At 69.6% G+C, this 115007-nt stretch carries 98 protein-coding genes and 2 tRNA genes (2 of these 100 only partly in view); 47 read left to right on the top strand and 53 right to left on the bottom strand.

What is annotated here, in order from left to right:
- From G6N75_RS11880 to G6N75_RS11860, 5 genes are all read right to left on the bottom strand, one after another.
- Positions 1–58, bottom strand: partial view of an efflux RND transporter periplasmic adaptor subunit gene (locus tag G6N75_RS11880; protein WP_165348577.1) — the beginning only. Its footprint begins 1775 nt before the window's first position; 58 of the gene's 1833 nt are visible here — the first part of the coding sequence; its start codon is at positions 56–58; the stop codon falls past the left edge of the window.
- 3 nt (positions 59–61) lie between these two features.
- Complete coding sequence (locus G6N75_RS11875; RefSeq protein WP_165348576.1) at positions 62–1423, bottom strand: TolC family protein; 1362 nt, start codon at positions 1421–1423, stop codon at positions 62–64.
- 46 nt (positions 1424–1469) lie between these two features.
- Complete coding sequence (locus G6N75_RS11870; RefSeq protein WP_165348575.1) at positions 1470–1859, bottom strand: hypothetical protein; 390 nt, start codon at positions 1857–1859, stop codon at positions 1470–1472.
- Positions 1860–1966: 107 nt separating this feature from the next.
- On the bottom strand, positions 1967–2857 hold the full coding sequence (gene htpX / locus G6N75_RS11865; protein WP_165348574.1) for a protease HtpX: 891 nt from the start codon (positions 2855–2857) through the stop codon (positions 1967–1969).
- A gap of 107 nt (positions 2858–2964) precedes the next feature.
- The gene (locus tag G6N75_RS11860; RefSeq protein ID WP_165348573.1) at positions 2965–3822 is read right to left on the bottom strand and encodes a 6-carboxytetrahydropterin synthase; all 858 of its coding nucleotides are present in this window, start codon (positions 3820–3822) and stop codon (positions 2965–2967) included.
- Between the two features lie 89 nt (positions 3823–3911).
- On the opposite strand from G6N75_RS11860, the gene corA reads away from it, so the two are divergent.
- The 5 genes from corA (at position 3912) to G6N75_RS11835 (ending at position 8024) form a co-directional block, all read left to right on the top strand.
- Positions 3912–4994, top strand: coding sequence for a magnesium/cobalt transporter CorA (gene corA / locus G6N75_RS11855; protein ID WP_165348572.1), 1083 nt, complete (start codon positions 3912–3914; stop codon positions 4992–4994).
- Between the two features lie 3 nt (positions 4995–4997).
- Positions 4998–5471: an ATP-dependent zinc protease gene (locus G6N75_RS11850; protein ID WP_165348571.1), complete on the top strand. Its 474-nt coding sequence runs from the start codon at positions 4998–5000 to the stop codon at positions 5469–5471.
- On the top strand, positions 5471–6376 hold the full coding sequence (rimK, locus tag G6N75_RS11845) for a 30S ribosomal protein S6--L-glutamate ligase (RefSeq protein WP_165348570.1): 906 nt from the start codon (positions 5471–5473) through the stop codon (positions 6374–6376). The genes G6N75_RS11850 and rimK overlap by 1 nt, the downstream gene beginning before the upstream one ends.
- Positions 6377–6380: 4 nt before the next feature.
- Positions 6381–7418: a succinylglutamate desuccinylase/aspartoacylase family protein gene (locus G6N75_RS11840; protein WP_165348569.1), complete on the top strand. Its 1038-nt coding sequence runs from the start codon at positions 6381–6383 to the stop codon at positions 7416–7418.
- Positions 7419–7487: 69 nt separating this feature from the next.
- A complete protein-coding gene (locus G6N75_RS11835; RefSeq protein ID WP_165348568.1) occupies positions 7488–8024 on the top strand; it encodes a phosphatase PAP2 family protein in 537 nt (178 codons plus the stop codon).
- A gap of 16 nt (positions 8025–8040) precedes the next feature.
- Here the strand turns inward: G6N75_RS11835 and G6N75_RS11830 are convergent, their stop codons facing one another.
- Both G6N75_RS11830 and G6N75_RS11825 read right to left on the bottom strand, forming a co-directional pair.
- The gene (locus tag G6N75_RS11830) at positions 8041–9582 is read right to left on the bottom strand and encodes a gamma-glutamyltransferase (protein ID WP_165348567.1); all 1542 of its coding nucleotides are present in this window, start codon (positions 9580–9582) and stop codon (positions 8041–8043) included.
- Positions 9579–9818 carry an acyl carrier protein gene (locus G6N75_RS11825; protein ID WP_165348566.1) on the bottom strand — a complete coding sequence of 80 codons (240 nt, stop codon included), beginning with the start codon at positions 9816–9818 and terminating at the stop codon, positions 9579–9581. Before G6N75_RS11825 ends, G6N75_RS11830 begins: the two co-directional genes overlap by 4 nt.
- Positions 9819–10044: 226 nt before the next feature.
- Here G6N75_RS11825 and G6N75_RS11820 point away from each other — a divergent pair, with 226 nt between their 5' ends.
- Genes G6N75_RS11820 through G6N75_RS11805 form a run of 4 tightly spaced genes read left to right on the top strand, consistent with a single transcriptional unit; the run spans position 10045 to position 16284 of the window.
- Positions 10045–12600, top strand: coding sequence for an MMPL family transporter (locus G6N75_RS11820; protein WP_165348565.1), 2556 nt, complete (start codon positions 10045–10047; stop codon positions 12598–12600).
- A gap of 23 nt (positions 12601–12623) precedes the next feature.
- A complete protein-coding gene (locus tag G6N75_RS11815) occupies positions 12624–13430 on the top strand; it encodes an outer membrane lipoprotein-sorting protein (protein ID WP_165348564.1) in 807 nt (268 codons plus the stop codon).
- A 3-nt stretch (positions 13431–13433) separates the two neighbouring features.
- Entirely contained in the window at positions 13434–14747 is a 1314-nt protein-coding gene (locus G6N75_RS11810; protein ID WP_165348563.1) for a hypothetical protein, read from the top strand.
- A 7-nt stretch (positions 14748–14754) separates the two neighbouring features.
- Positions 14755–16284 (top strand): bifunctional aminoglycoside phosphotransferase/ATP-binding protein, encoded by a 1530-nt coding sequence (locus tag G6N75_RS11805; protein ID WP_165348562.1) that lies wholly within the window; start codon positions 14755–14757, stop codon positions 16282–16284.
- Here G6N75_RS11805 and G6N75_RS11800 read toward each other — a convergent pair.
- Genes G6N75_RS11800 through G6N75_RS11785 form a run of 4 tightly spaced genes read right to left on the bottom strand, consistent with a single transcriptional unit; the run spans position 16256 to position 19466 of the window.
- On the bottom strand, positions 16256–16936 hold the full coding sequence (locus G6N75_RS11800; RefSeq protein WP_165348561.1) for a hypothetical protein: 681 nt from the start codon (positions 16934–16936) through the stop codon (positions 16256–16258). The genes G6N75_RS11805 and G6N75_RS11800 overlap by 29 nt on opposite strands.
- Positions 16936–17190 (bottom strand): FeoC-like transcriptional regulator, encoded by a 255-nt coding sequence (locus tag G6N75_RS11795; RefSeq protein WP_165348560.1) that lies wholly within the window; start codon positions 17188–17190, stop codon positions 16936–16938. The genes G6N75_RS11800 and G6N75_RS11795 overlap by 1 nt, the downstream gene beginning before the upstream one ends.
- Positions 17183–19237, bottom strand: a complete 2055-nt coding sequence (feoB, locus tag G6N75_RS11790; protein ID WP_165348559.1) for a ferrous iron transport protein B — start codon at positions 19235–19237, stop codon at positions 17183–17185. Before feoB ends, G6N75_RS11795 begins: the two co-directional genes overlap by 8 nt.
- On the bottom strand, positions 19212–19466 hold the full coding sequence (locus G6N75_RS11785) for a ferrous iron transport protein A (RefSeq protein ID WP_165348558.1): 255 nt from the start codon (positions 19464–19466) through the stop codon (positions 19212–19214). The genes feoB and G6N75_RS11785 overlap by 26 nt, the downstream gene beginning before the upstream one ends.
- Before the next feature lie 165 nt (positions 19467–19631).
- On the opposite strand from G6N75_RS11785, the gene G6N75_RS11780 reads away from it, so the two are divergent.
- The 4 genes from G6N75_RS11780 to G6N75_RS11765 all read left to right on the top strand — a co-directional run bounded on the left by G6N75_RS11780 (position 19632) and on the right by G6N75_RS11765 (position 24927).
- The gene (locus G6N75_RS11780; protein WP_165348557.1) at positions 19632–20087 is read left to right on the top strand and encodes a hypothetical protein; all 456 of its coding nucleotides are present in this window, start codon (positions 19632–19634) and stop codon (positions 20085–20087) included.
- A gap of 90 nt (positions 20088–20177) precedes the next feature.
- Positions 20178–20798 carry a TetR/AcrR family transcriptional regulator gene (locus tag G6N75_RS11775; RefSeq protein ID WP_165348556.1) on the top strand — a complete coding sequence of 207 codons (621 nt, stop codon included), beginning with the start codon at positions 20178–20180 and terminating at the stop codon, positions 20796–20798.
- Positions 20795–21895, top strand: a complete 1101-nt coding sequence (locus G6N75_RS11770; protein ID WP_165348555.1) for an efflux RND transporter periplasmic adaptor subunit — start codon at positions 20795–20797, stop codon at positions 21893–21895. The genes G6N75_RS11775 and G6N75_RS11770 overlap by 4 nt, the downstream gene beginning before the upstream one ends.
- Complete coding sequence (locus tag G6N75_RS11765) at positions 21892–24927, top strand: efflux RND transporter permease subunit (protein ID WP_346765532.1); 3036 nt, start codon at positions 21892–21894, stop codon at positions 24925–24927. Before G6N75_RS11770 ends, G6N75_RS11765 begins: the two co-directional genes overlap by 4 nt.
- Here G6N75_RS11765 and G6N75_RS15140 read toward each other — a convergent pair.
- Positions 24912–26036, bottom strand: coding sequence for an HD domain-containing phosphohydrolase (locus G6N75_RS15140; RefSeq protein ID WP_206203096.1), 1125 nt, complete (start codon positions 26034–26036; stop codon positions 24912–24914). The genes G6N75_RS11765 and G6N75_RS15140 overlap by 16 nt on opposite strands.
- A gap of 48 nt (positions 26037–26084) precedes the next feature.
- Positions 26085–26161 (bottom strand) — tRNA-Met (locus G6N75_RS11755).
- Positions 26162–26343: 182 nt separating this feature from the next.
- Between G6N75_RS11755 and G6N75_RS11750 the strand changes: the two genes are divergently transcribed.
- Positions 26344–26793, top strand: a complete 450-nt coding sequence (locus G6N75_RS11750) for an Rrf2 family transcriptional regulator (RefSeq protein WP_165348553.1) — start codon at positions 26344–26346, stop codon at positions 26791–26793.
- On the opposite strand, the gene ychF is transcribed toward G6N75_RS11750, so the two are convergent.
- From ychF to G6N75_RS11710, 8 genes are all read right to left on the bottom strand, one after another.
- Positions 26790–27881 (bottom strand): redox-regulated ATPase YchF, encoded by a 1092-nt coding sequence (ychF, locus tag G6N75_RS11745; protein WP_165348552.1) that lies wholly within the window; start codon positions 27879–27881, stop codon positions 26790–26792. The genes G6N75_RS11750 and ychF overlap by 4 nt on opposite strands.
- A 4-nt stretch (positions 27882–27885) precedes the next feature.
- Positions 27886–28509 carry an aminoacyl-tRNA hydrolase gene (gene pth / locus G6N75_RS11740; RefSeq protein ID WP_165348551.1) on the bottom strand — a complete coding sequence of 208 codons (624 nt, stop codon included), beginning with the start codon at positions 28507–28509 and terminating at the stop codon, positions 27886–27888.
- Between the two features lie 83 nt (positions 28510–28592).
- Entirely contained in the window at positions 28593–29255 is a 663-nt protein-coding gene (locus tag G6N75_RS11735; protein WP_165348550.1) for a 50S ribosomal protein L25/general stress protein Ctc, read from the bottom strand.
- 104 nt (positions 29256–29359) lie between these two features.
- Positions 29360–30298: a ribose-phosphate diphosphokinase gene (locus G6N75_RS11730; protein WP_165348646.1), complete on the bottom strand. Its 939-nt coding sequence runs from the start codon at positions 30296–30298 to the stop codon at positions 29360–29362.
- Between the two features lie 82 nt (positions 30299–30380).
- Positions 30381–30455: transfer RNA gene (locus G6N75_RS11725), tRNA-Gln, on the bottom strand.
- Positions 30456–30492: 37 nt separating this feature from the next.
- A complete protein-coding gene (gene ispE / locus G6N75_RS11720; protein ID WP_165348549.1) occupies positions 30493–31338 on the bottom strand; it encodes a 4-(cytidine 5'-diphospho)-2-C-methyl-D-erythritol kinase in 846 nt (281 codons plus the stop codon).
- Complete coding sequence (gene lolB, locus G6N75_RS11715; protein WP_165348548.1) at positions 31335–31991, bottom strand: lipoprotein insertase outer membrane protein LolB; 657 nt, start codon at positions 31989–31991, stop codon at positions 31335–31337. The genes ispE and lolB overlap by 4 nt, the downstream gene beginning before the upstream one ends.
- 2 nt (positions 31992–31993) lie before the next feature.
- Positions 31994–33664, bottom strand: a complete 1671-nt coding sequence (locus tag G6N75_RS11710) for a tetratricopeptide repeat protein (RefSeq protein ID WP_165348547.1) — start codon at positions 33662–33664, stop codon at positions 31994–31996.
- A 139-nt stretch (positions 33665–33803) separates the two neighbouring features.
- Between G6N75_RS11710 and hemA the strand changes: the two genes are divergently transcribed.
- The 3 genes from hemA to G6N75_RS11695 are packed head-to-tail and all read left to right on the top strand — an operon-like array spanning position 33804 to position 37166.
- Positions 33804–35060, top strand: coding sequence for a glutamyl-tRNA reductase (gene hemA, locus G6N75_RS11705; RefSeq protein WP_165348546.1), 1257 nt, complete (start codon positions 33804–33806; stop codon positions 35058–35060).
- Positions 35060–36142, top strand: coding sequence for a peptide chain release factor 1 (prfA, locus tag G6N75_RS11700; protein ID WP_165348545.1), 1083 nt, complete (start codon positions 35060–35062; stop codon positions 36140–36142). Before hemA ends, prfA begins: the two co-directional genes overlap by 1 nt.
- Before the next feature lie 19 nt (positions 36143–36161).
- Complete coding sequence (locus G6N75_RS11695) at positions 36162–37166, top strand: cysteine synthase A (protein WP_165348544.1); 1005 nt, start codon at positions 36162–36164, stop codon at positions 37164–37166.
- Here the strand turns inward: G6N75_RS11695 and G6N75_RS11690 are convergent.
- Together G6N75_RS11690 and G6N75_RS11685 are read right to left on the bottom strand one after the other, a co-directional pair.
- Positions 37156–38322 (bottom strand): cystathionine gamma-synthase, encoded by a 1167-nt coding sequence (locus tag G6N75_RS11690; protein WP_206203095.1) that lies wholly within the window; start codon positions 38320–38322, stop codon positions 37156–37158. The two genes, G6N75_RS11695 and G6N75_RS11690, sit on opposite strands and share 11 nt — an antisense overlap.
- Positions 38306–39700 carry a pyridoxal-phosphate dependent enzyme gene (locus G6N75_RS11685; protein WP_165348542.1) on the bottom strand — a complete coding sequence of 465 codons (1395 nt, stop codon included), beginning with the start codon at positions 39698–39700 and terminating at the stop codon, positions 38306–38308. Before G6N75_RS11685 ends, G6N75_RS11690 begins: the two co-directional genes overlap by 17 nt.
- A gap of 95 nt (positions 39701–39795) precedes the next feature.
- On the opposite strand from G6N75_RS11685, the gene prmC reads away from it, so the two are divergent.
- From prmC to G6N75_RS11670, 3 genes are read left to right on the top strand one after another with little or no spacing between them, the layout of a single operon-like run.
- On the top strand, positions 39796–40656 hold the full coding sequence (prmC, locus tag G6N75_RS11680) for a peptide chain release factor N(5)-glutamine methyltransferase (protein WP_165348541.1): 861 nt from the start codon (positions 39796–39798) through the stop codon (positions 40654–40656).
- 4 nt (positions 40657–40660) lie between these two features.
- Positions 40661–41401 carry a HesA/MoeB/ThiF family protein gene (locus G6N75_RS11675; protein WP_165348540.1) on the top strand — a complete coding sequence of 247 codons (741 nt, stop codon included), beginning with the start codon at positions 40661–40663 and terminating at the stop codon, positions 41399–41401.
- Positions 41398–43494, top strand: a complete 2097-nt coding sequence (locus G6N75_RS11670; RefSeq protein ID WP_206203094.1) for a prolyl oligopeptidase family serine peptidase — start codon at positions 41398–41400, stop codon at positions 43492–43494. The genes G6N75_RS11675 and G6N75_RS11670 overlap by 4 nt, the downstream gene beginning before the upstream one ends.
- Before the next feature lie 33 nt (positions 43495–43527).
- Here the strand turns inward: G6N75_RS11670 and G6N75_RS11665 are convergent, their stop codons facing one another.
- The 8 genes from G6N75_RS11665 to gatC form a co-directional block, all read right to left on the bottom strand.
- Positions 43528–44760, bottom strand: coding sequence for an aminotransferase class I/II-fold pyridoxal phosphate-dependent enzyme (locus tag G6N75_RS11665; protein WP_165348539.1), 1233 nt, complete (start codon positions 44758–44760; stop codon positions 43528–43530).
- Between the two features lie 12 nt (positions 44761–44772).
- Complete coding sequence (gene metH / locus G6N75_RS11660) at positions 44773–48486, bottom strand: methionine synthase (protein WP_165348538.1); 3714 nt, start codon at positions 48484–48486, stop codon at positions 44773–44775.
- Positions 48479–49348, bottom strand: coding sequence for a methylenetetrahydrofolate reductase (gene metF, locus G6N75_RS11655; RefSeq protein WP_165348537.1), 870 nt, complete (start codon positions 49346–49348; stop codon positions 48479–48481). Before metF ends, metH begins: the two co-directional genes overlap by 8 nt.
- A gap of 29 nt (positions 49349–49377) precedes the next feature.
- Positions 49378–50316 carry a metalloregulator ArsR/SmtB family transcription factor gene (locus tag G6N75_RS11650; RefSeq protein ID WP_165348536.1) on the bottom strand — a complete coding sequence of 313 codons (939 nt, stop codon included), beginning with the start codon at positions 50314–50316 and terminating at the stop codon, positions 49378–49380.
- Between the two features lie 118 nt (positions 50317–50434).
- Positions 50435–51322, bottom strand: a complete 888-nt coding sequence (hslO, locus tag G6N75_RS11645; RefSeq protein ID WP_165348535.1) for an Hsp33 family molecular chaperone HslO — start codon at positions 51320–51322, stop codon at positions 50435–50437.
- On the bottom strand, positions 51322–52755 hold the full coding sequence (gene gatB / locus G6N75_RS11640) for an Asp-tRNA(Asn)/Glu-tRNA(Gln) amidotransferase subunit GatB (protein WP_165348534.1): 1434 nt from the start codon (positions 52753–52755) through the stop codon (positions 51322–51324). Before gatB ends, hslO begins: the two co-directional genes overlap by 1 nt.
- An 11-nt stretch (positions 52756–52766) precedes the next feature.
- On the bottom strand, positions 52767–54224 hold the full coding sequence (gatA, locus tag G6N75_RS11635; RefSeq protein ID WP_165348533.1) for an Asp-tRNA(Asn)/Glu-tRNA(Gln) amidotransferase subunit GatA: 1458 nt from the start codon (positions 54222–54224) through the stop codon (positions 52767–52769).
- Positions 54225–54239: 15 nt separating this feature from the next.
- Entirely contained in the window at positions 54240–54527 is a 288-nt protein-coding gene (gene gatC, locus G6N75_RS11630) for an Asp-tRNA(Asn)/Glu-tRNA(Gln) amidotransferase subunit GatC (RefSeq protein ID WP_165348532.1), read from the bottom strand.
- Between the two features lie 168 nt (positions 54528–54695).
- On the opposite strand from gatC, the gene G6N75_RS11625 reads away from it, so the two are divergent.
- The 10 genes from G6N75_RS11625 to lipB all read left to right on the top strand — a co-directional run bounded on the left by G6N75_RS11625 (position 54696) and on the right by lipB (position 64130).
- Positions 54696–55739 (top strand): rod shape-determining protein, encoded by a 1044-nt coding sequence (locus G6N75_RS11625; protein WP_165348531.1) that lies wholly within the window; start codon positions 54696–54698, stop codon positions 55737–55739.
- 61 nt (positions 55740–55800) lie between these two features.
- Positions 55801–56733, top strand: coding sequence for a rod shape-determining protein MreC (gene mreC / locus G6N75_RS11620; protein WP_165348530.1), 933 nt, complete (start codon positions 55801–55803; stop codon positions 56731–56733).
- Positions 56730–57209, top strand: coding sequence for a rod shape-determining protein MreD (gene mreD / locus G6N75_RS11615; protein ID WP_165348529.1), 480 nt, complete (start codon positions 56730–56732; stop codon positions 57207–57209). Before mreC ends, mreD begins: the two co-directional genes overlap by 4 nt.
- Positions 57206–59062, top strand: a complete 1857-nt coding sequence (mrdA, locus tag G6N75_RS11610) for a penicillin-binding protein 2 (RefSeq protein ID WP_165348528.1) — start codon at positions 57206–57208, stop codon at positions 59060–59062. Before mreD ends, mrdA begins: the two co-directional genes overlap by 4 nt.
- A 1-nt stretch (position 59063) precedes the next feature.
- Positions 59064–60197, top strand: coding sequence for a rod shape-determining protein RodA (gene rodA, locus G6N75_RS11605; RefSeq protein WP_165348527.1), 1134 nt, complete (start codon positions 59064–59066; stop codon positions 60195–60197).
- On the top strand, positions 60194–61207 hold the full coding sequence (mltB, locus tag G6N75_RS11600) for a lytic murein transglycosylase B (RefSeq protein ID WP_206203093.1): 1014 nt from the start codon (positions 60194–60196) through the stop codon (positions 61205–61207). The genes rodA and mltB overlap by 4 nt, the downstream gene beginning before the upstream one ends.
- Positions 61197–62006 (top strand): septal ring lytic transglycosylase RlpA family protein, encoded by an 810-nt coding sequence (locus tag G6N75_RS11595; protein WP_165348526.1) that lies wholly within the window; start codon positions 61197–61199, stop codon positions 62004–62006. The genes mltB and G6N75_RS11595 overlap by 11 nt, the downstream gene beginning before the upstream one ends.
- A 74-nt stretch (positions 62007–62080) precedes the next feature.
- On the top strand, positions 62081–63232 hold the full coding sequence (locus G6N75_RS11590; RefSeq protein WP_165348525.1) for a D-alanyl-D-alanine carboxypeptidase family protein: 1152 nt from the start codon (positions 62081–62083) through the stop codon (positions 63230–63232).
- Positions 63229–63492, top strand: a complete 264-nt coding sequence (locus tag G6N75_RS11585) for a DUF493 domain-containing protein (RefSeq protein ID WP_165348524.1) — start codon at positions 63229–63231, stop codon at positions 63490–63492. Before G6N75_RS11590 ends, G6N75_RS11585 begins: the two co-directional genes overlap by 4 nt.
- The gene (gene lipB / locus G6N75_RS11580) at positions 63492–64130 is read left to right on the top strand and encodes a lipoyl(octanoyl) transferase LipB (RefSeq protein WP_165348523.1); all 639 of its coding nucleotides are present in this window, start codon (positions 63492–63494) and stop codon (positions 64128–64130) included. The genes G6N75_RS11585 and lipB overlap by 1 nt, the downstream gene beginning before the upstream one ends.
- Here the strand turns inward: lipB and murU are convergent.
- Entirely contained in the window at positions 64097–64762 is a 666-nt protein-coding gene (gene murU, locus G6N75_RS11575; protein ID WP_165348522.1) for an N-acetylmuramate alpha-1-phosphate uridylyltransferase MurU, read from the bottom strand. The genes lipB and murU overlap by 34 nt on opposite strands.
- Before the next feature lie 76 nt (positions 64763–64838).
- Between murU and lptD the strand changes: the two genes are divergently transcribed.
- From lptD to kynU, 8 genes are read left to right on the top strand one after another with little or no spacing between them, the layout of a single operon-like run.
- The gene (gene lptD / locus G6N75_RS11570; protein ID WP_165348521.1) at positions 64839–67001 is read left to right on the top strand and encodes an LPS assembly protein LptD; all 2163 of its coding nucleotides are present in this window, start codon (positions 64839–64841) and stop codon (positions 66999–67001) included.
- A gap of 10 nt (positions 67002–67011) precedes the next feature.
- Positions 67012–68316: a peptidylprolyl isomerase gene (locus tag G6N75_RS11565; protein WP_165348520.1), complete on the top strand. Its 1305-nt coding sequence runs from the start codon at positions 67012–67014 to the stop codon at positions 68314–68316.
- Between the two features lie 14 nt (positions 68317–68330).
- The gene (pdxA, locus tag G6N75_RS11560) at positions 68331–69311 is read left to right on the top strand and encodes a 4-hydroxythreonine-4-phosphate dehydrogenase PdxA (RefSeq protein WP_165348519.1); all 981 of its coding nucleotides are present in this window, start codon (positions 68331–68333) and stop codon (positions 69309–69311) included.
- Positions 69311–70087 carry a 16S rRNA (adenine(1518)-N(6)/adenine(1519)-N(6))-dimethyltransferase RsmA gene (gene rsmA / locus G6N75_RS11555; RefSeq protein WP_165348518.1) on the top strand — a complete coding sequence of 259 codons (777 nt, stop codon included), beginning with the start codon at positions 69311–69313 and terminating at the stop codon, positions 70085–70087. Before pdxA ends, rsmA begins: the two co-directional genes overlap by 1 nt.
- A gap of 51 nt (positions 70088–70138) precedes the next feature.
- Positions 70139–70570 carry a universal stress protein gene (locus G6N75_RS11550; RefSeq protein ID WP_165348517.1) on the top strand — a complete coding sequence of 144 codons (432 nt, stop codon included), beginning with the start codon at positions 70139–70141 and terminating at the stop codon, positions 70568–70570.
- Between the two features lie 48 nt (positions 70571–70618).
- Positions 70619–70993 (top strand): Co2+/Mg2+ efflux protein ApaG, encoded by a 375-nt coding sequence (gene apaG / locus G6N75_RS11545; protein WP_165348516.1) that lies wholly within the window; start codon positions 70619–70621, stop codon positions 70991–70993.
- Positions 70993–71820, top strand: coding sequence for a symmetrical bis(5'-nucleosyl)-tetraphosphatase (locus G6N75_RS11540; RefSeq protein ID WP_165348515.1), 828 nt, complete (start codon positions 70993–70995; stop codon positions 71818–71820). Before apaG ends, G6N75_RS11540 begins: the two co-directional genes overlap by 1 nt.
- A gap of 21 nt (positions 71821–71841) precedes the next feature.
- Entirely contained in the window at positions 71842–73113 is a 1272-nt protein-coding gene (gene kynU, locus G6N75_RS11535; protein ID WP_165348514.1) for a kynureninase, read from the top strand.
- Here the strand turns inward: kynU and G6N75_RS11530 are convergent.
- From G6N75_RS11530 to G6N75_RS11430, 21 genes are all read right to left on the bottom strand, one after another.
- A complete protein-coding gene (locus tag G6N75_RS11530; RefSeq protein WP_165348513.1) occupies positions 73110–75140 on the bottom strand; it encodes a tetratricopeptide repeat protein in 2031 nt (676 codons plus the stop codon). The genes kynU and G6N75_RS11530 overlap by 4 nt on opposite strands.
- Positions 75137–76987, bottom strand: coding sequence for a hypothetical protein (locus tag G6N75_RS11525; protein WP_165348512.1), 1851 nt, complete (start codon positions 76985–76987; stop codon positions 75137–75139). Before G6N75_RS11525 ends, G6N75_RS11530 begins: the two co-directional genes overlap by 4 nt.
- Positions 76980–77627 (bottom strand): protocatechuate 3,4-dioxygenase, encoded by a 648-nt coding sequence (locus tag G6N75_RS11520; protein ID WP_165348511.1) that lies wholly within the window; start codon positions 77625–77627, stop codon positions 76980–76982. Before G6N75_RS11520 ends, G6N75_RS11525 begins: the two co-directional genes overlap by 8 nt.
- Before the next feature lie 10 nt (positions 77628–77637).
- Entirely contained in the window at positions 77638–79503 is a 1866-nt protein-coding gene (locus G6N75_RS11515; protein WP_165348510.1) for a tetratricopeptide repeat protein, read from the bottom strand.
- On the bottom strand, positions 79500–79895 hold the full coding sequence (locus G6N75_RS11510) for a type II toxin-antitoxin system VapC family toxin (protein WP_165348509.1): 396 nt from the start codon (positions 79893–79895) through the stop codon (positions 79500–79502). Before G6N75_RS11510 ends, G6N75_RS11515 begins: the two co-directional genes overlap by 4 nt.
- Positions 79892–80122: a hypothetical protein gene (locus G6N75_RS11505; RefSeq protein ID WP_165348508.1), complete on the bottom strand. Its 231-nt coding sequence runs from the start codon at positions 80120–80122 to the stop codon at positions 79892–79894. The genes G6N75_RS11510 and G6N75_RS11505 overlap by 4 nt, the downstream gene beginning before the upstream one ends.
- Positions 80123–80284: 162 nt before the next feature.
- A complete protein-coding gene (locus G6N75_RS11500) occupies positions 80285–82144 on the bottom strand; it encodes a hypothetical protein (protein WP_165348507.1) in 1860 nt (619 codons plus the stop codon).
- Positions 82141–84186 carry a hypothetical protein gene (locus G6N75_RS11495; protein WP_165348506.1) on the bottom strand — a complete coding sequence of 682 codons (2046 nt, stop codon included), beginning with the start codon at positions 84184–84186 and terminating at the stop codon, positions 82141–82143. Before G6N75_RS11495 ends, G6N75_RS11500 begins: the two co-directional genes overlap by 4 nt.
- Positions 84183–86060: a hypothetical protein gene (locus G6N75_RS11490; RefSeq protein WP_165348505.1), complete on the bottom strand. Its 1878-nt coding sequence runs from the start codon at positions 86058–86060 to the stop codon at positions 84183–84185. Before G6N75_RS11490 ends, G6N75_RS11495 begins: the two co-directional genes overlap by 4 nt.
- Entirely contained in the window at positions 86057–87982 is a 1926-nt protein-coding gene (locus G6N75_RS11485; protein ID WP_165348504.1) for a hypothetical protein, read from the bottom strand. Before G6N75_RS11485 ends, G6N75_RS11490 begins: the two co-directional genes overlap by 4 nt.
- Positions 87979–90072, bottom strand: a complete 2094-nt coding sequence (locus G6N75_RS11480) for a hypothetical protein (protein ID WP_165348503.1) — start codon at positions 90070–90072, stop codon at positions 87979–87981. Before G6N75_RS11480 ends, G6N75_RS11485 begins: the two co-directional genes overlap by 4 nt.
- The gene (locus G6N75_RS11475) at positions 90069–92201 is read right to left on the bottom strand and encodes a hypothetical protein (protein WP_165348502.1); all 2133 of its coding nucleotides are present in this window, start codon (positions 92199–92201) and stop codon (positions 90069–90071) included. Before G6N75_RS11475 ends, G6N75_RS11480 begins: the two co-directional genes overlap by 4 nt.
- The gene (locus tag G6N75_RS11470) at positions 92198–94168 is read right to left on the bottom strand and encodes a tetratricopeptide repeat protein (RefSeq protein ID WP_165348501.1); all 1971 of its coding nucleotides are present in this window, start codon (positions 94166–94168) and stop codon (positions 92198–92200) included. Before G6N75_RS11470 ends, G6N75_RS11475 begins: the two co-directional genes overlap by 4 nt.
- Positions 94165–96390, bottom strand: coding sequence for a hypothetical protein (locus G6N75_RS11465; protein WP_165348500.1), 2226 nt, complete (start codon positions 96388–96390; stop codon positions 94165–94167). The genes G6N75_RS11470 and G6N75_RS11465 overlap by 4 nt, the downstream gene beginning before the upstream one ends.
- On the bottom strand, positions 96387–96686 hold the full coding sequence (locus tag G6N75_RS11460; RefSeq protein ID WP_165348499.1) for a PIN domain-containing protein: 300 nt from the start codon (positions 96684–96686) through the stop codon (positions 96387–96389). Before G6N75_RS11460 ends, G6N75_RS11465 begins: the two co-directional genes overlap by 4 nt.
- Positions 96687–96923, bottom strand: a complete 237-nt coding sequence (locus tag G6N75_RS11455) for a DUF6364 family protein (RefSeq protein ID WP_165348498.1) — start codon at positions 96921–96923, stop codon at positions 96687–96689.
- 135 nt (positions 96924–97058) lie between these two features.
- A complete protein-coding gene (locus tag G6N75_RS11450; RefSeq protein WP_165348497.1) occupies positions 97059–98963 on the bottom strand; it encodes a hypothetical protein in 1905 nt (634 codons plus the stop codon).
- The gene (locus G6N75_RS11445) at positions 98960–100879 is read right to left on the bottom strand and encodes a tetratricopeptide repeat protein (protein ID WP_165348496.1); all 1920 of its coding nucleotides are present in this window, start codon (positions 100877–100879) and stop codon (positions 98960–98962) included. The genes G6N75_RS11450 and G6N75_RS11445 overlap by 4 nt, the downstream gene beginning before the upstream one ends.
- Complete coding sequence (locus G6N75_RS11440) at positions 100876–103044, bottom strand: hypothetical protein (RefSeq protein ID WP_165348495.1); 2169 nt, start codon at positions 103042–103044, stop codon at positions 100876–100878. Before G6N75_RS11440 ends, G6N75_RS11445 begins: the two co-directional genes overlap by 4 nt.
- Entirely contained in the window at positions 102996–104882 is a 1887-nt protein-coding gene (locus G6N75_RS11435) for a hypothetical protein (RefSeq protein ID WP_165348494.1), read from the bottom strand. Before G6N75_RS11435 ends, G6N75_RS11440 begins: the two co-directional genes overlap by 49 nt.
- Positions 104879–107092, bottom strand: coding sequence for a tetratricopeptide repeat protein (locus tag G6N75_RS11430; RefSeq protein WP_165348493.1), 2214 nt, complete (start codon positions 107090–107092; stop codon positions 104879–104881). The genes G6N75_RS11435 and G6N75_RS11430 overlap by 4 nt, the downstream gene beginning before the upstream one ends.
- Before the next feature lie 227 nt (positions 107093–107319).
- Between G6N75_RS11430 and G6N75_RS11425 the strand changes: the two genes are divergently transcribed.
- The 9 genes in view from G6N75_RS11425 to G6N75_RS11385 are tightly spaced (at most 59 nt apart) and all read left to right on the top strand, a layout consistent with a single transcriptional unit that may run on beyond the window.
- Positions 107320–108837 (top strand): GMC oxidoreductase, encoded by a 1518-nt coding sequence (locus tag G6N75_RS11425; protein ID WP_165348492.1) that lies wholly within the window; start codon positions 107320–107322, stop codon positions 108835–108837.
- On the top strand, positions 108834–109088 hold the full coding sequence (locus tag G6N75_RS11420) for a hypothetical protein (protein WP_165348491.1): 255 nt from the start codon (positions 108834–108836) through the stop codon (positions 109086–109088). Before G6N75_RS11425 ends, G6N75_RS11420 begins: the two co-directional genes overlap by 4 nt.
- On the top strand, positions 109085–110011 hold the full coding sequence (locus G6N75_RS11415; RefSeq protein WP_165348490.1) for a PhzF family phenazine biosynthesis protein: 927 nt from the start codon (positions 109085–109087) through the stop codon (positions 110009–110011). The genes G6N75_RS11420 and G6N75_RS11415 overlap by 4 nt, the downstream gene beginning before the upstream one ends.
- Positions 110008–111147 (top strand): hypothetical protein, encoded by a 1140-nt coding sequence (locus tag G6N75_RS11410; RefSeq protein ID WP_165348489.1) that lies wholly within the window; start codon positions 110008–110010, stop codon positions 111145–111147. The genes G6N75_RS11415 and G6N75_RS11410 overlap by 4 nt, the downstream gene beginning before the upstream one ends.
- A 53-nt stretch (positions 111148–111200) precedes the next feature.
- On the top strand, positions 111201–112148 hold the full coding sequence (locus G6N75_RS11405; RefSeq protein WP_346765530.1) for a sodium-dependent bicarbonate transport family permease: 948 nt from the start codon (positions 111201–111203) through the stop codon (positions 112146–112148).
- A 4-nt stretch (positions 112149–112152) separates the two neighbouring features.
- The gene (locus tag G6N75_RS11400) at positions 112153–112455 is read left to right on the top strand and encodes a transcriptional regulator (RefSeq protein ID WP_165348488.1); all 303 of its coding nucleotides are present in this window, start codon (positions 112153–112155) and stop codon (positions 112453–112455) included.
- Positions 112456–112481: 26 nt separating this feature from the next.
- Positions 112482–113105, top strand: coding sequence for a hypothetical protein (locus tag G6N75_RS11395; protein WP_165348487.1), 624 nt, complete (start codon positions 112482–112484; stop codon positions 113103–113105).
- Between the two features lie 50 nt (positions 113106–113155).
- The gene (locus G6N75_RS11390) at positions 113156–114196 is read left to right on the top strand and encodes a zinc-binding dehydrogenase (protein WP_165348486.1); all 1041 of its coding nucleotides are present in this window, start codon (positions 113156–113158) and stop codon (positions 114194–114196) included.
- A 59-nt stretch (positions 114197–114255) separates the two neighbouring features.
- On the top strand, positions 114256–115007 hold the beginning of the coding sequence (locus G6N75_RS11385; protein WP_165348485.1) for a S9 family peptidase. Its footprint extends 1282 nt past the window's final position; the window shows 752 of its 2034 coding nt (coding positions 1–752); its start codon is at positions 114256–114258; its stop codon lies off the right edge, out of view.

Genomic DNA, 115007 nt, shown 5'->3' with positions numbered 1-115007 from the left:
CCAGCAGTCCGCCGAGCACCAGCAGGGGATAAAGAATCCTGGGGGATAGACCACGCATGGCTCAGTCCTCGCGGGCGATCGGGTAGAGGGGTTCGCCGGCCAGGGCGCGGACCCGCGCAGCAGCGGCGGCCCGGTCGGCGGCGGCGCGTTCCCGCGCCAGTTCGAACTCGAGCAGGGTGCGCTGGCTGTCGACCAGCTCGATGAAGCCCACCTGGCCGGCCCGGTAAGCGGCCTCGGTCGCCTCGAGCGCGTGCCGCGCCCGCGGCACCAGCGTGCCCCCGTAGAGCTGCAGCTTGCGCACGCCGTCGCGATAGTCGAACAGCGCCGCCTTGAGCTCGGCCTCCAGCGCCAGCTCCCGGCTCCGCGCATCGCGCCCGGCGGCCATGAGGCGGGCTTCCGCCTCGCTCAGCGCCGCGTCGTAACGGCGCTGCCGGATCGGCAGGTTCACCGAAATCATCCCCACCAGCATGTCCGTGCCGCCGCCGTCGATGGCGGCGAGGCGCCCCGCGCTGTTGCGCCCGTACTCGAGCCCGAGCCGGATGTCCGGGTAATAGTCCTTGCGCGCCAGCGCCACGGCATGGGTCTCGCGCTCGATCTCGCGCTGCGCCGCGCCGAGCTCGGGATTGGCGGCCAGCGCCGCCTGCAGCCAGGCCTCGTCACTGCGCTCGGGGAGCGCCGGGACTGCCTGTGCTGCCGGTGCCGGCGGCTCCGGCAGCCGGGCGTGCGCGGGCCGGCCGAGCAAGGCGTTCAGGCGCGCGGCTGCCGGGCCGAGGGCATCCAGCAGGGAGCGCAAGTGGTCGTCCAGCCGGCCCAGTTCCACCTGGGCGCGGGTGACGTCCGCCTGGTTCCCCATGCCGGAGCGGTACATGGCGCGAGCCACGCCCTCGAGCCGCACGAGCAAGTCGCGATTCTCACGGGCCGTCGCGACCGCCTGGCGGGCCCAGGCATAGTCGAACCAGGCTGCGGTGACCCGCTCGCCGAGCGCGAGCCGGAGCGCCCGGTAGCGTTGTTCCTCCGCGCCGGCCGCGCTGGACGCGACGTCGGCCCGCAGGCCGCGCTTGCCGAACCACGGCAACGCCTGGGAGACGGAGTAGCGCTCGCCCATGTACTCGGAGTCGGCGTCGACCTGGTCGAACACCAGCCCGAGACCCAGTTGGGGTTCCGGCAGCGCATCGGCCTGGGGCACGCGGGCTGCGGCCGCCTGCCAGCGGTGGCGGGCCGCGGCCAGGGCGGGGTTGTGCGCCTCGGCATGAGCGATCAGCTCGGGCAGCCCGGCTGCGGCCGGCAGTTCGAGGCTGCCGGCCGCCGTGCTGGCCCGAACCGCCGGGCTCGCCATGACAACGCCGCCCAGCAGCAGGGCAAGGATCAGCCGCCGTAGCGACCAGGGTCTGCGGCCGGCACCGGCCGCGCGAAAACAGGACATGAAACACCTCCGTGACTTCGAGGAACAGGGGCTCGAAGCGGAGGTGCTAGTCGTTGAGGACGCAGTGCCTCAGGTGGAGTCGCGGGCCGTGCGGTTCAGGCGGCGCCCGGATGGACGGCGGCGCCGTGACGCGCGCCGCAGGCAGCGGGACGAGGGTCGCGGCCTCGGGGCCCGTGACCGCCACCAGCTCGACCTCGACCTTCGGCAAGGCGGGCGAGCGGCCGTCGAAATCATAGCCGTCGAGGTAAGTGCAGCTGCCCGCACCCCCCGGCTCGTGGCAGGGCGGCGGCGGGTCAGGACAATGGGGACAGTCCCCATCCAGCAGCGCTTCCGCCGCCATCAGGCAGGGGGCGACAGCCATGCTCGCCCAGACCGCCAGGAACATGCTGGCGGCGATACTGGCGAGACCGCGGCGATGGCGACGAAGCGATTTCATGCTCAACTCAGACCGAGACGGCCCAAGACTAGTTCCGGCAGCCGCCCCGGCGCAAGCCGTCGCGGCCCGTAACTGTGCGCCCCGTCACGCCGGGGATCGCGCCGCGATCAGCCCGGGTGCCCCATGCGCTGCAGGGCGGCGATGCGCTCGTCCAGCGGCGGGTGGGTCATGAACAGCCGCTTCAGCCCCGCCGCGCGATGGCCGGAGATGCCGAAGGCCGATAGCTGGTCCGGCAGGGCCGCGTTGTGCCCCTGCTTGAGCCGGTCGAGCGCCGCGATCATGTTCTGGCGCCCGGCCAGGCGCGCCCCGCCGGCGTCGGCCCGGAACTCGCGCTGGCGCGAGAACCACATGACGATCATGCTGGCGAGGATGCCGAGAAAGACCTGGGCGACGATGGTCACGATCCAGAAACCCGGGCCGTGGCCGCGCTCGTTCCGAAACACGAGCCGGTCGACGAGGTGGCCGATGACGCGCGAGAAGAAGATCACGAAGGTGTTCACCACGCCCTGGATCAGGGTCAGCGTGACCATGTCGCCGTTGGCGACGTGGCTGACCTCGTGGGCGAGCACGGCCTCGACTTCCTCGCGGCGCATGCCGTTGAGCAGCCCGGTGCTCACGGCGACCAGGGCGTTGTCGCGCCGCGCGCCGGTGGCGAAGGCATTGGGCTCCGGCGCCGCGTAGATCGCGACCTCGGGCATGCCGATGCCGGCTTCCCGGGCCTGGCGCCGGACGGTTTCGACCAGCCAGGTCTCGACCGGGCCGGACGGCTCGGTGATCACCTTGGCGCCGGTCATGCGCTTGGCGCTCCACTTGGAGATCGCCAGCGAGATGAACGAGCCGCCGAAGCCGAAAATGGCTGCGAAGATGAGCAGCTGGCCGAGATCGAGATCGACGCCCTGCTCGTCGAGGATACCCTCGAAACCGATCAGGCTGAGCACGACCGACATCACCAGCAACACTGCGATATTGGTGGCCAGGAACAGGAAGATGCGCTTCATCACTACTCTCCTCATGCGCCAGCGGGGCGCCCCGACGATCTGGAGACGTTGGCCGCCAGACCGAGACTTTTAACAGACCTTCTGGCGGCTGGCGAGGTTCCCCCGCCTCAGTCGCCGCCGGCGCTCGCGACCGCGCCCTTGTTCACGCCCTCGTAAGCACGGACGCGGAATGCCGTGCCCGGACTGAGCCGGGCCAGTTCGGCAGCGATATGATCCGCCAGGCATTCTACGGTCGTATCCGCCGGCACCTGCTCACAGCGCTCCGCCCACAGCTCCAGCTCGAACTCGCCCTGGCCCGACCGGTAGGCGAAGCGCCAGGCCGGCCGGTCCCCGAGGGTCGTCTCCGCGACCAGGTCCTCCTCGGACGCCAGGTAGACGTCGCGCCAGCGGTCGGCCCAGTAGCGTTCCCAGTGATCGTTGCGCAACCCGTCGGCGTAAACCTCGAGCCGCGACCGATGGCCATGGGCGATGCGCTGGCAGTTGCCGGCGTGGCGCTTCAGGCCGTGACTGTAGTGATAGTAAGCGCCGGGCGCCTCCTCCTCGCGCAACGCGATCCGCACCGCGCTCACGTTCGGCGGCATCAGCGCGGCCACGCAGTCTTCGAGGCAGCGCCGCAGCACGGGCATGGTGACGGCCCGGGCCTCGAGACGGCACACCGCCTCGCCCGGCGAGCGCAGTCGCAGGCCCGCGGCCGGCGCCTCGATCCGCACCTCGCCGCTGCCCCGGGCAACCTCGATCTCCAGCCAGCCGCAGTCGCCGGGCACCAGCAGCTTGTGGTCGGCGAACTCCTCAACCGCGTCGCGGGCGACCCGCTTGACCTCGCCGAAGTCGAGCACCATGGACTGCGGATCGAGTTCGCCTTCCAGCTCGAGATCCACGATCCAGCTCTCGCCCACGAGTCCGCGCTCGCGGTCGAGGCGCGAGAAATCGAGCACCGTCAGCTGTTCGACGAAGAGGCAGGCCATGGGCGCCGATTGTACCGCGCCCCTGTTACGCGCCGGCGTCCCGTGCGACGCTATAGCCTTGCCAACCCGTCGCCGGCGAGGAGGATGTCGTGACGCCGCGCAAGCCCAGGTCCCCGCGCAGCCGGCCCGGCACGGCGCCCGGCCACGCCATCGAGTCGGTCGCCGCCGACAGCGGCGGCGTCACCGTGCACTGGCAGCGCTACAGCGACACGGTGTTCGAGGAGCAGCCCGCCGCCGGGCTCGACGCGGCGCTGACCGGCATGCGCCCGGACACCGTGGACTGGCTGCACTTCGCCAGCGTGCCTGACGCTACCGCCCTGCGCTGGCTCCAGGAGCGGCTCGGGCTCGACCCGCTGGCCCTGGAGGACGTCCACAATGGCCAGCAACGCAGCAAGCTGGAGTTCTACGAAGGGCACAGCTTCATGGTGGTCTCCGTCCCGGTGCCTTCGGCCGAAGGCCTGGGCCTGGAGCAGCTGAGCCTGTTTCTCGGGCCGCACTGGGTGATCAGTTTCTGGGGCGGCGATCCCGCCCTGCTCGAACCGGTGCGCCAGCGGCTGCGCAAGAGCGTCAGCGGACGGATCCGCAAGCGTGGCGCCGACTACCTGTTCTACTGCCTGGTGGACGTGGCGATCGACAGCTGCTTCCCGGTGCTCGAGGCCATCCGCGAGGGGATCGAGGACCTCGAGGAACGGCTGCTGGAGAAGCCGGGCGGGGTCGAGGCGACGGAGATCCACGGCGTGCGCCGCCAGCTCTCCGGGCTGCGCCGGCTCGTGCTGCCCGGCCTGACCGCCCTGCAGCAGCTGTTGCACGACGAAGAGTCGCCGCTGCACCCGAGCACGCGCCGCTACGTGCGCGACGTGCTCGACCACCAGGCACGGATCGGCGACCAGGTCGACAACCTCAGCGAGCTCACGGCCAGCCTGCACGAGATGCACCTCAGCGCGATCAGCCAGCGGATGAACGACGTGATGCGGCTGCTGACCGTGATCGCGACGATCTTCATTCCCCTGACCTTCATCACCAGCCTGTACGGCATGAATTTCGACACCACGGTCAGCCGCTGGAACATGCCCGAACTCGGCTTCCGCTTCGGCTACCCGCTGGTCCTGCTGGTGTGCCTGGGGGTCGCCGGCCTCATGGTCTGGCTGTTCCGGCGCCGGGACTGGCTCTGAGCAATGCCCGGCGCTGCAGCCTTGACGGTGCTCGGCTGGCGCGAATGGGTCGCGCTGCCCGAACTTGGCATCGCCCGCATCAAGGCCAAGGTGGACACCGGCGCGCGCACCTCGGCGCTGCACGCCTTCGAGCTGGAGGCTTTCGAGCGCCACGCCACGCGCTGGGTGCGCTTCGCCGTGCACCCGGACCAGTACGATCGCAGCCGGGTCATCCGCTGCGAGGCCCCGGTCATCGACCGCCGCCTGGTCGCGGACTCGGGCGGCCATCGCGAGCAGCGCTGGGTGATCGCCAGCACCGTGCATCTCGGCGGCCTGGCCTGGCCGATCGAGATGACCCTGACCGACCGGGACACCATGCGCTTTCGCATGCTGCTGGGGCGCACCGCGCTGCGCGGGCGCTTCGTCGTCGATCCCGCCCGTTCCTACTGCCTGGGCAAGGCGCCCGCCGCGCCGGCCCGGCCGCCGGAGGTTTCCTGATGCATATCGCCATCCTGTCGCGCAACCGGGCGCTGTACTCGACCCGCCGGCTGATCGAAGCCGCGCGCCTGCGCGGCCACGAGGTCAGCGTGATCGACCCGCTGAAGTGCGTGATGGACGTCACCTCGCGCCGCCCGTCGGTCCATTACCGCGGCGAGACGCTGCCGCGCTTCGACGCCGTGATCCCGCGCATCGGCGCCTCGATCACCTTCTACGCGCTCGCTGTCCTGCGGCAGTTCGAAGTCATGGGGGTCTACCCGGCCAACGAGTCGGTGGCCATCGGGCGCAGCCGCGACAAGCTGCGCTCCCTGCAGCTGCTCGCCCGGGCCGGGATCGGCATGCCGGTGACCGCGTTCGCCCACTCGCCGGTCGACACCCAGACCCTGGTGAAGCTGGTGGGCGGCGCGCCGCTGGTGCTGAAGCTGCTGGAAGGCACGCAGGGCCGCGGGGTCGTGCTGGCCGAGACCAACAAGGCGGCAGAGAGCGTGATCGACGCGTTCCGCGAACTCGATGCCAACTTCCTCGTACAGCAGTTCATCCGCGAGGCCGGCGGCGCCGACATCCGCGCTTTCGTAGTCGGCGACCGCGTCGTGGCGGCCATGCTGCGCCAGGCGAAAGAAGGCGAGTTCCGCTCCAATCTCCATCGTGGCGGCTCGGCTTCGGTGGTCAAGCTCAGCCCGGAGGAGCGCCGCACCGCCGTGCTTGCGGCGAGGACCGTGGGGCTCAACGTGGCCGGCGTGGACATCGTGCGCGGCAACGACGGGCCCCTGGTGCTGGAAGTTAACTCCTCGCCGGGCCTCGAGGGCATCGAACAGGCGACCGGCAGGGACGTGGCGGGGACGGTGATCGGCTTCATCGAAAAAAAGGCGCAGCCGGGCCGCACCCGCACGCGCGGCAAGGGCTGACGCCATGCCGCCGGCCGCCGCACCGCTGCAGATCGGGGGCGTCACCGTGGCGCCGGGCGAACGCCGCGGTATCGCCCTGCCAGTCGGCATGCTCCATACCCATGTCCCCGTGGAAATGCCGGTCTGGGTGATCCACGGGCGCCGGCCCGGCCCGCGCCTGTTCATCAGCGCCGCGATCCATGGCGACGAACTCAACGGCATCGAGATCATCCGGCGCATCCGCGCGCGGCCGCTCCGCGGCCTGCGCGGCACGCTCCTGCTGGTGCCGGTGGTGAACGTGTTCGGCCTGCTGCAACACACCCGCTACCTGCCCGACCGCCGCGACCTCAACCGCAGCTTCCCCGGCTCCGAGCGCGGCTCGCTCGCCGCCCGGCTGGCCCATTTGTTCATGCGCGAGATCGTGGCCCGGTGCACGCACGGCATCGACCTGCATACCGGGGCGGTCCATCGCAGCAACCTGCCGCAGGTCCGCGCCCAGCTCGACGACCCCGCCACGCGGGAACTCGCCCTCGCTTTCGGCGCGCCGGTGGTGCTCGACTCCCGCCTGCGGGACGGGTCCCTGCGCGAGGCCGCGGCGGAAAAAGGCATTCCCACCCTGATCTACGAGGCCGGCGAAGCGCTGCGCTTCGACGAGATGTCGATCCGGGTCGGCGCGGCCGGGATCATCGAGGTGATGCGGCGGCTCGACATGCTCCGCCCGCGGCCGGAGGGACGCGCCCGCCCGGTCCGGCCCGTCATCGCCGACAGCAGCCACTGGGTGCGGGCGCCGGCCGGCGGCATCCTCCGCACCGCCATCCGCCTGGGCCAGCGGGTCAAGCCGGGCGAGCTGCTCGGCCGCATCTCGGATCCCGCCGGCGACCGGGACTTGCGCGTGGACGCGCCGCACGAGGGCATCGTCATCGGGCGCAACAGCCTGCCGCTGGTGAACGAAGGCGACGGCCTGTTCCACGTCGCCCGCATGGCCCGTCCGGGGGAGGCGCTGGCGGCCGTGGAGGCGATTTCCGGCGCCTTCGGCGAGCCGGGCGCAGTCATCTCGCCGTAGCCGTTCCGTCACGCTGCGGTAGCGCAGCGGCGCCATGCTCTGCAACCGGTGAAGTCACCGGTACACGACATGGCAACCGCGACCAGCTGGCTGGCTCGACTCGAGAATGCCGAGGTGCGTTTCTGCCAGCGGGTGAACCGCGGCTGCGAGCGCCCCATGGTGCTGTGGCCGTTCGCCGCGGTCAGCCGCCTCGGCGACGGCATGTTCTGGTACGGGCTGATGCTGGCCCTGCCGTTCTGGTACGGCAGCGCCGGGATCGCCGTGGCGCTGCAGATGGCGGGCGTGGGACTTGCCGGCCTGATGCTGTACCGGATACTCAAGGAGCGGCTGGTACGGGAGCGGCCCTGCAACCTGCATCCGCACATCCGCGCCGGCGCCCGGGCGCTCGACCGCTACAGCTTCCCTTCCGGGCACACGCTGCACGCGGTCTCCTTCACCCTGGTAGCCACCAGCAGCTTTCCCGAGCTCGGCTGGCTGCTGGTGCCGTTCGCGGTGCTGGTGGCGATGTCGCGGGTCGTCCTCGGCCTGCACTACCCCAGCGACGTGGCGGCGGGCGCCCTGCTCGGCGCCCTGCTGGCGCAGGTCGCGCTCGGCTTCGGCAGCTGAGGGCGCGCCGGCAGGCTCAGCCGGCCGGCGCCACGAGGGCCGCGCCCTGCCGCCGCGGATCGGCCGCGGCCACCAGTTCGCCATCGGGTTGGCGCAGCACCGCGCCGGCGCCGCCGAAGAACATCGACAGCGCCTCGAAGGCTCGTACCGGCAGGGCGATGCCCTCCAGCGGCAGTCCCGGCTCGACCGCCGCCTGCCAGCCAGCCGCCGCACGCTCCACGTGGAGCCGGGGCGCGGCCAGCGCCTCCTCCAGGCTGTGGCCGACCCGCATGAAATTCAGCAGCACCTGCAGCAGCGCCGTCGTGATCCGCTCGGCGCCGGGGCTGCCCAGCGACAGCATCGCGCCGCCGGGACCGCAGGCGACGACCGGCGACATGTTCGAACCCATGCGTGTGCCAGGCGCCAGGGCATGGAAACCCTGCGGGTTGAGCTCCAGCTCGCCGAGGCAGTTGTTGAGCCAGATGCCGGTGCCGGGCACCAGCACGCCGGAGCCGTACCCGGACGAGGCCGTGACGGCACAGGCGAGTCCAGCCGCGTCCAGCGCGGAAACATGCACCGTCGAGGGCGACGCGCGGCCGGTGACGCCGGCCGCCCCGTCCCGCGCCCAGTCCAGCAGCGCCGCCAAGAACACGTCCGCCGCCGGGCCGTCGTGCCCGGCGAGGTCACGCAGGCGGGCGAAGACTTCCCGCTGGACAGCAGCCAGCCTGCCGACCGCCGACGCATCCCAGCCGGCCACCGGCACCGGTCCCATGCGCAGCAGCATCGCCGCGAGCGCTGCCCCGCCGATGGCCGGCGGCGGCGGAACCGCCACTTCCCAGTCGTCGATGACGCAGTGCAGGGGTTCGCGCCGCACGGCCCGGTAAGCCTGCCGGTCCGCCAGGCTCATCAATCCGCCGCCTGTGTCCACGCAGCCGGCGATGGCCGCGCCGAGGCGCCCCGTGTAAAAACTCTCCGGGCCGTCCTGCGCGAGCGTGGCGAGTGTCGCCGGCAGGCCCGGCACATGCAGCGTGGCGCCCGGGGGAAGCAACTCGCCATGCCGGTCGTGGAGGACGGCGGCGCTCTCCGGCTGCCAGCCGAAGATCTCGCGGTGGCTGTACTGGAGCCATGTGCTGGACGCCGCGCCCAGCGGGAAGCCCGCGCGGGCTCGAGCCGCCGCCGGCGCAACGAGATCGGGCCATGCCAGCCGGCCCCAACCGCGCGAGGCCTCGCCCAAGGCAGCGACCGCACCACCCACGCCGACTGCGCCGTGGCCGACAATGGTCTGCATCCCGCCGCCGTAATCCAGCGCCACCGGCCGGCCGGCCGCGCCGAAACGCGCGGCGTCGCGGCCGAGGCCGGGCATCCCGATCCCGCCGTCGATCACGCAGGGTGGCTCGCCGGGACGCCAGATGGTGATGAAGGCGCCGGCGTCCAGGCCGACGATCCCGACTTCCGTGGCCATCGCGGCCAGCGTGGTGGCGATCGCCGCGTCGACCGCGTTACCGCCCGCTTCCGTGACCTCGGCCCCCGCGCGGACGGCGATCTCCGACGGGCCCGCGACACCGACCGCCGTCGTCAATCGTCCGGTCCGCCGGCAAGGTAATCCAGGCAGCCGGAGAGCGTGGCCAGCCGCTCCCGGTCGCCGGCGGGGATATCCAGCCCGGTCTCCCGGGCCAGGGCCCGGTAGAACTTCTCGTGGTCCAGGTCGAACTGCTCGGCCAGCGGCACCTCGGGCTCGATCGGGCGGTCGCCGATCTCGCCCGCCGCCTGGGCCAGGGCCCTGAGCACGGCGGTCTCCAGGTCGCGTTCGTTCATCTCGCTCTCCCTCGGGCAGGCTCCGGCTGGATGAGCCCAGAAGGGCTATCCTTCCAGAGTGGCCCCCGCCAGCGCAACGACGGCTGATACAGGTCAATGCCGCCGGCGTCCATGCGGGCGATAAAGGACATGGCCACGGGCTTGAATATTAGCAATCCCTAAACTAATATTCGCCATCATCAGGGCGGTCCCGCCGGACGCGCCCCCGCCAGATGGAGATCCATCCGTGAAACAGGCCCTGTTGGAATTCGCCCTGCAACGTCCGCGCACGGTGTACCTCGTGACGCTGCTGCTCGCGCTGGTACTAGGGCTGCAGATCCCCCGGATCCAGGTGGACACCGATCCGGAGAACATGCTGCCCGAAACCCAGGCCGACCGGGTGTTCCACAACGAGGTCAAGGAAGAGATGGCCCTGCACGACGCGATCGTGGTCGGGCTGGTGGCCACCGATCATGCGGACGGCATCTACAACCCGGCCTCGCTCGGCGCGCTCCACCGCGCCACCGAGGAGATCATCGAGCTTGAGGGCGTCGTCGCGCGCGACCTGATGGCGCTCCCGGTGGCCGACAACATCGACCAGGCCGGGCCCGGCACCGTGCGCTTCGAGTGGCTCATGCCGGAACCGCCCGCGAGCCGCGAGGAGGCGCTGGCGATCAGGGAAGCCGTCGAGCGGCTGCCCCTGCTCAAGGACACCCTCGCCTCGGGCGACGGCAAGGCGGCCGCCATCTACGTGCCGATCCGCGACAAGGACGAGAGCCACCGGCTGGCGCGGGAAATCGCCGCCATCACGGCGGCCGCCTCGGCCGAGTACGGCGCCCCGGGGGAATGGCACGTCACCGGCCTGCCGGTGGCGGAAGACACCTTCGGCTACGAGATGTTCGTGCAGATGGGCATCTCGGCCCCGCTGGCCGGCCTCGCGATCTTCCTGCTGCTGTGGTTCTTCTTCCGCAGCATCCCACTGATCGTGGCGCCGATGATCGTAGCGATGGTGACCGTGATCGCCACCATGGGCCTGCTGATCGGCATGGGCTTCACGGTCCACATCATGAGTTCCATGATTCCCATCTTCCTGATGCCCATCGCCGTGGTGGACTCGGTGCACATCATGTCCGAGTTCGCGGATCGCTACCGGCCAGGCCGCGATCGGAACGAGACCATCCGCGAGGTGGTCGGGCACCTGTTCAGGCCCATGCTCTTTACCTCCGTCACCTCCTCCGTCGGTTTCGCCTCGCTCGCCCTGACGCCCATCCCCCCGGTGCAGGTCTTCGGCGCCTACGTGGCCTTCGGCATCATGCTCGCCTTCCTGCTGACCATCGTCTTCATCCCCGCCTGGATCTCCCGCATGAAGCCGGAGAAGCTGGCCAGGATGCAGGCGGCGATCCATAGCGGCGAAGGCGACTCGCTGCTGGCGCGGCTTCTGCGCAGCACCGGTCGCGGCGCCCTGCGGCACGGCAAGCTGGTGCTGCTGGGCTTCGCCGTCGTATTCGCGCTCAGCGTGGCCGGCATCACCCAGATCCAGATCAACGACAACCCGACCCGCTGGTTCAAGTCCGACCACCGGATCCGCGTCGCGGACGAGGTGCTCAATCGCCATTTCGCCGGCACCTACGACGCCTGGATAGTGCTGGACCATGTCGACCGTCCCGACGGGGCCCTGCTGGCGGAACGCGTCCAGCCGGCGCTGGCGGCGGCACCGGCCGGCGTGCGCGAGTTCTGGGGCGAGCTGGCGCCGGCCACGGACGAGACCCTGGGCGGCGAGCGGCTGACCGGCCTGATCTCGGCCCTGGAAGACCGCCTGTTCGACGCGGACGGCGCAGCGGCGGAGGCGCTGGAAGCGCTGTTGCGCGCGGTCGAGTCGGTGGCCAGCGAGGCGAAGTACTTCCAGCAGCCCGAGGTGCTGCGCTGGATCGCGGCGCTGCAGGCCGACCTGGAGGCCAGCGGCCTGGCGGGCAAGAGCAACGGCTTGCCCGACCTGGTGAAGACCGTGAACCGCGAGCTGCGCAGCGGCGCGCCGGAGGACTACCGGATCCCCGAGCGCAGTGCCGGCGTCGCCCAGGCACTGCTGCAGTTCCAGTCCTCGCATCGCCCGCAGGATCTCTGGCACATGGTGACCCCGGACTTCAGCCGGGCCGTGGTCTGGCTGCAGCTCCCGAGCGGCGACAACCAGGACATGACCGCCGTCATCGAGCACGTCGACGCCTACCTGGAACAGCACCCGCTGCCCGCCGGCATGGACCTGCAGTGGGCGGGCAAGACCTACCTCAACGTCGTCTGGCAGGAGGCCATGGTGAAGGGCATGGTCGGCAGCCTGGCCAGCGCCTTCCTGGCCGTCCTGATCATGATGACCATCCTGTTCCGGTCCTTCGGCTACGGCCTGCTGGCGATGTTGCCGCTGACCATCACCATCACCTTCATCTACGGCCTGATCGGCTGGATCGGCAAGGACTACGACATGCCCATCGCGGTGCTCTCGGCGCTCACGCTGGGCCTGTCGATCGACTTTGCCATTCACTTCATCGAGCGGTCGCGCGAGGCACTGGCGGAACTCGGCGACTTCCGGGCCGCCATGGCGGCAGTGTTCGAGGAACCCGCCCGCGCCATCAGCCGCAACGCCATCGTCATCGCGGTCGGCTTCACCCCGCTGCTGCTCGCGCCGTTGGTACCCTATATCACGGTCGGCGTCTTCCTGGCCTCGATCATGGCGGTATCGGCGCTCGTCACGCTGGTGCTGCTGCCGGCGGCGATGCAGCCGTTCCTCGCCGACCGCAAGCGCGCCGCCTGATGCCGGCGCAAGGAGAAACCCAGATGAAATACCTGCAGCTCATCGGCCTTTCGATCTTCGCCCTGGCCCTGTCGCCGGGCGCACGCGCGGAGCCGCTGACCGACGCCAAGGAGATCGTCGCGCGCGCGAATCTCGCCTCCTACTACAACGGCGACGACGGCCGCAGCGAAGCCCGCATGGCGATCGAGGACGCCCAGGGACGGCGCCAGCTGCGCCAGTTCACCATTCTCCGCCGCGACCATGCCGACGGCGGCGACCAGGACTTCATGGTGTTCTTCTCGCGGCCCTCGGACGTGCGCGGCACCGTGTTCCTGGTGGCCAAGCACGTCGATCGCGACGACGACCGCTGGCTCTACCTGCCGGGCCTCGACCTGGTGCGGCGGATCAGCGCGGGCGACAAGCGCACCAGCTTCGTCGGCTCGAACTTCTTCTACGAGGACGTCTCCGGCCGCCACCCGGAAGCGGACGAGCATACGCTGGTCGAAACCACCGCCGAGCACTACGTGCTGGAGAGCCGGCCGAAGGACCCGGGCGCGGTGGAGTTCGACCGCTACGTGACGCGCATCGATCGCAACACCTTCCTGCCGATGCGGACCGAGTATTACGACGACCGTGACCGGGTCTACCGCCTGATGGAGGTGCTGGCCGTGGAGGAGATCGGCGGCTACCCGACGGTCACGCGCTCCCGGATGTCGGCGCCCCTCGACGGCGGCAATACGCTGATGGAGTTCCGCTACATCGAGTACGACGTAGGGCTGCCGGCCGACATCTTCTCGGAGCGCTACCTGCGTAGTCCGCCGGTGGACTGGCTGCGGCGCAGCGGGGAATAGGCGATGGCCGGGTCGCGCCGCGTCATCGCGCTGGTGCTGCTGGGCCTGGCGGCCGGCCCCGGGGCGTCCTGGGCCCAGGCGCAGACGCCGCCGGAGGACGACCCCTTCGCCGGCTTCGACGAGGAGTGGGACGATCCCTGGGCCACCGAGGACCAGGGCCTGCGCTGGACGGGGTTCGTCGAAGGCGGCCTCGGCGCGCGCAACAGCGACGTCGCCGGGCTGGACCGCCTTACGCTGGGCGAGCTGCGCGTGCGTGCCGAGACGCGCTACGACCATGCCGACTTCCAGGTCGAGTTCAAGGGCGACCTGGTGTGGGACGAGGTCATCGATTCGCTCGAGACCGAGTTGCGCGAGCTGTCGGTAGCCTTCCGCCCGCTGGCGAGCGTGGACGCCAAGGTCGGCCGCCAGGTGCTCACCTGGGGCACCGGCGACCTGCTGTTCCTCAATGACCTGTTCCCGAAGGACTTCATCTCCTTCTTCGCCGGCCGCGACGAGGACTACCTCAAGCTGCCGTCGGATGCAGCGCGGGTCAGCGTGTTTACCGACCTGGTGAACCTCGACCTGGCCTGGATGCCGCGCTTCGAACCGGACGGTTACCTTTACGGCGAGCGCTTCGCCTTCTGGAACCCCGCGGCCGGCGCGGTCGTAGCGCCCCAGCCGCCCCGGCGCGCCGACACCCCCGACACCTATGAGCTGGCGCTGCGGCTGTTCCGCACCGTGGGGCCGATCGAATATGCCGCCTATGGCTACACCGGGCGCTGGAAGCAGCCGGTCGGCCTGGACGCCCAGGGCCTGCCCCGCTTCCCCCGGCTGCGCACCTTCGGCGCCAGCGTGCGCCGGCCCCTGTATCGCGGCCTGTTCAACGCTGAATTCGCCTGGTACGACTCCCGCGACGACCGCGACGGCACCGACCCGGCGACGCCCAACTCGGAGCTGCGCCTGCTGGCCGGCTACGAGCAGGAACTGGTGCGCAATCTCACCGCCGGAACCCAGTTCTACGTCGAGCGGATCCAGCACCACGACCGGCTGCTGGCCAACTCGCCCGATCCGGCCCGGGAGCGCGAGCGGTGGCGGACGGTGGTGACCCTGCGCCTCACGCACCGCGCGCTGCAGGAGAAGCTGACGAGCTCGTTGTTCGTCTTCGCCTCGCCGACCGAGAGCGACTACTACCTGCGGCCTTCGGTCGCCTGGCGCCGCGACGACCGGTGGCTGTTCACCGGCGGCTTCAACGTCTTCGGCGGCAGCGAGGAGCACACCTTCTTCGGCCAGCTGGAGGACAACAGCAACGCCTGGCTGCGGGTGCGTTATCACTACTGAGCCCGACATGGTGCGCGGCCTGCGGGCACCGCAGGCCTACCCCGGTGCCGTCACCGAGGTCGAGCTGGCGGAAACGCACATTTCCTGGGTCTTCCTCGCCGGCGACTATGCCTACAAGTTCAAGAAGCCCCTCGACCTGGGCTTCCTGGACTTCCGCGAGCCGGCGCGGCGGCTGCATTTCTGCCGCGAGGAACTGCGGCTTAACGGGCGGCTGGCGCCGGAGATCTACCTCGACCTCGCCGGCGCAACCCGGACCCCGGCCGGCTGGCGCGTCGGGCCGTGGCGCGAAGGCGCCGAGCCCGCCGTGCGCATGCGCCGTTTCCCGGCCGCGGCCCGGCTCGATCGCCGGCTCGAGGCCGGCCGGTTGCCGGCCGCTGCGCTGGAGCGCTTCGCCCGCGCGCTGGCCGGGTTCCAGCAGGGCCTGCCCCCGGCCGGCACCGACCAGGCACTGGGCAGTGCCGCCCAGGTCGTGCGGCCGGCGCTGGCGAATTTCGACATGCTCCGCGATGCGCCGCTGGATAGCGGGACCACCGCGCGCCTGGACGCGCTTGCGACCTGGACGCGGAACGCGGCGGACGAACTGGCGCCCGTGTTCGACGCGCGGCTGGCGACCGGCCGCGTGCGCGAGGGGCATGGCGATCTCCACCTCGGCAACCTGGTCATGCTGGCCGACCGGATCGTGGCCTTCGACGGCATCGAGTTCGACCCGGCGCTGCGCTGGATCGACCTGCAGAGCGAGGTCGCGTTCCTGCTCATGGACCTCGAGTCGCGCGGGTACGCGGCGCTCGGCTGGCGCTGGTACAACGCCTGGCTGCAGGCGAGCGGCGACTACGAAGGCTTGCGCGTGTTGCGCTGGTACCTGGTGTACCGCCACCTGGTAAGAGCGAAGATCGCGGCCATCCGGCATTCGCAGGGGACGCTCGAGGCGGACGAAGCCGCCGCGCTGGCGCGCGAACTGGCGCGGCACGTCGAGCTGGCCGCGGCCCACGCTGCGCCCGCGCCGCCTCGCCTGCTGCTGATGTCCGGCTATTCCGGTTCCGGCAAGAGCCGCCTGGCGCAGCGCCTGGCCCCGGAGCTGCCCGCCGTGATGGTGCGCTCCGACGTGGAACGCAAGCGCCTGCACGGCATCGACCCGGCCCGCCCGGCAGCGGCGGCGGTGGGCCATGGCCTGTACGACGCCGCCGCGAGCGAGCGGACCTATGCGCGTCTGGCCGAGATCGCCCGGCTCGGGCTGGGCGCCGGCTGGAGCATGGTGGTGGACGCGGCTTTCCTCGAGAGCAGCCGGCGCGAAGCCTTCCTGCAGCTTGGCCTGGACGCGGGCGCCCGGCCTGCGGTCCTGCGCTGCGAAGCGCCGGCCGCGCTGTTGCGGGCGCGCGTGGCGAACCGCAGCGGTGATCCATCCGACGCCGGGCTCGACGTGCTGGAGGCGCAGCTCGCGCGCCCGCCGGAGTCCGGACCGCTGGAGCGGCAATATGCCGTCGCGGTGGACACCAGCGACGACCCCGAGCTCAGCGGCCTGCTGCGAAGGCTGCCGTGAGGCGATAGCCGGCCCGCCGCCAGGCGACAGCGGTAAGCCCGAAATAGCCGTGCATCAGCAGGGCGAAATTCCAGGCCACCATGTTGTCCACCGGCCACTCCGGGAAAAAGTTCTTCGCCGGCACGTTGACCAGGCCGAACAGCAGCATGGCGCCGCAGAACCCGACCTTGGCTCGTACCAGCCCGGTGCCGACCGCGGCCTCCAGGCCGGCTGGCAGGCGCCGCAGGCGATAGGCCAGGAGCAGCTGTGCCAGCGCCGTGAACGCGAAGTACACGGTGACGCCGTAGCGGCGCATGAACTCATAGGCGTCGCCTTCGGTGCCGAGGAAGACCACGTAGAAAACGAGGAATAGCGCGCCGATGACGCCGAGGCCTGTGATCCAGTCGCGGCCGCGCCCGCGGTCGCCGAGGTGTCCCAGCCAGTGGCGTACCAGGATCCAGTAGGCGGCGATCACGGTGGCCGTGGGCAGCATCATGCCGCGGAACACGTGGATCGAGGGATCGCGCCGCGCCGCGCCGCTGATCGAGGTGCAGCCTTCGAGGAAGGGGAAACAGGTCGGGACCTGGCCGGTGGCGGCGGAAATCGTGTAGGTGATGACGACGGCCAGCGTCGGCATAACCCAGCACAGCAGCGCCAGCCAGTGAACGCGCATCAGTGGGCCGCGTAGCGGCGCCCCGCCGCTGTCAGCATCCATGCGCTGCCTCGCACTGCCGGCCCGCAGGCGCTCTCGACCGGGCAGCCCGCGCAGGCATCGCCGCAATCGCCGACGCGCTCCAGCAGCCCGCGCTGCTCCAGCTCCCCCACCATCGCCTCGACCATGGCGGGCGAAGTGCCGAGGGCTGCGGCCAGCTCCTGGGTGTTGCCGACGCGGCCTGACGCGATGGTGACCAGCACCTGCTTAAGCACCTGCGCCTCCCAGGCCGAACAGCAGCGCCAGCCGGTAGACCAGCAGCCCGAACAGCAGCGCGGACGCCAGCATCAGGCCGGCGCTCGCCAACGTCCAGCCCCAGCTCCGGGTCTCGGCCCGGATCGCCGCCACGGTCGCCACACAGGGCACGAAGAGCATGTTCACCACCAGGAAGGACAGCGCCGCTGCCGGCGTGATGACCATGGCCAGCGTCTGGCCCAGGCTCTCGCCCTCGCTGCCGAAGATGATGCCCAGCGCGGCGATGGAGTTCTCCTTGGCCACGAAGGACGACAGCGTGGCGACGATCAGCCGCCAGTCGAGGCCGAGCAGGCTGCCGACCGGCTCCAGCGACCGGCCGAACATGGCGAGGTAGCTGTCGTCCACGCCGGCGCCCGGATACGACACCAGCACCCAGATGACCATCGACACCACCACGATGATGGTGGCGGCGCGCTTGATGAAGGTCCACACGTTGGTGGCCGCGTAGACCAGGATGGTGCGCGGGTTCGGCAGGTGGTAGAGCGGCATCTCCATCACGAAGGCCAGCCGCTCGCGCCGGAACACGAAGCGGTCCAGCAGCACGCCGATCAGCACCAGCACCAGCAGGTTGGCGACCACCAGGCTCCAGGCAACCAGCGTGGGGAAGGCCGGGAAGAACAGCGGTACCAGGAAGGCCAGCACCAGGAGGCGCGCACTGCAGGGAACGAAGGGCGCCAGCATGATGGTGAGCAGCCGTGCCGGGCGGGACTCGATCACCCGGCTCCCCATCACCGCGGGGACGTTGCAGCCGAAGCCGAGGAAAAGCGGCAGGAAGCTCTTGCCGTGCAGGCCGATGCCGTGCATGAAGCGGTCCATCACGTAGGCCATGCGGCTCTGGTAGCCGGTGTCCTCGAGGAACCCCAGCGCGAGATAGAACACGAACAGGATCGGCACGAAGGTCACCACGATGCCCGCGCCGGCCAGCAGGCCGTCGATCACCAGCCCCTGGACCCAGGCCGGCGCGCCGCCCAGCAGGGCGCCGAGCCCTGTCGCAACGCGCGCCACCACGCCTTCCTCGAGCCAGCCCTGCACGGGCCCGGCGACCGAGAAGGTCACCCAGAACACCAGGGCGAAGACGCCGAGCAGGAGCGCCAGGCCCCAGCCGGGATGGGTGGCGATCCGGTCGAACCGGTCGGTGAAACTGACCTGGCCGAGCTTCGGCCGCCGCACCGCGGCGCGCACCATGCGGCCGATCCACTCGTAACGCGCGCCGGCCACGTCGAGCACTGCGTCCTCGTGCTCGCGCAGCAGCGCCTGCACGCGCGCCCGCGGCTCCGGCGCCAGCCATTCAGCGGCGCGCTCCGTGACTTCCCGGTCGCCCTCCAGCAGCTTGAGCGCCACCCAGCTGTCGGGCACGCCCTCGGGCACTGCGCCCGCCACCAGCGTACAGACCTCCTCGTAAACCTCCCGGTGGGCCGCGGCAATCTCGGGCCGGTCGGGCGCATAGTCGCGCTGGCCGTCGGCCACCGCCGCCGCAGCCTGCAACAGCTCGGCAACGCCCTCGTTGCGGCTGGCCACCATCGGCACCACCGGCAGCCCCAGCGCGGCCTCCAGCACGTGGGCATCGAACTCCACGCCCTCGCGCCGCGCGACATCCACCATGTTGACGCCCAGCACTACGGGGATGGGCAGCAGGAGCAGCTCGGCGAGCAGGTAGAGGTTGCGCTCCAGCGCCGCCGCGTCCGCCAGCATGATGATGACGTCGGGCCGCTCGCGGAGTATGAACTCGCGCGCGATCCGCTCCTCCTCCGAGTTGGAGGTCAGGCTGTAGGTCCCGGGGAGATCGACCACGTGAAACTCGCGCCCGCCGATGCGGGCCGAGCCTTCCCGCCGCTCGATGGTGCGCCCGGGCCAGTTGCCGACCTCGGCCGTGAGCCCGGTCAGGATGCTGAAGACCGTGGACTTGCCGACGTTCGGCTGCCCGGCGAGGCCGATGACCAGCGGGCGCGGCACGGCGCTCGCGGCGGGGCCGGCACCGAGCTCAATTGGCTGCGGTCGGGCACTCATACACGGTCACCAGCCCGGCCTGGCTGCGCCCGAGGGCGATACGCGTGTCCCGCACGCAGGCGAGCATCGGGCCGAAGCCGCGATTCTGCAGCACGACGATCTGGGTCCCGGCCGTCAGCCCCATGGCCGCGAGGCGCGCCGCGAGGTCGCGGCCGCCGGTGACGCGGGCAACGATGCCGCGGAATCCATCCGGCAGGTCGCTGAGGATGAATTCATTGGCGCTGGTCATGATGAATTCCTGTCGTTAACCTTTGGGGTCTTCCGGCGCTGCCGCCGCCCCCGCGAACTGGTTCCAGTATAGGTGCGGCGCAGCAGCCGAGTGGATAAGTAATTGCCCTAAATGATTCTCAGTTAGACCGGACCCCGGGTCCGGGTTCCGTCCGAGGAGAGCTCCATGCAGGCCGCTTTGTTCCGCATCTCGTGGGTGTTCGTCGCCATCACCCTCCTCGCCGCCGGACCCGTGCGCGGCGACGGGCCGGAAGGCCTGGCCGCGCTGATGCATGCCCTCCAGACCCACGCCCACAAGCTGCAGCTCTCGGTGGCCGCGCGCAATCGCGAGCTGGCGTATTTCTACGTCCACGAGCTCGAGGAAACCACCGTGGCGATCGCCATCGGGATCGAGGAATACGACGGTTACCCGGTCGGGGCACTGACCCGCGAGATGCTGCTGCCCGCGGTGGAAGCGCTGGAAGCGTCGATCAAGGCGGGGGACTGGGAAACCAGCGATGCCCGCTTTGCCAAGCTGCTGAAATCCTGTAATGCCTGCCACCTGGTGGCTGGCCATGGTTTCATCCGCATCGCGCCGGCGGAGGGCAATCCCTTCGCCCAGGACTTCAGCGCCCGCGACTGACACGGGACCCCGGGGGCGCGCATCCGGCCCCCGGGGTTTTTCCGGGTGCCCTTATTGACCGGTCGGCCAGTTAATACTATTGTTCGAACCATGAACAGCCCCACGGGTACCCGGGACCCAGACCAGACCCGGGAACGCATCCTCGACGCCGCGTACAAGCTCTTCGTCGACAAGGGTTTCGCCGCCGTCAGCATGCGGGACCTGGCGGAAGAGTCCGGTGTCACCAAGAGCCTGATCCATCACCATTTCGGCAGCAAGGAAGCGCTGTGGGAGCTGGTGAAGGAGCGCGCCATCGAGGCCTACGCCAAGGGCCAGGTCGCCGAGCTGGAGGCCGCCGAGGAGCCGGGCCCGCAGCTCCTGCACGACTCCATTGAGCGCTACTTCCGTTTTCTCCAGGAACACCCGGAAGTGGCGCGATTGTTTGCCTGGACCCACCTGGACGCGGACCAGAGCTGCGGCAAGCTGGACGCCGAGCTGGTCCGCCTGGGCGCCGAGCGGATTCGCCAGGCCCAGGGCCGTGGCCTGCTCCGGGCCGACGTCAACCCGGCCAACGTCGTGACCCTGTTCGTCGGCTGCTGCACCCACTGGTTCCAGGCCCGGGCGCACCATGCGCACTGGCCCGGCGTAGGCGACGACGAGGAATTCCTCGACGACTTCCTGAAGATCGTCATGGGGGGCCTGCTGCCGCGCGACGGGAAGGAGGGCTCATGAACGCGAGGGTTCCGTCCCGCGGCTGGTGGGCGACGCCGGCCCTGCTGGTGCTTGCCGCCCTGGCGGCGGGCTGCAATGGCGACAACGGGCAGCCCGCGCCCGAAGAGCCCGGCGCACACCTGAGCCCGGTGCGCGTCGCCGCGGTCGAACTGGTCCGTGACGAACAGAGCCTGCGGCTTCCCGGCATGTTGCGCGCCAAGCGACGCGCCCAGCCTGCCTTCCTGCAACCCGGCTACCTGGCCGAGCGCCTGGTGGCGCGCGGCGACCAGGTGGCAGCCGGCCAGGCGCTGGCGATCCTCGCCAACCCGGCGCTGGCCCCCACCCTGGACGCGGCCCGCGCCCGGGTCCGCGAGCTGGACGAACGGCTGGTGCAACTGGAGGCGGACTACGAGCGCGCCGTGAAGCTCCACCAGCGCGGCCTCGTGCCGACCGACGAGCTGGACCGGGCACTGGCCGCGCGCAACGCTACCCGCGCGGCACGCGAGCAGGCGGTGGCGGGGGCAGCGGAAGCGCGCGAACAGGTGGCCGAGGCGACCCTGCGCGCGCCCTTCGACGCCGTGGTCGGCGACCTGCTGGCCGAACCCGGGGATTTCGTTGCGGCGGGCCAGCCGGTGCTGGTCCTGTCCGGCACCGGCGCACTGGAAATCGAAATCAGCCTGCCGGAAGGGCTGTCCGGGCGGCTGAGTACCGGCCTGCCGGTGGAGGTTCGCAGCCTGGCGTCCGGCCAGGTCCTGCCGGGCGTGATCCGGGAGTTCGGAGTCGCTCGCGCCGGCCGGCTGGCGCCCGCCATCGTCGAACTGGCAGAACCGGCAATTGCGGCGGCAGGCTGGCAGCCCGGCCTGTCGGTCCAGGTGACCGTGGCGCAGGGTCCGGTCGAAGCCCTCGCCGTGCCGCTCGCCGCAGTGGTGGATCCCGGCACCGGCCGTACGCGCGTCTACAAGGTGGTGGACGGCCGCGCGCAGCAGACACAGGTGGAGGTCGGCAGGCCGCTGGGCAACCGGGTCGAAGTGCGGGGCGCGCTGGCGGCCGGCGACCAGGTGGTCGTCGCCGGCCATCACCACCTCCTCGATGGTGACCGGCTGAGGGTCCTGCCCTGAACCTGATCATCGCCAGCATCGAGCGGCGGCGGCTGGTCCTCGCCCTCGTGCTCACGCTCTCCCTGATCGGGCTGGCGTCCTGGCTGGGCATGAACCGCCAGGAGGATCCATTCTTTCCCTATCGCTTCGGCCAGGTGCACGTCAGCTGGCCGGGTGCCGACGCCGAGCAGGTCGAGCGCCTGCTGCTCAACCCGCTGCAGGAAGAGATCGCGCAGGTCGACGAGGTCAACGAGCTGCGCGGGATCGCGCGGCTCGGCTTCGCCCAGATCGTGGTCGGCATGCACGACCATGTCTACGACACCGAGGAGGTCTGGCAGCGGGTCCGCGTCGCCATCGAGCGGGCCGAGCGCGACTTCCCGCCAGGCGCCGGCCGGCCGGAGCTGTTCGACCGCATGATGGACACCGAGGGCATCGTGCTGGTCGTGACCGGCAGCGACGACCTCATGGCGCTCACCGAGGCGGCGCGCGCGCTGCGGCGGGACCTCTTTCGCGTGCCCGACATCGCGCGTATCGAGCTGCTGGCCGATCCCGGCGAGCAACTGGTCGTCAGCATCGACCCGGCGGCCGCGGAAACCCGGGGGCTGGATGCCGGGACCCTCGGCACCCAGCTGGCCGCGCGCAACGTCACCATGCCCGGCGGCCTGCTGAGCCGGGACGGGCGCTCGGTGGTGCTGCGGCCGCGCGCCGATTTCGCCAGCCTGGAAGAACTCGCGGGGACGCCGGTCCGGCTGCCCTCCGGCGACCTCGTGCCGCTGGGCGACGTGGCGGCGCTGTATCTTGAGCCCGACGATCCTCCGACCGAGCGGATGTGGTTCAACGGCCGGCCCGCGGTCGGGCTCGGCATCGTGATCCCGGAGAACCGCCTCAATGCCGTGCGCTTCGGCGAACGCGTGCGCGCGGTGGTGGACGAGGTGCGGCCCGGTTACGCCCCGCTGGAAATCCACGAAATGTTCTACCAGCCGCGGTGGGTCGAGGACCGGCTGGCCGAGCTGGCCCGCTCGCTGCTGCTCGGCATGGCGGTCGTGATCCTGGTGCTGCTGCTGTTCATGGGCCCGAGGCTGGGCCTGACAGTGGCCGCCGTGCTGCCGCTGGTGACCTTGTCCTCGCTGGCGATCTACGCCATGGGCGGCGGCGTGATGCACCAGATCGCCGTGGCCGGGCTGGTCATCGCCCTCGGCATGCTGGTCGACAACGCCATCGTCATGGTCGAGAACCTGCAGTGGCACCTCGACCAGGGCCGCGGCAAGCGCGAGGCGGCGATGCTCTCGGTGCGGGAACTGGCCGGACCGCTGGCCGCCGCCACCGGCACCACCCTTGCGGCCTTCATGCCCCTGCTGCTCTCGCAGGGCAATACCGCCGACTTCACGCGCGGCATCCCGATCCTGGTGATGCTGACCCTCGTGGTGAGCTACCTCTACGCCGTGTTCGCCACGCCGGTCATGGCGACGGTCATCCTCCAGCCGCGCAGTGGCGGCTCCGGGCTGCGCACCCAGGCGCTCGGCGCCTTCCTCGGCCGCGTGGCGGTGCGCCGGCCCGGCTGGACGCTCGCCATCGCGGCGCTCCTGGTGGCCGGGGGCGTGTTGCTCAGCGACCAGCTGCAGCGCGACTTCTTTCCCAGCACCGACCGCAACCAGCTCATCATCGACCTGCGCTTCCCCGAGGGGACCGAACTGGAGTACACGGCGCTGCAGGCCAACCTCATGGCCGACGAACTGGCGCGCCGCCCGGAGGTCAGCGACGCCCACGTCTTCGCCGGCTCCAGCGGTCCGCGCTTCTACTACAACCTGATGAAGATCCCGAACTCGCCGCACCTCGGCCGGATCGTGGCGATCACCGGCAGCGACGAAGACCTCCCGGCGCTGATGCACTGGGTGCGGAGCTACGCCCGGGCCCGCGTGCCGGACGCGCATGTGACGGCCAGCCGGCTGGGCCAGGGCCCGCCGGTGGATGCCCCGGTTGAAATCCGGGTCTTCGCCGAAGAGCCCGCCCAGCTGGTGGAGGCCACCGAAAAGGTGATGCGCCAGTTGAGGGAAACACCCGGCGCCATCGACGTGCGGCACACGCTCGGCACCGGGCTGGCCACCCTCCGGCTCGATATCGACGATGCCGCGGCCGCCCGCCTCGGCCTGTCCCGCACCGACGTGGCGGCAGCCCTGGCCACCGCCACGCTGGGCCGCGAGTTCTCGACCTGGCGGGTGCAGCGGGAACCGCTGCCGATGATCATCCGCGCGCCCGAGGGCCGCAATTTCCCGCTCGAAGGGCTGGCCGGCCTGCCGCTGGTGCTGCCGGACGGCGGCACCGTGCCGCTGGGGCAGGTGACCCGGACCAGCCTGGAATGGAAGCCGGCGGTGATTCGCCAGTGGGACCTGCGCCGCATGACCTCGGTGCTGGCGGAAACCGCCGACGGCTACACCTACGACGAGGTGATCTCGCTGTTGTCGCCGCGACTCGAGGCGCTCGGCCTGCCGCCGGAGGTCCGCCTGGTGTTCGGGGGCGCCGCGGAGGAAGCCGGCGAGGCCAATTCAGCACTGTTCCAGACGCTGCCGATCGGCGTGCTGATGCTGCTCGCCTTCCTGCTCTACCAGTTCAACTCCTTCCGCCTGATGGCCATCGTGCTGGTGACCGTGCCGCTGGCGGTGGTGGGCGTCACGCCGGGGCTGCTGCTGACGGGCCAGCCGTTCAGCTTCACGGCCATGCTCGGCATGGTGGCGCTGGTCGGCATCGTGGTGAACAACGCCATCGTGCTGATCGACCTGGTGCGGCGCCTCGAGCGGGAATACGCGGACCGGGCCGAGGCGATCGTCGCCGCGGTGGCCCGGCGCACGCGGCCGATCCTGATGACGACCGCAACCACCATCGCCGGCCTGCTGCCCCTGACACTGACCCAGTCCACGCTGTGGCCGCCGCTGGCCTGGGCGATCATTTCCGGCCTGCTGGCTTCCACGCTGCTGACGCTGGTGGTGATCCCGGCGCTGTACCGGCTGCTGATGGGCGGGGCGCGCCCGGCGCCGGCGGCTCAGGACAGCGTGTAACCCTGTTCGCGGAACAGGCGGAGACAGGCGGCCACCACCGCCGGGTCATACCGCGTCCCGGCGCCGGAAGCGATCTCCGCCAGCGCGTCCTCCAGGGCCCGCGGCGGCCGGTGGGGCCGATGGCTGCCCATGGCCTCGACCACGTCCGCCACCGCGATGATCCGCGCCTCCAGCATGATGGCGTCGCCGCGCAGCCCGTCCGGGTAGCCCGAGCCGTCCAGCCGCTCATGGTGCTGCAGCACGATGTCCGCCAGCGGCCAGGAGAAATGGCTCTTGCGCAGGATCTCGCTGCCCTGGCGGCTGTGCGTCTTGACGATCTCCATTTCCATCGGCGTCAGCCGCCCCGGCTTGGCCAGCACCTCGGCGGGCAGCGCGAGCTTGCCGACATCGTGCACCAGCGCCGCGACGCGCACGCGGTCCTGCAGCTCCTCGCCCAGTCCCATCTCGGCGGCGATCGCCCGCGCCAAGTGCGAAACCCGGCGCTCGTGGCCGGCGGTGTAGGGGTCGCGCATCGAGACGATGGTGTTCACCACCTCGATGGTCGCCAGCATGTTGTCTTCCAGGAACCTGAGGTGCCGGGCCTCGCGCTCCTCGTGCGCCTTGCGGCGGAGCAGCCCCCAGGCGCTCTCCGCCAGCAGGCGGACCTCCTCCACGTCCCGGTCGCCGTAGGGCGTCGGCTTGTTGCCCACCCCAAGCACCATCACCGGCCGGCCCTGCTCGAGTACGGGCACCGCGAGGTGCCGCTGCAGCGGCGTGTGCCCCGCCGGCAGGCCGCGCCGGTAATCCTCGGCGCGCAGCTCGTTGTGGACCACCGGCTCGCCGCGGCGGACGCAATCGGCCCAGATCCCGGCGTGCTCGAGGGAATAGTGGCTCTCGGCCTGCATGCCGCAGGACGCCAGGGTGCGCCCGGTCCAGGCCGCGAGCCGGATGCCGCCGCCCTCCTCCACCACGTGCAGGTAACCGGCCTGGCTTTCGGTGAGCTCCTCCGCCAGCTCGGCAGCCCGCAGGCCGACGTTGAACTCGTCGAGCTCGGGCGCTTCTTCATGCAGGATCAGCAGCGCGCTGATCAGGGCGTAGCGGTCAGGAGGGGACAGGCTGGGATCGAGCATCGTGTGTGGTCCGCCTTGGAAGCACCGCTCACCCGTCGTGGCGGGTGATGGTGGCTACGGGTGGGCTCGAACCACCGACCTCAGCATTATGAGTGCCGCGCTCTGACCGACTGAGCTACGTAGCCCCTGAATTCGCGCCCGCCGGCGCAGGTCCCGGGAGGGCCGGAAATTCTCCCCGCGCGCCGGAAGCGTGTCAAGGCGCGGCAAGCGGCGGGCGGTGGCGCGCCGGTGTGAGCTTTGCGCAAGCCTTTTGGTTCACATAGCATACATCAATGGCGCGGTGACCGCGCCGTTGGAGATTCGCGCCATGCGACTGACTTACTTCAGCGATTATGCATTTCGCGTCCTGATTTACCTGGCCCTGAACCCGGACCGGCGTTGCACCATCAAGGAGATCTCGACCGCCTACGGCATCTCGCGGGCCCACCTCATGAAGGTCGTCAACACCCTGGCGCGGGCGGAACTGGTGGTCGCCCAGCGCGGACCTACCGGCGGCCTGACGCTGGCGGTGCCGCCGGAAGAGATCCGGCTGGGCCAGGTCGTGCGTCAGACTGAGGAAGATCTCGCCCTGGTCGAGTGCTTCCGGCCCGACAACGCCTGTCGCCTGACGCCCAGCTGCGCGCTCGCCGGCGCCATCAGCCGGGGCCTGAAGGCCTTCATCGCAGAACTGGACCAGCAGACCCTGGCGGACATCGTGCGGGGCCAGGAAGCGCAGATGCGATCGCTGCTGGTGCAACCGGCGCAAACGCGCCGCTAGACGTTGAAGCGGAAGTGCATCACGTCGCCGTCCTGGACGACGTAGTCCTTGCCCTCGACGCGCATCTTGCCGGTTTCCTTCGCCTTCGCCTCGCCGCCGCAGGCCACGTAGTCCGTGAAGCTGATGGTCTCGGCGCGGATGAAGCCGCGCTGGAAATCGGTATGGATCTCGCCTGCGGCTTCCGGCGCGGTCGAACCGATCGGCACGGTCCAGGCGCGGACCTCCTTCGGGCCGGCGGTGAAGAAAGTCTGCAGCCCGAGCAGCTTGTAGCCGGCGCGGATGACGCGGTCCAGGCCGGGCTCCGCCAGGCCGAGCTCGGCGAGGAACTCGCCCTTGTCGGCCTCGTCCAGCTGGGCGATCTCGGCCTCGATGGCCGCACACACCGCCACCACCTCCGCGCCTTCGAGGGCGGCGATCGCGCGCACGGCTTCGAGCTGCGGGTTGTCCCGGAAGCCGTCCTCCAGCACGTTCGCGATGTACAGCGTGGGCTTGGCGGTCAGCAGGTGCAGCTCGCGGAGCATGGCGCGTGCCTCGGCCCGCAGGTCCAGCGACCGCACGGGCTGGCCGTGGTCGAGATGCTCGGCGACGCGCGCCAGCAGGTCGCGGCGGGCCAGGTCCTCTTTCTTGCCGGTCTTGGCCGCCTTCACCGCGCGCTCGAGGTGGCGGGTGACGGTCTCGAAATCGGCCAGCACCAGCTCGAGGTTGATCACCTCGATGTCGCCGACCGGGTCCACGCGGCCTTCCACGTGCACGACGTCGGGATCCTCGAAACAGCGCACCACGTGGGCGATGGCGTCGGTCTCGCGGATGTTGGCCAGGAACTGGTTGCCGAGCCCCTCGCCCTTGGAAGCGCCCCGCACCAGCCCGGCGATGTCCACAAACTCGATGGTGGTCGGCAGGACCTTCTGCGGCTTGGCGATCGCCGCGAGTTCCTGCAAGCGCGGGTCCGGGACCGGCACCACGCCGACGTTCGGATCGATGGTGCAAAACGGATAGTTCTCGGCCGCAATCCCGGCGCGGGTCAGGGCGTTGAACAGGGTGGACTTGCCGACGTTCGGCAGGCCGACGATTCCGATACGGATGCCCATGGGCCTACTCCGGGGCCTCGGGCCCTGGTTGGGGTTCGGCACGCGGCGCGCGCGTGTGCAGACGATGCATGGCCGGCTGCTCGCCGCGGCCGAGCAGGATGGGGATGACGTCCGCCGCCTCGGTCACGGCCTCGCGGATCGACGCCTCTTCCTCGCGGGCCGGGCGCCGCAGCACGTAGTCGATGACCTCGGCGCGATCGCCGGGATGACCGATGCCGAGCCGCAAGCGCCAGAAGCCCGGGCCGAGATGGGCGACCAGGTCCCTCAGCCCGTTGTGGCCGCCATGGCCGCCGCCGAGCTTGAGACGTGCCGTGCCCGGCGGCAGGTCGAGGTCGTCGTGCGCAACCAATACCTGCTCGACGGGGATCTTGAGGTAGGCCGACGCCGCCTGCACGGCCTGGCCGCTGCGATTCATGAAGGTCTGGGGCTTGAGCAGCAGCACGTCGGCGCCGCCGACGCGACAGGCGGCTACCTCGGCCGCGAACTTGCGCTCGGCCCGGAAGTTGCCGCCGTGGCGCTGCGCCAGCAGGTCCACCAGCCAGAAACCGGCATTGTGGCGCGTGTCGGCATAGTCCGGCCCCGGATTGCCGAGGCCGACGATCATGCGGATCGGGGCGCGGGTGCTCATCGCCTGCTGTCCTCAGCGTGGCCGGGCGGGTCCCGGGCCGCCCGCAGGCGGCCCGGAAAGCCCGGGAACGGCCGTCGCGGAGGTCAGTCCTCCTCGGGCTCGCCCGTAGTCGTGGGCACTTCGCCTGGCGGCGTCTCGCCCTCGCCTTCGCCCTCGCCCTCGATCTCTTCCTCGCGCCGCGGGCGATGGATGATGAAGACCGGCTGCTCGAGCATTTCCTCGCCGCCGTAGATCGACACGCCCTCGGGCAGCGCGACCTCGCCCAGCGTCAGGGCGACTTCGAGCTCGAGCTTCGACACGTCGACGTCGATGTACTCGGGCAGGTGCTTCGGCAGGCAGGTGATCTCCAGCTCGGTCATGACGCGCGAGACCACGCCGCCGCCCTTGACGCCCGGCGCAGTGTCCTCGCCGAGGAAATGGAAGGGCACCGTGACCCGGATTTCCTCGTCCTCCAGCACGCGCTGCAGATCGACATGGAGGACCTGGTTCTTGTAGGGATGGCGCTGCACGTCCTTGAGGATGCACGGCTGGGACTTGTCGCCGGTCGTGACCGTCAGGATGCTGGAAAAGAAGGCTTCGTTCTCCAGTTGGTGCAGCAGGGCGTTGTGATCCAGCGCCAGGGCGCGGGGATCACGGTGGGCGCCATACAGGATGGCAGGCACCTTGCCGGTCCGACGCAGGCGGCGGCTCGCACCCTTGCCCTGGTCTGGCCGGTCTTCGGCAAACAGCTCGAATTTCTGGCTCATTGGTTTTCTCCAAGTAACAACACACACGGCGGCGCGGGCCCGCGACCAGGCTGGCGCGCATACCGACCCGGCGTTCCGACCCCGGAACGCCGCTTCCGGGCTGCTCAGTCCACGTAGAGCGAGCTGACGGATTCCTCGTCGCTGATCCGGCGCATGGTCTCGGCCAGCATTTCCGCCACGCTCAGCTGGCGGATCTTGCTGCTGGCCCGCGCCGCCTCGGACAGCGGGATGGTGTCGGTAACCACCAGGCCGTCGAGGAGCGAGTCATTGATACGCTGCACCGCGGGGCCCGAGAGCACCGGGTGCGTGATATAGGCGTAGACCCTGGCGGCGCCCTGCTTTTTCAGCGCGGCCACGCCCTGGCACAGCGTGCCGGCAGTGTCGATCATGTCGTCCACCAGCAGGCAGGTCTTGTCGCGCACGTCGCCGATGATGTGCATCACCTGGGCCTCGTTGGCCCGCGGCCGGCGCTTGTCGATGATGGCCAGGTCCGCGTCGTCCAGCCGCTTCGCCAGCGCGCGGGCGCGGACCACGCCGCCGACGTCCGGGGACACCACGATCATGTTCTCGTAGCGCTGCTTCCAGGCATCGTGCAGCAGCACCGGCGAGGCGTAGACGTTGTCGACCGGGATGTCGAAGAAGCCCTGGATCTGGTCCGCATGCAGGTCCACCGTCAGCACGCGATCGACCCCGGCGTGGGTGATCATGTTGGCGACCAGCTTGGCCGAGACCGCCACGCGCTGGGCCCGCGGGCGCCGGTCCTGGCGCGCGTAGCCGTAATAGGGAATGACTGCCGTGATGCGGGCGGCCGAGGCACGCCGCAGCGCGTCGACCATCACCAGCAGCTCGAGGATGTTGTCGTTCACCGGCGGGCAGGTCGGCTGGACGATGAACACGTCCCGGCCGCGCACGTTCTCCAGCACCTCGACGGACACTTCGCCGTCGCTGAAGCGGCCCGCCTGCAGCTTGCCGAGCGCGAAGCCCAGGTGGCGCGCAATGCTCTCGGCCAGTTCCCGGTTGGCATTCCCCGAGAACACCGCCATGTGACCTACTTCGTTAACCACGCCTGCCTCCCATGGGGCCGCACCTGAATGGTTCCGGCGCCGACCCTGCGCGCCGCGAGATTGGCTGGGGTGGGAGGATTCGAACCTCCGCATGACGGGATCAAAACCCGTTGCCTTACCACTTGGCTACACCCCAGTCGCCTGTCCAAACCCGGGGCCGGCCTCGCCTGGCTTCAGCCGGCGCCCACCCGGGCCAGCAACGGGCTCGCCGCCACGCCACGCGCCACGAAACCCGTCCAGCCATCCGGCAGCTGCGCCAGCACCCCCTCGGCCGCCGCTGCCGTCTCGAACCGCGCAAACACGCAACCGCCGGTCCCGGTCAGGCGCGCCCCGTCGGGGGACCGCGCCGCCAGCCAGTCCAGCGCCGTCCCTACCTCCGGGTACAGGCGCCGCACCACGGCTTCGCAATCGTTGCGTCCACCGCTCGAAACAAAGCCCTTAATTGTCGTTTCCGGGGTATCACGTGTCAATTCAGGGTGCGCAAACACGGCCGCAGTGGAAACCGCGCAGCCGGGGCAGACCACCAGGTAGCAGGCCGGCGGCAATTCGACCAGGGTCAGGTCCTCGCCCACCCCCTCGGCCCAGGCGGAGCGCCCGTGGACGAACACCGGCACGTCGGCGCCGAGCTCCAGCCCCAGGGCCGCCAGCCGGTCGGCAGGCCAGTCCAGCCCCCACAGGCGGTTCAGCGCGACCAGGACCGTGGCGGCGTCCGAACTGCCCCCGCCGAGACCGCCGCCTGCCGGGATGCGCTTGTGGACGCGGATGTCCGCCCCGAGCGCGACGCCGGCCGCCGCCTGCAGCCGCCGCGCGGCCCGCACGGCCAGGTCGGCCTCCGGCGGCACCTCCGCCAGCCCCGCCGAGCGCGAGATCACCCCGTCGGCGCGCGGCTCCAGGACGATCTCGTCCGCGTAGTCGAGCAGCTGGAAGACGGTCTGCAGGCGATGGTAGCCGTCGGGCCGCCGCCCGGTGACGTGGAGGAACAGGTTCAGCTTGGCCGGCGCCGGCCACGCCGGGCTCATCGCCGCGCCGTGGCGCCGCCGCCCGGGATGTCCCAGCGGTCCGTCATGACGCGGATCCGGACCTGGCCGCGTTCCATGTCGAAGCGGCGCGGCAGGATCAGCCCCTCGCTCTCGCCGAAGCTGTCGTAGCGCACCAGCCAGCCGGCCTGCTCCATGCTCTCCAGCAGGCCGTCCGCGCCCGGCACCTCGGTCGCCGGCAGCGCGGGGTCGGACACGCCGAGAATCCAGTAGCGCATGCTGTGGACCGGCAGGCTCCAGCCGAACCGCTCCGTCATTTCCTGTTCCGGGTCGCGCAGCAGGAACTCGTCGCCGGAGGTCGTCTTGACGCGCAGCTGGTCCAGGTCGCCGTGGATCCGGAAACCGCCGAAGCCGAAGGGTCCCCGGAAGCGGAAATCGACGATGTCGTCGTTCTGCTCCCACGATACCGTGCCGCTGTAGCCGCGGCTGCCGGTATTGAGCGCCAGGCGCCCTTCCATGCGGAATTCCTCGATGTCGCGCAGCATGTCCCGTCGTTCCAACCAATTCACTCCCGGCGCCGGCGCCCGGTCCGGCGGCCCTGCACAAGCCGCGGCCAGCGCGGCGAGGACCGAGATTATAAGAAACCGCGCGCCGCCGGCGGCAACGCCGCGCCAGTGTACTGCAAGCCGCAGCATGATCAGGGGTCCAGCCGGCCCATGGTATCGCGCAGGATGCCGCTGTCCGGGAACTCGACCAGCGCCGCCAGCCAGACCTCGCGCGCCTCGTCGATGCGCCCGAGGCTCCACAGGACCTCGCCCAGGTGGGCCGCGATCTCGGGGTCATGCTGCAGCTCGAGCGCGCGCTCGAGGTACGGCAGCGCCTCCTGCGCGCGCCCGAGGCGGAACAGCACCCAGCCCTTGCTGTCGAGGATGGCCGGGCTGTCGGGCTCGAGCTCCAGCGCCCGGCCGATCAGCGCCAACGCTTCGTCGAGCCGCCCGGTCCGGTCCGCCAGCGTGTAGCCAAGGGCGTTCAGCGCGGTCGGGTCGTCGGGCCGCAGGCCGACGATATGAGTGAAGTCCTCGACCGCGTCCTCGATCCGGTCGAGCTCGACCAGCAGCAGGCCGCGGGCGTAGCGCAGCCCGACGTCATCCGGTTCCCGCGCGAGGAGCTCGTCGTAGACCGGCACTGCGTCTTCCGGGCGGCCCAGGCGCGCCAGCAGTTCCGCCCGCGCCACGCCGAGCTGCGCCGCGGTGCCGGGGTTGCGCTCGGCGAAGCGCTCGAGGTGCTCCAGCGCCAGCTCGGGGCGTCCCATCTGCACCATCAGCAGCGCCAGCCTGACCTGTGCGGTCAGCAGGTGCTCGCCGCCGTCCATGCGAGCGTACAACTGGGCCGCCTGCTCGGTCTGGCCTTCCTGCTCCAGCAACCCGCCGAGATAAAACAGTGCTTCGTTGCGATACTGGCCATGCGCCAGCAGGGTCATGAAGGCGGCCTGGGCGGCGTCGGCATTGCCGGCGTGGAATTCCAGGAAGCCGAGCGCCCGCAGCGCTTCCGGGTCAGCCGGGAACTCCTCCAGCAGCGCCTCGAGCAGCACGCGCGCCTCCGCGGCGCGGTCCGCGTTGATCAGGATGGTCGCGCGTTCGAGGCGGTACTCGCGGTCGCCGGCGGCCGGGTGCGCCGCGAGCCATTCCAGCGCCGGCTCGACGTCCCCGGCCGTGGCCAGGACCCGGGCATACAGCAGCCCCGCCTCGGCCCAGTCGGGATCCAGCTCCAGGGCCCGCTCGGCCGCGGTTCGCGCCCGGTCCAGTGCCCCGGCACGCAGGGCCAGGTATGCCTCGGCATAGGCGCCGCTCGGATCGGCGGGATAGCCCGCAGCCGCCGTCGCCATCGCTGCCAGGGCGACCTCCGGGTCGGATCCCTCGCCCATCAGCGGCAGCAGCGCCAGGAAGGCGCGCCCGCCCTCGCCGCCGGCAGCCCGCAACCGCGCCAGGCCCGCCGCGGCAGCTCCGGCCTCGCCCAGCGCCAGCCGGGCGCGCACCAGCAGCCTGACCGGATGCAGCGAATCCGGAGCCAGCGCCGCCCAGCGCTCGGCTGCCTCGGCGGCCTCGGCCGGCGTCCCGTAGGCGCCCGTGTAGCGGGCCGCCCGCTCCGCCAGCTCCGGGTCGTCGCTGACCCGGGCAGCGCGCAGGAACTCCGTGGCGGCCAGGGCGGGACGCTCCCGCTGCAGCGCCAGTTCGCCCATGAAGACGTGGTACTCCGGCTCCCCGGGCGAGCCGAAATCCGGCGCCTGGTCGACCGCCGGCGGCGGGTCCGGGACGGGGGCGGCACAACCGGCCGCAAGCAGCAGGAGGAACGGGATCAGTAGTCTCATGGCCTGGGGGGCGGGCTATCGGAAAGCCACTATACCGCAGTAAAACCCGGCTCCGTGAACATGCGCAGCTTGTCACCACAGGGCCGCTTGCCAGACAATTACCAGTCATTTCATCCGGGCGACCACGCGACCCAAGCAGATGTCCCTTAAAGTCCTCGGCGTCAATCATCGCTCGGCCCCGGTCGAGATTCGGGAGAAGCTCGCCTTCAACCCGGACCTCCTGCCGTCGGCGCTGCAGGAACTGGTACAGCTGCCGCAGGTCGACGAGATGCTGATCGTCTCGACCTGCAACCGGACCGAGTTCTACGGCCGCTGCGCCGACAAGGGACTCGCGCACGTGCGCGACTGGCTCAACGACTACCATCACCTCGGCGACCGCGCGAACGGCTGCCTCTACCAGCTGGACAACCAGCTGGCCGTCAGCCACACCTTCACGGTGGCCTGCGGGCTGGACTCGGCGGTGCTGGGCGAGCCGCAGATCCTCGGCCAGATGAAGGAGGCGTACCGCATCGCGACCGAGGCGGGCAGCGCCGGGCCGATGCTGCACTCCCTGTTCCAGCAGGCCTTCTCCGTCGCCAAGATGATCCGCACGGACACGGAGATCGGGAGCTCGGCGGTCTCCGTGGCCTATGCGGCCGTCAACCTGGCGCGGCAGATCTTCGCCGATTTCTCGCCGCACACGGCGCTGCTGGTGGGCGCCGGCGAGACCATCGAGCTGGTAGCCCAGCATCTCTCCGGGCGCGGCATCGGGCGGATCGTGATCGCCAATCGCAGCATCGAACGGGCCCGCAAGCTGGCGCAGGAACACAAGGGCTTCGCCATCGAGCTGGCCGAGATCCCCGACCACCTGCCGGCGGCCGACATAGTGATCTGCTCCACCGCCAGCCCCGACCCGCTGATCGACAAGGCGATGGTCCAGGCCGCGCTCAAGGCGCGCAAGCGCAAGCCGATCTTCATGGTCGACCTCGCCGTGCCGCGCGACGTGGAACCGGAGGTGGCCGAACTCCAGGACGTCTACCTGTACACGGTGGACGACCTGCAGGGCGTCATCGACGAGAACATCAAGGCGCGGGAGGAAGCGGCCGCGCACGCCCGGCGGCTGATCGACGTCGAGGTGCTGCGCTTCGCCCAGACCCTGAAGACCCGGGACGCCGCGCCCACCATCCGCTCCGTGCGCAGCCGGGCCGAGGAGATCCGCACCGCCGTCAACGCCCAGGCCGTGCGGATGCTGGAGTCCGGCCGCTCCCCGGCCGAGGTCATGGACTTCCTCTCGAAGACGCTGACCAACAAGCTGATGCACCTGCCCAGCGTCAGCCTGCGCCGGGCCGGCGAGGAAGGCGACCAGGAACTGCTGAGCGCCGCGCGCCGCCTGTTCGGCCTCGAAGCCGAGGACTGATGAAAGACTCCCTGGTCGCCAAGCTGGCGGGCCTGGTGGACCGCCACGAGGAGGTCGCCGCCCTGCTCGCCGATCCCGGCACCATCGCCGACCAGGACCGGTTCCGCGAGCTGTCGCGCGAATACGCCCGGCTGGAGCCGGTGGTGCGCGACTATCGCGCCTGGCGCCGGGCCCGCGCCGAGGCCGACGCCGCGCGCGAGATGGCGGGCGATCGCGACGCCGAGCTGCGCGCCATGGCGGAGGAGGAACTGGCGGGGCTGGAGGCGCGCCTGGAGCGCCTGGAAGTGGCGCTGAAAAAGCACCTGGTGCCGCGCGACCCGCTGGACGAGGCCAACATCTTCCTGGAAATCCGGGCCGGGACCGGCGGCGACGAGGCCGCGATCTTCGCCGGCGACCTGTTCCGCATGTACAGCCGCTACGCCGAGCGCATGGGCTGGAGCATCGAGATCCTCTCGGCCAGCGAGGGCGAGCACGGCGGCTATCGCGAGATCATCAGCCGGGTGGCGGGCCACGGCGTCTATTCGCGGCTCAAGTTCGAATCGGGCGCGCACCGCGTCCAGCGCGTGCCCGAAACCGAGTCCCAGGGCCGCATCCATACCTCGGCCTGCACCGTGGCGGTGCTGCCCGAGCCCGAGGAGATGGAGGAGATCGAGGTCAACCCGACGGAGCTCAGGATCGACACCTACCGCGCCTCCGGCGCCGGCGGCCAGCACGTCAACAAGACCGACTCGGCGGTGCGCATCACCCACCTGCCGACGGGTATCGTGGTGGAATGCCAGGACGAGCGCTCGCAGCACAAGAACCGGGCCCGGGCCCTGTCGCTGCTGCAGGCCCGCCTGATGGACGCCGAGCGCGGGCGGCGCGTGGCCGCCCAGGCGCAGAGCCGGCGCCTGCAGGTCGGCTCCGGCGACCGCTCGGAGCGCATCCGGACCTACAATTACCCCCAGGGCCGCATCACCGACCACCGGGTCAACCTCACGCTCTACCGGCTCGAGGACGTGCTCGCGGGCGACCTCGACCAGGTGATCGGGCCGCTGGCCGACGAATACCAGGCGGACCAGCTGGCCGCCCTGACCGACTGACCCACGGGAGGCGAGTGCCATGGGAGTGCTGCCCACTGTCCTCGACGCCATCGGCAATACGCCGCTGATCCGACTGCGCGGGCCGTCCGAGGAAACCGGCTGCGAGATTCTCGGCAAGGCGGAGTTCATGAACCCCGGCGGCTCGGTCAAGGACCGGGCGGCGCTCGGGATCGTGCGCGACGCCGAGACCCGCGGCCAGCTGCGGCCCGGCGGCGTGATCGTCGAGGGCACGGCCGGCAATACCGGCATCGGGCTGGCGCTGGTCGGTAACGCGCGCGGCTACCGCACGGTGATCGTGATGCCCGAGACCCAGAGCCAGGAGAAGATCGACACCCTGCGCGCCTATGGCGCCGAGGTCCGGCTGGTGCCTGCGGTGCCCTACAAGAACCCGGACAATTACGTCCACGTCTCCGGCCGGCTGGCGGAGGCGCTGGCCGCCAGCGAGCCCGCCGGCGCCCTCTGGGCCAACCAGTTCGACAACACCGCCAACTACGCCTTCCACCTCACCACGACGGGCCCGGAAATCTGGGCGCAGACCGGCGGCAAGATCGACGGCTTCATCTGCTCGGTGGGCACTGGCGGCACCCTGGCGGGTGTCGGCCGGGCGCTCAAGGCGCGCGACATGCGGGTGCAGGTCGGCCTCGCCGACCCGGCGGGCTCGGCCCTCTATAACCATTTCGCCCACGGCGAGCTGAAATCCGAGGGGAACTCCATCACCGAGGGCATCGGCAACGGGCGGGTGACGAAGAACCTGGCCGAGGCCGTGGTGGACCACGCCTTCCAGGTCCCCGACAGCGAGTCAATCCCGCTGGTGTTCCGGCTGCTGCAGGAAGAGGGCCTGCTGCTCGGCGGCTCGAGCGGCGTGAATGTCGCCGGGGCGATCCGGCTGGCGCGGCAGCTCGGGCCCGGCCACACCATCGTGACCATCCTGTGCGACTCCGGCCTGCGCTATCGCCAGCGCCTGTTCAATCCCGAGTTCCTGGCCGCCAAGGGCCTGCCGGTGCCGGACTTCCTCAGGCGCTGACCAGCGCCTGTTCCAGGTCCGCGACCAGGTCGTCGCCGTCCTCGATACCCACGGACAGCCGGATCAGCGCGTCGCTGATGCCCAGGCGGGCGCGGGTTTCGGCCGGCACCGAGGCGTGGGTCATGATCGCCGGGTGATTGACCAGGCTCTCCACGCCACCGAGGCTCTCCGCCAGCGTGAACAGCCGGGTGCGCTCGAGGAAACGACGGGCCGCGTCCAGCCCGCCGCGGATGACGAAGCTCACGATCCCGCCACCGCCCGCCATCTGGCGCCGCGCCAGCTCGTGCTGCGGATGCGACTCCAGCCAGGGATAGATCACCCGCTCCACCTCGGGGCGGGTTTCCAGCCAGCGCGCGATCGCCAGCCCGGTGGCGCTGTGACGTTCCATCCGCAGGGCCAGGGTCTTCACGCCCCGCAGCGCGAGGAAACTGTCGAACGGCCCGGCCACGGCGCCGATCGAGTTCTGCAGGAAGGCGAGCTGCTCGGCCAGGCCCGCGTCCCGCACCGCCACGACCCCGCCGACCACGTCGGAATGGCCGTTCAGGTACTTGGTGGCCGAGTGCATCACGATGTCGGCCCCCAGCTCCAGTGGCCGCTGGCTCCAGGGGCTGGCGAAGGTGTTGTCCACCACCACCAGCGCGCCGCGCGCCTTCGCCGCCGCGCTGACCGCGGCCAGGTCCACCAGCTTGAGCATCGGATTGGTGGGGGACTCGATCCACACCAGCCGCGTGTCCGGCTCCAGCGCGGCTTCGAGGGCGGCCGGATCGGAGAGGTCGGCGTAGGTGAACCGCAGGCCCGCCGTGCGCGCCCGTACCCGGTTGAACAACCGGCCGGTGCCGCCGTAGAGGTCGTCCATCGCCACCACGTGGCTGCCGGCATCCAGGAGTTCCAGCAAGGTCGCCGTCGCCGCCATGCCGGAGGCGAAGGCGAAGCCGTGGGTGCCGCTTTCCAGGTCCGCCAGGCACCGCTCCCAGGCCATCCGGGTCGGGTTCTGGGTACGCGAGTACTCGTAGCCCTGGTGCATGCCCGGGCTCGACTGGGCATAGGTCGAGGTCGCGTAGATGGGCTGCATTACGGCGCCCGTGGCCGGGTCCGGCGCCTGGCCGGCATGGATGGTCCGGGTCGCGAAACCCAGGCGGTCAGTCTTGCTGCTCATGGGTGTCATCCTGGTGGAGCCGGCGCAGGTAATTGAGGACGTCCGAACGCGTGATCAGCCCGAGGAAGCGTTCGCCGCGGTCCTCGGTGACGGCGGCATAGGAGTCGCCGTGCAGCAGGGCGACCAGGTTGTCCACCGAGGTGTCCTTGTCGACCTTGAGGAAGCTGGTGCGCATGGCGCTGCGCACCTTCTCGCCCATCCGCGCGGGGCGGCCGAAGGTGTAGCGGATGATGTCGTCCTCGGTGATGACACCGGCCAGCCGCTCCCCCTCCATCACCGGCAACTGCGAAAACCCGGCATTGCGGAGGCGGTTGTGGGCGGTGGTGATGATGTCGTCCGCGCCGACCGTGATGGTGGCGCGGTGCTCGTGGGGCCGGCCAATCAGGTCCCGCAGGTCGCCGTGCTGCGGCCGCTTGATGAAGCCCTGGTCTTCCATCCAGAAGTCGTTATAGAGCTTGGACAGGTACTTGTTGCCGGTGTCGCAGGCGAAGGCCACCACGCGCTTCGGTCCGGTCTGCTCGCGGCAGTAACGCAGCGCCGCGGCCAGCAGGGTGCCGGAGGAGGAGCCGGCGAGGATGCCTTCCGCGCGCAGCAGCTCGCGCGCCGCGGAGAAGGATTCGGCGTCGGTGATGGTATAGGCCTTGCCGACCATCGACAGGTCGCAGATGTCGGGCAGGAAATCCTCGCCGATCCCTTCGACCAGCCACGGGCTGCCGGGCACGATCTCGCCGGTCTCGATGTAGTGCGCGAGAATGGAGCCCTGCGGGTCGGCCAGCACGAACTCGAGCTCGGGCGCAGCCTCGCGAAAGAACTGCGTCATGCCCGAAATGGTGCCGCTCGAGCCGACGCCCAACACAATGGCGTCGACGTCATGTTCCATCTGCTGCCAGATCTCCGGCGCCGTGGTCAGCTCGTGGGCGCGCGGGTTGTCGGGGTTGCCGAACTGGTTGATGTAATAGCCGCCCCGCTCGCGGGCGATGCTCTGGGCCAGGTCCTGGTAGTACTCCGGGTGGCCCCGGCCGACGTCGGACCGCGTCAGCACGATCTCCGCCCCCATGGCCCGCAGGTTGAAGATCTTCTCCTGGCTCATCTTGTCGGGCAGCACCAGCAGCAGCCGGTAACCTTTCTGCGCCGCCGCCAGCGCCAGGCCGATGCCGGTATTGCCGGCGGTCGCCTCCACCAGCAGGTCGCCCGCCTTGATGTCACCGCGGCGCTCCGCTTCCTCGATCATGGAGACGCCGATACGGTCCTTGATGGAGCCGCCGGGGTTCATCAGCTCCAGCTTCAGGAACAGCCGGCACGGCCCGGTATCGATCCGGGTGACCTCCAGCATGGGCGTCGCGCCCACCATGTCCAGCACGTTGCGGTAGATCTTCATCGCCCCTCTCCAGCCCCGGGCCGGACGCGCGGGTGTCGCGCATCCGGCAAGCTGCGCGTATTCTACACGCCCCTATCGGGGCCACCGGGCCGGGCATGACGGAAATCGATTACGACCTGTCGATCAGGCAATACCTCGACGACGGCGCCGCAATCCTGAGCGGCGTCAGCGACAGCCCGCGCCTCGATGCGGAGCTGCTCATGGGCATGGTGCTGCGGCGCCCGCGCAGCTTCCTGCATGCCTGGCCGGAGCGCGTCCTCGACCGCGAGGAAGCGCAGCAGTACGAGCAATTGCTGCGGCGCCGTTTCTCCGGCGAGCCCATCGCCTACATGACGGGCGTTCGCGAGTTCTGGTCGATGCCGCTGCGCGTCGGCCCGGCGGTGCTGATCCCGCGGCCCGACACCGAGCTGCTGGTGGAACTGGCCCTGCGGCGGCTGCCGGAGGACCAGGACCTGCGGGTCCTGGACCTGGGCACCGGCTCCGGCGCGGTAGCGCTGGCCATTGCCCGCGAGCGCCCGCGGGCCGCGGTCATCGGCCTGGACATCTCCCAGGCCGCGCTCGAGCTGGCCCGGGACAATGCCCGCCTGCTGAAAATCGGCAACGTGGAATTCCGGGAGAGCGACTGGTTCGACGCCGTGCGCGGGGAGAAATTCGACGTGGTGGCCGGCAACCCGCCCTACGTGGCCGAGGACGACCCGCACCTGGGCCGCGGCGACGCGCGCTTCGAACCGCGTCTCGCCCTGGACGCCGGCGCCGGCGGCATGAACTGCTTTCGCGCCATCATGGAGCGCGCCCACAACTACATCGTGCGCCAGGGCTGGCTGCTGCTGGAACACGGGCCGGCGCAGCACATGCCCCTGCGGCGGCTGATGGAGGCACAGCATTACCACGACATCACCCTGCACAAGGACGCGGCCGGGCGCGACCGCGTCACCGAGTGCCGCTTCGTGGAGTGAAGCCATGAGCGTCGACCGCTATGCCCGCCATCTCGCCCTGGCCGGCTTCGGCGCGGCCGAGCAGGCGCGCCTGCGCGCCGCGACCGCCCTGGTCATCGGCGCCGGCGGGCTCGGTTCCCCTGCCCTGCTCTACCTCGCGGCAGCCGGCATCGGCGAGCTGGTAGTCAGCGACTTCGACACCGTCGACGTCACCAACCTGCAGCGCCAGGTGCTGTTCACGGTGGCCGACGTCGGCCGCCCCAAGGCGGAGGCCGCGGCCGGACACTTGCGGGAACTCAATCCCGACACCACGGTCACTCCAGTAGGCAGCCGGCTGCTGGACGCTGAACTCCTGGCGGCCGTGCGGCAGGCCGACGTGGTGCTCGACTGCACCGACAATTTCGGCACGCGCTTCGCTCTCAACCAGGCCTGCGTGCAGGCGCGCAAGCCGCTGGTCTCCGGCGCGGCGATTCGCTACGAGGGCCAGCTGGCGGTGTTCCGCCTCGACCGGCCGGGCGGGCCGTGCTACCGCTGCCTGTGGCAGGAAGAGGCCGAGGAGCTGGAGAGCTGCCGCGGCAACGGCGTGCTGGGGCCTGTCCCCGGGGTGATCGGCAGCCTGATGGCGGTCGAGGCGCTGAAGATCGCCAGCGGCTGCGCGCCGTCGGCGGACGGCAAGCTGGTGTTGTACGACGCCGTCGAGAACGACTGGCGACAATTGAAACTGGAACGCGATCCCGCGTGTCCGGCTTGTGGAGCGGAGCAATGATGAGAACGAGTCTGCTGGCGCTGGCCGGCGCCCTGGTGATCGCAGGAAACACAATGGCTGCAGAAGACGATCCCTTCCTGTGGCTCGAGGCAGTGGAGGGCGAAGAAGCTCTGGACTGGGCTCGCGCCCAGAACGAGCGCTCGCTGGGCCGCCTCGAGGCGCACCCCGAGTTCGCGGCGATCCACGCCCGGAACCTGGAGATCCTGACCTCCGACGACCGCATTGCCTATCCGGCGCTGCGCGGCGGCCAGGTCTACAACTTCTGGCGCGACGCCGAGCATGTGCGCGGCATCTGGCGCCGCACCACCCTGGCCAGCTACGGCCAGGACGAGCCGGAGTGGCAGCTGCTGCTCGACGTGGACCGGCTGGCCGAAGCCGAGGACCGGAACTGGGTCTGGGCGGGCGCCAGCTGCCGCTATCCCGAGTACGACCGCTGCCTGGTCGGGCTCTCGATCGGCGGCGCCGACGCGGCCGTCCGGCGCGAGTTCGACCTGGCGACGCGCGAGTTCGTCGCCGACGGTTTCCAGCTCCCCGAGTCGAAGAGCAGCCTTGGCTGGCGCGACCGGGACTCGGTGTTTCTAGGGCCGGTCTTCAGCGATGACCAGGTCACGGACTCCGGGTATCCGCGCCTGGTGCAGATCTGGCAGCGCGGCACGCCGAAGGAAGAGGCCCGCACCATCTTCACCGGCGAGCGCACCGACGTCGCCAGCTTCGGCTCCCGCCAGTGGGACGGCGAGGATTACTACGACCTGATTGTCCGCGTGCCCGACTTCTTCTCCCGGATCTACTACCTGTACCGGGACGACGAGGTAATGGAACTGAACGTGCCCCGAGACGCGGAGCTCGCCGGGATCCTCGACGGGCAGGTAGCCATCCAGCTCAAGTCCGACTGGCAGGTCGGCGAGCAGACCTTCCCGCAGGGCGCGCTGGTGGCGGGACCGGTGGAGAGCTTCCTGATGGAGACCCCGCAGCTGTCGCTGCTGGTGGCCCCGGACGAACGCTCCTCCATCACCGCCGTCAGCACGACCGAGGGCGTGCTGCTGGTTTCGCTGCTGGACAACGTGGTGGGCAAGCTGCTGCGTTTCAGCCATGACGACAAGGGCTGGCACCGCGCCGAGGTCGAGGTCCCGCCGCTGGGTACCGTCAGCGTGGTGTCCACCGACGACCGCTCGGACAGGCTCTTCTTCACGTACACGGGCTTCCTGACGCCGACCTCGCTGTACCGGGCGGACGCCGCCACCGGCAAGAGCGAACTGGTCCGCAGCGAGCCCGCCTGGTTCGACTCGGCCGGCATGACGGTCGCACAGTACGAGGCGATGTCCGCCGACGGCGAGCGCATCCCCTATTTCGTGGTGATGCCGCCGGGCTTCGAGGCCGACGGCCAGAACCCGACCGTGATCTTCGCCTACGGCGGCTTCGAGGTGCCCTACCTGCCGAGCTACTCGGGCATCACCGGCTCTGCCTGGCTGGAGCGCGGCGGCGTGTACGTGCTGGCCAACATCCGCGGCGGCGGCGAATTCGGCCCCCGCTGGCACCAGGCGGCGCTCAAGGAGAACCGACAGCGGGCTTTCGACGACCTGATCGCAGTCGCCGAGGACCTGGTGGAGCGCAACATCACCTCGCCCGAGCACCTCGGCATCCGCGGCGGCAGCAACGGCGGCCTGCTGGTCGGCGCAGTGATGGTCCAGCGCCCGGACCTCTTCAATGCCGTGGTGTCGCAGGTGCCGCTGCTGGACATGAAGCGCTTTCACCTGCTGCTGGCCGGCGCCAGCTGGATGGCCGAGTACGGCAACCCCGACGATCCCGAGCAGTGGGCCTACATCAGCAAGTATTCGCCCTACCAGAACGTGTCTGCCGACGCCGAGTACCCGGTGGCCTTCTTCGCCACCTCGACGCGGGACGACCGGGTCCATCCGGGCCACGCCCGCAAGATGGTGGCGAAGATGCTCGACCAGGGGCACGAGGTGCTCTACTACGAGAACATCGAGGGCGGCCACGGCGGCGCGGCCAACCTGAAGCAGAGCGCTTATCTCAACGCCCTGGTGTTCGCCTACCTGCTGGAGCGACTCGCGCCGGCGCCGGTGGCGGAGTAGCTTTCCGGGGCGCGCGGCCGGAGGGCCGCGCGCCTAGGACGCTTCCGCCACGGCCCAGTCGTGCAGCAGGTCCTCGATGCGGGCGAAGACCTCGCCGATGACCGCCGGCTCGGGCAGCGTGGTGATGCGGAAGTGGTCGTTGTAGGGCGTGTTGAAACTGACGCCGGGCGCCACCAGCACGTGCTTGTGTTCGAGCAGCTCGTAGGCGAAGCGCTCGTCGTCGAAGTCCGGCAGCTCGTCGGTGCGCACGCGCGGAAAGGCGTACATGGCGCCCTCGGGCGTCACCAGGTCGATGAACTTGCTGCCGGCCGCGCCGTCGATCACGGCCTGGCGTGATTCGTACAGCCGGCCGCCCGGGCTGACCAGGTCCCGGATGCTCTGGTAGCCGCCGATGGCCGTCTGCACCGCCCATTGCCCGGGCACGTTCGCGCACAGCCGCAGGGCGGACAGCAGCTCGACCGACTCGAGGTAGCGGTCAGCGGTGTCGCGGGAGCCCGAGAAGACCACCCACCCCACCCGGTAACCGCAGGCACGATAGACCTTGGACAGCCCCGAAAAGGTGCCGCACAGCGTGTCCTGGACGATGGTCGCCATGGGGACATGCTCGGCCCCGTCATAGGTCATGGAGTCGTAGATCTCGTCGCTGAAGACCACCAGGCGGTGCCGCTCGGCCAGCCGCGCCAGCGACTCGAGCAGCTCGCGCGGGTAGACGCGGCCGGTCGGGTTGTTCGGGTTGATCACCACCAGCGCCCGGGTACGCGGCGTAACGAGCCGCTCGACTTCCTCCGGATCGGGCAGGAAGCCGTTCTCCGGCCGGCAGGGATAGTGCACGGCGCGGGCGCCGTTGAGCACCGTGGCGGCGGTCCACAGCGGGTAATCCGGACTCGGCACCAGCACCTCGTCGCCGTCGTTGACCAGCGCGCGCAGGGTCAGGTCGATCAGCTCGCTGACGCCGTTGCCGATGAACACGTCGTCGGCCGTGACGCCGACGACGCCGCGGGTCTGCTGTTGCATCACCACGGCCTCGCGCGCCGGGAAGATGCCTTTCTGGTGGCAATAGGGTTCGCTGCCCTGCAGGTTCTCGATCATCGCCAGCCGCATCGTTTCCGGCGTCCGGAAGCCGTACAGGCCCGGGTTGCCGATATTGAGGGCGATGATCTCGTAGCCCATGCGCTCGAGCTCGAGCGCGCGGCGGGCGAGGCGGCCGCGGATTTCGTACTTGACGCCGGTGAGCGCCCGGCTGGGCTCGACGATTTCGGGGGTCATGCGCGCATTAAATCATGCGGCGGAACGCGTGTAACCCAGTATCGGCGCCAGCCAGCGCTCCGCCTCTGCCAAGCTCCAGCCCTTGCGCGCCGCGTAGTCCTCGACCTGGTCGCGATCGATGCGGCCGACCTGGAAATAGCGCGCCCCGGGGTGGGCAAAGTACCACCCGCTCACCGAGGCCGCGGGCATCATCGCGTAGTGCTCGGTCAGGCGCATGCCGATGCGCTCCTCGACGCCCAGGAGCGCCCACAGCGCGCCCTTCTCGGTGTGGTCGGGACAGGCCGGGTAACCGGGCGCAGGGCGGATGCCGCGGTAGTCCTCGGCAATCAGGGCCTGGTTGCCGAGCTGCTCCTCCGGGGCATAGCCCCAGAGTTCCCGGCGCACGCGTTGGTGCAGGCATTCGGCGAAAGCTTCGGCCAGCCGGTCCGCCAGGGCCTTGAGCAGGATGGCCCGGTAATCGTCATGCTCGGCCTCGAAGCGCGCCACGTGGGCCTCGATGCCCTCGCCCGCCGTGACGGCGAAGGCCCCGACCCAGTCCCGCCGGCCGCTGCCGGCCGGCGCCACGAAGTCCGCCAGGCAGAGGTTGGGCTGGCCGGCCGCCTTGCGCTTCTGTTCGCGCAGCTGGTGCAGGGTGAGCAGCACCCCCTCGCGCTCCTCCCCGGCGTAGACCCGGATGTCTTCGCCGTCACTCTGCGCGGGGAACAGCCCCACCATGCCGCGGGCGGTCAGCCAGCGCTCGCGCACGAGCTGGTCCAGCATTTCCTGGGCGTCGGCAAACAGCGCACGGGCGACCTCCCCACGCTCGGGGTCGTCCAGGATGGCCGGGAAGCGGCCCGAGAACTCCCAGGCGTTGAAGAAGGGCATCCAGTCGATGTAGCCGACAAGCTCCTCCAGCGGGAAATCGTCCAGCACCTGGATGCCGGGCTGCCGCGGCGCCGGCGGCTGGTAATCCTGCCAGCCGCCGTCGAAGCGGTTGGCGCGCGCCTCCGCCAGGCTCAGCTGCGGCCCCTTGCTGCGCGGGCGCCGATGCTGCGCGCGGCGCTGCTCGTGCTCCTGCTCGATTTTCTCGCGGTAGCCGGCGCCCTGCTCCGCGCTGATCAGCTTCTGCACCACGCCGACGGCGCGGGAGGCGTCCTTGACGTAGACCACCGTGCCCTCGTAGGCCGGGTCGATCTTCACAGAGGTGTGCGCCGGCGAGGTCGTGGCGCCGCCGATCAGCAGCGGCTGCGCCATCCCGAGACGCTGCATCTCGGCCGCCACGTGGATCATTTCGTCCAGCGAGGGCGTGATCAGGCCGGACAGGCCGATGATGTCTGCCTCTTCCTTGCGCGCCGTCTCGAGGATGCGGTCGCAGGGCACCATCACGCCGAGGTCCACCACCTCGAAGCCGTTGCACTGGAGCACCACGCCGACGATGTTCTTGCCGATGTCGTGCACGTCGCCCTTCACCGTCGCCATGACGATGCGGGCGCGCGGCTGGCGGTCGGCTTCCTTCTCCTGCTCCAGGAACGGCACGAGGTGCGCCACCGCCTTCTTCATCACTCGCGCCGACTTCACCACCTGCGGCAGGAACATCTTGCCCTCGCCGAACAGGTCGCCGACCACGTTCATGCCGGCCATCAGCGGGCCCTCGATCACGTCCAGCGGGCGGCCCAGCTCGACCCGCGCCGCCTCGGTGTCCGCGACGATGAACTCGTCGATACCCTTGACCAGGGCATGTTCGAGGCGCTGGACGAGCGGCAGTTCGCGCCAGGCGCGGTCCTCGGTCTCGCGCTTCGCCCCGGGCCCGCCGCGGAACTCCTCGGCCAGGGTGAGCAGCCGCTCGGTGGCGTCCGGCCGCCGCGCCAGGATCACGTCCTCCACCGCCTCGCGCAGCCGCGCGGGGATGTCCTCGTAGATCGCCAGCTGGCCGGCATTGACGATGCCCATGGTCATGCCGGCGCGGATCGCGTGGTACAGGAACACGGAATGCATGGCCTCGCGCACGCGGTCGTTGCCGCGGAAAGCGAAGGACACGTTCGACACGCCGCCGCTGACCAGCGCGCCGAGTTCCTGCCGGATCGCGGCCGTAGCCTCGATGAAATCCAGGGCGTAGCGGTCGTGCGCTTCGATGCCGGTGGCGACGGCGAAGATGTTGGGGTCGAAGATGATGTCCTCGCCGGGGAAGCCGATGGTCTCGGTGAGCAGGCGCCAGGAGCGGCGGCAGATCTCCAGCCGGCGCTCGCAGGTTTCGGCCTGGCCGTGCTCGTCGAAGGCCATCACGATCACGGCCGCCCCGTGCCGGCGGATCTCCCGCGCCTGGCGCAGGAACTCCTCTTCGCCCTCCTTGAGGCTGATGGAGTTGACTACCGGCTTGCCCTGGAGGCACTTCAGGCCGGTCTCCAGCACGGACCACTTCGAGGAGTCGATCATCACCGGCACGCGGACGATGTCGGGCTCGCCGGCCAGCAGGTCGAGGAAGGTCTGCATGGCGGCCTCGGAGTCCAGCATGCCCTCGTCCATGTTGATGTCGATGACCTGGGCGCCGTTTTCCACCTGCTGCCGCGCGACTTCGAGCGCGCCCGGGTAGTCGTCCGCCTCGATCAGCTTGCGGAAGCGGGCCGAGCCGGTGACGTTGGTCCGCTCGCCGATGTTGACGAACAGCGAGTCGCCGTCGATGTTCAGCGCCTCGAGGCCGCTCAGCCGGCAGGCGGGCGGGCGCTGCGGCACGACCCGCGGGGCCTTGCCGCGGACGGCCCGCGCGAGCGCGGCGATGTGCTCCGGAGCGGTGCCGCAGCAGCCGCCGACCAGGTTGACGAGGCCGCTGTCCGCGAACTCCTCGATCAGCGCGGCCATGGTGGCGGCGTCCTGGTCGTAGCCGCCGAAGGCGTTCGGCAGGCCGGCGTTGGGATGGACGCTGACGAAGGTGTCGGCCAGCCCGGCCAGCTCCGCGATGTGCGGCCGGAGCTGCTCGGCGCCGAGGGCGCAGTTGAAGCCCACCACCAGCGGCCGGGCATGCCGGATGGAATTCCAGAAACCTTCGACGGTCTGGCCGGACAGCGTGCGGCCCGAAGCGTCCGTGATGGTGCCGGACACCATTACGGGCAGGCGGAAACCCTCCTCCTCGAACAGGGCATCGAGCGCGTACAACGCCGCGCGCGCATTGAGCGTGTCGAACACGGTCTCGACCATGATCAGGTCGGAGCCGCCGTCCGCCAGCGCCAGCGCGGCCTCACGATAGGCGGCTACCAGCTGGTCGAAGCGCACGTTGCGCTTGCCCGGGTCGGTGACGTCGGGGGAGATCGAGGCCGTGCGGTTGGTCGGGCCGAGCACGCCGGCGACGAAGCGCGGGCGCCCGTCGGCCGCCGCTGCGTCCGCGCATGCGCGCGCGATCCGCGCGGCGGCGTAGTTCATTTCCGCGACTGCCGACTCCAGCCCGTAATCGGCCTGCGCGATCGAGGTGGCGCTGAAGGTGTTGGTCTCGATGATGTCCGCGCCGGCCTCGAGGTAGGCGTGATGGACGTCGGCCACGATGTCGGGCCGCACGATGCAGAGGAGGTCGAAATTGCCCTTCAGGTCGGCCGGGTGGTCGGCGAAGCGCTCGCCGCGGAAGTCCGCCTCGACCAGCTTGCGGGCCTGCATCAGGGTGCCGGTGGCACCGTCCAGCAGCAGGATGCGCCGGCGCAGCAGCTCCGCCAGCGCCGCACTCCGGTCGGGCTGGCGGTGGATGGGGCGATCTTCAGGCATAGGCCACCTGCGGCGCCGGCCCGTGCAGCAGGCAATGGCAAATGGCATAGACCAGCTCGGCCCGGTTGAGCGTGTAGAAGTGGAAGTCGCTGACGCCGTGGCGACGCAGCGTTTCCACCATGTCGATCGCGACGCTGGCCGAGATCAGCGCCCGGGTCTCGGCATCGTCCTCGAGCCCGGCGAAGCGCTCGCTGAGCCAGTCCGGGATGCCGGCCCCGCAGGCCGCCGCGAACTTCGTGATCTGCGGAAAGCGGGTGATGGGCAGGATGCCAGGCACGATCGGCACGTCGATCCCCGCCGCGGCCGCCGCGTCGCGAAAACGCAGGAACGCCGCGGGGTCGAAGAAGAACTGGGTGATGGCGCGGGCCGCGCCCGCGTCCACCTTGCGCTTCAGGTTCTCCAGGTCGGCCGCGGCGCTGGCAGCCTCCGGATGCACCTCGGGATAGGCCGCCACCGAGATCTCGAAATCGCCGATGCGGCGCAGCCCGGCCACCAGGTCCGCGGCATAGGCGAAGCCGCCCGGATGCGGCACGTAGCGGGTGCTGCCTTGCGGCGGATCGCCGCGCAAGGCGACGATCTGGCGGATGCCGGCGTCCCAGTAGCGTTGCGCGATCTCCAGCACTTCCTCGCGGGTGGCGCCGACGCAGGTAAGGTGCGGCGCGCTCACCAGCCCGGTCTCGGCGTGAATGCGGGTGACAATGTCGTGGGTACGCTCACGGGTCGAGCCGTCGGCGCCATAGGTCACGGAGACGAAGGACGGGTTCAGCGGCGCCAGCTTGGCCACGGTCTGCCACAGGCGCGCCTCCATCGCGGCGTCCCGCGGCGGGAAGAACTCGAAGGAGAAACGGATCGGTCGGGTCATGCAGTTCGGTATCCCTGTATCAGGCGGTATCAGGCGGCGGCGCGGTCGGCATGGGGACGGCGGGCCACCGAGACCACCACCGGCCAGGGCCGCGCCGGCAACTGGTCGAGCGCCTCGCGGCGCAGCCCGGCCTCGGCGCACCAGTGCGCGAGCTGGTCGAGGCTGATGGCGGCGGCGCCCGGCGGGGAGCGCCCGGCCGGGTCGGCGGCGCTCAGGTATTCCACCAGCAGCAGCCGGCCGCCCGGGCGCAGTACGCGCGCGGCCTCGCGCAGCACCTCGGCCGGCTGCTCGGCCTGGTGGAGCACTTGGTCGATGGTGACGGTGTCGAAACTGCCGTCGGCAAATCGCAGCTGGTACATGTTCCCCTGCCGCACCGACAGGTGATCCAGGCCGGCGGCGTGCAGGTTGGCCCGGGCGAGCACCAGCATTTCCCGCGAGATGTCGATGCCGACGGCGGAGCTGGCGTCGACGCCCAGGAGCCGCAGCATGCGGCCGGTGCCGGTGCCGATGTCGAGCAGCTCGCCCAGCGCCTCGCCCGCCATCAGGTCGATGATGCGCGCATCCACGCCGGCGGGCGTGGGCACGCCCGGGTCGAGCGCCTGGCCGCGCAGCTGGGCGGCGCGGCGGGCCAGCACCCGTTCCAGCCGCTCCCGGTCCAGCCGCAGGACCGGGTCGTCGGCGCGCACCAGGCGCAGCAGCCCGCGCGCCAGCTCGGCGCCGCGGCCGCCCAGCGGAATCCGGTAGTAGACCCAGTTCTGCTCCCGGAAGCGGTCCAGCAGCCCGGCCGCGCACAACAGCTTGAGGTTGCGCGAGACGCGGGGCTGGCTCTGGCCGACCACTTCGGTAAGCTCGGTCACGGTCAGCTCGCCGCGCGCGCAGAGGGCGAGCAGGCGCAGCCGGCTCGGGTCGGCGACGGCCTTGAAGGCCTCGAGCACGGGCTGGATAGATGTCTGGGTGGTCGAGATCATGCCGTGCGCATATAAACATATTGTTATATGGGCTTCAAGACGTCGTGATCGCGGGCCCTGGCGCGCCGGTCGCAGCGCATTTCAGCGGGCGCTTCGTCGCGCGGCAGTCCGCGCCGGCCTAGTGCAGCCGGTCCGACTCCGGCGGCCGGGCGCCTTCTTCCACCAGCAGCCGCTCCACGTCCACCCGGTCGAGCTCGTAGGCCGCGTTGCAGAACTCGCAGCGCACCTCGATCCGCTCCTCGACCGCCAGCAGGTCGTCGAGCTCGCTCCGGCCCAGCAGGCGCAGCGCCGACTCCACGCGCTCGCGGTTGCAGCTGCAATGGAAATTGACCGCGCGTTCCTCGGCCAGGCGCAGGTCTTCCTCGTGGAACAGCCGGCGCAGCAGCTCCCGCGGCTCGAGACCCAGCAGCTCCTCCGGCGTCAGCGTTGCGGCCAGCAGGCCCGCGCGGCGCCAGCCGTCCTCGTCGGGTTGCGCCTCAGTCGCGCCGGCCGGCAGCTGCTGCAACAACATCCCCGCAGCCCCGGCGCCGTCGGCAGCCAGCCACAGCCTCGTCGGCAGCTGCTCTGACCGGGCGAAATAACCCTCGAGGCAGCCAGCCAGCGTGTCGGTGTCGGCCAGCACGATGCCCTGGTAGCGCTCCCGGCCCTTGCTGCGCTCGATGGTGATGGCCAGCCGGCCGTGGCCGGTGAGTTCCGCCAGCGTGCCCTGCGGGTCGTCGCCGCGCCATTTCGCCAGGCCGCGCACCGTCAGGTCGCTGCCGCACTGGACCACCAGCAGGCTGAGCTCGCCTTCGCCCTGGATCTGCAGGGTCATCTGGCCGTCGAACTTGAGGGTCGAAGCCAGCAGCACGCAGGCGGCCATGGCCTCGCCCAACAGGCTGCGCACCGCCGGCGGGTAGTCCTGGCGCGCCAGCATCTCCTGCCAGCTCCGCTCCAGCCGCACCAGCTGCCCGCGGACCGGGAAGTCCTCGAACATGAAGCGCCGCAGCGCGTCTGCGCCGCTCATCAACCGGCCAGCAACTTCTTCAGCAGCTCGTTCACCAGCGCAGGATTGGCCTTGCCGCCGGTCGCCTTCATCACCTGCCCGACGAAGAAGCCGAACAGCTTGTCCTTGCCCGCACGGTACTGCTCGAGCTGGTTCGGGTTGCCGGCGATGACCTCGCGGATCACGTCCTCGAGGGCGCCCGTGTCGGTGATCTGCTTCAGGCCGCGCGCCTCGATCACGGCGTCGGCATCGCCCTCGCCGGCCCACATTGCCTCGAACACTTCCTTGGCGATCTTGCCCGAGATGGTCTGGTCCTCGATCCGGTGCAGGAGGCCCAGCAGCCCGTGCGCGTCCACGGGGCTGGCGGCGATGTCCAGGCCGGCCTTGTTGAGGGCGCCCGCCAGCTCGCCCATCACCCAGTTGGCGGCCAGCTTCTTGTCCGCCACACCCGCCGCGACGGTCTCGAAATAATCGGCCACCGCCCGCGCCGAGCTCAGCACGCCGGCGTCGTAGTCCGACAGTCCGTACTCGGCCATGAAACGATCGCGCTTCTGCCACGGCAGCTCCGGCAGCGCGGCGCGCACCGCTTCGACCTGCTCGGGGCCGATTTCCAGCGGCAGCAGGTCAGGGTCGGGGAAGTAACGATAGTCGTTAGCCTCTTCCTTGCTGCGCATCGGCCGCGTCTCGTCCTTGTCCGGGTCGTACAGGCGCGTCTCCTGCACCACCTTGCCGCCCGACTCGAGGATGTCGATCTGCCGCTCGACCTCGAACAGGATGGCGCGCTCCACGAAGCGGAAGGAGTTGAGGTTCTTGATCTCCGCGCGGGTGCCGAACTCGTGGCGCCCGACGGGACGCACCGAAATATTGGCGTCGCAGCGGAAGGAGCCTTCCTGCATGTTGCCGTCGCAGATGCCGAGGTAGCGCACCAGCTGGTGGATCGCCTTCATGTAAGCCACAGCTTCCTTCGCCGAACGCAGGTCCGGCTCGGACACGATCTCGAGCAGCGGCGTGCCGGCGCGGTTCAGGTCGATGCCGGACTGGCCGTGGAAGTCCTCGTGCAACGACTTGCCGGCGTCCTCCTCGAGGTGGGCACGGGTGATGCCCACGGTCTTGCGGCTGCCGTCGTCGAGCCGGATCTCGATGCGGCCGTCATGCACCACCGGCAGCTCGTACTGGCTGATCTGGTAGCCCTTCGGCAGGTCGGGGTAGAAGTAGTTCTTGCGCGCGAACACCGAGCGCGCGGCCACGGTCGACTCGGTGGCGAGACCGAAGGCGATGGCCATGCGCACCACCCCGGCGTTGAGCACCGGCAGGACGCCCGGGTAGCCGAGGTCCACCAGGCAGGCCTGGCTGTTGGGCGCCGCGCCGTAGGCGGTGGCCGCGCCGGAGAAGATCTTGCTGCGGGTCGCGAGCTGGGCGTGGATCTCCAGGCCGATGACGGTTTCCCATTCCATGTGCTCGTTCCTCAGGCGAAGGCGCCGCCGGGCGCCTGCGCATGCCAGTCGGTGGCCTGCTGGTAGCGGTGGGCGACATTGAGGATCCGTCCCTCGTCGAAAGCCCGCCCGACGAGCTGCAGGCCGACCGGCAGCCCGTCGACGAAGCCGCAGGGCGCGGACAGCCCCGGCAGCCCGGCCAGGTTCACGCCGATGGTGTAGATGTCGTTCAGGTACATGGTGACGGGGTCGTCCACCTTGGCGCCCAGCTCGAAGGCCGGGGTCGGCGAGGTCGGCCCGACGATGACGTCGACCTCCTCGAAGGCGCGCCGGAAATCGGCGGCGATCAGCTGCCGCACGCGCTGCGCCTTGAGGTAGTAGGCGTCGTAGTAGCCGGCCGACAGCACATAGGTGCCGGTCATGATCCGGCGCTTGACCTCGGCGCCGAAGCCCTCGCCCCGGCTGCGCTTGTAAAGGTCCTCCAGGTCGCGCGGCTCAGCGGTGCGGTAGCCGAAGCGCACGCCGTCGAAGCGGGACAGGTTCGACGAGCACTCCGCCGGCGCCACCACGTAGTAGGCCGGCACGGACAGCCCGATGTTCGGCAGGCTGATCCGGCGCACCGTGGCGCCGAGGCCCTCGAGCACCTTCAGTGCCGCCTCGATCGCGGCCGCGTTCTCGGGCTGCAGCCCCTCGTCCATGAACTGCTCGACCAGGCCGATTTTCAGCCCCTCGAGGGGCGCGTCGAGCCCGGCGGTGTAGTCCGGCACCGGCGCGTCCACCGAGGTGGAATCACGCGGGTCGTGGCCGGCCATGGCGCCGAGCAGCAAGGCCGCGTCCTCGGCCGTCTGGGTCAGCAGCCCGGCCTGGTCCAGGCTGGAGGCGAAAGCGATCATGCCGTAGCGCGACACCCGCCCGTAGGTCGGCTTGATGCCGGTGATTCCGGTCAGCGCGGCCGGCTGGCGAATGGAGCCGCCGGTGTCCGTGCCGGTCGCGGCCGGCACCAGCCGCGCCGCCACCGCCGCGGCGGAGCCGCCCGACGAGCCGCCGGGGACCCGCGAGGTATCCCAGGGGTTGCGGACCGGGCCATAGAAACTCGTCTCGTTCGACGAGCCCATGGCGAACTCGTCCATGTTGGTCTTGCCGAGCATGACCACGCCGGCGGCGCGCAGTCGCTCGACCACGGTGGCGTCGTAGGGCGAGACGAAGTTGTCCAGCATGCGCGAGCCACAGCTGGTCTTCACGCCGGCCGTGCAGAAAATATCCTTGTGGGCGATGGGCAGCCCCGCGAGCGGCCCGATCGTGCCCGCGGCACGGGCGGCGTCGGCCGCCTGCGCAGCCTCCAGCGCAGCGTCGCCGGTCACGGTGACGAAGGCGTTGAGCTCGCCGTCGAGCCGGCCGATACGGTCCAGCAGGTGGCGCACCAGCTCCGCGCTGCTGAACTCTCCAGCCGCGAGGCCACGCGCCATCTGCGCCAGGGTCATGGCATGCATGTTCGCGCTCCTCCGCTACTCGATCACCCGGGGGACCAGGTACAGCCCGGCCTCCACGGCAGTGGCGTTCTGCTGGTAGAGGTCGCGCTGGTCGGGCTCGGTGACCCGGTCCTCGCGCAGGGGCTGGGTCATGTTGAGCGGGTGGGCCATCGGCGTGACACCCTCGGTGTCGGCCCGTTCCAGCTGCTGGACGAAATCGATGATCCGGGACAGGTTGTCAGCCAGCGGCGGAATCTCGTCGCCGGAGATCCCCAGCCGGGCCAGGTGCGCGATAGACTCGACCTCGTCACGGGTCAACTTCATTCGTTCCTCCTGAAAACCGCGCCAAGTGCATGGAACTGGAGGCAGAATGATACCGTTGCGCTTGCCCGAAGTCGCCCCCGTTGCTAGATTTAGATGCTTGTGCGCCCCGTCTCCACGGGACGCCGCGCCCCGCCCCCAAGGCGTCCCTGGTACCTGCTCGGTCAACCTATGTTCAAGAACCTCCGCGGCTACTTCTCCAACGACCTGTCCATCGACCTGGGCACGGCCAATACCCTGATCTACGTCCGCGGCCGGGGCATCGTGCTGGACGAGCCGTCCGTGGTCGCGATCCGGGAAGAGACGGCGCGGGGCGGCCGCACCGTACAGGCCGTTGGCGCCGAGGCCAAGATGATGCTGGGGCGCACCCCCGGCAACATCACCGCTATCCGGCCCCTGAAGGACGGCGTCATCGCCGACTTCACGGTGACTGAGAAAATGCTCCAGCATTTCATCAAGAAGGCCCACGGCAGCCGGTATTTCCGGCCCAGCCCGCGGGTGCTGGTGTGCGTGCCCTACGGCTCCACCCAGGTCGAGCGGCGCGCGATCCGCGAATCGGCCGAAGGCGCGGGGGCCCGCAAGGTGTACCTGGTCGAGGAACCGATGGCGGCGGCGATCGGCGCCGGCATGCCGGTCCAGGAGGCGCGCGGTTCCATGGTGCTGGACATCGGCGGCGGCACCTCCGAAGTCGCGGTGATCTCCCTCAACGGCATCGTCTACGCCGCCTCGGTGCGCATCGGCGGCGACCGCTTCGACGAGGCCATCATGAGCTACGTGCGGCGCAACTACGGCATCCTCATCGGCGAGGCGACCGCCGAGCGCATCAAGCACGAGATCGGCGCGGCCTACCCGGGCCAGGAAGTGCGCGAGATCTCGGTGCGCGGCCGCAACCTCTCCGAGGGCGTGCCCCGCAGCTTCACCCTGAATTCCAACGAGATCCTCGAGGCCCTGCAGGAGCCGTTGCAGGGCATCGTCGGCGCGGTCAAGGCGGCGCTGGAGCAGACCCCGCCGGAACTGGGCGCCGACGTCGCCGACCGCGGCATCGTGCTCACCGGCGGCGGCGCGTTGCTGCGCGACCTGGACAAGCTGCTGATGGAGGAGACCGGCCTGCCGGTGGTGATCGCCGACGACCCGCTGACCTGCGTGGCGCTCGGCGGCGGGAAGGTGCTGGAGTTGCTGGACCAGCACGGCCCCGGCCTGTTCGGCATCGAGTGAGGCGCTGGCCAGAGGCCCACGCTCCAGTCCACAATAGGCCGCGGTTAGCCCAGAGCCTGCCGTGAGCCCCCTGAACCCGTCCGACAACAAGCCGCTGTTCGACCGCGGACCCTCGCTCGGCACCCGCGCGGTGCTGCTGGCCGTGCTATCGGCTGCCCTGATGTTTCTTGACCATCGCGAGGGCCACATGGACGCCGTCCGCGGCGGCCTGGCGGTCGCCGTCTACCCGATCCGCGTGCTGGTGGACATGCCCTCGGCGGTGTTCCTGTGGGGCCGCGAGTCGCTGGCGGAGCGCGCCCGCCTGGTGGCCGCGAACGAGGCCCTGCGCGCCGAAAGCCTGCGCCAGCAGGTCCACCTGCAGCAGATGGCGGTGCTGGAGGCCGAGAACGCGCGCCTGCGGGCCTTGATGGACTCGCCCGCCAAGCTGGCGGACCGCGTCCAGGTGGCCGAGATCCTGGCGGTCGACCTGGACCCCTACCGTCACCGCATCGCGCTGAACCGCGGCTCGCACGCCGGCGTCTTCGAGGGCCAGGCCCTGGTGGACGCCGACGGCATCGTCGGCCAGGTCATCCGGGTCGATCCGCTCGGGGCCGAGGCGATCCTCATCAGCGACCCCAGCCACGCGACCCCGGTGGAAGTGGTCCGCAGCGGGCTGCGGACGGTGGCCATCGGCGTCGGCGACGTGAGCCGGATGGACCTGCCCTTCCTGCCCAACAGCGCCGACGTGCGGATCGGCGACCTGTTGGTCTCCTCCGGCCTCGGCGACGCCTTTCCGCACGGCTACCCCGTCGCTCGCATCAGCCGGGTGGACCGCCGGCCGGGCGAGCCCTTCGCACAGGTGGAAGCCGAGCCGACCGCGGCGCTGAACCGCAGCCGCCAGGTCCTGTTGCTGTGGGAGGGCGGCGAAGCCGAGATGCTGCCGGCGGCGACCCCCGCGGAGCCACCTGCAGGCGGCGGCAAGGCCGCCGATGAACCCGCGGGAGGGGACCCGTGAGCGCCCGCCACTGGCCGATGCTGGTCTCGCTGCTGGCAGCCCTGTCACTGGAGGTGGCGCCGCTGCCGCCCGAACTCTCCGCCTGGCGGCCGCCCTGGGTGGCGCTGGTGGCGGTCTACTGGGCCCTGTCCTATCCGCGGCGTTACGGGCTGGCGATGGCCTGGGCGGTGGGCCTGGTGCTGGACGTGCTCAAGGGCAGCGTGCTTGGCCAGCACGCCCTCGCCATGACCGTCACCATCTGGATCGCGCTGTATTTCCACCTGCGGTTGCGCGTCTTCCCGCCCTGGCAGCAGACCATGGCCGTGGTCGGGATGGTCTTCGTGCACCAGTTCCTCGTCTTCTGGGTCGACGGCGTGACCAGCGCAGCGACGCTGGACTGGCGCCGCCTGGCGCCAGTGGCCGCGGCGGCCCTGGCCTGGCCGGTCCTGGCGGCGCTGCTCGACCATCTCCGCGTCCGGCTGCGCATGCAGACATGAGCATCCACCGGCTGAAGGACCACTGGCGCGAGCAGCGCATGTTCCTCGGCCGGGTCGTCGCGGCGGCGATCGTGGTGACCCTGCTGGCCGGGCTGCTGATGTACCGGCTGGTCGACCTGCAGGTAGTCCATTTCGAGCACTTCAGCCGGCTGTCGCAGGGCAACCGCGTGCGGCTCGAGCCGGTGCCGCCGGTGCGCGGCCTGCTGTTCGACCGCGCCGGGCGCGCGCTGGCGGAGAACCGCCCCGTGTACCAGCTCGAGCTGATTCCCGAGCAGGTCAAGGACCTGGAGCAAACGCTGGCCGACCTGCAGGCGCTCGGCCTGGTGCGGGCCGAGGACCTGCCCCGGATCCAGGGCCAGATCCGGAGCCAGCGGCGCTTCGAGCCGACTGTGCTGCGCGCCCGCCTGAGCGACGAGGAAGCCGGCCGCTTCGCCGTGCACCGCCCCCGCTTTCCGGGGGTGGACATCCAGGCCCGCCTGGCGCGCCAGTACCCGCTGGGGCCGGCGGCGGCCCATGCCATCGGCTATGTGGGGGCCGTGAGCGAGGCCGACCTGCAGCGCCTCGAAGGGGCCAACTATGCCGGCACCGCGCAGACCGGGAAGATCGGCGCCGAGCGCGCGTGGGAGGACCTGCTCCACGGCACCACGGGCTTCCGCCAGCTGCTGGTGAATGCCCAGGGCCGGACGCTGCAGGAACTGGAGCGCAACGATGCGGTGCCGGGCCGCAACGTCTATCTCACGCTGGACCTGGAACTGCAGGCCCTGGCGGAAGCACAGCTCGGTGAGCGGCGGGGGTCGGTGGTGGCGCTGGACCCGCGCAACGGCCAGGTGCTGGCGCTGGCGAGCATGCCCGCTTTCGACCCCAACCTGTTCAGCATGGGCCTCTCCAGCGCGCGCTACCGCGAGCTGCAGGAGGACCGGGACCAGCCGCTGTTCAACCGTGCCCTGCGCGGCCAGTACCCGCCAGGCTCGACCATCAAGCCGATGCTCGGACTGGCCGGCCTGCACTACGGCGTGACCGTGCCGCAGGACACCGTGTACTGTCCGGGCTGGTTCAGCCTGCCGAACCATTCGCACCGCTATCGGGACTGGAAGCGCGAGGGCCATGGCACGGTCGACCTGGAGCAGTCCGTGGCCCAGTCCTGCGACGTCTACTTCTACCGCCTCGCCGTGACGCTGGGCATCGACCGGATGCACGACTTTCTCGCCCTGTTCGGCCTCGGCGCCCCCACCGGCATCGACATCCCGGGCGAGCTCGACGGGCTGTTGCCCTCGCGCGACTGGAAACGCACCGCGTTCCGCCGGCCGCAGGACCAGGTCTGGTTCCCGGGCGAAACCGTGATCACCGGCATCGGCCAGGGCTACATGCTGGCCACGCCCCTGCAGCTGGCGCACGCGACGGCGATCCTGGCCAACCGGGGGCGCGGTTTCGTGCCGACACTGCTGGCCGGGGTAGAGAACCCCGTCACCGGCCAGCTCGAACCAGCGGCGTCCCGGCCGCTGCCGGCCCTGGCGCTGGATCCCGCCCAGGTCGAGGAAGCGATCGATTCCATGGTCGCCGTGGTGCATGGCGAACGTGGCACGGCCCGCGCCATCGGCCTCGACTCGCCGTGGACCATCGCCGGCAAGACCGGCACGGCCCAGGTGGTCGGGATCGCCCAGGGCGAGGAGTACGACGAGGAAACCACCGACGAGCGGCATCGTCCCCATGCCCTGTTCATCGCCTTCGCACCGGCGGAGAATCCCCGCATTGCGATCGCGGTGCTGGTGGAGAACGGCGCCAGCGGCAGCGCCGCGGCCGCGCCGGTGGCGCGGGCACTGATCGATAACTGGCTGGCGCGCGAGGCAGACTGACATGGCCGTGTCCTCATCGGTGTTCGGCGAACGCCACAGCCTGGGCCTCGGGGCCCGCCTGCTGGCCGCCCTGAAGCTCGACGCCCCGCTGCTGCTGGGGCTGGCGGCCATCGCCGCCTTCGGCCTGGTGGTGCTATGGAGCGCCGGTGGCCAGGAGCCGGGGCTGCTCGTACGCCAGCTGGTGCGCCTCGGCGTCGCCTTCGGCGTGATGCTGGTGGTGGCCCAGGTGCCGCCGAAAATGCTGCGCCTCTGGTCGCCGTGGCTGTTCGCGCTCGGCCTGGCCCTGCTGGTCGCCGTGCTGCTGGTCGGCGACGTCGGCAAGGGGGCGCAGCGCTGGCTCGACCTCGGCGTGGTGCGGTTCCAGCCCTCGGAGCTGATGAAGCTCGCGGTCCCGATGATGGCCGCCTGGTACCTGCACGACCGGCCCCTGCCGCCGCGGCTGGGCGAACTGGCGCTGGTGGTGGTAGTGGTGGCGGTGCCCGCCGTCCTGATCGCCCGCCAGCCCGACCTGGGCACCGCCCTGCTGGTCGCCAGCGCCGGAATCCTGGTGGTGCTGCTCGGCGGCCTGCGGGTCCGCATGATCCTGCTGCTCGGCGCGGTCGCCGCGGTGCTGGCACCGGTGCTCTGGCACTTCATGCACGACTACCAGCGCCGCCGCGTGCTGACTTTCCTGCAGCCGGAATCGGATCCGCTGGGCTCCGGCTACCACATCATCCAGTCGAAGATCGCCATCGGCTCGGGCGGGCTGTTCGGCAAGGGCTGGGGCAACGGCAGCCAGGCGCAGCTGGAGTTCCTGCCGGAGCGCTCCACCGACTTCATTTTCGCGGTGCTCGGCGAAGAGTTCGGGCTGCTCGGCCTTGGCCTGCTGCTGGTCGGCTACCTGGTAGTGGTGGGTCGCGGCCTGTTCATCGCCCTGCAGGCCCAGGACACCTTCAGCCGGCTGCTGGCGGGCAGCATCAGCCTGACTTTCTTCGTCTACGTCTTCGTCAACACCGGCATGGTCACGGGCCTGCTGCCGGTGGTCGGCGTGCCGCTGCCGCTGGTCAGCTACGGCGGCACCTCGATGGTGACCCTCATGGCGGGTTTCGGTATGCTCATGTCCATTCACGGCCATCGGAACTTGCTCGCCAGGTGAACCGCTTACTGCCCCTGCTTTGCTGCATCGGCCTGACGGCGGCGCCCGTCTTGGCCAACGACGCCGGCCGCCCGCTCGACCCGGACCGCGAGGACGTGCGCGCTTTCATCGCCGGCGTGCAGGAACGCCACGGGCTGGCCGCCGAGGACGTCCGGGCCGTGCTGCTCGAGGCTCGCGTCCAGCAGTCCATCATCGACGCCATCAGCCGCCCGGCCGAGCGCGTCAAGCCCTGGTACGAGTACCGCCGCATCTTCCTGACGGAGGAGCGCATCGCCGCCGGCGCCGCCTTCTGGCAAGAACACCGCGAGCGGATCGACCGCATCGCGGCCGAGTCCGGGGTGCCGGCGGAGCTGATGCTGGGGATCATCGGGGTCGAGACCTACTACGGCCGCATCATCGGCCGCCACCGGGTGCTCGATGCGCTGGCCACGCTGGCCTTCGAATACCCGCCGCGCAGCGCCTTCTTCAGCCGCGAGCTGGAAGAGTTCCTGGTGCTGGCCGGGGAGCAGGGCTTTGCCACCGACGGCCCCGTCGGCTCCTATGCCGGGGCCATGGGGCTGCCCCAGTTCATCCCCTCCAGCTACCGCGCCTATGCCGTGGACGGCGATGCGGACGGCCGGATCGACCTGTGGGAGAGCAAGGAAGACATCCTGGCCAGCGTCGCCAATTACCTGCGCGTCCACGGCTGGCGTCCCGGGGAGCCGGTGGTCGCGCCCGTGGTGACGGGCGGCAGCGACCCCGCCGCCCTCGCCGACCGGGGCCTGGCGCCGAAGACCACCGTCGGCGAACTCTGGCAGGCAGGCCTCGGCCTGGCCGGCCCGGCGCCGGCCGATCCCGCCGCGCCCGCCGGACTGTTCGCCCTGGAGCAGGAATCCGGCCCGGCCTACTGGGCCGGCTTCCACAATTTCTACGTCATCACGCGTTACAACCGCAGCGTGATGTACGCCCTCGCAGTGTACGAGCTCGGGCAGGCCGTGCGCGCCGCCGCGGAGGGCGCGGATGGGGCCTGAGCGGCGCCGGTGGCTGCTCGCCCTGGCGCCGTTACTCCTCTTCGCGGGCTGCGCCACGCCGCCCGGCGACCAGGACTCGGCGCCGGCGCGCCCCCGCGACGTGAGCAATATCCCCGACGCCGTGCCGCAGGCGGAGCCCCGCAGCAGGCGCGGCAACCCGCCGGTCTACGAAGTCATGGGGCGGCGCTACTACGTGATGAACGACGCCGCCGGCTACCGCGAGCGGGGCGTCGCCAGCTGGTACGGCACCAAGTTCCACGGCCGCCTCACCTCGAGCGGCGAGCCCTACGACATGTACGCCATGACCGCGGCCCACAAGACCCTGCCGCTGCCGAGCTACGTGCGGGTCACCCACCTCGGCAACGGGCGCAGCGTCATCGTGCGGGTCAACGACCGCGGGCCCTTCATCGGCGAGCGGATCATCGACCTGTCCTACGCCGCCGCCGTGCGGCTCGGGATGCAGGAGGAAGGCACGGCGCTGGTCGACGTTGAAATCGTCGGGCCGGGGACCACGGCGGCGACCGCGCCGGCCGGGAAGCCGGCCGCCACCGCGACGGCCGTGGCCGGCCCGGTCTGGCTGCAGGTCGGGGCCTTCAGCGACGCCGACAACGCGGCGCGCCTCGAGGCCCGGCTGGCCGAGCACGGGATCGGCGAGGTCGTGACCCGGCAGGAGCGGCGGCGCCTGCAGACCATCTATCGCGTGCGCATCGGCCCGCTGGCCAGCGTCGACGAAATCGAGGGCATGCTGGCCCGGGTGCGCGCGCTCGGCTTCGACGACGCCCATCTCGCCGCCGACTGACCCCCGGCGCCTGACGGTGTAACATTCCGGGCTGTTGTCCACAGCCCGCCGGCTCGACGCCGCCCAAGGAATCCATGCGCCTGATAATCGCTCTCGGTCTCGCCTTTGCCTGCCTCCAGATCTCCCAGCCAGCCGCGGCGCAGGATGCCGCGCTGCCCCCGGTGCCCGCCGCGCCGGCCGTGGGTGCGGCGGCCCACATCCTGGTCGATTTCAACTCGGGCGCCGTGCTCTCGGAGGACGACGCGGACGCACGGCTGGACCCGGCGAGCATCACCAAGCTGATGACGGCGTACGCCGTGTTCTCGGAGCTGCGCAAGGGCCAGATGGCGCTGGACGACATGGTGACGGTGAGCGAGCGCGCCTGGCGCACCGGCGGCTCCCGCATGTTCATCGAGGTGGGCACGCGGGTCAGCATCGGCGACCTGATCCGCGGCATGATCATCCAGTCGGGCAACGACGCCTCGGTGGCGCTGGCGGAGTTCACCGCCGGTTCAGAGGCCGCCTTTGCCGAGCTGATGAACGAGTACGCCCGGCGGCTCGGCATGCAGAACACCAACTTCCGCAACGCCACGGGCCTGCCGGCCGAGGATCACTACAGCTCCGCGCGCGACATCGCGCTGCTGGCCGCGGCGATCATCCGCGAGTTCCCGGAATTCTATTCGCTCTACTCCGAGCGCGAGTTCACCTTCAACGAGATCACCCAGCGCAACCGCAACAAGATGCTGTGGCGGGACCCCACGGTCGACGGCATCAAGACCGGCATGACCGATGCCGCGGGCTATTGCCTGGTGTCCTCGGCCAGGCGCGGCGACATGCGGCTGATCTCGGTCCTGCTGGGCACCAACAGCGACAAGGCCCGCGCGGACGCCACCCAGGCGCTGCTGAACTGGGGGTTCCGCTTCTACGAAAGCCACCGCATCTACGCGGCCGGCCAGCCCGTCACCACCACCCGGCTGTGGAAGGGCGAGCTCGACGAGCTGGGGCTCGGCCTCACGGAGGATCTCTGGGTCACCCTGCCGCGCGGCCGCTACGAGCTGCTGGAAGCGTCCCTGGAACTGCAGTCCCCGCTGCTCGCCCCGGTGGCGCCGGAGACCTCCGTCGGCCGGCTGCGTCTCAGCCTGGAAGGCGAGCCGCTCGTCGAGCGCCCGCTCTATCCGCTCGCCAGCGTGGCCGAAGCCGGCCTGCTGACGCGCGCCCTCCATTCGATCCAGCTGTGGCTCGAATGAGCGAGGACACCCTGCTGGAATTCCCCTGCGACTTTCCCGTCAAGGTGATGGGGCGCGAGGCGGAGGATTTCCAGGCCCTCGTGCTCGAGCTGCTGGCCCCGCATACCGGGCCGGTTCCCGCCGAACGCGTCGGCCGGCGGCTCAGCCGGGACGGGAATTTCGTCGCCCTGACGGTCATGCTGCGCGCCGAGAGCAAGGCCCAGCTCGACGCCGTCTACGAAACGCTGAGCGCGCACGAGCGCGTCCTGATGGTGCTCTGATGCAGGGTCCCGTGGTCCGCCGCCTCGGCCTGGTCGAGTATGAGCCGACCTGGCGCCGCATGCAGGCGCTGGCGGAAAACCGCGGCCCCGAGCAGGCAGACGAAATCTGGATCCTGCAGCATCCGCCGGTGTTTACCCTGGGCCTGAACGGCAGTCGCGAGCACCTGCTGGCGCCCGGCGACATTCCCGTGGTGCAGGTCGATCGCGGCGGCCAGGTGACTTACCACGGGCCGGGCCAACTCGTGGTCTACCCGCTGCTGGACCTCGGTCGCAGCGGGCTCGGCGTCCGGGCCCTGGTCTGCGTGCTGGAGCGGGCGGTCATCCGCTGCCTGGCGAGCTACGGCATCGAGGCCGTCGGCGACCGGAATGCTCCCGGCGTCTACGTCGAGGGACGGAAAGTGGCCAGCATCGGCCTGCGGGTGCGGCGCAACTGCACCTACCACGGCCTGGCGCTGAACGTGGCCATGGATCTCGAGCCGTTCGGGCGCATCAATCCCTGCGGCTACCGCGGCCTCGAGGTCACCCAGCTGGCCGAGCTCGGGGTCGAGCGGCCGCTGGCAGCGGTGGCCGCGGACCTCGAAAGCGCGCTGCTGGACGAGCTGGCTCAGGCTTCTCCCAGCCTGGCCTGCAGCGCGTAGAGCCGTTCCGGCGTCCCGACGTCGAGCCAGGTACCGCTGTGCAGCACGCCGCCGACCTTCCCCTGCCGCGCGGCCGCGACCAGCAGCGGCGCCAGGGGAAACCGCCCGGGGCGGCAGCCGGCGAACAGGGCGGGGTCCAGCAGCGCGATGCCGCTGTAGGTGTAGCGTTCCGGGGCATCCGGCCGCACCAGGCCGCCAGCGAGGCCGAAATCACCCGCCGGATGATGCGGTGGGTTAGGCACCAGCAGGAGTTGCGCCAGCATCCCGGACGCCAGCGCCAGCTCACCCGGCGACCACTCGCAGTACACGTCGCCGTTCACCAGCAGGAACGGGTCCGGCCCGAGCAACGGGAGCGCATGGCAGACGCCGCCGCCAGTCTCGAGCGCCGGCCACGGCTCCGGGGAATAGCGGATGCAGACGCCCCAGCGGCTTCCGTCCCCGAGTTCGGCCTGCAGCGCCTCGGCCTGCCACGCACAATTCATGACGATGTCGCGGCAGCCCGCCGCGGCGAGAATCTGCAACTGGTAAGCGACGAGCGGCTGGCCGCCGACCGGCAGCAGCGGCTTCGGCATGCGGTCAGTCAGCGGGCGCATGCGCTCGCCGCGCCCGGCCGCCAGCACCATCGCTTTCAAGAAGTAGCCCCCATCGGCAAAATTGCAGCTTGCGCGGCCAGTATGCCATGTTAGCGAGTCACTCCCGGAAAGCCTGATGCCCCGTCTTCTGGCCCTCATCGTCGCCCTGCTCGCTGCCGCCCCGCTGGGCGCGGCGCCGGTCTGCCCGGTGCCGGAGCCGGTCGACTTCGAGCCGCTCGACGAGGGCGGACCGATCGAGGTGTCGGCGGACCGCGCCGACCTCACGGCCGACGGCGACTCGGTGTTCTCGGGCGGCGTGGTGCTCCGCCGTGGCAACCAGCGCCTCGAGACCGAAGGTGCGACCTGGGACCGGGCAGCGGGCCGCATCCTGGCCGTCGAAGGCGCCCGTTTCACCCAGCCCGGCATCGAGATCGAGAGCGACCGCCTGGAATTCCTGCCGGCGGAAGGTACGGCGGTGCTCACCGGCAACCGTTACCGCCTGCCGGCGCAGCCGGCGAGCGGCGGCGCCGAGACCATCCGGGCGCGCCGCAACGGCCGGGTCCGCATGCAGGACGTGACCTACACCACCTGTCCCGGGGACGAACCCGACTGGCTGCTGGAGATCGACACGCTGCGCGTCGACACGGGCGACGAAATCGGCGAAGCGACCGGCGTCAAGCTGCGCTTCTTCGACACCCCGGTGATCTACCTGCCCTATCTCGCCTTCCCGCTGTCCGACCGCCGCAAGAGCGGCTTCCTCACGCCCGAGTTCGGCCAGTCCACCCGCAGCGGACTGGAGATCAGGGCGCCTTACTACTTCAACCTGGCGCCGAACTACGACCACCTGCTGACGCCCACGCTGATGTCCGACCGGGGCCTCAAGCTCGGCAACGAGTTTCGTTATCTCACCCCCGAGAGCGGCGGCTCGATCCGGCTGGACTACCTGCACCGGGACAATGCCACGGCCGCCTCCGATTCGCGTACCTGGTTCCACCTCTCGCACCTGACCCGGCTGGACAACGGCTGGCGGTTACGGGCAGAGATCGAGGACGTCTCGGACACCGACTATTTCCAGGACCTGGGCCAGAGCCCGCAGGTCACCAGCCGCACGCATGTCGAGCGGCTGGTGCAGGCCGACTATGCCGGCGAAATCTGGCGCGTGACAGCGCGGGCCCAGAACTTCCGCACCCTCGATCTCGACATCCCCGAGGCGGAACGGCCGTATGCCCGGCTGCCCCAGATCGTCGCCGAAGGCCTCTGGCTGGACGGGCCGATGGGACTGGACTGGCGCCTGCAGACCGAGGCGGCCAGTTTCATCCGCGATGTCGGGCCCGAGGGCGCCCGCGCGGTGCTCGAGCCGGAACTGAGCCTGCCGCTCGAGGCGCCGGGCTTTTTCCTGCGACCGTCGGCGCGGCTGCGGATGGTGCAGTACTACCTCACCGCCCCCGACCCCGGCCAGGACGAATCCCTCGGTTATGCCGCGCCGATCCTGAGCGTGGACTCCGGGTTCCGCTTCGAGCGCTCGGCATCCTCCGGGCGCATCGTGCAGACACTCGAGCCGCGGGTGCTCTACGCCTATATCCCCTTCCGGGACCAGGACGGATTGCCGCTGTTCGACAGCAGCCGCCCCGACTTCAACTACGTGCAGCTGTTCCGCCCGAATCGCTACCTCGGCGCCGACCGGCTCGGCGACACCAACCAGCTGAGCGTCGGCGTCACCACGCGCCTGCTCGAGTCGGCCTCCGGCCGCGAGTTCCTCACCGCCGCCATCGGCAAGGCCTGGTACTTCGATGACCCTCAGGTCACGCTGCCCGGCGAAAGCCTGGAGACGGCCGAAAGCTCGCCGATCGTGCTGGAACTGGGTCTCGAGCTGTTCAACGACTGGAACGCGGACGTCGCCTACCAGTGGGACAACGTCTCGGACACGACGCGGCTGGCGCAATTCCGGGTCCAGTACCAGCCCGCGCCGAACCGCGTCGTCAACCTCGCCTACCGCTACCGGCCGGACCTGCTCGAGGACCTGGCGTTTTCCGCGGGCTGGCCCTTGTCCGACCGCTGGAGCTTCGTCTCGGCGCTGGAGTACTCGCTCCGCGACAAGACCGCGGTCGACAGCGTCCTCGGCGTCCAGTACGAGAGCTGCTGCTGGGCCATCCGCCTCTCCGCTTCGGAGCAGGTCAGCCGGCGTGACGGCAGCACGGACTCGGCCATCAGGCTCCAGGTGGAGTTCAAGGGCCTGGGCGGACAGAGTGCAAGGCGCCGTTACGAGAGTGATATCCTAGGTTATTCCGCCATCGACTGACCCCCATCCCATGCGACTGAAATCACTGCTCATTGCGCTCGCGCTGGCATGCCTGCCGAGCTTTACGCCCGCCGAAGCCACCCTCAGCGACACCGGCCAGCTGCTGGACCGCATCATTGCCGTAGTAGACGACGGCGTGGTGCTGCAGTCGCAGCTGGAGGGCCAGGTCGAGCGGGTCACGCGCCAGCTGGCGCAGCAGGGCACCCGGATGCCGCCCCAGCAGGTGCTGCGCGAACAGATCCTCGAGAACCTGATCGTGCAGGAAGTGCAGATGCAGCGCGCCGAACGGCTGGGCATCCGCATCAGCGAGGAGCAGCTGAATACGGCGCTGACCCGGATCGCCGCCGGTAATAACATTCCCTTTGCCGAGCTGCCGGCGGCGCTCGCCCGCGACGGCATCGACTACGGCGAGTTCCGCGCGCAGCTGCGCCGCGAGATGACGATCGACGCCCTGCGGCAACGGGACGTCATGGCCCGCATCGCGGTCTCGGAACGCGAAATCGACCGCTGGCTGGAGCAGTACGAGGCCAACATGGGCCGGGAGATCGATTACGACATCTCCCAGATCCTCGTTGCGCTGCCGGCCGATGCGACCGAGGCACAGGTCGCCGCAGCCGCCGGCCGGGCCGGGCAGATCCGCGCCCGGCTGCTCGAGGGCGCCGACTTCGCCGCCCTGGCGGTCGCCGAATCGGCAGGCCAGCAGGCGCTCTCCGGCGGCCGGCTGGGCTGGCGGAAAGGCTCGCAGCTGCCGCCCCAGTTCGCCGACGTCATCCAGTCGCTGGCGCCCGGCGAGACCAGCGAGCCGGTGCGCAGCAGCAGCGGTTTCCACATTTTCCGCATCAACGATACCCGCGGCGGCGAAGACCGCGTGGTCCAGGTCCAGACGCGCGCCCGGCACGTTCTCATGGCGACCAACGAAGTGGTCGACGACGCGACGGTGCGCAGACGCCTGGAAGAGATCCGGGCCCGCGTCCAGGCGGGCGAGTCTTTCGAGGACATCGCCATGCTGGAGTCCGAAGACCCCGGCTCGGCCAGTCGCGGCGGCGACCTCGGCTGGAATCCGCCTGGAACCTTCGTGCCCGAGTTCGAGGCGGTGTTGGCGGAACTGGAGCCGGGCGAGCTCAGCGAGCCGTTCCAGTCGCCCTTCGGCTGGCACATCATCCTGCTGGAAGACCGCCAGGAGCGCGACACCACCGACGAGGTCAAGCGCCGGCAGGCGATCCAGGCGATCCGCGCCAGCAAGCTGGAGCAGGAGACCGAGCTCTGGCTGCGCAAGCTGCGCGACGAGGCCTGGGTCGAGATCCGCGGCGGCTAGGCCGGAGGACACGCATGACACTGCCGGCCATCGCCCTCACCACCGGCGAGCCGGCCGGAATCGGGCCGGAGCTCTGCCTGGCCGTGGCGCAGCGACCCTGGCCCGCGCGGCTCGCGGCCGTGGGTCCTGCTGCTCACCTCGAGCAGCTCGCCGCGCGCCTCTATCCCGGCCTGGGCGTACGCCGCGTCCTTGTCCCGGAGCCTCACGAGGCAGGGGTGCTGCAGGTCATCGACATGCCGCTGGCGGCCCCGGTCACGCCCGGCCAGCCCGACCATGCCAATGCCGCGGCGGTGCTCGCCATGCTGCGCCGGGCCGCGGAAGGCTGCGTGGGCGGTGAGTTCGACGCCATGGTCACGGCGCCGGTGCACAAGGGCGTGATCAACGAGACCGGCATCGCCTTCTCCGGCCATACCGAATTCCTGGCCGGGATCAGCGGCGGCAGCCCGGTCATGCTGCTGGTGGCCGGCAAGCTCCGGGTCGCGCTCGCCACCACCCACCTGCCGCTGGCCGAAGTGCCGCGAGCGATCACCGCCGAGCGCCTGCAGCGCGTGCTGCGCGTGCTGGACCACGACCTGCGCACCCGCTTCGGCATTGCAGAGCCGCGCATCCTGGTGGCCGGCCTGAACCCGCATGCCGGCGAGGGCGGTTACCTGGGCCGCGAGGAGATCGACATCATCGAGCCGGCGCTGGGACGGCTGCGCCGGGAGGGCCTGGAACTCGCAGGACCGCTGCCGGCCGACACCCTGTTCACGCCGCGCCGGCTGGCAGGCGCCGATGCCGTACTCGCGATGTACCACGACCAGGGCCTGCCGGTGCTGAAATACGCCGGTTTCGGCCGCGCCGTGAACATCACCCTCGGCCTGCCGATCGTGCGCACCTCGGTGGACCATGGCACGGCGCTGGAGCTGGCCGGCACCGGCGAGGCGGATTCCGGCAGCCTGGTCGCCGCCATCGAGGCTGCGCTCGAAATCGCCGCCCGCAGCGCCGGCGACTGATGGCGCACCAGCCGCGCAAGCGCTTCGGCCAGCACTTCCTGCACGACCCGACGGTGATCGAGCGGATCGTGCGGGCGATCGGCCCGGTGCCCGGCGAGCGGCTGGTGGAGATCGGGCCCGGCGAAGGCGCCCTGACCCTGCCGCTCCTCGCCCGCGGCGCCAAGCTGACGGTGATCGAGCTGGACCGCGACCTGGCGGCGCGGCTGGCGGCCCGCCCGGAGGCCGGCGCGGCGCTGACCGTGGTCCAGGCCGACGCGCTGAAGATCGAGCTGGCCGAACTGGCCGCGCCCGGGGAGCGGCTGCGGCTGGTCGGCAACCTGCCCTACAACGTCTCCACGCCGCTGCTGTTTCGGTTCATCCAGCAGCTGGCGGTGATCCGGGACATGCATTTCATGCTGCAGCGGGAAGTGGTCGAGCGCATGGCGGCCGGCCCCGGGACGAAGGCCTACGGCCGGCTCAGCGTGATGCTCGCCGTGGCCTGCCGGGTCGAGTCCCTGTTCGACATCGGACCGGGCGCCTTCCGGCCGCCGCCGAAGGTATGGTCTTCGGTAGTCCGGCTCGAGCCCTGGGCCGCGCCGCCCTTCCCCGTCAAGGACCCGGCCCGCTTCGCCGAAGTGGTGCGGCGCGCCTTCGGCCAGCGCCGCAAGACCCTGCGCAACGCGCTGTCCGGCCTGGTCGGCGAGGACGCGATCCGGGCCGCCGGCTGCGACCCGGGTGCGCGGGCCGAGACCCTGCCGCCTGCAGCCTTCGCGCGGCTGGCGGCGGCGCACTGCTAGACTATGGTTACGGCAGGCGGGGACTGTCCCCGCGCAGCGGAGGGACGGCAGATGGATTACCAGCGCATCCTGGCGGCGATGGACCTCGGCGAACACAGCAAGCTCGTGGCGTCACGGGCGAAGGCCGTGGCCGGCGCGACCGGCGCAGAGCTGAAGCTGCTGCACGTCGTCGAGTACGTGCCGGTCGAGCCCATGGGCGAGGCGCTGCTGCCCGCGGTCAGCATCGAGGAAGAACTGGTCACCGGCGCCCGCAAGCGACTGGCCGAGCTGGCCCGCGAGGCCGGCCTGGAAGGCGCCGAGCAGCAGGTCATCCCGGGCACCATCAAGAGCGAAGTCCTCCGGGAGGCCAACGAGTGGGAGGCCGACCTCGTGGTCCTGGGCAGCCGGGAACGCCACGGCCTCGCGCTGATCATTAACCTGACCGAGGACGCGGTGCTGCATGCCGCGCCCTGCGACGTGCTGGCGGTGCGCCTGCCGGGCTAGGCCTGCGGCTGGTGTAAAATTCCGGCTTTCCCTGGACGGAGAGCCCCCATGGCCGATTGCCCGATCCGGATCGAGGTGGAGACCGCCTACCTGGATCACCAGAGCGAGCCCGACGAGGACCGCTACGCCTTCGCCTACAGCATCACCATTCGGAACCAGGGCGCCGTGGCCGCCAAGCTGCTGTCCCGCCACTGGATCATCACGGATGCGGACGGCGGCGTGCAGGAAGTCCGCGGCGAGGGCGTGGTGGGCGAGCAGCCCCTGATCCGCCCGGGCGAGCACTTCCAGTACACGAGCGGCGCGATCCTGCCCACGCCGGTCGGCTCGATGCGGGGCGCCTACACCATGATCGACGCCTCCGGGCACGAATTCGAGGCGCCCATAGACGCTTTCACGCTGGCGCGGCCCGGCGCCCTGCACTGATGCCGGTTTACGCCATCGGCGACCTCCAGGGCTGCCTGGACCCGCTCAGGCGACTCCTAGACAAGCTCCGCTTCGACCCCGCGGCCGACGGGCTCTGGTTCACCGGCGACCTGGTCAACCGCGGCCCGGCCTCGCTGGCCACGCTGCGTTTCGTCCGTAACCTCGGGCCGCAGGCGGTGACGGTGCTGGGCAATCACGACCTTCACCTGCTCGCCGCGGCCTGGGCGGAGAACCGCCCCCTGAAGAAACGCGACACCCTGGCGGACATCCTCGAGGCCCCCGACCGCGAGGAACTGCTGGAGTGGCTCCGGCGCCAACCGCTCCTCCACTACGACCCGGCGCTGGACTTCGCCATGGTCCATGCCGGGCTGCCGCCGCAATGGGACCTGGCGGACGCGCGGGCCGCGGCGGCGGAACTCGAAACCGTGCTGCGCGGCGACCGCTTCGTCGATTTCCTGCGGCAGATGTACGGCAACCAGCCGGACCGCTGGGACCCCGCCCTGGCCGGCATCGAGCGGCTGCGCTTCAGCATCAACGCGCTCACCCGGCTGCGCTACCTGCGGCGCGACGGCAGTCTCGACTTCGACAACCAGGGACCGCTCAGCAAGGCGGGCGAGGAACTCGTTCCGTGGTTCGATTTCCCGGGCCGGCGCAGCGCCGGGGCCCGGATCGTATTCGGGCACTGGTCGACGCTCGGCTACCATGCCCAGGGCGGCGTGTTCGGCATCGACACCGGCTGTGTCTGGGGCGGCCGCCTCACCGCACTGCAGCTCGACGGCGAGGAGCCCCACCACGTGGAATGCGGCCCGGGGCTGAGACCCGGCTGATCCGACTCTCGAGGAATCACCATGTCACGCGAACAAGCCGCCGCCCTCGACCGCCAGGATCCGCTCGCGGGGCATCGGGAGCGCTATCACCTGCCGCTGCACGACGGCCGCGAGTGCGCCTACTTCCTCGGCAACTCCCTCGGCCTGCAGCCGAAGAAAGCGGCCGACTACGTCGAGGAAGAACTCGCGACCTGGCGTACCCATGCCATCGGCGGCCACTTCATCGGTCCGCGGCCCTGGAAGGATTACGCGGTGAACTTCATCCCGCCGCTGGCCGCGCTGGTCGGCGCCGAAGAAGACGAAGTGGTGTGCATGAACGCGCTCACCGTGAACCTGCACCTGCTGATGGTCAGCTTCTACCGTCCCACCGCGCAGCGCTACAAGATACTGATGGAGCGGCCGGCCTTCCCGTCCGACCGCTATGCGATCGTGTCCCAGTTGCAGCATCACGGCCTCGACCCGGCCGACGCACTCATCGAGGTCGGCCCGCCCGAGGGCGAGTACCTGCTGCGGCGCGAGGACCTGGTGGCGGCCATGCGCGAGGCCGGCGATACCCTTGCGCTGGTGCTGCTGCCGGGCGTGCAGTACCTCTCCGGCGAAGTGCTGGACATCGAGGGCCTGACCGCCGAGGCGCACGCGGTCGGCGCGGTGGCCGGCTGGGACCTGGCGCATGCGGCAGGGAACATCCCGCTCCAACTGCACGACTGGAACGTCGATTTCGCCGCCTGGTGCAGCTACAAGTACCTCAACGGCGGCCCCGGCGCGACCGCCGGCGCCTTCGTCCACCGCCGCCACGGCCACGACCCCTCCTTGCCCCGTTTCGCCGGCTGGTGGGGCCAGGACAAGCCGACGCGCTTCCTGATGGGCCCGGACTTCAAGCCGGTGCCCGGGGCCGAAGGCTGGCACATCTCCAACTCGCCGGTGCTGAGCACCTGCACCCTGCGCGCCTCGCTCGCGGACTTCATGGACGCCGGCCTGGACCGGCTGCGCGCGAAGTCGATCGCCCTGACGGGCTACCTCGAGCGCCGGCTGGACGAGACCGTCGCCGGCCGGATCGAGATCGTGACGCCGCGCGACCCGGCGCGGCGCGGCTGCCAGCTGTCCATGCGGCTGCGCTCCGGGGTAGAGTCGGGCCGGGCCGTGTTCGACCGGCTCGGCGAGCTGGGCATGGTCTGCGACTGGCGCGAGCCGGACATCATCCGCGCCGCGCCGGCGCCGCTGTACAACACCTTCGGCGAGGTGGAGCAGCTGGTCGAGGCGCTGGACGCGGCGACGCGGGAGGCACTCTCCTAGCGTCTATCGACCTGCCGCGCCTCAAATTCCACCCGCATCCGTCCCAGCTCGGCGTTGAGGCGCGCCAGGATCTCCTGGAAGCGCGGGTCGTCCCGCACGATATCCCACTCCGGCTGCCGTGCCATCGAAGCCACCGATGGCCAATAGCCGGCCTCGATCGCGCGCTCGAGCAAGTCGAGCGCAGACTCCGGCTCCCCGCGCAGGAGCGCAATCCGTGACCGGGTGAAAAGACTGCCACCCTCGCTACCTCTCGGCACCGGGCGTTCGAGCTGTGCCTCCACTGCGCGCAGGAATTCTTCTGCCGCCTCTCGCTCTCCATTGAGCGCAGTCACAACCGCGCCGCGCATCGCCGCACGCGCCAGGAAGAATGCGCTGCGGCGCTCGACGATCTCACGCGCTGCCGGCAGGTCACGTTGGGACAGGTGGAAATTGAGCGCGCAGCTGCTGGCGAAGGGTGAATGGGACTCCAGCTCGAGGAAGCGGGCCATGTGCGCCCGGGCGCGCTCGACGTTGTTCTCCAGCAAGGCGATGCCCATCAGCATGCAGTTGAGCCGCGCCTCGTGGGGCGTCAGTTTCTCCCATGCCATACGGTAGGCCTGGCGTGCCGCCTCGTATTCACCGAGTTCCTCGTAGAACCCTGCCGCAGCATCCCAGGCATTGGAATCCTCCGGCTCGAGCTGCGTCGCCCTTTCGGCCCGCTCCAGCGCCGCGACCAGCTGGCCGCGGCCGGCCAGGAGGCTGCCCTGCGCCAACAATACCTGGGGCGAATCCGGCTCGATTTCCGCCGCCAGCTGCAACTGCTCCAGTGCCGCCTCCGTCAGCCCGCGCATCCAGTAAGCCTGCCCTAACGCCACGTAACCCGCCGCGGAATCCGGCGCCAGGCGGATCGCGCGACGCGCCGCTTCCGTCGCCTCATTCCAGGCCGCCAGGGCGGCTGTCTCATCCTCGTCGATATTCGCCTTGCTTCGATTCACGCCGGCGATCCCGGCCCAGGCGTCGGCATAGTTTTCATCAAGCGCAATGGCTGCGCGGAAATGCTTCTCGGCCTCGTCGATGATCGCAAGGATTTCATCGAAGGAGCTGTACGAGCCCCGCGCGATGGCGCGCCCACGCAGCACCTGCTCATAGGCTTCCGGATTGGTCGTGCCCTGGCGCGCCAGCGCCTGCCGATCGCGCTCAGTGAGCTGGAGCTCGAGCTGATCGACGATCCGACCCGCGATCTCCGTCTGCACGCTGAAGATATCGGCCAGGTCCCGGTCGAAACTGTCGGCCCAAAGGTGGGCATCGTCGGCCGCCCGGATCAGCTGGCCCGTAATCCGGACCCGATCGCCGGCGCGTCTTACGCTACCCTCCAGCACATGACTGACACCGAGCTGTGCGGCAATTTCCGGCAGGCTCAGCTCGGTGTTCTTGTAACGCATCACCGAGGTACGGCTGATCACCCGCAGCCCGCTGACGCCGGCGAGCCGCGTCAGGATGTCCTCCGTCATGCCGTCGGCGAAGAACTCCTGCTCCGAGTCGGTGGAGAGGTTGGCAAACGGCAGCACGGCGACCGAAGGCCGCGGATCGCGGGCGGGCTCGGAAATCCGGACCGCAACAGGCTCTCCAGCAGAGACCGGAGCGGCGGGAACCGACGGCGCGGCAACCGGCGTAGTCACAGCCGATGGCTCCGTACCCGGCTCACGGGGCGCGAAACGATCGTAGGCCAGGAAGCTGATAGCAAGGACAGCAACGACCAGCGTCGCCCAGTTCAGCCGGTGCCCCGTGGCCGAGGAATACTCGGGGTTGTCCGTGACGCCGGTGTCGCGCTTCAGACCTTCCGGCGTCAGCTCGTAGATCCAGGCGAAGCCCAGTGCGGGCACCAGGCCGATCACCAGCAGCACCACCAGGCCGCGCAGGACGCCGTCCGGGACCTCGAAGATCGGCAGCACGGTCTCGGCCACCTCGATGACCAGCCACGCTGCCACCACGTAGAGCATGGCAACGCGGAAGACGTTGCGGCGCTTGAGCTCTCCCAGCAGGTTCACTCGTTGCTCCCCGTGCAATCCAGCCGATCGCCGTCGGCGTCGCTCATCCTCGCGCAGCCGTCAGGATAGCCGCGCGCCTCCCACAGCTCGACCAGGCCCATGTCACCCGCCGCCCTGAAGAACCGCGGGTCCTCGCGTACTGCCTTGAATGTCGGTATCCACGCCATGCGCAACCAGCCGGTCTGGTTCGACACGGGCCCGGCAGCGGCGGTAGCGGCCAGCAGGTCGAGATACTCGCCCGTGCGCTCGATGGCCAGCAGTTCCTCCGGAGGTCGCGCGGAATCTACCTGTAGCTTGGCACCGGCTGCACTCGGATTAGCGATGGCGGCAATCAGGGCGACCCTGAAAGGCTCGAACTGGCTGGCACCATCGGACAGTCCGCGCAGCACCGCGAGGGCCTGGTCGCGCTCACCGCGCGCCGCCAGTTCAATAGCGTAGACCCACATCGCGGCTCCCCAGCCGAGCTCCGCGGCACGTCGCGCCAATGATACGGCCGCCTGCTCGCGCCCGGTCGCGAGGTACACGATAGCCAGGTAACCGTGGTTGATCCCGACCAGCGGGTCCATCTCGACCGCGCGCTCGAAGGCACCTACGGATTCTTCTACATAGCCGGCAACGTACAAGGTCAGGCCCAACCAGAGCTCCGGGGTCGAGTCCTGCGACCGCATTCCTGAGGCCTGGCGCACCAGGTCCAAAGCCGTGACCTGGTCACCCTCTTCGGCGCGCAACATCGCATCGATGGCGAGGACCATCGGGTCTTCCGGCCGCAGAGTACGGGCGCGCTCGATCGCGCGACGGGCGGCCGGGAGCATCTTGGCGGGATCGAAAGCGCCGTCTTCGTAATAGCCCGGTGCGACGGAGTTTGCCGCTGCGAGGTAGATCCACGCCTCGCCGAACGAGGGATCCTGCGCGACGGCCAACTCGAGGTCCGCGATGGCCTCGGCAAACTCCCGACGCTGGTGGAATCGCGCCCGGCCACGGAGGAAGCGCTCGTAGGCGTCGAGGTCCGAGGTCGATGCCGTCACGGAGACCTGGCGCGTGCCGAGCACCTCGCCCAGCGCATCGGTAATGGACTGCGCGATCTCCTCCTGCACATCGAAGATGTCCACCAGCTCGCGGTCGAAAGTATCCGACCAGACATGGCCGTCCGTATCGGCGCGGATCAGCTGCGCAGTGATCCGCACGCGGTTGCCCTGCTTGCGCACCGAGCCCTCCAGCACGTGTGCGACATCCAGGGCCTGGGCGATGTCCGGAATCGGGGTCTTGGTGCCGCGGAAGGAGAAGGCCGACGTGCGCGAGGCGACGTGCAGCCCGTCGATGTCGGCGAGGATGTTGAGGATCTCCTCGGAAATACCCTCCGCGAAATAGGCGTTCTCAGGATCGGGACTCATGTTCTCGAAGGCCAGCACGGCGATCGAGCTGGCATCCCGATCTTCAGGAGCATCGGTCGGGGCAGCCACCGTCGTCTCCGGTCCCCGATCTGCAGGCCCCACGCCAAAGCGATCGACCACGAAGATGCCGATCACCACGAGGATGCCGAGCGCAATGACCCAGTCCAGCGGCCCCGCGCCCGGCCGCCGCTGGGGAACGTCATCGACACTGACCGTACGCTGCACTCCCTCCGGGGTCAGCTCGAAGGCCCAGGACAGGACGATAGCCAGCGGGAAGCCCAGCCCCAGCAGCACGAACAGCATCGGCATGAACCAGCCCGGGAAGCCGAGGTTATCGGCGGCCAGGTCGCCCACCTGCAGCACGAGCCACGCCACGACCACGTAGGCCGCAGCCACGCGGAACACGTTGCGGCGCTTGAGCTCGCTGAACAGGCCGGGGCGATTGCGGTCAGACACGGCTCAGCACGATATCAAACTTCCCTTGCTGCGCATCGCCAGAGGCCGTCGAACTAAACTCCACGACGAGCATGTCGCGGCCCGACTCCGACAGCGACTGCAGCAGCAGGTCGCGCTCGTTGAGCGGGTCGCCGGCGAAATACATCTGCGTGGTCAGCTCGTGATAACCGCGCCGCGCCACCTTGAAGTGGATGTGCGGCGGACGGCTCCAGTCAGGCCGTACCGGATACGCGCCCGGCTTGATGGTATGGATGCGATAGCGGCCTTCCGCGTCGGTCATCAGCCGCGCCCAGCCCTGGAAGTGCTCGTCCAGCGGCGCCGGGTTGCGATCGCGCTCGTGGGCGTAGCGGCCATGGGAATTGGCCTGCCAGACATCGACCAGCGCGTCCGCTATGGGATTCCCTTCCTCGTCCAGCACGCGCCCCGACACTTCGACGACCTCGCCCACGGCTCGCGCGGCATGCCCCTCGATGTGCGTCATGTCGGCGTCAGTGTCGCGCTGCTCATGTACCGGATAGAACGGGCCTTCTGACTGTCTCGGCGTGGTGGCTGCAACCAGCGGCGCGCTGGCCGCCAAGGCGGCGGTTCCGAAGGAGCCACGCAAGAGCCTGCGGCGGGTTTCGTTGGTCGTATCGCTCACGTATGACTCCTCAATCGCAGGCGAACTCGTCGCCGTCCAGCGGCCGGCACTGCGGCGGAAAACCATGCTCGCGCCAGTAGTCGAACACGCCGGTCTGGCGTACGTATTCCTGGAACTGCGGCGAACGACGGTAGCGTGCGTATTCCGGGTTCCAGGCCAGGAAAAAGAGCGGCATCGCGTCATGATCCCCGAGCGGCACCAACAGGGCCACGGCGTAAGAAGACGGATCCGGCGGCCTGGCGCCCATGAACGCCTTCAACTCCGCCAGCAGTTCGGTGTGGCCGGCCTCCAGGTTTCGGAAGGCTTCGTACAGGTCCTCGTGGCGATGCCAGCCCGGCAGCCACTTGGACTGGTTGGCCAGCAGCATGAAGGCCGTCTTTTCCTCGAAGTGGGCCAACAGGGCGAAATTGGCGTATTCCGACACCACCGCGCCGGCATCCAGCGCTGCCTGCATTGCGGCGTACGCCTCCTCTGGTTGGCCTGCTGCCCACAAGCTGTCGTAGTGATTCTCGCGACAGGGACCAAACCGGGGCGCCACCTCGATACAGCGGGCGAGAGTTCGCAGCGCATCCTCGGATCGACCGACGAAGGCGAACGTCATGCCCAGCCAGTTAAGCGCCGAGCTGTTATGCGGATCGAGCTCGATGGCCCGCTCGAGGTCGCGGATGATGCCATCGAAGTCATGCCGCTCCACCAAGGTCGCCGTTGCCGTGATCCTCATGTTCGCCAGTGTCGCCAGGGCCATGGCGCTGTCCGGTTCCAGGGCCAGCGCCCGTTCGGCGAACTCAACGCCACGCCGCCTATGCTCCTCCGTGGGCAGGTCCGAATAACCGTACTCGACGATCACAGTCTGCACCGCCGCGCGCAGCTCCCAGGCACTGACGAAATTGGGGTCCTGCTCCAGGGCCTGGCGCAAGAGTTCGTCGGCCTCGTCCAGGCCGGTGCGGCCCTGGAACAGCGCACGGGCCCGCAGGTACATATCGTAAGCGGTGAGGTTCTCTGTGGCGTGGGCCAGCCGCACCTCGTCCTCAATCTCGATACCCAGCGAATCGACCAAGGCGACCACGATGGCCGAGGCAATCTCTTCCTGGATGGCAAAGACGTTCTCCGCGGTGAGCGGGCGATCGAAGGTATCCGACCACAGGTGCCGGTCCACCTGGGCGTCGATCAGCTGCGCGGTGATGCGCAGGTTGTCGCCGGCACGGCGCACGCTGCCTTCCAGCACGTGACGCACCGAAAGCCGCTCGGCGATCACTGGCAAACCGAGGCTCTCCTGGCCCTTGAAACCAAACGAAGAGGTGCGCGATGCCACCTCCAGGCCCTGCACCCGCACCAGCGCGTTGAGGATTTCCTCGGACATCCCGTCGGCAAAATATTCCTGGTCGCCGCCCGGCGAGAGGTCGGCGAAGGGCAGCACCGCGATCGAGGCATCCTTGGCCGCGGAGGCCTGCCGAGTCGCAGCGGGCGCTGCCTCCTGCTCCGCGGCTGCGCCAATCGCCTCCGCTTCGACCGTTGTAACCGGCGCCTCGGGCGTCAGCCGGTCGTAGACGAGCAGCCCGATCGCCGCGACCGCGACAACCAGGGTGGCCCAGTTGAGCTTGTGGCTCGTGGCGGCCGCCGGCTCCGGGGACGCGCCGGCGTCTCGCTTGATCCCTTCCGGTGTGAGTTCGTAGATCCACGACAGCCCCAGCGCCGGGACCAGCCCGATCACCAGCAGCACCACCAGGCCGCGCAGCACGCCGTCCGGCACATCGAAGATCGGCAGCACGGTCTCGGCCACTTCGATCACCAGCCACGCGGTGACCACGTAGAAGATGGCCACGCGGAAGACGTTGCGGCGCTTGAGTTCGGCGAACAGGCCCGGCCGCTCGCTCACGGCACCACCACCTGGATATCGAGACCGGGCGCGCGGGCCAGTTTCGCGTCGCGCGTGACCAGGGTGGCGTCCAGCAGGCTCGCGAGTGCCACGTATGCCGCGTCGTATGCGGTCATGTTCTTGCGCAAGGACCAGATGGCGTCGCGCAGACTGGAGTGCCGGTAGCGGCGGATGCGCAGTGCCCGCAACAGCTCGACCACGTCCGCACGGCTCGGCGGAATGGCCCCGTCTTTGTCCAGCCGGCGCAGGATCTGCAGCACCTCGACATCGAGCAGCTCAGGCGCGGCCAGGACGCTGTCCTTTGCCCACAGCAACGCTTCGATCGGCTGCGGCCGGAACCGCCCGATCAGGTCGACCACGACCGAGGCATCGACGACCAGGACTCGGCTCATGCGGCGTCACGCTCCCGGCGAATCAGCGCAGCGGACGACTTCTTCATGGCGAAAGGCTCGGCCTGCTCCAGTCGTTCATGCAGTTCCTGTTCGGAGGGCAGCGCCAGCATCGCCTGCAGCTCCTCCAGGATCATTTCGCTCATGCTCTTGCCGGCCAGCGCCGCGCGCGCCTTCAGCGCCCGGTGCACTTCCACCGGGACATTCCGGATTTGAATCATGCTTGACATGCCGTCATCCTCGTTTCATGTGTGCTACATGTTACCATGTCAATCACATACAAAGTCCTCCGCCCCCACCGGTCGGCACAGCGGCGGGAAGCGATGCTCGCGCCAGTACGCCAACACCCCGGCGTCGCGGATGATCTGCTTGAACGTTTCCGTCTACGGTGCCTATCCGCAGCGATAGTCGCCATCGGCGTCCTTGCGGCATCGCTCCGGCGCGCCGAAGCGATCCCAGTAATCGGCGATGCCGGTCTTGCGCAGGAACGCCGGGAACGCCGGCGAAGCCCAGGCATTCGGGTAAAAGTGGGTGCCCAGCACTTCGCCCAGGAACATGGAGTCGTTGTTCGACGGGTAGTCCGCAAACACTTCGAGTCCACGCTCGGCCTCGCCCATGGCCACCAGGATCACGGGAACCAGCGAATTGATACGCATCGGCGATGCGGCGAGATAGTCATCGATAATGGCGAGCGCACGCGCTCTTGCTTGTTGATCTCCGACGCGCACTGCCGCAAAGGCTGCCGGCGCCTCGGGCGTGAGGTCGGAACCGAAGATGCGGTAGAACTCCTCGAAGTAGGCCTGCGCCGCCTCGCGATCCCCTCGTTCGAGCGCAACGTACGCCCAGGCGATCTCCGCCCAGCTCAGCCCTGCTCCACGGGCGCGATCGACCATCTCCTGCGCCGTCGCCAGATCGCCAGAGGAAGCGTACAGGCGGGCGCGCCAGCCCAGTGCATTGGGCATCAGCGGGTCGAGCGCCAGGACGTCGTCGAGTTCACGCTCGCAAAGGCCGATCGCGCCGACCATGCATTGACGAATTGCGGCCCAGAACACAGCAGTCGAATCATTAGGATCGGCCGCTAGCGCACGCTGGATGGCCTCGGTGGCGTCAACAAAGCGCCGGTTCGCCCAATGAAGCACCGCCAACGCGGCGTGCGGCTCGGCCAGCCCGGGATCCAGGTCCAGGGCGGATCTCGCGTGGCTGCTTGCCTCGGCCATCAAGGAGTCGAAGCGGTCCGACGCAACGATATTGGCCCACAAGAAGTAGAGCGTGGCGAGGCGCGAATGTGCGCGAGCATAGCCGGGATCGAGACGTAGCGCCTGCTGGGCCGACGCGATGCCCTCTTCGTAGCGCCCCGTTTCGCGACGGTTGAACACCTCGGTCGCACGCAGATACTGTGCATAGGCATCGGGATTCGTGGTACCCGCGTTGACCAGCCGCTGGTCCTCGCCGGCGCCCAAGGCCACCTTCAGCTCGCGAGTGACCTCGCGCGCGATGCGCTCCTGCAGGGCAAAAATGTCGGCGTCCGTGCCGTCGTAGGTCTCCGACCACAGGTGGAAACCGTCCTCGCTGCGGACCAGCTGCGCCGTGATGCGCAACCGCTCGCCCTGCTTGCGCACGGAGCCCTCCAGGATGTGGGCCACGCCCAGCGTCGCACCGATAGTGCGCAGGTCCTCGTTGCGGCCCTTGAAGTGGAAGGACGAGGTGCGCCCGGCCACACGCAGCCCAGGCAGGCGCACCAGCGCATTCAGGATTTCCTCGGCGATGCCGTCACCGAAGTACTCCTGGTCTCCGGCCGGACTGAGGTCGGCAAACGCCAGCACTGCAATCGATTGCGACTCAGCGGAAGCCACCGGCGCGGTATCTTCGGTGACTTGCGCCGCCGGCGACGTTGAGATGCCAAGCAGCCGCTCATAAGCGAACAACGAAATCGCCAGCAGCAGCAGCGCGATCACCGCAATGTTCAGCCGCCGCGCTCCTTGTTCGCGCAATGCGTCGGACAGGGCCGGATCGCTCTCGCGCTTGAGCCCTTGGGGCGTGAGCTCGTAGATCCAGGCAGACACCATTACTGGCACGAAACCCAGAGCGAGCAGGATGACTAATCCGCGCAACACGCCGTCAGGCACGTCGAACAGCGGCAGCACCGTCTCCGCGACCTGCAACAGGACCCACGCGGAAACAACGTAAAACAACGCCACGCGGATGACGTTGCGGCGCTTGAGTTCCGCCCATAAGGATTGCTTTGCGCTCACTGCCCCGCCTCCGCGGTACCGGCCGAGGCAGACCGCCCCAGCCCAGCCGCAATCATCGCATTCATTTCCGCGGCGATGCCCTCGGCTTCGACCCGGGCACGCTGGACCGCCTGGGCGTCAGCCATTTGCGCAACGATGTCCTGGAAGCGGGGATCATCGCGCAGCGTGGCGAAGCGCCGGTCAACGGCAAGCAGGTCGGGGACATAAAAGCCCGCATCGAAACTGCGCTGCAGCCATTGCAGCGACTCCTCGGGCCGCCCAAGCAGCGCGTGGATCGCGGCAGACTGCAGCCAGCGATCCGGCCAGCCGCGACCCTCGTCGAACATCTCCTCATGTATCCGCAGGGTTTCCTCGAACAGGGCGGTGGCGCGCGCGACCTCCCCCTCGTCCAGCAGCACCTGGGCGAACACGCTGCGCGGGGCCCCGAAAACATACAAGCGCGCTGCCGGCGCGATCTCGGCCTGGCGCTCGATGAAGCTGCGCACGTCCTGGTAATCCCCGAGGAAGACCTGTATGGCGGCGGACAAGCGCTCGAATTCCTCGTTGCCGTCCCAGCGTTCGCGGCCCGCGCGCAGGAGTTCGAGGGCCTCCCCCGAGCGCCCCTGCCGCGCCAGCAGCCAGGCACGCTCCATGTCCAGCCGACCCAGCTCCAGGCCTTCGGCGGCGGCCAGGTCGAGCCAGTTCTCCAGTCGCTGCTCGTCGCCCAGCCTCATTAGGACATTCGCAGCATGCCAGCGCGTGTTGGGCACGTTCCGGGACAGGCGCACGGCGCGAGTGATCTGCGCCAGCGCGACCGCCGACCTGCCGGTCAGCGCATTGTTGTAGCTCAGGTCCGTTAGCGTGAAGTGGTCCGGGTCCAGCGCGATAGCTTGCTCGAAAGACGCGATATTCTCCTCGATCTCTTCGGAGACGCTGTAGGCACTGCCGAGAGCGAAGTGGGCGAAGGGCGACTCGGGATCGACGTCCAGTGCCCGCCGGGCCGTCGTGAAGGCCTCCTCGACGGCATCGAGGTCGCCGAGCCGGGCCGCCCAGGTGTAGCGCCACGAGAGGCGCGCCCAGGCGTCGCTGAAGCCCGGATCCAGCGCGACGGCCTGGCGCAGCAGCTCGATGCCCGTGCGATTGGTCGCAATGCCCACGGACGAGAACTCCCGGCTGCGCAGGTAGAGCTGGTAGGCCGCGACATTGTCCGTGGGCGGGGTTTCGATGCGCGCCTGCTCGCCCGGACTGAGTTCCGCCTGCAGCGCCGCGGCGATCGCCAGCGCCACATCGCGCTGGATCCCGAACACGTCGGCCAGCTCCCGGTCGAAGTCGGTGCTCCAGAGATGCTGGCCGCTCGTCGCGTCCACCAGCTGCGTGGTGATCCGGACCATGTCGCCGGACTTGCGCACGCTGCCCTCGAGCACCGCGCCGACGCCCAGCGTCGCGGCAATCTCCGCCAAGGAAAGCCGGCTTTCGAGCGCGCGGCTGACCGCCGTACGGCTGATCACGTGCAGCGCCGAGACGCGCGACAGCTGGCTGGTGATCTCCTCAGTCATGCCGCTGGCAAAATAGGCATCGGCGGGATCAGGTGAATAGTTGTCGAACGGCAGCACGGCGATGAACACGCCCTCCTCGGCTGCACGCTGGGCCTGCGGGGCTGTTCCGGGCTGCGGGGCCGTCTCCGAGATCTTCGCCGGGGCGTCGCCCAGTTCCGTGGTGGCCGGCGCCCAGACGCGATCCGCGACCATCACCACGATCACCACCGCGATGCCGGCGAGTATCAGCCAGTCGATCGGCTTACCCGCCTGCGATCCAGACGTTGCCGCGGCAACGTCCGCGGCGCGCTTCACGCCCACGGGGGTCAGCTCATAGGCCCAGGAGAGAAGCAACGCCAGCGGGAAGCCAAGCACCAGCAGCGCCACGAAAGACTTGAACACCCACTCCGGCGCGCCAAAATTGCCGAGCAGTATGTCGCAGACCTGTATCAGGAGCCACGCCACCACCACGTAGGCCGCGCCCACGCGGAACACGTTGCGGCGCTTGAGTTCGGCAAGCAGGCTCATGCCTCCGGATCCCGCGGCGGGCAGGCAAAGGGTAAGGGCACCAACGGCGGGCGCTGTACCTGCTCGCGCTCGAGGATGCGCATCAGCGAGGGGAATGGGCTCGGATCGAAATGCGGATATGTCAGGAAGCTAGCCAGCGCATAGGTCCGCCCTTCACGCTCGAGTTCCATCAACAACTCGGTGGCAGCTTCCATTTCGCCAAGCACCATCAATATTTGCCAGCGCAGTGACACGTTTTCAGGATCGAGGCTGGCGAGATGCTGCTCGGCGTCGGCGCGCCGGCCCTCAGCGCAGGCCTGGCGCGCCAGTGGCACGATTGCCCAGGGCTCATCCCCCTGGGCGACGCGTGTCATGCGTTCCAGCAACTCCCCTGCGGCGGCCACGCGCTCGTCCCATAGCAGGGTCCGATGCGCCTGGTAAAGAATGTTGAAACCGTCCGGCCACCGCTCCAGCAGGACGAGAGACTGATCCGCAGCACGTGCGTAATCACCTGAACGATACGCATAGTTGATATGCCAAAGCGCCACTTCGTAGCGCAGCTGTGACTCCGCCCAGGTGACCTCGAGCGTGCGCTCCAGCAATTCCTTCCTACCGGCGCGCATGGCGACGCTAAGAAGCTCTCCTATTGCAAGCGCATCGCCTGGCCGCTCTGCCAGGTAGGCCTGGTAGAGCTCGATGGCCCGGCGCCAGCGCGACTCCAGCACGGCCTCGCTCGCCTCATAGCCTGCGCGCTCCGCGGCGGTGGTGGCAGTCTCGATAGCCCGCCGAATCCGCCGCTTGAACTCGGCTTCGATCTGCGCCGGCGGGAGATCGAAAGTTCCGGTGTTTGCCCTGTTGATGTTGAGTTCCGATAGCCAGACTTGCGCAGCGTGCGCATGCGCTGCCGCAAAGCTGGGATCGAGAGTACGCGCGTGCTCGAAGAGTTCGTAGGCTTCCCGGATCGATCCGCCAGATCCCCTGCCGCCAGACCAGGTGGCTATGCCCCTGATATAGGCTTGATAAGCCTCCACGGAACGGGTTCCGACGTTCGCCATATCGGACAAGGCTTCCGGATCCATGGTGGTTTCCATGGCGAGGGCGATGTTGCGGGCGAGGTCTTCCTGGATCTCGATCATATCGGCCGGGTCGCGATCATAAGTCTGCGACCAGACATGAAAACCATCCGCGGCACGGATCAGTTGCGCCGTGACCCGGATACGCTGCGGCGTGCTGCGAATCGAGCCTTCCAGCACATGTGACACGCCCAGCTCCGCCGCGATCTGCGGAATGTCCAGTGTGCTCCCCTTGTAGCGGAACGACGAGGTGCGCGCCGTCACCAGCAGATCCGGAGTCCGCGCCAGTGCGTTGAGGATCTCCTCGGTCAGACCGTCGGCAAACCACTCGTGGTCGCTCGCGGGGCTGAAATCGGCGAATGGCAGCACGGCGATGGTCTTGTCGGTGACGGCCGGCCCGGTCGCATCGGACTCAGCGGCTGAATCCCTTGCCGGCGCACCTTCGGGGGCGCCCAATGGACGCAGGAACCAGCCGGCACCCAGCCCGATGCCGAGGACAACCAGCAGTCCGGCGACCAGAACAGTGCGCTTGCCGAGCAATGCGGGCGTGGCGCCAGCGGCATCGCCCTGTTCAGGTTCGAGTTCCGCAACGGCCTCGGTGCGCCGGATGCCGTCCGGCGTGAGCTCCAGCGCCCAGCCCAGCACCAGCGCAATGGGGAACCCCAGCACGATCATCGCCACGACCAGATTCATCACCCAGTCCGGCACGCCCATCCGCGGCAACAGCAGGTCGGCCGCCTCCAGCACCGCGAACGCCGTGGCGGCATAGACCACCGCGACGCGCACCACCTTGCGGCGCTTGAGTTCGGCGAACAGACTCACTGCGCCATCTCCTCGCAATCGAGACGGCGCCCCGCCGAGTCATCGATCGGCCGACAACCGCGCGGGTAGCCGTAGTTGTCCCAGTACTCCACCCGACCGCGCCTCTCCATCGACTCGAAATAGCGCGGGTCCTCGCGCAGCCATTGCATCGCGGGCAGCCATGCCGACATCAGGATTGCCCACGGCCTGTTCACCTGGGTCTGCGCTACCCCGAACGCGCGCTCGCCACGCTCAAACATCAATGACGCAGCGAAAAAGTCCCCGTCCTCTCCCTCTCCGTCCCAGTTCCGGGTTTCCATTGAATGAAGGTGGGCCATGCGGACCGATGGATCCTGCAGTGCCTGCAGGAGCGCCGCTGCGACGTGTGATTCGGACTCGAATCCGTCTTCCAACCGGCTCAGCATGGCCGCGACCAGTTCAGTGGCGCCGGCGAGGTCCCCGTCATGGAGTCGGTCTGTCGCCAGCAAGTTGCCCCAGAAGTCGAGGCCGTCGAGCGCCACTGCTTCCAGGGCCAGTCGCTCGCCTTCGGCGCGCCGACCCTCGATGGCGTGGGCGATCCCGAGCACACCGCTGTTGATGCCGACCAGCGGATCAGATTGCCGGGCACTCTGCAGCAAGGGCAGCGCGCGCTCTGCGTACCCGAGCTCCAGCCAGAGCAGCGCCAGCCACAACCGCGGCGTGGTGTCTGGTGCGGGCAGGGCCGCTGCACGCTCGAGCAGTCGAATGCCTTCGGCGACGGCCCCGGGGGTCCCCGAGTCGGTGACGATCTGGCCTTTCACCGCCACGCCGATCGGAATCCCGGCGTTCAGCGCCATCGCACGGTCGGCTGCCAGGCCGGCCAGCCGAGCCATCTCTGCTCGGTCGTTGTCGGTCGGATAACCGGCGCTACCCTGCATCCAGTAGGTGGCGGCCAGGAAAGCCCAGGCTTCGGCGAAGTCCGGATCGCGATCGACCGCGAAACGAAAATCCTCGATCGCCTGGTCCAGCTCGGCACGCTGATAGAAACGCGAGCGGCCATGCAGATAGCGCTGGTACGCATTAAGGTTCCTGGTCGGCGCCTCGACGGCGACCCGGCGTGTACCGAGGATATCCTCCAGCGCCACTGTGATTGCCTGCGCGATGTCTTCCTGGACCTGGAAAATATCGTCGAGGTCGCGATCGTAGCGCTCCGACCACAGGTGGGCGTCGTCGCCGGCTTCGATCAGCTGTGCCGTGATGCGCACCCGGTTGCCCTGCTTGCGCACCGAGCCCTCGAGCACGTGGCGGACGCCGAGCTGCCGCGCGATCTCGGGGATCGGCCTGTTGCTGCCCTTGAACGAGAAGGCCGAGGTGCGCGACGCGACCTTCAGCCCCTCGATGCCGGCCAGGATGTTCAACAGCTCTTCCGAAATTCCGTCCGCGAAGTAGGCGTTTTCGGGGTCGGGGCTCATGTTGACGAAGGGCAACACGGCGATTGATTCGATTTCAGCCGGATTCCTCGTCTCGGGCGGCTGCTGAGCATCGGCCTGGGCAGGCACCCCGACGTCGCCCGACCCTGCCACCTCAGCGGGTTCGACCCGCTCCTGGGTATTGGACTTGAGCAACCAGCCGGCCGACAGGCCGATCCCGACGGCCACCAGCAAGGCGCTGGCGAGGACCGTGCGCTTACCGAGCAGCGGTGGTGTCGTGCCCGGCTCAACGTGCTCCGGCGCCGCCTCGGTGCGCCTGATCCCGTCCGGCGTGAGCTCCAGCGCCCAGCCCAGCACCAGCGCAATCGGGAAGCCGAGCACGATCATCGCTACGACCAGGTTCATCACCCAGTCCGGCAGGCCCATGCGCGGCAACAGCAGGTCGGCCGCCTCCAGCACGGCGAAACCCGTGGCCGCGTACACGACCGCGACGCGCACCACCTTGCGGCGCTTGAGCTCGGCGAAGAAACTCATCGACCCCACTCCGCCCGCAGCCGCGCCATGTAGTCGCGATACGCGGCCGCGTCGCCGTACAACGCATCGTAATAAGGCTCCAGGCCGAGCAGGAGACCGTCCGGAAGCCAAAAAGGGTCCCCCAGGTAAGGCTCCAGCAACGTCCAGGCAGCATCCGGATCACCCCGCCAGCGCCGGCTGTCGGCAAGCGTAAAATCCCGTTGCACGCGTTCGAACACGACGAGTTCCGCCATGTCCAGGGCCCGGACCTCCCAGCGCAGGGCCGCTTCACGCTCGCCAGCGAGGGCCGCCATCCAGGATGCCGAGGCCAGCCATGCGGCGTCGTAGCCACCGGGCAGCGGGCGGCGGCTTTCGAGCCACGCTTCCATGGCCTCGAAGGCGCGCCGCGCAGGAGCTTCGGCTTCAGCATCACGTCCCGCCAGCCGCAGGTATTCGGCCTCGGTCGCGTCGAGCACCGCGATCTCGAGTCCGCTGGCCCGGCCACGCCGCTGGGCGACCATCTCGAGCGCCCCATCCAGGTCGCCCTCGGCAAAGCGGGTCCGCTCGAGAGTGTCTGGCCATATTGTCGAAAAGCCCAGGCCATGCGTGCGGCCGTAGTCCAGCATGGCCCCCCGGTCCGCCTTGAACGAGAGCTTGCTGTACGCGAGCACCCATGGATAGTTGGGATCATCCGGGAACTGCGTCATCGCCTGTTCGGCCATGGCGATCGCCTCCTCCCCATGGCCGTTCTGCAACAGCGCAATCAGCATCTCGCTCCAGTCAGAACTGTTCTCCGGGTCCAGCGCCCGCACCCGCCGGGCCATCTCAAGAAACTCTTCGCGGCGGCCAAGCCACTTCAGCGCCGTCCTCACATTGCGCATCAGCTCGATGTCGTTGGGCTGCTCCGCCAGCAACGCCTGGAACTCGGCCAGCGCCAGCTCGAAGTTACGCTCGATGAGACGATGGTAGTGCGCCAACGCGATACGGCTCTCGGCCCGCTCCGGCCACCGCCGGCGCAGTTCCGTAACCAGCGCCAGCGCCTTGCGCTCATAATTGCCGTCGAGTTCGGCCCCCAGGCGATACAGCTGGCCGTACGCATAGGTGAGCTGAGCTTTCGCGGCCAGGAAATCCGGATCCCGCTCGATCGCCTGTTCGAGCAACGGGGCTGCATCGCGAAAACCCTCGGCGGCGCGCCAGACTCTTAGCTTCTCGCGCGCGCGGAGATAAAGGTCGTAAGCGGCCGGGTTGTCCGTCGGCCGTGCCTCGATGCTGGCGCGCAGCTTCGGATCCAGGCTCGCCTGGAGTTGCGCCGCGATCGCCAGCGCGATCTCGGACTGGATGGTAAAGGTGTCGTCGATGGTGCGGTCGAAGTTTTCGGCCCAGATGTGCTGGTCGCTGGCGGCCTCGATCAGCTGCACGGTCACGCGGACCCGCTCGCCAGAGCGTCGCACACTGCCCTCGAGCACGTGGCTGACGCCGAGCCGCCGGCCGATCTCCGACACCTCCAGCCCATCGCCGGCGATCGTTTCCATCGAAGTGCGCGAGATGACCCGGAGTTCCGGGATCAGTGACAACCGGGTGAGCACTTCCTCGTGCACGCCACTGGCGAAGAAGGCATTGTCCGGGTCGGGGCTGAGATTCGTGAACGGCAGCACGCCCACACCACGTGCGGGGGCCGGCTCAGCAGTCGCGGCGACGCCGGCAACATCGGGGCTTCCGAGTCCCGTGCTCGTCGCTGCCTGTTCCCGCTCCGGAGCGCCGGGCTTCAACAGCCAGCCGGCGGAGAGGCCAATGCCGAGCACCAGCAGGAGCCCCGCCACGACCATCGTGCGCTTGCCCAGCAGCGCCGGTGCGCGTTGATCGCTCGTATCTGCGTGCGCGGCCTCCGTACGCTTGATGCCTTCCGGGGTCAGCTCCAGCGCCCAGCCCAGCACCAGCGCAATGGGGAACCCCAGCACGATGAGCGCCACCACCAGGCTCAGGCCCCACTCCGGCACACCCATCTGCGGCAGCATGATGTCCGCCGCCTGCAGCACGGCAAATGCAGTCGCGGCATAGACCACGGCAACGCGGATGACCTTACGTCGCTTGAGCTCGGCGATGAGGCTCACGTCCCATCCTCCGAGTCGAGTCCAGCCATGTGCGCCTGGTAGGCCGCGGACTGGCCGAATCGTGCCTCGTGCAGGGGCCGAAGGGCGCGCAGCAGGCCCGGCGTCATCATCATTACGTGGAACTTTCCGGCGTCGGTGTAGTGTGCCCAGGCAGCGTCATGATCGCCGAGAAGGCTTGCGGCGCGAGCCAGCTCAGCCAGCCGGCTACGGTCCTCAGTCGTGTCCAGCCTTGGCTCGGACTGCGCGCGCCGCGACCATTCGGCGGCCGACTGACGCTCGCCGGCGGCAGCAGCCACGGCAGCGGCCAGGGCATAGGCCGCCCCGCGCCCGCGCGGCGGCAGCGCGGCGAACTCGGTTTCCCCGCGATCCTCGAGGTAGTCGTAGGCGCGACGCGCGTGAGACCGGGCCTCTTCGCCACGCTCTGCGTAAATCAGGAGCTCGGCACGCAACAGGTCATCGTGAACGGCCTCGAGATCGTAACCGCCCGCCGCGGGCGCCAGCACCGTGAGCGCCCGCTCGACATCGCCGCTGGCGAACAAGACTTCGGCAATAAAAGAATTCGTAATTTCATTAGCTCGACCGGCCAAAGCCAGGATCGATTGAATGTCGCCACGAAACGCCAAGACATAGAACGCCCGCCAGAAATCGAAGAACGGTTGCTCGGGAAACAGTGCGCGGGCGCGCTCGACCGCTTCGATCGCTTCCTCACCGCGTCCGAGCTGCGCCAGCGCATTCGAAACCTCGAACCAGGCGCCGCCGTTCTCCGGATCGATCTCGACCCAGCGCCGCGCGGCGACCAGGTTCTCCTCACGTTGGTTCAGTCGCTTGTGGCTGGCAGCGATACAGGAATGGACCCAGGCGTCGTTGGGTCGCAGTGACAACACGTCCTGGCAAACTTCGAGTGCCGCGGCATAGTCGCTTTCGACCAGGTAGAGATATATCGCCTGTGCCAGCCGAGCCTCTGGCCGATCGGGCCAGCGGCGCGAAATCTCCTCGACCAGTTCGCGCGTGCGCGCGACGTGCGAGCCCGCCGTATCCTCGCCGTCCCAGAAGATACGGCCATGGGCCTCGGCCAGCATCAGCCGCGCCTGCAGGAAATCCGGATCGAGGACAAGCGCCTGCTCCAACAGGGCAATCTGCGCACGCCAATCGTCGAAACCCCGTCTGCGATCGAGTGCGCGCAAGTACAGGTCGTGAGCCTGGGAATTCTCCGTCGGCCGCTCAGCCAGCGCCTCGGCCTCGCGCGGGCTCAGCTCGATGCGCAGCTGCTCGGCGATGGCGCGGGCGATGTCGCTCTGGATGGCGAAGATGTCATCGAGCTCCCGGTCGTAGTTCTCGGCCCACAGGTGTTCGTCGCGCGCCGCATCGATCAGCTGCACGGTGACCCGCACGCGGTTGCCCGCGCGCCGCACGCTGCCCTCCAGCACATGCGAAACGCCGAGGCGCTGCGCCATGGCCGGCACGTCCAGCTGGCTTTCGGCGATGCGCAGCATCGAGGTGCGCGAGATCACGCGCAGGTCGGCGATCAGCGACAGGCTGGTCAGCACTTCCTCGTGGACGCCGCCGGCGAAAAAGGCATTGGCCGGATCCTCCGACAGGTTCTCGAAGGGCAGCACCGCGACGCCGCGTGCCAGCGGCTCGGCCGCGAGCTCCGGCACGGGTTGGTTTTCCGTCGCGGCTGCGTTTTCTGCCTGGGGTACGGTTGCCCGCGCGGGCGCCGCGCGCTCCGCCACCGCCGGCGGGTCTGACGGCGGGTCGGCCGGCGGCACGGGCGGTCTCAGGAACCAGCCGGCGCCCAGGCCGATGCCCAGCAGCAGCAGGCCTGCCGCCACCGCCAGGGTGCGCTTGCCCAGCAGCGCCGGCGTGGATGCGCTGTCGGCCGACGCTTCAGGCGCGGCGGTCGGCGTCACGCGCAGGCCCTCCGGCGTAAGCTCCAAGGCCCATGCCAGGACTAGCGCGATTGGGAAACCCAGCACGGTCAACGCGACCACCAGGTTCATGCCCCAGTCCGGCACGCCCATGCGCGGCAGCATGATATCCGCGCCCTGCAGCACGGCGAACGCCGTCGCTGCATACACCACCGCGACCCGCACGACCTTGCGGCGCTTGAGCTCGGCGATGAGGCTCATGGCGCGTACTCGCTGCAATCGAGCCGTCGACCCTCCGGATCATCCACCGGGCGACAGCCGCCCGGGTAACCCTCGGCTTCCCAGTAAGCCACCGCGCCACTGTCAGCCATGAACTCGTAGAAACGCGGATCCTCCCTGAGCCAGCCGAGCGACGGCAGCCAGGCGGCGAAGCGCATGTAATTCTGGCCACTGCGGTCGGCGGCCGCGACCGCGTCGAACAACCGGTTGGTATCGCGAAACACCAGTGACAGGACGACCCGGGCCCCGTTCAAGAATCTTGGTGACGCGTCAGGCGGCAGCGCCGCAAACGCCGCGGCCTGTTGGCCGGGGTCGGCCAGGGCGGCCAGTACCGCCCGATCGATTTCACCGTCATCCAGCATTCGCCAGAGCTCAGCAAACCGCGCCGTATCGCCTTGGTGAACGGCCTCGAAGGCCAGCAGCTGCGTCCAGTACGGGGAGTTTGGATTCAACTCCAGGCCCCGCTGGACGAGCTGCGCGGCCTCCTCTTCGCGGCCGAAAACGGCATGGGCGTAACCGAGATAACCGTGATTGATCGGCACCAGCGGGTCCTGGGCATGCGCGCTCTGGAACCAGGGCAGCGCAAGATCCACGCGCCCGACCTCCGAAAGCGAAAGACCTAGCCAGAGCCGAGGAGAGGTGTCCGGGTCGACCTGGCGGGCGGCTTCCTCGAGCTTGGCAAGGCCTTCCACCACGTTGCCTTGTGCCACCAGGCTCATGCCCATCCCGGCCAGCAGGATGGGAATGTCGGGATCCAGCGCCAGCGCCCGTGCCTGGGCTTCGTCGCTGCGCTCGTTGAGATCCGCGGCGTCCAGCTCCGTCGGATAACCGCCGCCGGCTACGACACCGGTGGCCGCGGCAAGGAATGCCCAGGCCTCGGCGAATTGCGGATCACGATCGACGGCGGCCTGCAGGTCCTCGATCGCCTGGTCCAACTCGAAGCGCTGGTAAAAGCGTGAGCGGCCACGCAGGAAGTCCTGGTAGGCGTCGAGGTCGCGGGTGGGCGTATCGACCGAAACCTCCGGCGTGCCGAGGATGTCCTCGAGCGCGGCCGTGATCGCCAGCGCGATCTCCTCCTGCACGCGAAAGATATCCACCAGCTCGCGCTCGTAGGTCTCCGACCACAGGTGGGCATCGCTGCCGGCATCGATCAGCTGGGCGGTGATGCGCACGCGCTGCCCCTGCTTGCGCACCGAGCCCTCGAGTACGTGTTGCACGTCCAGCAGGCGGGCGATCTCGGTGATCGGCGTGTCCTTGCCCTTGAAAGAAAACGCCGAGGTGCGCGAGGCGACCTTCAGTCCCTCGATGCCGGCGAGAATGTTCAGCAGCTCCTCCGAGATGCCGTCGGCGAAATAGGCGTTCTCGGGATCCGGACTCATGTTGACGAAGGGCAACACGGCGATGCCGCTGGCTTCCGGCTGTTCCGCGGCAACGGAGAGGGCGCCGACCGGCTGCCCGCCTGAAGCATCGTCAAGCGATGGGCTTTGCGCGCCAGCCTCACCAGCCGCTCCCGCCGATACTGGTGTCGTGTCTTCCCGCTCGGCCACGCCTGCCGTCTCGACAGGCAGGTCACGCGCGCCCTGCCCGCTCTCCTTGAACAGGAAGCGGTCCGCCACGATCACGGCCACCACCACCACCATGCCGACGAGGATCAGCTTGTCGATAGCCCGACCAGTCTGCGGCGTCACCGAGGCATCTTGCTCGACCTCCTCGGTCCGCTTCACCCCTTCCGGCGTCAGCTCGAAAGCCCAGGCGAGAAACAGCGCCAGCGGCAGGCCGATCAGCAGCAAGGCGATGACGAAAGTCACCGTCCATTCGGGCAGGCCGAGGCGCGGGAAAATCGTGTCGCTGATCTCCACCAGCAGCCAGGCCACCACCAGGTAGGCCGCGCCCACGCGAAACACGTTGCGGCGCTTGAGTTCGTCGAACAATCCCGGCGCCGAACTCATGATGCACCGCCTATGACCGAGCTGTGGTAAACCGGTGCGGGGAGCGGTCCCATGCCGAGCTTGTCGCGCTCGATGTTGATAAGGTCGATCATGCGGCTGACCTGTGCCTGGAAGGCCGGATCGTCGTGCAACTGCACAAACGCCGGGTCCCGGCCCAGCAGCGGATTGCGGGTGCCCCGGTCGATGGCCACGGCCAGCGCCGCGAGCGCCGCGGCGCGTTCGCCGGCCAGCGCCAGGTAGCGGGCTTCGGTGATCAGGAAGCTGGCACTTGCAAAGCCTTGTCCACGCAGAAAATCCAAGTGCTCGCCCCATCGTGCCAGCGTCTCGGCCAGCGCCTCATGCCGGCCCAGCGCATGCTGCGCGGCGGCGATCGGCGCCAGCAGTTGCAACACTCCCGTGCCGCCGAAACCCGCGTCTATCCCGTCGAGGTCACCCCAGCGCTCGCGATACAAGGCCAGCGCCTCTTCATGCCGACCGGTCTGCGACAAGGTGTACAACAGGTCTGTGGTAGTAACGTGATCACCCGGTGCCGCCGCCGCGCGGCCGCGGGCCAAGGCCACGGCCTCGCCATCCAGGCCCTTTGCCACCAGTGCCCGCGCGTGCAAACCCGTATCCGGCAGTGACAGGACCCGTTCCAGATCGCCGAGTGTGATGTAGAGCCAGGCGTTCATCCTCTGCGCGAAGGCGTCTTTCGACGCCAGCTCCAGCGCCCGCGCCACGGCCGCCTGGGCCTCCGCCAGGCTGCCCGAGGCATATAGCACCACGGCTTCGCGCGTGAAGCCCTGCGGATTGTCCGGAAAGGCGCGCTGCATGCGCACCGCCGTCGCCTGTGCTTCAGCCAGCTCGCCGCTAGCCAGCAGGGCCCCGGACATAGTGGCCAGATTGGCCACGTACAGCGGGTCGAGATCGGCCAGGCGGCGCTGGGCGGCCAGCTGCTCGCGCAGGCGCCCAGCGCCGCCAAGGAGTTCCGCCTGCCAGTGCAGCACATCCGACTGGCCGGGGTTCAGCGCCAGCGCCCGCGCCAGCGCCGGTTCAGCACGCGCAGGGTCCCGCTGCATAAGGAACAGCAAACCCTGCACCGCATGCGCCTCGGCGAGGTCGGGATCGAGCGCCAGCGCCCGGTCCAACAGCGGTTGCGCGAGGGCCATTGCCTCGTCCAACGGGATGTCGCCGTAACCGCGCCACACTTCATTGTTCAGGAGCAGCAACACCTGCGCCGCCGCCGCCTGCGCCGGGGCATAGTCGGGATCCAGCGCGAGCGCCTCGTCGAGCAATTCGCGTGCAGCCCCCAGGCCGCTGCGCGTACGGCCCTGGATCAGCCGCCGGGCCTGGAGGTACAGATCGTAGGCCGGCAGCGAAGCGGCCGCCTGGGCCACCGGCGCGGCCTGCTCCGGTCCCGCCAGGCTCACGCGCAGTGCCTCGGCAATGGCGCCGGCAATCTCGGTCTGGATGGCAAACACGTTCTCCAGCCGCCGGTCGTAGCTTTGCGACCACAGGTGCGAGCCATCGTCGGCCTGGATCAGCTGTGCGGTGATCCGCAGGTCGTCACCGGCCTTGCGCACGCTGCCTTCCAGCAGGTAAGCCACGCCCAGGGTGCTGCCGATGGTGCGCAGGTCCTCGTTACGCCCCTTGAAGGCGAACGAGGACGTGCGACCGATCACCTTCAGGTCGCGGATCTGCGCCAGCAGGTTGAGGATTTCTTCGGACAGGCCGTCGGAGAAATACTCCTGGTCGCTGTTCGGGCTCATGTCCGCGAACGGCAGCACGGCGATGGATCTTTCCCGCGCAATTTGGGCGACCGATTCCTCAGCCAGCGCCTCAGCCGGCGCCTCGGCCGACGCCGCGCCAGGATCGCTCACGGGCCGCAGGAACCAGCCGGCGCCGATGCCGAGACCCAGCACCACGAGCAGTGCGCTGGCAAACACCGTGCGCTTGCCCAGCAGGGCAGGCATATTCGGATCGGCCGTCTCGGACGGAATCGCCTCGGTGCGCTTGAGTCCGTCCGGCGTCAGCTCCAGCGCCCAGCCGAGCACCAGTGCGATCGGGAAGCCCAGCACGATCAGCGCCACGACCAGGTTCATGCCCCAGTCCGGCACGCCCATGCGCGGCAGCATGATGTCCGCGCCCTGCAGCACGGCGAAGGCGGTCGCGGCGTAGACCACGGCGACGCGGACGACCTTGCGGCGCTTGAGCTCGGCGATCAGACCGGGCGCGTTGCTCATGTTTCGGTCCCAAGCGACTGAAGAAAAGGATTGCGGACCCTGAGCCCGGCAATGCTCCGGCCATGGCTGAAATCCTCGCTGTAGAGCACGTCGCAACGGCTGCGGACCGCGGCCTCCGCGATCAGCGCATCAAACCAGGACAGCTGCTCGCGCTCCGCAAGCGCGTGCGTGCTGATCACGATCTCGTCCCCTTCGGCCACGCTACGCAACCAGTCTCGGATGAACGCCGACTTATCAGGGTCGCGCCGGTCCAGCCGGTACGCCCAATGATTCATGTCGACAAATACGCGCATCACTCAACCCGCTCCACGCTTATGCAGCGAATCGCGCGACCAGGACCCGCGACTGGCAGAGCCTGTGCGGTCAGTGAGCGCATCGAGCGCATCGAGCGCTTCCATGCGCCGGCTGCGGGCATCGACATACCGTTCCAGGTATTCCCTTACCAGTACATTGACTGAGGTGTGATCACGCAGCGCGGCCTCGCGCGCCTTCTGCAGCAACTCGTCGTCCAGGCTCAGGGTCAGATTGGCCATGGTTCTCTCCGGTCGCGGATCCCGTGTAATACGGGATCAGTGTCGCACGGGGTTCCGGTGCTGGCTTTCGCGATGAATCTCATGGTTGCCGCGCCCTGCAATCCAGCCGCCGGCCCGCCGGTTCGTTCCAGAGGCTCACGGCGCGCACTCGTAACCGTCTTCGCCCACCGGCCGGCACTGCGGCGGGTAGCCGTGCTCGCGCCAGTAGTCGGGGGTGCCCTGCCGCTCGATGATGCTACGGAAGGCTGGAGAATCACGGAACGCCGCGTGCAGCGGATCCCACTGCGCGACCATGGTGGTGAGCCGCGCAGAGGATTCAGCGGCGCGATCGTAGTCGTGCAGGACGAAGTGCCAGTTGGGCGTATCGAAGCGCGGATTGCGCGCCATCAGCCCGTCCATGTCCGCGGGAGTCTCCCCCTGCTCGACCGCTGCGAGGACCGCGTGCTGCAGCTCCAGCGACATGCCCAGGTCGCGCATCATCAGCAGGGCCGGCAGTCGACCCCCGCGCGCCACGAGCCGGAACAGGAAGGTATCGCCACGATTGTGCGTGAAGCCCGCCAGCACGCCCTGCTCGTACAGCGCCAGGGCTTGGTCGTCGTCACCAGCAAAGGCGAGCGCAAGCGCCTTCCAGCGCACGCAGTTGCCGTAGGCGGGATCGATGGCCAGGCAGGCCTCGAGGTCGGCAAGCGCCCGATCCATGAAGCCGAGATTGACCCAGGTGATGGCGCGCCAGAGATAGACCGAGGCCAGCATCGGGTCTGCATTGAGCGCCCGGTCGAACAGCGCCAGGGTCTCGGCAAAGGGAATCGGCAAGCGGTACTGCATCAGCAGTGCGCGCACGGCCCAGGGCATGGCGAGCGTCGAATCGAGGGCCAATGCCCGCTCTGCGGCCATGAGCGCCCGGGCATCCATCGCCGCGACATCCGTATCCGGGTACACCGCCTCCCAGTCGATGATCACCGCGGCGGTCGCTGCGAGACCCTCCCAGCCGCGCGCGAAGCCGGGATCGAGCGCCACCACTTCCTCGAACAAGCGCACCGACTCGTCGAGCTCGGTGCGCGTCAGGAACAACTCACGCGCCTTGAGGTAAAGCTGGTACGCGTCGAGGTTGCCGGTGTCCGCGCGCACGGTCACCGCGCGCTCGGCCTCGCCCGTGCCCAGCGTACCGCGCAACGCCGCCACGATGGCGTTGGCGATCTCGTCCTGGATCGCAAAGATGTCCGTCAGCTCGCGATCGTAGGTCTCCGACCAGAGGTGGCGGTCGTTCACCGCGTCGATCAGCTGCGCCGTGATGCGCACGCGGTTGCCCGACTTGCGCACGCTGCCCTCGAGGATGTGGTTGACGTTCAGCTGGTCGGCGATGACCGCGGCGCCGAGCTCGCGACCCTTGTAGGCGAACGACGAAGTGCGCGAGGCCACGCCGATGTCGTCGACCTTGACCAGCACGTTGAGCAATTCTTCCGAGATGCCGTCGGCGAAAAACGCGTTTTCCGGGTCGGCGCTCATGTTGACGAAAGGCAGCACCGCAATGGATTTGCCGGCACGAGCTTCCGCCAAGCGGGTAGACGATGCAGAAGACTCGGCCGCGGACGGCGGGGCGCTGGGGGCACCCCGCGCATTATTCGCGGCGGCCGCTGGTGTGTTCGCGACGCCCGGCGGAGTAATCGCCGCGGCCGGCGGCGATGCTGCGGGATTCCCAGCGGCCTGGGCCGGCGATTGCTCGGTCGGCGTCGCCGGCCACAAGGTCCAGGCCAGCGCACCCGCCGTGATCAGCGCAACGATGGCATAGAACCGCTTGCTGCCCGTGCGGCCTTCGGTGACGTGCATGCCCTCGGGCGTGACCTCGAAGATCCAGGCCAGGATCAACGCCAGCGGGAAGCCCAGGATCACCAGCAGCGTCACCATGCGCGCGGTCCACTCGGGCAGGTTCAGGTTCGGGGCGACCGTGCTGGCCACCTCGATCACGACCCAGCCCACCACCAGGTAGGCGGCGGCCACGCGGATCACCTTGCGGCGCTTCAGCTCCTCGAAGAAGCTCATGGGCCGTACCCGCTGCAATCCAGCCGGCGGCCGGCTGGGTCATCGACCGGCCGGCAGCCAGGCGGGAAACCGTCCAGCTCCCAGAAACCCACGGTGCCGATGCGGTCCATGTACGCATAAAGGGCGGGGTCCTCCCGCAGCCACCCCAGCGATGGCAACCACGCGCCGATCGTCAGCATCAGCTGGCTGACTCTCAAGTCCCCCATGCTGATAGCACGCGCACCATTACGGAACATGAGGTCCTTGACCACGGCCCGGAAACGGTCGACCCCGTCTGCGCCAGGCTCGCCGGACACAAACACCGAGTCGCGCTGCGCGGGATCTGAGATTGCGAGCTGCAGCTCGGTAAAGAACTGCCGGTCAACAGGGTTGAGGTCGTCAGCGGCCAGCATGGCGCCGAGCAACTCGTAAGCACGCGCCTCGGCACCGGAGTTCACCAGCTCGATGAGCATCTGGAAAGACCAGAAAACACTGCCGGTGAGTTCCTGGGAGCGCAGGCCGAGAAGAATCGCTTCCTCGGCTCGCCCAGCGGTGACATAGGCAATGCCAAGATAGCCCTGGTTGATCCCCACCAGCGGGTCCAGCGCGTTGGCCTTCTCGAGATGCGGCAGGGCGCGATCGACACGCCCGAGCTCCAGCAGGGACAAGCCGAGCCAGAGCGGCGCAGAGGAATCGGCGGTCACCCGACTGGCAGCGCGCTCAAGCAGCTGCAAGCCTTCCACGATTTGGGCCGGGTCCCTGTTAAGCGTCAGCAGCTGGCCCTTGACCGCCATTGCGGTGGCGAGCTCCGGATCCAGGACAAGGGCGCGCTCCACAGCGAGCCGGGCCTCGTCCATGAGGCGCGCGCGATCGAGCTCGGTGGGATAACCGCCGTTGCCGACCACGAAGCTGGCCGCACCGAGAAACGCCCAGGCCTCCGCGAAATCCGGGTCGCGCTCGACCGCGGACTGCAGGTCGGCAATGGCCTCATCCAGGCCGAAACGCTGGTAGAAACGCGTGCGGCCGCGCAGGAAAAGCTCGTATGCCGTGAGGTCGGTCGTCGTCGCAGCCACAGAAACCTGGCGCACCCCGAGCACGTCTTTCAGCGCCAGGGTGATCGCCTGGGCGATTTCCTCCTGCACGCGGAAGATATCCACCAGGTCGCGCTCGAAAGTCTCCGACCAGAGATGCGTGTCGCTGTCCGTTTCGATGAGCTGGGCGGTGATCCGCACGCGATCGCCCTGGCGGCGCACCGAACCCTCGAGGATATGGCGGACGCCCAGTTCGCGGGCGATTTCCGGGATCGGTGTGTCCTTGCCGCGGAACGAGAAGGCCGAGGTACGCGAAGCGACCTTGAGCCCGTCCACGCCGGCGAGGATGTTCAGCAACTCTTCCGCAATGCCTTCGGCGAAGAACACGTTCTCCGGGTTGGCGCTCATGTTCACGAACGGCAGCACCGCGATGGTGTTCTTGTCCGGCTGGTCCGCCTTGTCTGCCGCTGCTGTCGTCGTGGCCGGTGGCGCCGCGTCGTCAGCCGCGGTCGTGGCGGCAGTCGGGAACGGCGCCTCGCCCGGCTCCTCCCCGGCCGGCTTCAGGAACCAGCCGGCGCCCAACCCGACGCCAACGGCCACCAGCAAGGCCGCAAGGAACACGGTGCGCTTGCCCAGCAGCGCCGGCGCTGCCTCGGGCGCCGTCGGCTCCGGCAGCTCATCCGTCCGCTTCACGCCCTCCGGCGTAAGCTCCAGTGCCCAGCCCATGATGAGCGCGATCGGGAAGCCGAGTATCACCAGGCCCACGATCAGGTTCATCGACCAGTCCGGCACGCCGAGGCGCGGCAGCATCAGGTCCGCCGCCTCCAGCAGCGCGAAGGACGTCGCGGCATACACCACCGCAACCCGCACCACCTTGCGGCGCTTGAGCTCGGCCCAGAGGCTCATGACCCCGATCCCTTGCGCGAGTACTTCGCCGCCAGCGCCTGGAAGGCCGGATGATCGCGGTGACGCTTGAGCACGGGATGCAGCATCAGCCCGTCGAAATACCAGTACTTCATTTCGAGCTGGAGGTACTCGTCCATCGCAGTGGCGACGTGCTCCGGCGGATCGATCAATGCCTGTACAAGCAATTTCCTGGCGAGCAGCTCGGAACGTATGATCACGTCGCGACTCGGCACGTGCTGCGCGAAGGCCTGGTCGAGTGCTTCCCGCGCGGCCTCCGTCTCGCCGAGAAGAGCCAGCGACTCGGCCCGCGAGGTCAACGCCCGGTAATCCGCTGGATACTGCGCCAGAAACTCATCGACGAGCGCGAGCGCGGCACGCGCGTGGAGTTCCACTTTCGCTAAGTCGTCCTGCGCCCAGGCCACCCGGGCGCGCAGCAATTCGATCGGGAGCAACTCGAACTGGTCCTCGACAATCTCAGCCGATGCCTCATCGAGTTTCTGCGCCAACGTCGGAAACTTTCCGGCCAGGTAGAGCGCATTGAAGCCTGCTGCCGCAGACCCGGTCCTGGCGTCGACGGCCGCACCGAACTGGCGCTGCAGGAATGCCGACAAGGCTTCAGCATCGCCAAGGACTCGCATCCGTGCCTCCGGGTAGTTGCTCAGCGCAATTGGCGGCACATCAGGCAGGGCCTCGAGGCGTCGGTACCAGCTCTGCGCATCCTCGATATCACCGACCAGCCAGGCGTTCTCTACCGCGACCTGCAGCAGCGGGAAATAACGGGGTGCCAACAGTATCGCGGACCTTATCGCTTCGGCCATCTCCCGCGCGCGGCCTGCGCGGCGCAGGATGTAGCCGCGCAGTTCGACGGTTTCGGCGCTGCCCGGCAGGCCCTGGGCCGCGCGGTCCAGCTCCTCGAGCGCAGCGTCGTAATCGAGGTGCGCGCGATACAGGAACTCGGCATGCGCCAGCCGGATGCTGGGATTTTCGGGTTCCAGCGCCAGGGCGCGCCCGATCCAGCGTCCGCCTTCCTCACGGTCCTCGTCCCGGCGGCTGATGAACCAGAAAAGATTGGTGTACTCGCGACCCAGTTCCGCCATTGCCAAGGCGAACTGCTCGTCGCGGGCCAGTGCCTGCTGGTAAAGCAGGATCCGGTCCCGAATCTGGGCCTCGGTCGCCACGTCCCGGTTAGCGCGCGCCTTGAGGAACAAGTCGTAGGCTTCACCATCGGAGGTGGGGACGGACGGCGCGGCGCTAGGCGCTCCCACCCCCAGCGCGCTCCCCAGCGCCGCCGCGATGGCCGCGGCGATGTCGGACTGGATCTCGAACACGTTCTCCGGCGTCAGCTCCCGGTCGAACGTTTCCGCCCACAGGTGCGCGTCGGTCTGCGTGTCGATCAGCTGCGCGTTGATGCGCACGCGCTGTCCCGCGCGCTGCACCGCCCCCTCGAGAATGGTGGCGACGCCGAGCTCCTCGCCGATCTGGCGCACGTTCTTGGTCGTGTCGCGGTACTCCATCATCGAGGTGCGCGAGATGACCCTCAGGTCACCATTGCGCGCCAGCTGCGTGAGCAGGTCGTCATGCACGCCGTCGACGAAATAGGCGGTGTCCGGCTCGGCGCTGCGGTTGGTGAAGGGCAAGACTGCGATCGAGCCCGGCAGCGGCTCGAAGGGCGGCGGCTCCAGGCGCGGCCGCCTCGCCTGCTCAGGCGCGGGTTGCGCCGGCACGGCCGCCGCGGGAGGCGCATCACCTGCGCTGTTAGCCTGCGGCTGCGGCCCCTGCAGCGCCGAGCCGAGGTGCTGCCAGGCCAGCAGGATCACCACCAGCACTACGGCCGAAAGCGTGATCACGTCCAGCCGCCGGGCCTGCGGGCTGGCGTCGCGGGCATTCCTGCCGTCGTCGCGGCGGATGCCCTCCGGGCTCACCTCGAACACCCAGGCAATAGCCAGCACCGGCACGAAGCCCAGCAGCAGCAGCGCAATCAGCGCCTTGCCCACCCAGTCGGGCGCGCCGATGAAACCGAGCACGATCTCGGCCACCTGGAGAATCAACCAGCCGACGACGATATAGGCCGCGGCCACGCGGAAGATGTTGCGGCGCTTGAGTTCGTTGTAAAGGCTCATCGCTCGCACTCCAGGCGCACCGGCGCCACGCCGATCCGGCGGCAATAGTCCGGGTCGCCGTAGCGGTCCCAGAACTCCAGCAGGCCGTCGCGCTGGGCCAGCTCGGCGAAGCGCGGATGCTCACGGAAAGCGCGATCCACCCCCGACCAGGTCATCAGCAGGAGGATCTGCCCGGCATCCGGCTTGCTGCGCAGCGCCTCGCGAATGGCCTCGTCGGGCAGTCCCAGCATCAGGTAGAGCTGGCTCCATTCGCGCTCCGGCCAGGTCTCGATCGCCGCGGCCACCGCGGCGCCAGCGGCGGGCCGCAGCGCCGGATCCGCCATCGCCGGCGCAATCTCTTCATAAACGGAGCGGTGTTCCGGCGCGATGCGCCCGTCATCCTGCAGCCACTGGCGGAAGCGCCGCTCCGCCTCGGGGCCGTGACCGTCCGCCAGCGCCAGCTTCAGGAGCCAGGCGCTCGCGGAGCCGCGCCAGCCGAGTTCATGGGCGCGCCGCAGGCTGGTCTCCGCCGCCTCGGCCTCGCCTTCGATCACCTGCGTGGCGCCGATCCAGCCGAAGTGGATGCCGCTCAGGGGGTCGAGCCGGTTGGCCTGCTCGAATGCTGCGCGCGCCGCCTGCACATGCCCGGCTTCCAGCAGGTTCAGGCCGTGCCACATCCAGCTGTTGGCGTTGTTCGGGTCCCGCGCCAGGGCGCGCTCCACCAGCTGGACGGCGGCAAGGCGCTCGCCCCGCTCGGCCGCCAGGCGGGCGCTGACCGCCAGCGCCTCGGGCAGGTCCGGCACCAGCGCCAGCGCCCGGCTCGCCGCGGAGCGTGCCTGCTCGGCCGCCTCGTCGGAGGGCACGTCGGCAAAGTAGGACGGCATCACCAGCAGCACGCCGCCCAGTGCCGCCCAGGCCTCGGCGAAGCGCGGGTCGCGGTCGACGGCCTGCTCCAGCAGCCCGCGCGCCGGCGGCAGGTTGGCGCCGCGCTGGGCGAACAATTGCCGGCCGCGCAGGTAGAGCTCGTAGGCCTGCAAGTCGCCGGTCGGCTGGCGCACCCGGACCTCGCGCACGCCCAGGGTGTCGGCCAGCGCGTCCGTGATGGCCTGGGCGATCTCCTCCTGCAGCGTGAAGATGTCGGTGAGGCGGCGATCGAAGCTGCCCGACCAGAGCTGGCGATCCGAGGCGGCCTCGACCAGCTGGGCCGTGATGCGCAGCTCGTCCCCCTGGCGCCGCACCGAGCCGTCGAGGACATGGGCGACGCCGAGTTCCTGGCCGATCTCGCGCACGCCCAGCCGCTGGTCCCGCAGGCCGAACGACGAGGTCCGCGAGGCGACCCGCAACCCCTCGACCCGCGCGAGCACGTTCAGGATCTCCTCCGCCATCCCGTCGGCCAGGTAGGCGTTCTCCGGGTCCGGGCTGAGGTTGGCGAAAGGCAGCACCGCGATAGAGCGTGGATCGACCGCCGCCAGGGGCGCCGGCGCGACGGTCTCGGCAGGTTGCGGCTGCTCCGCCTGGGCGCCACTCTCCGCCGGCGCTTCGACCCGCTCCGGCAGGACGAACTGCCGAAAACCCGACAGGGCGATGGCCATCAACAGCAGCACGATGGTGACCTGGTCGATCCGCCGCGCCGTGTGCTCGTTCTCCGGGTTGATGCTGCCCGGCCCCGGGTCGAGCCGGAGGCCCTCGGGCGTCATCTCCACCAACCAGGCGAAGCACATCACCGGCACCAGCAGCAGGCCGAGCACGATGATCAGCCAGCGGATCACCACGTCGCCGAAGCCGAGCAGGGGCAGCAGCAGGTCAGCCAGCGCGATCAGGAACCAGGACAGCGCCAGCCAGGCGAGCCCGGCGCGCCAGACATTGCGCCGCTTGAACTCGGCCAGCATGCCGGCGGACGTCACGGGCGGACCTCCAGGCCTGCCAGCCTGGCGCGCTCGGATGCCGAGTGTTCTTTCACGGCAGCCACCAGCGCGATGAACTCCCGATCCTCGCGCCAGGTGGCGAAGACGGCGTCGTGCTCCAGGAACCAGGGCGGCAGCCAGCGGTTGGCCTCGGCGATCTGCAATTCCAGCAGCGCCGTGTCGCGATCACCCCGAATCGCAGCCACCCGGGCGGCGTCATAGGCGAGCGTCGTGGCGCCCCAGTTGATATACGCACCGCCCTGAGCACGCAGTTCAGCGATCAGCTTCTCGACACTGGCGGCGCGCCCGTCCCAGCCTTCCAGGCCGAGCTGTCGTTCCACCCAGGCAAGCTCCAGCAGTGCGCCCATGTGTATGAGGCGCGCGCCCTGCACGGCATCGTAGCTGGAGAGCTGCAGCGACTCGAGCAGCAAGCGCCGCGCCTCATGCCACGCGCCGGCCCGCGCGGCGGCAACCCCGCGCAGGTAAGCGCCCGCCGGGCCACCTCTCACAGCGCCGGTTTCAGCTAGCTGCGCCCAGTCCCCCTCGGCCACTGCCAGCCTGTCCCGTGCGAAGAGTTCCCAGCGGTTGTTCTCGCCTCTCCGGCGCGCCGCTTCGATCCAGGCCTCGGCGAGCGCGCGGTCATCGAGATGGACTGCGACCATCGCGATCTGTGCCGCCGAATAGGGGTCGCCCGGCCTGGCGAAATGCACGAAGCGAAACTCGCTGATCGCATCGGCGAAGCGGCCCTGCTGGCGCGCCAGGTTACCGAGCTCTTCTTTCGCATAGTCGTTGTCGGGGTACTCCGACAGGACTTCGTCCAGCAAGGCGCGCGATTCCTCGTACTTGCCGACATCCAGCAACTTCGAGGCGAGGCGCGTGCGCATGAATACCGAGAGCGGATCGAGTTCGACCGCCTTGCGGTGCACCTCGATCATGCGCTCCAGGTTCCCGATGTCGCGCAGGACATCGCCGTAGATGTTGTAGGCGGTGACGTAGTTCGGGTTCAGCTCCAGCGTGCGCTCGAAATAGCGGCTGGCGCCGACCGCGTCGCTGTAGTACCGGTCGCGCACGAAAGCCATCGCGGCATGCGCCTCGGCCGACTGGGGATCCAGCGCCAGCGCGCGCCGTGCCGCCTGCTCGGCCTGCGGGAAGGCCTCGGCCGAAGGGATGCCGCCGTAGTCCTCGAGCCAGGTCCAGGCTTCGGCGATCCCGCTGTAGGCGCCGGCGAAGCGCGGGTCGAGCGTGAGGGCCTCCTCGTACATCTCGATGGCCTGCAGCAGGCCGGCGCGGGTAGGCTCGCGGGCCAGCTGGCGGCCCCGCAGGTACAAGTCATAGGCCTGCACGTTTTGCGTGCGGCCGGCCGTCTCGACGCCGACGTCCAGCTCGAGTTGCAGGGCGCGGACGATGGCCGAGGCGATCTCGTCCTGGACCGCGAAGATGTTCTCGAGGCGGCGGTCGTAGGTGTCCGACCAGATGTGGAAACCGCTGCCGACCTCGATCAGCTGGGCCGTGATGCGCACCTGGTCGCCGGCCTTGCGGACCGAGCCTTCCAGCACGGTCTCCACGTTCAGCGCCGCGCCGATCTCGCCGATGTCAGCATCGCTGCCCTTGAACTTGAACGACGAGGTCCGGGCGGCGACGCGAAAGCCCTCGCTGCGCGCCAGCAGGTTCAGCAGCTCCTCGGAAATCCCCTCGGCAAAATACCCCTGGTCGCCTTCGGGGCTCAGGTCCTCGAAGGCCAGCACGGCGATGGAGCGCGCGGGGTCGGCCGCGGCCGGCTCATTCGCCGGGTCCGCAGGCGTGGCCGCCGGGGCCGTCGCCGGCGCTTCGGCGGGGCTGCCGCGGCCGGCAAACCAGATCCGCTCGGTCGCCATGACCACGATGATCAGGAGGGCGCCGATGAGAATGACGCGGTTCGTCAGCCGCCCGCGGCGCGCCATGCCGCCGTCGGCGGGCGCGCCGGGATCCGCGGGCGCGACATCGGGCGTGCGCTGCAGCCCGCCGGGCGTCAGGTCGAAGACCCAGGCCATCACGACCGCCAGCGGGAAGCCCAGCACCAGCAGCACGGTAAAGGACTTGAACACCCATTCCGGGGCGCCGAAGTTGTCGAGGAGGATGTCGGCGACCTGCAGGACCAGCCACGCTACGACCGCATACGCGGCGGCGACGCGGAAAACCTTGCGGCGCCTCAGCTCCCCGAACAACGTCACGGGCGCCGGTCCCCGGGGGAAGACAGGGGATGTGCGGCAAAATTGCCTACGCCGGAGCCACGCAAGCCGCTAAACGGCCCCGGCATGTTGCCACAGCATCAAACACACCCCCGATTGTTCGCACCAGCGCCCGATTCTACGCATATTCCCTTACTATTTGGGGCACGCGGCGACTTTTTCGGCGCTTGCGCCATTATCATGGCGACGAAATTCGACGGGGAGATTGGATGGCCCGCGTACACGAAGTGCTCGTCATCGGCAGCGGATTCGGCGGCAGCGTCGCCGCGGCACGGCTGGCCGAGGCCGGCGTGGACGTCGCGCTGCTGGAGCGGGGACCCTGGCGCGACACGCTGCCCGTGCAGTCCATGGGGATCGGCAACCGGATCCGCTACCCCGCCGGGGCGCAGCTCTACAGCCGTGGCCTGCGGGCGGTGCACGGCCGCTGGCTGCCCCGGCAGGGCCTCGGCCTGTCCCGCTATGGGTTGTTCGAACTCCATGCCGCCGGCGACGTCACGACGCTGTGCGCCTCGAGCGTCGGTGGCGGCAGCCACGTCTATACCGCACTGAACGACCGGCCGCGGGTCCCGGACTACTGGGACGGCCACCACCCGGAGGTCTCGAACGCGGCGCTGGAGCCCCACTACCAGCGCGTCATGGAGGAAATGGGCGGCCGCCCGCCGCGGCTCGAGGACGCCATTCCCAACCTGACGGCACAGCGCTACCGTGAATCCCCGCTGTTCGACGCTACCGAAACCCTGGAGCGGCCCCGGCATGCGGTCCAGTTTCCCGCCACCCCCGGCACCAGCCGCGAGATCGAATGGGGCGAAGGCATCCGCCGCCGCGAGGCGGACTGGAAGGACGGCGGGCTGCTGGGCTCGCGCTTCGGCACCAAGACGACGCTCGATTTCGCCTACCTGGCGCCGGCCATGCGGCGCGGCCTGCGGGTGCTCGACCTGCACGAGGCGATCTCGGTCCATCGCTGCCGCCAGACTCATGCCGCCCGCTATTGCGTCCAGACGCGCAACCTCTACACCGGCCGCATCGAGCCCCTGTACGCGGAACACGTGATGCTGGCGGCCGGCACCATGAACACCCTGCGCCTGCTGCTGTCGAGCCGCGACGAGGCCCGCGGCCTGGACGGCATGCCGGCCCTCGGCCAGCGCTTCGGCACCAACGGCGACGCGGTGGGCTGGTGGTCGATCCAGGATCCGGAGGCCGATTTCAGCCGCGGGCTGCCCTGCCACGGCGTGATGGCGCCGCGCGAGGGCCGGCGCGAGGACGACCCGCTGCTGATCGAGGTCGGCCTGGTCGGGATCGCCGGCATGCCGCTGCCCGCGCCGCTGAAGCGCAAGCTGCGGCGCAGCGTGATGCTGCTGGCCATGGGCGCCGACCGCGCCGACGGCCGGGCCCGCCTGGAGCGGGGCCGCCTCCGGGTGCGCTACGACCGGGACGCCAGCCCGGTCTTCGGTCGCGCCGAAGCGCTGTTTAAGCAGGTGGGCGAGCTTTCCGGCCGCAAGGTCCGGGTCCGCCGCAAGCCCTTCACGGTGCACCCGCTCGGCGGTGCCGTGCTGGGCGCCACCGAGACCGACGGCGTGGTGGACGCCGCCGGCGAAGTTCATGGCTTTCCGGGCCTGTTCGTGGTCGACGCCGCCGCGCTGCCGGCTGCGCCGGGCGGGCCGCCGTCCATGACCATCGCCGCGTGGTCGAGCTGGGTCGCGGCCCGGTTCCTGGAGCGGCGCGCTTGAGACCCGGCGCCGACCTGCATCGCCGGCGCCTCCCGCTGCGCCTGGTGCTCGTCGACGCGGCGGGCGCGGTGCTGGCGGCCGTGGGCATTCTCGACCTGCTGGAGACCGGCCCGGAGCTGCTGCCTGCCGCCTGGCCGCAGCCGCTGGCGGCCGTGAGCCTGCTGGTAATCGGCTGCGTGATGATGGCTGCAGTGCCGGTATGGTTGCTGCGCCACCGCCGGCAGCCGCCGCGACACAGGCCGGGCGCATGAGCCGCAACCGCCGCCGCTATCTCGTCCTGGACGTGTTCACGGACCGGCCCTACGGCGGGAATCCGCTGGCGCTGCTGCCGGAGGCAGAGGGCCTGTCTGCGACCCAGATGCAGCAGATCGCGCGCGAGTTCAACCTGTCGGAAACCGCTTTCATCCGGCCGCCGCGCCACCGCGGCGAGACCCACCGCCTGCGCATTTTCACCCCGACCCAGGAGCTGCCCTTCGCCGGCCATCCCACCATCGGCGCGGCGCTGGCCCTGGCCGACGAGGGCTGGGACCAGGCGGAGCTGGTCTTCGGCCAGGCGATCGGGCCCGTCCGCGTCAGCCTGCGCCAGCAGAAACAGCATCGCAGCGCCTGGCTCTGGGCCGCCATGCTGCCCGAGGTGGGCCCGCCGGCGCCGCCGAGCGCTGCCCTGGCGGCGCTGCTCGGCCTCCGGCCGACCGACATCCTCGCGGGGCAATGGGGACCGGCGGCGGTCTCGGCGGGCATTCCCTACCTGGTCGTTCCCGTCCGCGACACCGAGGCCCTGGCGCGCGCGGAACTGGACCTGCAGCGCTGGAAGGAAATCCTGAAGAACTGGTGGGCGAACCAGGTCTACCTGGTCGCTCCCCTGGACGGTCCCGGCGGCACCCGCTACCGGGCCCGCATGTTCGGTCCCGCCATCGGCATCCCGGAGGATCCCGCCACCGGCTCGGCCGCCACTGCCTTCCCCGGCTGGCTGGCGCCGCGGCTCGGTACCACCGACGGCATCCTGACCATCACCATCGAGCAAGGCGCCGGGCTCGGCCGGCCCAGCACGCTGATGATCGAAGCCGAGCTTGCCGGCGGCGCGCTCACGGCAGTGCGGGTGGGCGGCACGGCGGTCGCCATCGCCGAGGGCACGCTGCGGATTCCAGACTCGAACTCGGAGACATCGGGATGAGCTGTTCCCGCCTCACCACCCTGCTGCTCTGCGCGACCGGCGCGCTGCTGCCCGCTGCGGCTGCCGCGGCAGACACCCGCTTCGTCGGCGACGTGCGGCTCGAGCTGGCGGCCAGCGAGCAGGACACGCGGGAGGGGGAGAGCCTGCCCCGGGAGGAAGAATTGCGCGCGCGGCTGCGGCTCGGCCTGGAAAGCCAGCTCGCCGAGGAGTGGCTCGGCCGGATCCGGCTGGCGGGCCGCTACGGCACCGAGCAGGACCGCTCCCGTTTCTGGCTCAAGGCCTGGGCGCCGACCCCGACCGGCCTGGAGCTGGGGGACACGACCATCGACGAGCTGTACCTCCACTACCACCGGCCGGGCAGCAGCTGGTCGCTCCGCGCCGGGCGCTTCCAGGGCGAGTTCGTGCTCGACGGCGTCGCGGCCAAGAGCCTCGATCGCTACAACAGCCCGGAGACCGAGATCAGCTGGACCGACGGGCTGCATCTGACCTACGGCCTGGACTCGGCCTGGCGCAGCCACCTGGTCCTGCAGTCGAATGCCAGCAGCGGTTCCGGCCAGGCCGCCCGGCCGCCGCTCGCCTTCGACGACGACGCCAGCCAAGTGACGATGTTCGCGGCACTGGAGGCCGCCGAGCCGCTGGGACCGCTGACCCAGCGGGTGTTCGCCGTGACCTGGATGCCCTCGACCCTTGCCGCGGACGGGCTGGCGGCGCCGGCGCGCGACGATTACCTGGCCCTGACGGCGAAACTCTTCGCCGAATGGCCGATTGCCGGAATGCGCGGCGGGGTAGGCATCGAGTACGGCTATGCGCCGACAACCCCGGCGGGTTCCCTGTTCAACCCGGCGGCGACCGGCGACGCCAACGGCGAGGCCTGGCAGGCGACGCTGAGCCTGTGGGACTTCATCCCGGGCCATGCCATCGGCTACGTGCACGGCCGGGTCGACGCCGGCTGGCTGCTGTCGCCGGACTTCGGCAACGGCGAGAAACTGTACGAGATCCGCTACCAGTGGCGCGTCTCGAGCAAGTGGACCATGGAAGCCGCCTTGCGCCAGCGCCAGGAGATCAAGGTACCCGCAGACGCCGAACAGGTCGGCGTGGTGGACGACTTCTACATCCGGTTCACCACGCGCTTCTAGCCGGCGCGGCAGAATTACCGCCAGCCCGGCCGATGCCCGCATAATTGCGCCCCGTGAGCGGAATCGACCCCATCGTGCTGTTCTTCCTGCTGGGCCTGGTGGCGGGCCTGGGCCGCTCCGACCTGCGCCTCCCCGGCTCGATCTACGAGTTCCTCAGCGTCATCCTGCTGCTGGCGATCGGGCTGAAGGGCGGCGCCGAGCTGGCGAAGCAGTCGCTCGGCGACCTGTTGCCGCAGATGCTCGCCGTCATCCTGATGGGCCTGTTGCTGCCGCTGGTGGCCTATCCGCTGCTGCGCCGCCTCGGTCGCCTGCGCCGCGCCGACGCGGCCTCCATTGCCGCGCATTACGGCTCGGTGAGCGTCGGCACCTACGCCGTGGCGGTCGCCTGGCTGGTGGCGCGCGAGATCCCCTACGAGGAATACATGCCGCTGATGCTGGTGCTGCTGGAAATGCCCGCCATCGTGGTCGGCATCCTGCTGGCGCGCGGCGTGTCCGCCGACACCAAGTGGAAGGAGCTGGGGCACGAGGTCTTTCTCGGCAAGAGCATCGTGCTGCTGGTCGGCGGGCTGCTGATCGGCTGGGTCGCGGGACCCGAGGCGCTGGAACCCGTGGGGGGCCTGTTCTTCGGGCTGTTCCATGGCGTGCTCGCCCTGTTCCTGCTGGAAATGGGCCTGGTCGCCGCAGGCCAGGTCGGCAGCCTGCGCCGCCACGGCCTGTTCCTGGTCGCCTTCGGCATTCTGTTCCCGCTCTTCGGCGCCCTGGTCGGCGGCGGTCTCGGCCTGCTCCTGGGCTTCTCCACCGGCGGCATGATGCTGCTCGCCGTGCTGGCGGCCAGCGCCTCCTACATCGCTGTCCCGGCCGCCATGCGGCTCGCCCTGCCCGAAGCCAACCCGACGCTGTCGCTGACGGCGTCGCTCGGGGTGACCTTCCCGTTCAACATCCTGGTCGGCATCCCGCTTTACTACGGGCTTGCCGAGCAGCTGCGTCAGCTGGGAGGATGAGCGTATGCAGGCCGACGATCGCAAGCTGGTCACCATCATCACCGAGGCAGCACTCGAGCGGCGCCTGGCCGAAGACCTCAAGCGCCTCGGCGCGCATGGCTACACCATCAGCGACGCCCGCGGCGAGGGCAGCCGGGGCGTTCGCAGCGCCGGCTGGGACGCCAGCAGCAATATCCGCGTGGAGGTCGTTTGCGATGCGGCGATCGCCGCCAAGATCAGCGCGCACCTGCGCCAGCATTATTACGACCACTACGCCATGATCCTGTTCTTCACCGACGTCGGCGTATTGCGCCCGGAGAAGTTCTGAGCCCCGCCATGCCATCGGAGTCGACCGTGCCAGCCAAGTTCATCGCCCGCTTTCTTCTCGGCCTGTCGGCCCTGGCCATGCTCGCCGCCTGCGCCGCGCCGACGCGCGTCGGCTCGACCTGGCATGCGACCGCCCCGGCCGAGCCGCCCGCCGGCATCCTGGTCGTCGGCGTCGGCCGCGACCTGACCAACCGTCGCACCTTCGAGGACCTGCTCGCCGGGCGGCTGCGCGAGGCCGGCAACGAGGCCTGGGCCAGCAGCCGCCACACCGACAACGCCGTGCCACTGGACCGTGAATCCGTAGCCGCCGCCGTCACGGCAACCGGGGCCCAGCTGGTCGTGGTGGCCCGCCTCGAGCACCAGCAGATCGAACTCACCGAGGCCGTCGGCCGGGACAGCATCAAGGTCGAGCGCCGCCGGGACACGCCGCTCGATTTCTTCCGCTACGACTACAAGGTGCTGGAGGGATCGAGCTACGTATCGACCGAGGCCTCGGTGGCGCTGGCCGCGGACGTTTACGGCGTCGCAGACGCCCGCCTCCTCTACACCATCGACGTCGTCATCCCGCCGCGCGAGACGCGCTACGAAATCATGGACGAGGCTGCCCGGGCGATCGAAAAGCGGTTGCGGCGCGCCGGGCTGGTGCGCTGAGCGCGCCGGGCTCGCCGCGCGGCGCCAGCGACACAGCTACACTGCAGCCCATGCAACGCATCCTGATCGACAAGCCGGGCGGCTACGACGCCCTGCGGCTGGTGGCGGAGCCCGATCCGAAGGCAGGCCCGGGCGAGGTGGTTATCGCCTGCCAGGCCTGCGGCCTGAACTACGCCGACGGCATCATCCGCATGGGCCTGTATGCCTCGGCGAAGCAACTGCATGGCTATCCCATCACGCCCGGCTTCGAGGTCGCGGGCCGGGTCGCGGACGTCGGTCCGGGCGTGTTCGACTGGCACCCCGGCGACGAGGTCATCGGGCTGACGCTGTTCAATGGCTACACCACGCACCTCAGGCTGCCCGAGGACGGCGTGTTCCCCAAGCCGCCGCAGCTCGACTGGGCCCAGGCCGCCACCCTGCCCACCGTGTTCCTGACGGCCTGGTGGATGGTCCATCGCCAGGTGCACCCGGTCCCCGGCGAATGCTGGCTGGTGCACTCCGCCGCCGGCGGCGTCGGCTCGGCGCTGCTGCAGCTGGCGCGGCTCGCCGATGTGCGGGCCATCGGCGTGGTCGGCGCCAGCCACAAGGTCGAGCATGCCCTGGCCATGGGCGCCGACGCGGTCATCGACAAGTCCCGCGAGAATCTTTGGCGGGCCGCGGCGCAGCACGCGCCGGACGGCTTCAACGCGGTGTTCGACGCCAACGGCGTGGCCACCCTGCGCCAGAGCTATGGCCACCTGGCGCCCACCGGCCGGCTGGTGGTCTACGGCTTCCACAGCATGCTGCCGCAGGACGGCCGCCTGAACTGGCTCCGCCTCGCGCGGGACTGGCTGCGCACGCCGCGGTTCAACCCGCTGCGCATGACGCAGGAAAACCGCAGCGTGCTGGCCGCCAACCTCAGCTTCCTGCAGTCGCATGCGCCCAGCCTGCGCGAAGGCATGCTGTGGCTGCTGGAGCGCTTTGGCGACGGCCGGCTGCGGCCGCTGCCGGTGGAGACTTTCGCGCTGGCGGACGCCGCGGCCGCCCAGCAGCGCCTGGAGTCCGGCCAGACCGTCGGCAAGCTCGCGCTGCTGCCCGGCGAGCGCAGTTAGGCGACCGGCAGGGCTTTTGCAATAATCCGCGGCTCGCCTTCCGCCGCGGAGAGCCATCCATGCGCTTCCCTCTCGTCGTTCTCGCCCTGCTCGCCGTCGCCCTGCCCGCCCGGGCCGAGCTGCCGGTACTGCAGCCCGCCGACATCTTCCAGCTGCAGTGGGCCTCGGACCCGCAGGTCGCGCCTGGCGGCGAGCGGGTGGTGTACGTGCGCAACCATGCCGACATCATGGCGGACCGCTATCGCCAGAACCTCTGGCTCGTGGACGTGGACGGCGGGCAGCACCAGCCCCTGACGACCGGCAGCGAGAACCACTCCCAGCCGCGCTGGTCACCGGACGGCAGCCGGATCGCCTACGTGGGCAACCAGGACGGCAAGCCGCAGCTGTACGTCCGCTGGCTCGGCAACGACCGCGAGGCCCGCCTCGCCCAGCTGACCGAGTCGCCCGCCTCGCTCGCCTGGTCGCCCGACGGCAGCCGGATCGCCTTCAGCATGTTCGTCCCGGCGCGCCCGCAGCCCTTCGTGCAGATGCCCCCGGCGCCGCGCGGCGCGCAGTGGGCCGACCGCGCCGCCGTGATCGACCAGCTGGTGTACCGCCGCGACGGGCGCGGCTACCGGCGCCCGGGTCACACCCATGTCTTCGTCGTCCCGGCCGATGGCGGCGCGCCGCTGCAGGTCACGCGAGGCGACTTCGACCACGGCGGCACGGTGTCCTGGACGCCGGACGGGACGGCGCTGGTGTTCGCGGCCAACCGGCGCGCTGACGCCGACTTCGAGCCGCGCCGGGCAACGCTGTACCGCCTCGAGCTGGC

It is taken from the genome of Thioalkalivibrio sp. XN8 (genome assembly GCF_011058255.1).
Taxonomy (GTDB): Bacteria; Pseudomonadota; Gammaproteobacteria; order Steroidobacterales; family XN24; genus XN24.
The sequence above is the reverse complement of the archived record's forward strand: the minus strand, read 5'-3'. Positions and strand labels throughout refer to the sequence as shown.

Bases quoted from the DNA above. Each gene is read 5' to 3' on its own strand.
- G6N75_RS11875 (WP_165348576.1), bottom strand. From the start codon at position 1,423: ATGTCCTGTTTTCGCGCGGCCGGTGCCGGCCGCAGACCCTGGTCGCTA.
- G6N75_RS11870 (WP_165348575.1), bottom strand. From the start codon at position 1,859: ATGAAATCGCTTCGTCGCCATCGCCGCGGTCTCGCCAGTATCGCCGCC.
- htpX (WP_165348574.1), bottom strand. From the start codon at position 2,857: ATGAAGCGCATCTTCCTGTTCCTGGCCACCAATATCGCAGTGTTGCTG.
- G6N75_RS11860 (WP_165348573.1), bottom strand. From the start codon at position 3,822: ATGGCCTGCCTCTTCGTCGAACAGCTGACGGTGCTCGATTTCTCGCGC.
- G6N75_RS11850 (WP_165348571.1), top strand. From the start codon at position 4,998: ATGCCCGGCGCTGCAGCCTTGACGGTGCTCGGCTGGCGCGAATGGGTC.
- rimK (WP_165348570.1), top strand. From the start codon at position 5,471: ATGCATATCGCCATCCTGTCGCGCAACCGGGCGCTGTACTCGACCCGC.
- G6N75_RS11840 (WP_165348569.1), top strand. From the start codon at position 6,381: ATGCCGCCGGCCGCCGCACCGCTGCAGATCGGGGGCGTCACCGTGGCG.
- G6N75_RS11835 (WP_165348568.1), top strand. From the start codon at position 7,488: ATGGCAACCGCGACCAGCTGGCTGGCTCGACTCGAGAATGCCGAGGTG.
- G6N75_RS11825 (WP_165348566.1), bottom strand. From the start codon at position 9,818: ATGAACGAACGCGACCTGGAGACCGCCGTGCTCAGGGCCCTGGCCCAG.
- G6N75_RS11815 (WP_165348564.1), top strand. From the start codon at position 12,624: ATGAAATACCTGCAGCTCATCGGCCTTTCGATCTTCGCCCTGGCCCTG.
- G6N75_RS11810 (WP_165348563.1), top strand. From the start codon at position 13,434: ATGGCCGGGTCGCGCCGCGTCATCGCGCTGGTGCTGCTGGGCCTGGCG.
- G6N75_RS11805 (WP_165348562.1), top strand. From the start codon at position 14,755: ATGGTGCGCGGCCTGCGGGCACCGCAGGCCTACCCCGGTGCCGTCACC.
- G6N75_RS11800 (WP_165348561.1), bottom strand. From the start codon at position 16,936: ATGCGCGTTCACTGGCTGGCGCTGCTGTGCTGGGTTATGCCGACGCTG.
- feoB (WP_165348559.1), bottom strand. From the start codon at position 19,237: ATGAGTGCCCGACCGCAGCCAATTGAGCTCGGTGCCGGCCCCGCCGCG.
- G6N75_RS11785 (WP_165348558.1), bottom strand. From the start codon at position 19,466: ATGACCAGCGCCAATGAATTCATCCTCAGCGACCTGCCGGATGGATTC.
- G6N75_RS11780 (WP_165348557.1), top strand. From the start codon at position 19,632: ATGCAGGCCGCTTTGTTCCGCATCTCGTGGGTGTTCGTCGCCATCACC.
- G6N75_RS11775 (WP_165348556.1), top strand. From the start codon at position 20,178: ATGAACAGCCCCACGGGTACCCGGGACCCAGACCAGACCCGGGAACGC.
- G6N75_RS11770 (WP_165348555.1), top strand. From the start codon at position 20,795: ATGAACGCGAGGGTTCCGTCCCGCGGCTGGTGGGCGACGCCGGCCCTG.
- G6N75_RS15140 (WP_206203096.1), bottom strand. From the start codon at position 26,036: ATGCTCGATCCCAGCCTGTCCCCTCCTGACCGCTACGCCCTGATCAGC.
- G6N75_RS11750 (WP_165348553.1), top strand. From the start codon at position 26,344: ATGCGACTGACTTACTTCAGCGATTATGCATTTCGCGTCCTGATTTAC.
- ychF (WP_165348552.1), bottom strand. From the start codon at position 27,881: ATGGGCATCCGTATCGGAATCGTCGGCCTGCCGAACGTCGGCAAGTCC.
- pth (WP_165348551.1), bottom strand. From the start codon at position 28,509: ATGAGCACCCGCGCCCCGATCCGCATGATCGTCGGCCTCGGCAATCCG.
- G6N75_RS11735 (WP_165348550.1), bottom strand. From the start codon at position 29,255: ATGAGCCAGAAATTCGAGCTGTTTGCCGAAGACCGGCCAGACCAGGGC.
- G6N75_RS11730 (WP_165348646.1), bottom strand. From the start codon at position 30,298: ATGGCGGTGTTCTCGGGGAATGCCAACCGGGAACTGGCCGAGAGCATT.
- ispE (WP_165348549.1), bottom strand. From the start codon at position 31,338: ATGAGCCCGGCGTGGCCGGCGCCGGCCAAGCTGAACCTGTTCCTCCAC.
- lolB (WP_165348548.1), bottom strand. From the start codon at position 31,991: ATGCTGCGGCTTGCAGTACACTGGCGCGGCGTTGCCGCCGGCGGCGCG.
- G6N75_RS11710 (WP_165348547.1), bottom strand. From the start codon at position 33,664: ATGAGACTACTGATCCCGTTCCTCCTGCTGCTTGCGGCCGGTTGTGCC.
- hemA (WP_165348546.1), top strand. From the start codon at position 33,804: ATGTCCCTTAAAGTCCTCGGCGTCAATCATCGCTCGGCCCCGGTCGAG.
- prfA (WP_165348545.1), top strand. From the start codon at position 35,060: ATGAAAGACTCCCTGGTCGCCAAGCTGGCGGGCCTGGTGGACCGCCAC.
- G6N75_RS11695 (WP_165348544.1), top strand. From the start codon at position 36,162: ATGGGAGTGCTGCCCACTGTCCTCGACGCCATCGGCAATACGCCGCTG.
- G6N75_RS11690 (WP_206203095.1), bottom strand. From the start codon at position 38,322: ATGAGCAGCAAGACTGACCGCCTGGGTTTCGCGACCCGGACCATCCAT.
- G6N75_RS11685 (WP_165348542.1), bottom strand. From the start codon at position 39,700: ATGAAGATCTACCGCAACGTGCTGGACATGGTGGGCGCGACGCCCATG.
- prmC (WP_165348541.1), top strand. From the start codon at position 39,796: ATGACGGAAATCGATTACGACCTGTCGATCAGGCAATACCTCGACGAC.
- G6N75_RS11675 (WP_165348540.1), top strand. From the start codon at position 40,661: ATGAGCGTCGACCGCTATGCCCGCCATCTCGCCCTGGCCGGCTTCGGC.
- G6N75_RS11670 (WP_206203094.1), top strand. From the start codon at position 41,398: ATGATGAGAACGAGTCTGCTGGCGCTGGCCGGCGCCCTGGTGATCGCA.
- G6N75_RS11665 (WP_165348539.1), bottom strand. From the start codon at position 44,760: ATGACCCCCGAAATCGTCGAGCCCAGCCGGGCGCTCACCGGCGTCAAG.
- metH (WP_165348538.1), bottom strand. From the start codon at position 48,486: ATGCCTGAAGATCGCCCCATCCACCGCCAGCCCGACCGGAGTGCGGCG.
- metF (WP_165348537.1), bottom strand. From the start codon at position 49,348: ATGACCCGACCGATCCGTTTCTCCTTCGAGTTCTTCCCGCCGCGGGAC.
- G6N75_RS11650 (WP_165348536.1), bottom strand. From the start codon at position 50,316: ATGATCTCGACCACCCAGACATCTATCCAGCCCGTGCTCGAGGCCTTC.
- hslO (WP_165348535.1), bottom strand. From the start codon at position 51,322: ATGAGCGGCGCAGACGCGCTGCGGCGCTTCATGTTCGAGGACTTCCCG.
- gatB (WP_165348534.1), bottom strand. From the start codon at position 52,755: ATGGAATGGGAAACCGTCATCGGCCTGGAGATCCACGCCCAGCTCGCG.
- gatA (WP_165348533.1), bottom strand. From the start codon at position 54,224: ATGCATGCCATGACCCTGGCGCAGATGGCGCGTGGCCTCGCGGCTGGA.
- gatC (WP_165348532.1), bottom strand. From the start codon at position 54,527: ATGAAGTTGACCCGTGACGAGGTCGAGTCTATCGCGCACCTGGCCCGG.
- G6N75_RS11625 (WP_165348531.1), top strand. From the start codon at position 54,696: ATGTTCAAGAACCTCCGCGGCTACTTCTCCAACGACCTGTCCATCGAC.
- mrdA (WP_165348528.1), top strand. From the start codon at position 57,206: ATGAGCATCCACCGGCTGAAGGACCACTGGCGCGAGCAGCGCATGTTC.
- rodA (WP_165348527.1), top strand. From the start codon at position 59,064: ATGGCCGTGTCCTCATCGGTGTTCGGCGAACGCCACAGCCTGGGCCTC.
- G6N75_RS11595 (WP_165348526.1), top strand. From the start codon at position 61,197: ATGGGGCCTGAGCGGCGCCGGTGGCTGCTCGCCCTGGCGCCGTTACTC.
- G6N75_RS11590 (WP_165348525.1), top strand. From the start codon at position 62,081: ATGCGCCTGATAATCGCTCTCGGTCTCGCCTTTGCCTGCCTCCAGATC.
- G6N75_RS11585 (WP_165348524.1), top strand. From the start codon at position 63,229: ATGAGCGAGGACACCCTGCTGGAATTCCCCTGCGACTTTCCCGTCAAG.
- lipB (WP_165348523.1), top strand. From the start codon at position 63,492: ATGCAGGGTCCCGTGGTCCGCCGCCTCGGCCTGGTCGAGTATGAGCCG.
- lptD (WP_165348521.1), top strand. From the start codon at position 64,839: ATGCCCCGTCTTCTGGCCCTCATCGTCGCCCTGCTCGCTGCCGCCCCG.
- G6N75_RS11565 (WP_165348520.1), top strand. From the start codon at position 67,012: ATGCGACTGAAATCACTGCTCATTGCGCTCGCGCTGGCATGCCTGCCG.
- pdxA (WP_165348519.1), top strand. From the start codon at position 68,331: ATGACACTGCCGGCCATCGCCCTCACCACCGGCGAGCCGGCCGGAATC.
- rsmA (WP_165348518.1), top strand. From the start codon at position 69,311: ATGGCGCACCAGCCGCGCAAGCGCTTCGGCCAGCACTTCCTGCACGAC.
- G6N75_RS11550 (WP_165348517.1), top strand. From the start codon at position 70,139: ATGGATTACCAGCGCATCCTGGCGGCGATGGACCTCGGCGAACACAGC.
- apaG (WP_165348516.1), top strand. From the start codon at position 70,619: ATGGCCGATTGCCCGATCCGGATCGAGGTGGAGACCGCCTACCTGGAT.
- G6N75_RS11540 (WP_165348515.1), top strand. From the start codon at position 70,993: ATGCCGGTTTACGCCATCGGCGACCTCCAGGGCTGCCTGGACCCGCTC.
- kynU (WP_165348514.1), top strand. From the start codon at position 71,842: ATGTCACGCGAACAAGCCGCCGCCCTCGACCGCCAGGATCCGCTCGCG.
- G6N75_RS11510 (WP_165348509.1), bottom strand. From the start codon at position 79,895: ATGAGCCGAGTCCTGGTCGTCGATGCCTCGGTCGTGGTCGACCTGATC.
- G6N75_RS11505 (WP_165348508.1), bottom strand. From the start codon at position 80,122: ATGTCAAGCATGATTCAAATCCGGAATGTCCCGGTGGAAGTGCACCGG.
- G6N75_RS11495 (WP_165348506.1), bottom strand. From the start codon at position 84,186: ATGAGCCTGCTTGCCGAACTCAAGCGCCGCAACGTGTTCCGCGTGGGC.
- G6N75_RS11485 (WP_165348504.1), bottom strand. From the start codon at position 87,982: ATGAGTTTCTTCGCCGAGCTCAAGCGCCGCAAGGTGGTGCGCGTCGCG.
- G6N75_RS11475 (WP_165348502.1), bottom strand. From the start codon at position 92,201: ATGAGCCTCATCGCCGAGCTCAAGCGCCGCAAGGTCGTGCGGGTCGCG.
- G6N75_RS11470 (WP_165348501.1), bottom strand. From the start codon at position 94,168: ATGAGTTCGGCGCCGGGATTGTTCGACGAACTCAAGCGCCGCAACGTG.
- G6N75_RS11465 (WP_165348500.1), bottom strand. From the start codon at position 96,390: ATGAGCAACGCGCCCGGTCTGATCGCCGAGCTCAAGCGCCGCAAGGTC.
- G6N75_RS11455 (WP_165348498.1), bottom strand. From the start codon at position 96,923: ATGGCCAATCTGACCCTGAGCCTGGACGACGAGTTGCTGCAGAAGGCG.
- G6N75_RS11450 (WP_165348497.1), bottom strand. From the start codon at position 98,963: ATGAGCTTCTTCGAGGAGCTGAAGCGCCGCAAGGTGATCCGCGTGGCC.
- G6N75_RS11445 (WP_165348496.1), bottom strand. From the start codon at position 100,879: ATGAGCCTCTGGGCCGAGCTCAAGCGCCGCAAGGTGGTGCGGGTTGCG.
- G6N75_RS11425 (WP_165348492.1), top strand. From the start codon at position 107,320: ATGGCCCGCGTACACGAAGTGCTCGTCATCGGCAGCGGATTCGGCGGC.
- G6N75_RS11415 (WP_165348490.1), top strand. From the start codon at position 109,085: ATGAGCCGCAACCGCCGCCGCTATCTCGTCCTGGACGTGTTCACGGAC.
- G6N75_RS11410 (WP_165348489.1), top strand. From the start codon at position 110,008: ATGAGCTGTTCCCGCCTCACCACCCTGCTGCTCTGCGCGACCGGCGCG.
- G6N75_RS11400 (WP_165348488.1), top strand. From the start codon at position 112,153: ATGCAGGCCGACGATCGCAAGCTGGTCACCATCATCACCGAGGCAGCA.
- G6N75_RS11390 (WP_165348486.1), top strand. From the start codon at position 113,156: ATGCAACGCATCCTGATCGACAAGCCGGGCGGCTACGACGCCCTGCGG.